This is a genomic window from Thiothrix caldifontis (assembly GCF_900107695.1).
Classification (GTDB): domain Bacteria; phylum Pseudomonadota; class Gammaproteobacteria; order Thiotrichales; family Thiotrichaceae; genus Thiothrix; species Thiothrix caldifontis.
Window position 1 is genome coordinate 37,875 of sequence record NZ_FNQP01000001.1, and the last position, 115,343, is coordinate 153,217.

General features: G+C 50.9%; 106 protein-coding genes, 2 tRNA genes and 1 pseudogene (1 of these 109 only partly in view). 64 read left to right on the forward strand and 45 right to left on the reverse strand.

The features are described from left to right. The 11 genes and pseudogenes from BLV87_RS19660 to BLV87_RS00235 all read left to right on the forward strand — a co-directional run. Window positions 1-598: pseudogene (locus BLV87_RS19660) on the forward strand (hypothetical protein); the annotation flags it as partial. 69 nt (window positions 599-667) lie between these two features. After that, entirely contained in the window at window positions 668-1,291 is a 624-nt protein-coding gene (locus BLV87_RS00190; protein WP_093064180.1) for a nucleotide-binding protein, read from the forward strand. Window positions 1,292-1,331: 40 nt separating this feature from the next. Further along, entirely contained in the window at window positions 1,332-1,862 is a 531-nt protein-coding gene (locus BLV87_RS00195) for a tetratricopeptide repeat protein (protein WP_093064182.1), read from the forward strand. 211 nt (window positions 1,863-2,073) lie between these two features. Continuing rightward, window positions 2,074-2,901: a hypothetical protein gene (locus BLV87_RS00200; protein WP_093064184.1), complete on the forward strand. Its 828-nt coding sequence runs from the start codon at window positions 2,074-2,076 to the stop codon at window positions 2,899-2,901. Window positions 2,902-2,903: 2 nt separating this feature from the next. Continuing rightward, a complete protein-coding gene (locus BLV87_RS00205) occupies window positions 2,904-4,343 on the forward strand; it encodes a dynamin family protein (protein ID WP_093064186.1) in 1,440 nt (479 codons plus the stop codon). Window positions 4,344-4,419: 76 nt separating this feature from the next. Then, the gene (locus BLV87_RS00210; protein ID WP_245706853.1) at window positions 4,420-5,349 is read left to right on the forward strand and encodes an FAD:protein FMN transferase; all 930 of its coding nucleotides are present in this window, start codon (window positions 4,420-4,422) and stop codon (window positions 5,347-5,349) included. A 163-nt stretch (window positions 5,350-5,512) separates the two neighbouring features. Further along, window positions 5,513-6,280, forward strand: a complete 768-nt coding sequence (locus BLV87_RS00215) for a hypothetical protein (RefSeq protein ID WP_093064188.1) — start codon at window positions 5,513-5,515, stop codon at window positions 6,278-6,280. A gap of 174 nt (window positions 6,281-6,454) precedes the next feature. Continuing rightward, complete coding sequence (locus tag BLV87_RS00220) at window positions 6,455-7,270, forward strand: hypothetical protein (protein ID WP_093064190.1); 816 nt, start codon at window positions 6,455-6,457, stop codon at window positions 7,268-7,270. Window positions 7,271-7,459: 189 nt separating this feature from the next. Beyond that, a complete protein-coding gene (locus BLV87_RS00225; protein ID WP_093064192.1) occupies window positions 7,460-8,272 on the forward strand; it encodes an Lcl domain-containing protein in 813 nt (270 codons plus the stop codon). A 320-nt stretch (window positions 8,273-8,592) separates the two neighbouring features. After that, window positions 8,593-9,087: a hypothetical protein gene (locus tag BLV87_RS00230; RefSeq protein WP_093064194.1), complete on the forward strand. Its 495-nt coding sequence runs from the start codon at window positions 8,593-8,595 to the stop codon at window positions 9,085-9,087. A gap of 71 nt (window positions 9,088-9,158) precedes the next feature. Beyond that, a complete protein-coding gene (locus BLV87_RS00235; RefSeq protein WP_093064196.1) occupies window positions 9,159-9,695 on the forward strand; it encodes a pseudouridine synthase in 537 nt (178 codons plus the stop codon). 3 nt (window positions 9,696-9,698) lie between these two features. Here BLV87_RS00235 and BLV87_RS18955 read toward each other — a convergent pair whose 3' ends face one another. The 5 genes from BLV87_RS18955 to BLV87_RS00255 form a co-directional block, all read right to left on the reverse strand. After that, entirely contained in the window at window positions 9,699-9,998 is a 300-nt protein-coding gene (locus BLV87_RS18955; RefSeq protein ID WP_139282091.1) for a hypothetical protein, read from the reverse strand. Window positions 9,999-10,116: 118 nt separating this feature from the next. Continuing rightward, entirely contained in the window at window positions 10,117-10,500 is a 384-nt protein-coding gene (locus BLV87_RS00240) for a hypothetical protein (protein WP_093064198.1), read from the reverse strand. A 19-nt stretch (window positions 10,501-10,519) separates the two neighbouring features. Next, window positions 10,520-13,612, reverse strand: coding sequence for an efflux RND transporter permease subunit (locus tag BLV87_RS00245; RefSeq protein WP_093064200.1), 3,093 nt, complete (start codon window positions 13,610-13,612; stop codon window positions 10,520-10,522). Window positions 13,613-13,615: 3 nt separating this feature from the next. Continuing rightward, complete coding sequence (locus tag BLV87_RS00250) at window positions 13,616-14,686, reverse strand: efflux RND transporter periplasmic adaptor subunit (RefSeq protein ID WP_175517788.1); 1,071 nt, start codon at window positions 14,684-14,686, stop codon at window positions 13,616-13,618. A 110-nt stretch (window positions 14,687-14,796) separates the two neighbouring features. Continuing rightward, the gene (locus tag BLV87_RS00255; protein ID WP_093064204.1) at window positions 14,797-15,300 is read right to left on the reverse strand and encodes a helix-turn-helix transcriptional regulator; all 504 of its coding nucleotides are present in this window, start codon (window positions 15,298-15,300) and stop codon (window positions 14,797-14,799) included. A gap of 206 nt (window positions 15,301-15,506) precedes the next feature. On the opposite strand from BLV87_RS00255, the gene BLV87_RS00260 reads away from it, so the two are divergent. Both BLV87_RS00260 and BLV87_RS00265 read left to right on the forward strand, forming a co-directional pair. Then, window positions 15,507-15,884: a c-type cytochrome gene (locus tag BLV87_RS00260; protein WP_093064206.1), complete on the forward strand. Its 378-nt coding sequence runs from the start codon at window positions 15,507-15,509 to the stop codon at window positions 15,882-15,884. Further along, window positions 15,884-17,137 carry an FAD-dependent oxidoreductase gene (locus tag BLV87_RS00265; protein ID WP_093064208.1) on the forward strand — a complete coding sequence of 418 codons (1,254 nt, stop codon included), beginning with the start codon at window positions 15,884-15,886 and terminating at the stop codon, window positions 17,135-17,137. The genes BLV87_RS00260 and BLV87_RS00265 overlap by 1 nt, the downstream gene beginning before the upstream one ends. Window positions 17,138-17,565: 428 nt before the next feature. Here the strand turns inward: BLV87_RS00265 and BLV87_RS00275 are convergent, their stop codons facing one another. Together BLV87_RS00275 and BLV87_RS00280 are read right to left on the reverse strand one after the other, a co-directional pair. Further along, window positions 17,566-18,120, reverse strand: a complete 555-nt coding sequence (locus tag BLV87_RS00275; RefSeq protein ID WP_093064210.1) for a c-type cytochrome — start codon at window positions 18,118-18,120, stop codon at window positions 17,566-17,568. Between the two features lie 50 nt (window positions 18,121-18,170). Further along, the gene (locus BLV87_RS00280; RefSeq protein WP_093064212.1) at window positions 18,171-18,695 is read right to left on the reverse strand and encodes a helix-turn-helix transcriptional regulator; all 525 of its coding nucleotides are present in this window, start codon (window positions 18,693-18,695) and stop codon (window positions 18,171-18,173) included. Between the two features lie 165 nt (window positions 18,696-18,860). Between BLV87_RS00280 and BLV87_RS00285 the strand changes: the two genes are divergently transcribed. From BLV87_RS00285 to BLV87_RS00305, 5 genes are all read left to right on the forward strand, one after another. Beyond that, window positions 18,861-19,277: a DUF1924 domain-containing protein gene (locus BLV87_RS00285; protein WP_093064214.1), complete on the forward strand. Its 417-nt coding sequence runs from the start codon at window positions 18,861-18,863 to the stop codon at window positions 19,275-19,277. Window positions 19,278-19,284: 7 nt separating this feature from the next. Continuing rightward, window positions 19,285-19,806, forward strand: a complete 522-nt coding sequence (locus tag BLV87_RS00290; protein ID WP_245706854.1) for a diheme cytochrome c — start codon at window positions 19,285-19,287, stop codon at window positions 19,804-19,806. An 11-nt stretch (window positions 19,807-19,817) separates the two neighbouring features. Then, window positions 19,818-20,429 carry a cytochrome b/b6 domain-containing protein gene (locus BLV87_RS00295; RefSeq protein ID WP_175517789.1) on the forward strand — a complete coding sequence of 204 codons (612 nt, stop codon included), beginning with the start codon at window positions 19,818-19,820 and terminating at the stop codon, window positions 20,427-20,429. Between the two features lie 84 nt (window positions 20,430-20,513). Continuing rightward, window positions 20,514-21,269 (forward strand): DUF2202 domain-containing protein, encoded by a 756-nt coding sequence (locus BLV87_RS00300; RefSeq protein WP_093064216.1) that lies wholly within the window; start codon window positions 20,514-20,516, stop codon window positions 21,267-21,269. Between the two features lie 47 nt (window positions 21,270-21,316). After that, the gene (locus BLV87_RS00305; protein WP_093064218.1) at window positions 21,317-22,009 is read left to right on the forward strand and encodes a DUF2202 domain-containing protein; all 693 of its coding nucleotides are present in this window, start codon (window positions 21,317-21,319) and stop codon (window positions 22,007-22,009) included. Window positions 22,010-22,055: 46 nt separating this feature from the next. Here BLV87_RS00305 and BLV87_RS00310 read toward each other — a convergent pair whose 3' ends face one another. Beyond that, window positions 22,056-22,568, reverse strand: a complete 513-nt coding sequence (locus BLV87_RS00310) for a DUF302 domain-containing protein (RefSeq protein WP_093064220.1) — start codon at window positions 22,566-22,568, stop codon at window positions 22,056-22,058. Window positions 22,569-22,579: 11 nt separating this feature from the next. Beyond that, entirely contained in the window at window positions 22,580-23,092 is a 513-nt protein-coding gene (locus BLV87_RS00315) for a DUF302 domain-containing protein (protein WP_093064222.1), read from the reverse strand. 333 nt (window positions 23,093-23,425) lie between these two features. Here BLV87_RS00315 and BLV87_RS00320 point away from each other — a divergent pair, with 333 nt between their 5' ends. The 5 genes from BLV87_RS00320 (at window position 23,426) to BLV87_RS00340 (ending at window position 28,715) form a co-directional block, all read left to right on the forward strand. Further along, window positions 23,426-24,973 (forward strand): hypothetical protein, encoded by a 1,548-nt coding sequence (locus BLV87_RS00320; RefSeq protein WP_093064224.1) that lies wholly within the window; start codon window positions 23,426-23,428, stop codon window positions 24,971-24,973. Window positions 24,974-25,055: 82 nt separating this feature from the next. After that, window positions 25,056-25,712: a hypothetical protein gene (locus BLV87_RS00325; RefSeq protein WP_093064226.1), complete on the forward strand. Its 657-nt coding sequence runs from the start codon at window positions 25,056-25,058 to the stop codon at window positions 25,710-25,712. Window positions 25,713-25,790: 78 nt separating this feature from the next. Further along, a complete protein-coding gene (locus BLV87_RS00330) occupies window positions 25,791-26,981 on the forward strand; it encodes a hydrogenase small subunit (RefSeq protein ID WP_093064228.1) in 1,191 nt (396 codons plus the stop codon). 13 nt (window positions 26,982-26,994) lie between these two features. Continuing rightward, window positions 26,995-27,684, forward strand: a complete 690-nt coding sequence (locus BLV87_RS00335) for a response regulator transcription factor (protein ID WP_093064230.1) — start codon at window positions 26,995-26,997, stop codon at window positions 27,682-27,684. Further along, window positions 27,681-28,715 carry an ATP-binding protein gene (locus BLV87_RS00340; protein WP_093064232.1) on the forward strand — a complete coding sequence of 345 codons (1,035 nt, stop codon included), beginning with the start codon at window positions 27,681-27,683 and terminating at the stop codon, window positions 28,713-28,715. Before BLV87_RS00335 ends, BLV87_RS00340 begins: the two co-directional genes overlap by 4 nt. On the opposite strand, the gene BLV87_RS18960 is transcribed toward BLV87_RS00340, so the two are convergent. The 5 genes from BLV87_RS18960 to BLV87_RS00360 form a co-directional block, all read right to left on the reverse strand. Next, on the reverse strand, window positions 28,712-28,903 hold the full coding sequence (locus tag BLV87_RS18960) for a hypothetical protein (protein WP_139282092.1): 192 nt from the start codon (window positions 28,901-28,903) through the stop codon (window positions 28,712-28,714). The two genes, BLV87_RS00340 and BLV87_RS18960, sit on opposite strands and share 4 nt — an antisense overlap. 228 nt (window positions 28,904-29,131) lie before the next feature. Beyond that, entirely contained in the window at window positions 29,132-29,455 is a 324-nt protein-coding gene (locus tag BLV87_RS00345; RefSeq protein WP_093064234.1) for an Hpt domain-containing protein, read from the reverse strand. Continuing rightward, window positions 29,436-31,745 (reverse strand): response regulator, encoded by a 2,310-nt coding sequence (locus BLV87_RS00350; protein WP_245706855.1) that lies wholly within the window; start codon window positions 31,743-31,745, stop codon window positions 29,436-29,438. The genes BLV87_RS00345 and BLV87_RS00350 overlap by 20 nt, the downstream gene beginning before the upstream one ends. A 53-nt stretch (window positions 31,746-31,798) precedes the next feature. Further along, a complete protein-coding gene (locus BLV87_RS00355; protein ID WP_093064238.1) occupies window positions 31,799-32,644 on the reverse strand; it encodes an ethylbenzene dehydrogenase-related protein in 846 nt (281 codons plus the stop codon). Window positions 32,645-32,808: 164 nt separating this feature from the next. Next, window positions 32,809-32,896, reverse strand: a tRNA-Ser gene (locus BLV87_RS00360). A gap of 247 nt (window positions 32,897-33,143) precedes the next feature. Here BLV87_RS00360 and BLV87_RS00365 point away from each other — a divergent pair. From BLV87_RS00365 to BLV87_RS00475, 23 genes are all read left to right on the forward strand, one after another. Continuing rightward, window positions 33,144-34,136 (forward strand): PilN domain-containing protein, encoded by a 993-nt coding sequence (locus BLV87_RS00365; RefSeq protein ID WP_175517790.1) that lies wholly within the window; start codon window positions 33,144-33,146, stop codon window positions 34,134-34,136. Further along, the gene (gene gspM / locus BLV87_RS00370) at window positions 34,126-34,734 is read left to right on the forward strand and encodes a type II secretion system protein GspM (protein WP_093064242.1); all 609 of its coding nucleotides are present in this window, start codon (window positions 34,126-34,128) and stop codon (window positions 34,732-34,734) included. Before BLV87_RS00365 ends, gspM begins: the two co-directional genes overlap by 11 nt. Continuing rightward, a complete protein-coding gene (locus BLV87_RS00375; RefSeq protein WP_139282093.1) occupies window positions 34,715-35,488 on the forward strand; it encodes a hypothetical protein in 774 nt (257 codons plus the stop codon). The genes gspM and BLV87_RS00375 overlap by 20 nt, the downstream gene beginning before the upstream one ends. Window positions 35,489-35,617: 129 nt before the next feature. Then, window positions 35,618-37,891, forward strand: a complete 2,274-nt coding sequence (gene gspD / locus BLV87_RS00380; protein WP_093064246.1) for a type II secretion system secretin GspD — start codon at window positions 35,618-35,620, stop codon at window positions 37,889-37,891. Further along, complete coding sequence (locus tag BLV87_RS00385; RefSeq protein WP_093064248.1) at window positions 37,881-38,273, forward strand: hypothetical protein; 393 nt, start codon at window positions 37,881-37,883, stop codon at window positions 38,271-38,273. Before gspD ends, BLV87_RS00385 begins: the two co-directional genes overlap by 11 nt. Before the next feature lie 146 nt (window positions 38,274-38,419). Continuing rightward, complete coding sequence (locus BLV87_RS00390) at window positions 38,420-39,916, forward strand: hypothetical protein (RefSeq protein ID WP_093064250.1); 1,497 nt, start codon at window positions 38,420-38,422, stop codon at window positions 39,914-39,916. Window positions 39,917-40,054: 138 nt separating this feature from the next. Further along, window positions 40,055-40,789, forward strand: a complete 735-nt coding sequence (locus BLV87_RS00395; RefSeq protein ID WP_093064252.1) for a peptidylprolyl isomerase — start codon at window positions 40,055-40,057, stop codon at window positions 40,787-40,789. Continuing rightward, window positions 40,789-41,559, forward strand: a complete 771-nt coding sequence (locus BLV87_RS00400) for an ABC transporter permease (RefSeq protein WP_093064254.1) — start codon at window positions 40,789-40,791, stop codon at window positions 41,557-41,559. The genes BLV87_RS00395 and BLV87_RS00400 overlap by 1 nt, the downstream gene beginning before the upstream one ends. Continuing rightward, window positions 41,556-42,770, forward strand: coding sequence for an ABC transporter ATP-binding protein (locus tag BLV87_RS00405; protein WP_093064256.1), 1,215 nt, complete (start codon window positions 41,556-41,558; stop codon window positions 42,768-42,770). The genes BLV87_RS00400 and BLV87_RS00405 overlap by 4 nt, the downstream gene beginning before the upstream one ends. Beyond that, the gene (locus BLV87_RS00410) at window positions 42,754-43,686 is read left to right on the forward strand and encodes a lysophospholipid acyltransferase family protein (protein ID WP_093064258.1); all 933 of its coding nucleotides are present in this window, start codon (window positions 42,754-42,756) and stop codon (window positions 43,684-43,686) included. Before BLV87_RS00405 ends, BLV87_RS00410 begins: the two co-directional genes overlap by 17 nt. After that, window positions 43,652-44,536: a class I SAM-dependent methyltransferase gene (locus tag BLV87_RS00415; RefSeq protein ID WP_093064260.1), complete on the forward strand. Its 885-nt coding sequence runs from the start codon at window positions 43,652-43,654 to the stop codon at window positions 44,534-44,536. Before BLV87_RS00410 ends, BLV87_RS00415 begins: the two co-directional genes overlap by 35 nt. Window positions 44,537-44,590: 54 nt before the next feature. Next, complete coding sequence (locus BLV87_RS00420; protein WP_175517791.1) at window positions 44,591-45,853, forward strand: glycosyltransferase; 1,263 nt, start codon at window positions 44,591-44,593, stop codon at window positions 45,851-45,853. Further along, window positions 45,838-47,916 carry an HAD family hydrolase gene (locus BLV87_RS00425; RefSeq protein ID WP_093064264.1) on the forward strand — a complete coding sequence of 693 codons (2,079 nt, stop codon included), beginning with the start codon at window positions 45,838-45,840 and terminating at the stop codon, window positions 47,914-47,916. The genes BLV87_RS00420 and BLV87_RS00425 overlap by 16 nt, the downstream gene beginning before the upstream one ends. Window positions 47,917-47,934: 18 nt before the next feature. After that, on the forward strand, window positions 47,935-48,117 hold the full coding sequence (locus tag BLV87_RS00430; RefSeq protein WP_093064266.1) for a hypothetical protein: 183 nt from the start codon (window positions 47,935-47,937) through the stop codon (window positions 48,115-48,117). 2 nt (window positions 48,118-48,119) lie between these two features. Beyond that, window positions 48,120-49,022: a glycosyltransferase family 2 protein gene (locus BLV87_RS00435; protein WP_093064268.1), complete on the forward strand. Its 903-nt coding sequence runs from the start codon at window positions 48,120-48,122 to the stop codon at window positions 49,020-49,022. A gap of 16 nt (window positions 49,023-49,038) precedes the next feature. Then, window positions 49,039-50,127, forward strand: coding sequence for a glycosyltransferase family 2 protein (locus BLV87_RS00440; protein ID WP_093064270.1), 1,089 nt, complete (start codon window positions 49,039-49,041; stop codon window positions 50,125-50,127). A 304-nt stretch (window positions 50,128-50,431) separates the two neighbouring features. Next, window positions 50,432-50,860: a 50S ribosomal protein L13 gene (rplM, locus tag BLV87_RS00445; RefSeq protein WP_093064272.1), complete on the forward strand. Its 429-nt coding sequence runs from the start codon at window positions 50,432-50,434 to the stop codon at window positions 50,858-50,860. A gap of 17 nt (window positions 50,861-50,877) precedes the next feature. Then, on the forward strand, window positions 50,878-51,270 hold the full coding sequence (gene rpsI, locus BLV87_RS00450; RefSeq protein ID WP_093064274.1) for a 30S ribosomal protein S9: 393 nt from the start codon (window positions 50,878-50,880) through the stop codon (window positions 51,268-51,270). 312 nt (window positions 51,271-51,582) lie between these two features. After that, a complete protein-coding gene (locus BLV87_RS00455) occupies window positions 51,583-52,605 on the forward strand; it encodes a porin (RefSeq protein WP_093064276.1) in 1,023 nt (340 codons plus the stop codon). Window positions 52,606-52,724: 119 nt separating this feature from the next. Continuing rightward, on the forward strand, window positions 52,725-52,964 hold the full coding sequence (locus BLV87_RS00460; RefSeq protein WP_093064278.1) for a type II toxin-antitoxin system Phd/YefM family antitoxin: 240 nt from the start codon (window positions 52,725-52,727) through the stop codon (window positions 52,962-52,964). Window positions 52,965-52,966: 2 nt separating this feature from the next. Beyond that, window positions 52,967-53,353, forward strand: coding sequence for a type II toxin-antitoxin system VapC family toxin (locus tag BLV87_RS00465; protein WP_093064280.1), 387 nt, complete (start codon window positions 52,967-52,969; stop codon window positions 53,351-53,353). After that, complete coding sequence (locus tag BLV87_RS00470; protein WP_245706857.1) at window positions 53,353-53,841, forward strand: hypothetical protein; 489 nt, start codon at window positions 53,353-53,355, stop codon at window positions 53,839-53,841. The genes BLV87_RS00465 and BLV87_RS00470 overlap by 1 nt, the downstream gene beginning before the upstream one ends. Window positions 53,842-53,926: 85 nt before the next feature. Beyond that, window positions 53,927-57,781, forward strand: coding sequence for a DUF3683 domain-containing protein (locus BLV87_RS00475; RefSeq protein WP_093064284.1), 3,855 nt, complete (start codon window positions 53,927-53,929; stop codon window positions 57,779-57,781). Window position 57,782: 1 nt separating this feature from the next. Here the strand turns inward: BLV87_RS00475 and BLV87_RS00480 are convergent, their stop codons facing one another. Both BLV87_RS00480 and BLV87_RS00485 read right to left on the reverse strand, forming a co-directional pair. Beyond that, window positions 57,783-58,157, reverse strand: coding sequence for a PGPGW domain-containing protein (locus BLV87_RS00480; protein WP_093064286.1), 375 nt, complete (start codon window positions 58,155-58,157; stop codon window positions 57,783-57,785). Between the two features lie 100 nt (window positions 58,158-58,257). Then, window positions 58,258-59,451, reverse strand: coding sequence for an ammonium transporter (locus BLV87_RS00485; RefSeq protein WP_093064288.1), 1,194 nt, complete (start codon window positions 59,449-59,451; stop codon window positions 58,258-58,260). 314 nt (window positions 59,452-59,765) lie between these two features. Here BLV87_RS00485 and BLV87_RS00490 point away from each other — a divergent pair, with 314 nt between their 5' ends. Further along, on the forward strand, window positions 59,766-60,200 hold the full coding sequence (locus tag BLV87_RS00490; RefSeq protein WP_139282094.1) for a hypothetical protein: 435 nt from the start codon (window positions 59,766-59,768) through the stop codon (window positions 60,198-60,200). A gap of 10 nt (window positions 60,201-60,210) precedes the next feature. On the opposite strand, the gene BLV87_RS00495 is transcribed toward BLV87_RS00490, so the two are convergent. Beyond that, window positions 60,211-60,834 carry a DUF302 domain-containing protein gene (locus BLV87_RS00495; RefSeq protein ID WP_093064292.1) on the reverse strand — a complete coding sequence of 208 codons (624 nt, stop codon included), beginning with the start codon at window positions 60,832-60,834 and terminating at the stop codon, window positions 60,211-60,213. Between the two features lie 87 nt (window positions 60,835-60,921). Beyond that, window positions 60,922-61,326, reverse strand: a complete 405-nt coding sequence (locus BLV87_RS00500) for an SCP2 sterol-binding domain-containing protein (protein WP_093064294.1) — start codon at window positions 61,324-61,326, stop codon at window positions 60,922-60,924. Between the two features lie 203 nt (window positions 61,327-61,529). On the opposite strand from BLV87_RS00500, the gene BLV87_RS00505 reads away from it, so the two are divergent. Together BLV87_RS00505 and BLV87_RS00510 are read left to right on the forward strand one after the other, a co-directional pair. Beyond that, window positions 61,530-62,498, forward strand: coding sequence for an efflux RND transporter periplasmic adaptor subunit (locus tag BLV87_RS00505; RefSeq protein ID WP_175517792.1), 969 nt, complete (start codon window positions 61,530-61,532; stop codon window positions 62,496-62,498). Next, on the forward strand, window positions 62,498-65,638 hold the full coding sequence (locus BLV87_RS00510; RefSeq protein ID WP_093064298.1) for an efflux RND transporter permease subunit: 3,141 nt from the start codon (window positions 62,498-62,500) through the stop codon (window positions 65,636-65,638). Before BLV87_RS00505 ends, BLV87_RS00510 begins: the two co-directional genes overlap by 1 nt. A 3-nt stretch (window positions 65,639-65,641) precedes the next feature. Here the strand turns inward: BLV87_RS00510 and BLV87_RS00515 are convergent, their stop codons facing one another. The 3 genes from BLV87_RS00515 to BLV87_RS00525 form a co-directional block, all read right to left on the reverse strand. Continuing rightward, window positions 65,642-66,139: a hypothetical protein gene (locus BLV87_RS00515; protein WP_093064300.1), complete on the reverse strand. Its 498-nt coding sequence runs from the start codon at window positions 66,137-66,139 to the stop codon at window positions 65,642-65,644. Window positions 66,140-66,212: 73 nt separating this feature from the next. Beyond that, window positions 66,213-66,707 carry a thiol peroxidase gene (gene tpx / locus BLV87_RS00520; protein WP_093064302.1) on the reverse strand — a complete coding sequence of 165 codons (495 nt, stop codon included), beginning with the start codon at window positions 66,705-66,707 and terminating at the stop codon, window positions 66,213-66,215. Window positions 66,708-66,744: 37 nt separating this feature from the next. Beyond that, a complete protein-coding gene (locus BLV87_RS00525) occupies window positions 66,745-68,016 on the reverse strand; it encodes an O-acetylhomoserine aminocarboxypropyltransferase/cysteine synthase family protein (RefSeq protein ID WP_093064304.1) in 1,272 nt (423 codons plus the stop codon). A gap of 70 nt (window positions 68,017-68,086) precedes the next feature. Here BLV87_RS00525 and mutM point away from each other — a divergent pair, with 70 nt between their 5' ends. Further along, the gene (mutM, locus tag BLV87_RS00530; RefSeq protein ID WP_093064306.1) at window positions 68,087-68,899 is read left to right on the forward strand and encodes a bifunctional DNA-formamidopyrimidine glycosylase/DNA-(apurinic or apyrimidinic site) lyase; all 813 of its coding nucleotides are present in this window, start codon (window positions 68,087-68,089) and stop codon (window positions 68,897-68,899) included. Window positions 68,900-68,962: 63 nt separating this feature from the next. Here mutM and BLV87_RS00535 read toward each other — a convergent pair whose 3' ends face one another. Further along, window positions 68,963-69,157 (reverse strand): hypothetical protein, encoded by a 195-nt coding sequence (locus BLV87_RS00535; RefSeq protein ID WP_093064308.1) that lies wholly within the window; start codon window positions 69,155-69,157, stop codon window positions 68,963-68,965. A 90-nt stretch (window positions 69,158-69,247) separates the two neighbouring features. Here BLV87_RS00535 and dusA point away from each other — a divergent pair, with 90 nt between their 5' ends. From dusA to BLV87_RS00550, 3 genes are all read left to right on the forward strand, one after another. Then, complete coding sequence (dusA, locus tag BLV87_RS00540) at window positions 69,248-70,216, forward strand: tRNA dihydrouridine(20/20a) synthase DusA (RefSeq protein WP_093064310.1); 969 nt, start codon at window positions 69,248-69,250, stop codon at window positions 70,214-70,216. Window positions 70,217-70,262: 46 nt separating this feature from the next. Further along, window positions 70,263-70,338: transfer RNA gene (locus BLV87_RS00545), tRNA-Asn, on the forward strand. Window positions 70,339-70,416: 78 nt separating this feature from the next. Further along, complete coding sequence (locus tag BLV87_RS00550; RefSeq protein WP_139282095.1) at window positions 70,417-71,460, forward strand: chorismate transformation FkbO/Hyg5 family protein; 1,044 nt, start codon at window positions 70,417-70,419, stop codon at window positions 71,458-71,460. Here the strand turns inward: BLV87_RS00550 and BLV87_RS00555 are convergent. From BLV87_RS00555 to BLV87_RS00570, 4 genes are all read right to left on the reverse strand, one after another. Then, window positions 71,424-71,780 carry a hypothetical protein gene (locus BLV87_RS00555; protein ID WP_093064314.1) on the reverse strand — a complete coding sequence of 119 codons (357 nt, stop codon included), beginning with the start codon at window positions 71,778-71,780 and terminating at the stop codon, window positions 71,424-71,426. The genes BLV87_RS00550 and BLV87_RS00555 overlap by 37 nt on opposite strands. 11 nt (window positions 71,781-71,791) lie before the next feature. Then, window positions 71,792-72,169, reverse strand: coding sequence for a P-II family nitrogen regulator (locus BLV87_RS00560; RefSeq protein ID WP_093064316.1), 378 nt, complete (start codon window positions 72,167-72,169; stop codon window positions 71,792-71,794). After that, window positions 72,166-73,941: a DUF1538 domain-containing protein gene (locus BLV87_RS00565; RefSeq protein ID WP_093064318.1), complete on the reverse strand. Its 1,776-nt coding sequence runs from the start codon at window positions 73,939-73,941 to the stop codon at window positions 72,166-72,168. The genes BLV87_RS00560 and BLV87_RS00565 overlap by 4 nt, the downstream gene beginning before the upstream one ends. Window positions 73,942-74,035: 94 nt before the next feature. Continuing rightward, window positions 74,036-74,659 carry a LysE family translocator gene (locus BLV87_RS00570; RefSeq protein ID WP_093064320.1) on the reverse strand — a complete coding sequence of 208 codons (624 nt, stop codon included), beginning with the start codon at window positions 74,657-74,659 and terminating at the stop codon, window positions 74,036-74,038. A 104-nt stretch (window positions 74,660-74,763) separates the two neighbouring features. Between BLV87_RS00570 and BLV87_RS00575 the strand changes: the two genes are divergently transcribed. Together BLV87_RS00575 and yciA are read left to right on the forward strand one after the other, a co-directional pair. Further along, the gene (locus BLV87_RS00575) at window positions 74,764-77,661 is read left to right on the forward strand and encodes an SEFIR domain-containing protein (RefSeq protein ID WP_093064322.1); all 2,898 of its coding nucleotides are present in this window, start codon (window positions 74,764-74,766) and stop codon (window positions 77,659-77,661) included. After that, window positions 77,651-78,043, forward strand: a complete 393-nt coding sequence (gene yciA, locus BLV87_RS00580) for an acyl-CoA thioester hydrolase YciA (RefSeq protein ID WP_093064324.1) — start codon at window positions 77,651-77,653, stop codon at window positions 78,041-78,043. The genes BLV87_RS00575 and yciA overlap by 11 nt, the downstream gene beginning before the upstream one ends. 3 nt (window positions 78,044-78,046) lie before the next feature. Here yciA and BLV87_RS00585 read toward each other — a convergent pair whose 3' ends face one another. Beyond that, complete coding sequence (locus BLV87_RS00585) at window positions 78,047-78,781, reverse strand: M48 family metallopeptidase (RefSeq protein ID WP_093064326.1); 735 nt, start codon at window positions 78,779-78,781, stop codon at window positions 78,047-78,049. 98 nt (window positions 78,782-78,879) lie between these two features. Here BLV87_RS00585 and argS point away from each other — a divergent pair, with 98 nt between their 5' ends. After that, window positions 78,880-80,643, forward strand: a complete 1,764-nt coding sequence (gene argS, locus BLV87_RS00590) for an arginine--tRNA ligase (protein WP_093064328.1) — start codon at window positions 78,880-78,882, stop codon at window positions 80,641-80,643. 5 nt (window positions 80,644-80,648) lie between these two features. Here the strand turns inward: argS and BLV87_RS00595 are convergent, their stop codons facing one another. The 4 genes from BLV87_RS00595 to BLV87_RS00610 form a co-directional block, all read right to left on the reverse strand. Beyond that, a complete protein-coding gene (locus BLV87_RS00595) occupies window positions 80,649-80,930 on the reverse strand; it encodes a BrnA antitoxin family protein (RefSeq protein ID WP_093064330.1) in 282 nt (93 codons plus the stop codon). Continuing rightward, window positions 80,917-81,186, reverse strand: a complete 270-nt coding sequence (locus tag BLV87_RS00600; protein WP_093064332.1) for a BrnT family toxin — start codon at window positions 81,184-81,186, stop codon at window positions 80,917-80,919. The genes BLV87_RS00595 and BLV87_RS00600 overlap by 14 nt, the downstream gene beginning before the upstream one ends. A 97-nt stretch (window positions 81,187-81,283) precedes the next feature. Further along, window positions 81,284-81,955 (reverse strand): hypothetical protein, encoded by a 672-nt coding sequence (locus BLV87_RS00605; RefSeq protein WP_093064334.1) that lies wholly within the window; start codon window positions 81,953-81,955, stop codon window positions 81,284-81,286. Between the two features lie 47 nt (window positions 81,956-82,002). After that, complete coding sequence (locus tag BLV87_RS00610; RefSeq protein ID WP_093064336.1) at window positions 82,003-83,175, reverse strand: PilT/PilU family type 4a pilus ATPase; 1,173 nt, start codon at window positions 83,173-83,175, stop codon at window positions 82,003-82,005. 55 nt (window positions 83,176-83,230) lie between these two features. Here BLV87_RS00610 and BLV87_RS00615 point away from each other — a divergent pair, with 55 nt between their 5' ends. Beyond that, a complete protein-coding gene (locus BLV87_RS00615; RefSeq protein ID WP_093064338.1) occupies window positions 83,231-83,929 on the forward strand; it encodes a pseudouridine synthase in 699 nt (232 codons plus the stop codon). Here BLV87_RS00615 and BLV87_RS00620 read toward each other — a convergent pair. Then, the gene (locus BLV87_RS00620) at window positions 83,916-86,849 is read right to left on the reverse strand and encodes an InlB B-repeat-containing protein (RefSeq protein ID WP_093064340.1); all 2,934 of its coding nucleotides are present in this window, start codon (window positions 86,847-86,849) and stop codon (window positions 83,916-83,918) included. The genes BLV87_RS00615 and BLV87_RS00620 overlap by 14 nt on opposite strands. Before the next feature lie 145 nt (window positions 86,850-86,994). Continuing rightward, entirely contained in the window at window positions 86,995-88,506 is a 1,512-nt protein-coding gene (ilvA, locus tag BLV87_RS00625) for a threonine ammonia-lyase, biosynthetic (RefSeq protein ID WP_093064342.1), read from the reverse strand. A gap of 93 nt (window positions 88,507-88,599) precedes the next feature. Here ilvA and rpiA point away from each other — a divergent pair, with 93 nt between their 5' ends. Then, a complete protein-coding gene (gene rpiA / locus BLV87_RS00630) occupies window positions 88,600-89,256 on the forward strand; it encodes a ribose-5-phosphate isomerase RpiA (protein ID WP_093064344.1) in 657 nt (218 codons plus the stop codon). On the opposite strand, the gene BLV87_RS00635 is transcribed toward rpiA, so the two are convergent. From BLV87_RS00635 to BLV87_RS00645, 3 genes are all read right to left on the reverse strand, one after another. Next, entirely contained in the window at window positions 89,253-89,672 is a 420-nt protein-coding gene (locus BLV87_RS00635; protein WP_093064346.1) for a hypothetical protein, read from the reverse strand. The genes rpiA and BLV87_RS00635 overlap by 4 nt on opposite strands. After that, complete coding sequence (locus BLV87_RS00640; protein WP_093064348.1) at window positions 89,672-91,771, reverse strand: reprolysin-like metallopeptidase; 2,100 nt, start codon at window positions 91,769-91,771, stop codon at window positions 89,672-89,674. Before BLV87_RS00640 ends, BLV87_RS00635 begins: the two co-directional genes overlap by 1 nt. A 66-nt stretch (window positions 91,772-91,837) precedes the next feature. Next, window positions 91,838-92,362, reverse strand: coding sequence for a Smr/MutS family protein (locus BLV87_RS00645; protein WP_245706860.1), 525 nt, complete (start codon window positions 92,360-92,362; stop codon window positions 91,838-91,840). Between BLV87_RS00645 and surE the strand changes: the two genes are divergently transcribed. The 3 genes from surE (at window position 92,361) to BLV87_RS00660 (ending at window position 94,581) form a co-directional block, all read left to right on the forward strand. Beyond that, window positions 92,361-93,125, forward strand: coding sequence for a 5'/3'-nucleotidase SurE (gene surE / locus BLV87_RS00650; RefSeq protein ID WP_093064351.1), 765 nt, complete (start codon window positions 92,361-92,363; stop codon window positions 93,123-93,125). The genes BLV87_RS00645 and surE overlap by 2 nt on opposite strands. Beyond that, window positions 93,112-93,810: a protein-L-isoaspartate(D-aspartate) O-methyltransferase gene (locus BLV87_RS00655; RefSeq protein WP_093064353.1), complete on the forward strand. Its 699-nt coding sequence runs from the start codon at window positions 93,112-93,114 to the stop codon at window positions 93,808-93,810. The genes surE and BLV87_RS00655 overlap by 14 nt, the downstream gene beginning before the upstream one ends. Window positions 93,811-93,918: 108 nt before the next feature. Beyond that, window positions 93,919-94,581 (forward strand): LysM peptidoglycan-binding domain-containing protein, encoded by a 663-nt coding sequence (locus BLV87_RS00660; protein ID WP_093064355.1) that lies wholly within the window; start codon window positions 93,919-93,921, stop codon window positions 94,579-94,581. Between the two features lie 69 nt (window positions 94,582-94,650). Here the strand turns inward: BLV87_RS00660 and BLV87_RS00665 are convergent, their stop codons facing one another. From BLV87_RS00665 to BLV87_RS00690, 6 genes are all read right to left on the reverse strand, one after another. Further along, window positions 94,651-95,184: a TlpA family protein disulfide reductase gene (locus BLV87_RS00665; RefSeq protein ID WP_093064357.1), complete on the reverse strand. Its 534-nt coding sequence runs from the start codon at window positions 95,182-95,184 to the stop codon at window positions 94,651-94,653. A gap of 315 nt (window positions 95,185-95,499) precedes the next feature. After that, window positions 95,500-97,596: an IPTL-CTERM sorting domain-containing protein gene (locus BLV87_RS00670; protein ID WP_093064359.1), complete on the reverse strand. Its 2,097-nt coding sequence runs from the start codon at window positions 97,594-97,596 to the stop codon at window positions 95,500-95,502. Window positions 97,597-97,644: 48 nt separating this feature from the next. Then, entirely contained in the window at window positions 97,645-99,603 is a 1,959-nt protein-coding gene (locus BLV87_RS00675) for a hypothetical protein (RefSeq protein WP_139282096.1), read from the reverse strand. A 67-nt stretch (window positions 99,604-99,670) separates the two neighbouring features. Then, the gene (locus BLV87_RS19920; RefSeq protein WP_093064363.1) at window positions 99,671-103,399 is read right to left on the reverse strand and encodes a hypothetical protein; all 3,729 of its coding nucleotides are present in this window, start codon (window positions 103,397-103,399) and stop codon (window positions 99,671-99,673) included. A 90-nt stretch (window positions 103,400-103,489) separates the two neighbouring features. Next, complete coding sequence (locus tag BLV87_RS00685) at window positions 103,490-104,113, reverse strand: cadherin (RefSeq protein ID WP_245706861.1); 624 nt, start codon at window positions 104,111-104,113, stop codon at window positions 103,490-103,492. A 183-nt stretch (window positions 104,114-104,296) separates the two neighbouring features. After that, the gene (locus BLV87_RS00690; RefSeq protein ID WP_093064365.1) at window positions 104,297-110,611 is read right to left on the reverse strand and encodes a cadherin domain-containing protein; all 6,315 of its coding nucleotides are present in this window, start codon (window positions 110,609-110,611) and stop codon (window positions 104,297-104,299) included. Window positions 110,612-110,788: 177 nt separating this feature from the next. Between BLV87_RS00690 and BLV87_RS00695 the strand changes: the two genes are divergently transcribed. After that, window positions 110,789-111,373 (forward strand): protein disulfide oxidoreductase, encoded by a 585-nt coding sequence (locus tag BLV87_RS00695; RefSeq protein ID WP_245706863.1) that lies wholly within the window; start codon window positions 110,789-110,791, stop codon window positions 111,371-111,373. Here the strand turns inward: BLV87_RS00695 and BLV87_RS00700 are convergent. The 3 genes from BLV87_RS00700 to BLV87_RS00710 are packed head-to-tail and all read right to left on the reverse strand — an operon-like array spanning window position 111,370 to window position 113,682. Beyond that, window positions 111,370-112,062, reverse strand: coding sequence for a sulfite exporter TauE/SafE family protein (locus tag BLV87_RS00700; RefSeq protein ID WP_093064367.1), 693 nt, complete (start codon window positions 112,060-112,062; stop codon window positions 111,370-111,372). The genes BLV87_RS00695 and BLV87_RS00700 overlap by 4 nt on opposite strands. After that, window positions 112,062-112,385, reverse strand: a complete 324-nt coding sequence (hspQ, locus tag BLV87_RS00705; protein WP_175517793.1) for a heat shock protein HspQ — start codon at window positions 112,383-112,385, stop codon at window positions 112,062-112,064. The genes BLV87_RS00700 and hspQ overlap by 1 nt, the downstream gene beginning before the upstream one ends. 25 nt (window positions 112,386-112,410) lie before the next feature. After that, the gene (locus BLV87_RS00710; RefSeq protein WP_281241302.1) at window positions 112,411-113,682 is read right to left on the reverse strand and encodes a multifunctional CCA addition/repair protein; all 1,272 of its coding nucleotides are present in this window, start codon (window positions 113,680-113,682) and stop codon (window positions 112,411-112,413) included. Window positions 113,683-113,883: 201 nt separating this feature from the next. On the opposite strand from BLV87_RS00710, the gene BLV87_RS00715 reads away from it, so the two are divergent. Together BLV87_RS00715 and nadC are read left to right on the forward strand one after the other, a co-directional pair. After that, a complete protein-coding gene (locus tag BLV87_RS00715; RefSeq protein WP_093064371.1) occupies window positions 113,884-115,155 on the forward strand; it encodes an NAD(P)/FAD-dependent oxidoreductase in 1,272 nt (423 codons plus the stop codon). Between the two features lie 71 nt (window positions 115,156-115,226). Then, window positions 115,227-115,343, forward strand: the 5' portion of a protein-coding gene (nadC, locus tag BLV87_RS00720) for a carboxylating nicotinate-nucleotide diphosphorylase (RefSeq protein ID WP_093064373.1). 717 nt of this gene lie beyond the right edge of the window; only the first 117 of its 834 coding nucleotides appear in the window; its start codon is at window positions 115,227-115,229; its stop codon lies beyond the right edge, outside the window.

Below are 115,343 nucleotides of genomic sequence, written 5' to 3' on the forward strand. Positions count from 1 at the left end.
CGCACCAACTGCTCCAGAAGCAAAAGCACCCGAAGCTCCAGTCGCACCAACTGCTCCAGAAGCAAAAGCACCTGAAGCTCCAGCCGCACCAACTGTACCTGTGGGTATGCCCGTAGCAGCTTCTGCCGCAGCATCCACTGAAGCAGCGCAGCAAATTCCTGCACAACCTGCCGTTCCAGAGCAACCTGCTATCCCCGCACAACCAGCCGCTCCAGAGCAGCCAGCTGTACCAGCACAGCCGGTAGTTCCAGAAGTACCGGCTGCTCCGGCTCAACCGGCAACGGCTGAAACTACAACTGCTCCAGAAGTACCTGCGGCTCCGACTCCACCACCAATGCCTCAGCCACCGGCAGCCTACTACTATTTATATGCTATCCCTATGCCGCAAGGAGTGCCGGGTTACGGTAATGGTGCTGGTAATGGGATGCCTCCTGCGCCTAATATGATGCCTCCCGCGCAGGGGCAACGAGAGCCACAGCAGATGCGTATGCCAGAAATGCAGCAATACATGCCGCAAGGTGGTTACCCTATGCCGATGGAGCGTGGTCACGGTGTTGCTCAAATGCCAGTGCCACCACAGCAACCACCTGCGCAGTAATAATAGCGCATATCGTTAGCCCGCTCGTAAGGGCGGGTTTCGTGCAAACTAGAGTTAAGTGAGTCTTAGATGATTACGCTGATTGGCAACCTCAAAGGCGGAACTGGCAAGAGTACCATAACGTTTAACCTAGCGTTGTGGGTGGCGACCCGTCACAATAAGCATGTGATGGTGTACGATCTTGACCCTCAAGGAACGACGGCTGATGCGTTTGAGATTCGTCAAGAGGAGGAGTTTTTGCCTGCTATTGTGCCATTAACCTCTGTCAGTGATTTAGGTGCGGCCGATAGTAAATCTGAAATTTTGGTGGATATGGGCTTGGCTGACATGGCTGCGGTTGAAGTGGCAATTAGTAAGGCTGACCGTATTGTCATCCCTGTTGCTCCAAGCCAAGCAGATATTTGGTCGACCCAGCGTTTTCTGAAAATGATTGGGGATGTCCGTAAGGGAAGCGCTGTTGAACTATTAGGTGTCATCAACAGAGCAGATACCCATCACGCAGTACGTGAAACGTCAGAGGCTGCTGAAGCCATGCAAATGCTTCCCGGCATCCGCTTGCTAGAGCAGCGTCTGTATATGCGTACAACTTACCGGCGTTCCTTTAGTGAAGGTTTGGCGGTATTTGAAATGGAGCCGCGCTCCAAAGCGGCACTAGAGCTGGATGCATTGGGACGTGCTTTGTATCCTGTATAAACATTATTTTTAATAAATCTGGGGTTTTAAGGAGATTCAGATGCATATTTTTCGTTGGTTAATGAAACATCCAATTTTGCTGGCTTGGTTGCTAGCTATTATTGCCATTCTGTTAAATTTCAGTATGGGTAGTAAACAAGGTGAACACGGCAACGAAGTCGCCGCGACAGCTCATGAGCAGCAGCCAGCAGCTGTTGAGCACAGTCAAGCTGTTGTCCCTGCTGAGGTAGCTACTCAACAAGCCGCACCTGTTGCAGAACCACAAGCTGCTGCCCCTGCTGATATGTTACGCGCTGCCCGTGAAGCTTACTGGGCTAACGAATTGGATAGAGCCGTTGGTTTATATAATGATTTGCTCAAGCAAACGCCAGATTCTTTGGAATACAAAGGCGAATTGGCAAATGTTTATTGGAAGCAAGGTAATGCTCAACAAGCGTCTACTTTGTTTGCGGAGGTCGCTCCTAAACTTGCTGAACAAGGTCGTGTCACCGAAGCATTAAACATGAAGTTGTATGTGGATATGGTAAACCCTGATCTCGCTAAGCAAATTGATGCTGCGCTGAAAAAATAAAACAGGTTAGCAACAGTGAGGCAGGCTCAAGTGTGTAATAACTTGATCTGCCTCTACTGTTATATCGAAAGTAAAAGAATAAAATAGATGCCAAAGGATGTTCGGGAGAAATATTGATGAAGAACGCATGGGATAAGGCGTGATACGCATTCACAGTAGCCGATCTGCTATCTAGGGAGATAGAGACAAATCGGGAAATCAGGAGCCAAGTATGAAAACGAATGAGAAATCCTCAGAGTCAGGTGTTAACGATATTGAAAATGAGTTACACCATGTTGAGGATGAGTTGCAGGATTTTGAGGAGAGGCAGGTTAATGTCACCCGTACCTTGCAGATGATTGTCTACCCTGCAATGGTGGCGTTTATCATTCTTTCGGCTTATGGTTTTTATTTAGTTCAGTCGCTGACTACCGATGTGCATAAGTTGACTGAAACCATTTCTAGCATGAACCAAACTGTTGACTCCAATATGAATCGGATGGCGGATAATTTCGATACCATGACGCTTCATATGACGAACATGACCCAATCGGTGGGTGAAATGACCCATAATATTGTGGATATGAACAGTAGCACTCAAGATATGGCCGGAAACATGAAGCAGATGGATGCTTCTACCCAAAATATGGCTGTTTCCACGTATAATATGCAACGTGATATGTGGAGTATGAATAAAAACATCTCCGGCCCAATGAAAATGTTTAATAAATTTAGTCCATTTGGTAACGATACGACTTCACCTTATGTCGTTCCTCCTCCCGCCGTTGCCACGCCTTACTATAATTACTATGCAATGCCTCAAAACGTTGCCCCTCAAGGAACATCCGTAGCGGTTCAACCACAATTGCAACAACCTATACCGCCTGGAATACCCACAGTTGCTACGCCGGTGCAACCGGCAGCAACCAGTACACCGCCACCGATTGGAGGGAGTCCTGTCGTTGAGCCTCAGCCGACTGATTCGGCAACGGCGAAAGATGGACACAGTTCTGTGACAACAGAAGGCGATAACCTTGCCTCTCTAGCAATTAAAGGATAGACATGACACCAGCCAAGCGAATGGAGCAACGCCTTAAACGGTTGCAGGAACATCTTAAACGTGAAAATCCAGTTTTGGTTGATGCGGTCAACCAGTATCGGGAATTAGATGCTGTTGCTCAAAAGCTTGGTTTGTTGAGTGGTGGGGAGTCTTATGCTACTCAGATTTCGTGGTGGCCGATGATCTCAATTCTGGGAACTTTCTCAGCAGGTAAGTCCAGTTTCATCAACACCTTTTTAGGCATGGATTTACAACGTACTGGTAATCAGGCGGTTGATGATCGTTTTACGGTAATTACCTTCAGCCCGGATGGACAGGTGCGCACGTTGCCGGGTTTGGCATTGGATGGCGACCCACGTTTTCCTTTCTACCAAATCAGCGAAGAGATTGAACATGTCTCCAAGGGTGAGGGGGCAAAAATTGATAATTATCTCCAGATGAAGGTTGCCCCTAGTGAAAAGATTCGCGGTAAAATTTTAATTGATTCGCCGGGATTTGATGCTGATGAACAGCGTAAAGCAACGTTGCGGATTACTGACCATATCATTGAATTATCCGACTTGGTGATGGTGTTTTTTGATGCCCGTCATCCAGAGCCGGGGGCGATGCAGGATACGCTGGAGCATTTGGTCAAAGGTGCATTACGCCGTAATGACAGTAGTAAGTTCTTGTTTATCCTCAATCAGATTGATACTTCCGCCCGTGAAGATAACCTCGAAGATATTGTATCGGCTTGGCAAAAGGCATTGGTACAACAAGGATTGTCGGCCGGTAGTTTCCACATTTTGTTCAATGACAAGTTGGCAGTGCCGGTAGCCAATGAAAATGTATGGGCACGTTACGTGGCGAAACGTGATGCAGATTACCAGCGGATCATGAGTAGAGTTGATGGGGTAAACATCGAGCGTGTTTATCGTATTGTGGGGGCAATGGAGTCGCAGGCCAACGAGATAGAGCAGCAAGCTGTTCCGCGTATTCGCGAGGCATTACAGCGTTGGAAAAAGCAAGTGCTGGCAGCAGATGCTTTGGTTTTTGGCTTGCTGGCGGTTGCTTTATTGGCGATGAGTATTGAGTTTGGTTATTGGGAGGGGTTGTTGTTCAACCCACCGTGGTTAGCTGCTTTTGCAGGTAATCTATGGGCGACATTAGCCGTACTTGCGGTTGTCGTGGGATTGGCGTTGGGCTTGCACTACCTGATTCGTAATCGTTTGGCAAAGCGGCTGGCTGCTACGCTGAGTAAGACTGAGTCTTATGGTAATTTGTCGGCGGCTTTTTTGAAAAGTACCAAGTTTTGGCGCAGCATCTTTCAGAATTCACCCGCAGGCTGGAGCCGCCGGACACGTGGTCGTTTGGATGCTATTCGTCATGCCACTGACCGTTTTGTTCAGCATTTGAATGACCGCTTTACCAGTCCATCCGGTGATAAAGCCAAATCTGCTTAAGGCGCTTTGCCTCTGGTTGTTATTGTCGTTGCTCAGCGCTTGTGAGCAGCGCAGCGCTGCATGGCATATCGAGGGTATGCAAGGTACTGCTTTGTGGCATGTCACACTTACTGCGCCTCCCCCAGACCTCAATGAGGCTGCACTCAAGGATGGTTTGGCTAAAACCTTTTCTAAAACCAATCAGTTATTGGCAACGTGGGATCAAACTTCCGTTCTCTCGCAATTCAACCGTTATCAGGGTACAGACTGGTTTCCAGTGGAACCAGCATTGGCACAACTGGTTGATCTTACGTTAAAAATTAGTAAGCAAAGCGAAGGTGCATACGATGTGACCGTCGGACCACTGATTCGTTTATGGGGTTTTGGTTCACATGAGTCAGAGAAAGCCCAAATTCCGACCCAGACGGATATTGATACTGCACTTGCACGGGTCGGCTATCAGAAACTTCAGGTACGGTTTGATCCGCCATCTATACGCAAATCACAGGCAGACGTGCAAGTAGAGCTGGCTTCGGTCGCCGATGGTTTTGCTGCTGATCAAGCAGGTTTGTATTTGGAGTCATTGGGGATCCGTGACTACATGGTGGAAATTGCAGGAGAGGTTCGTGCCCGTGGTCTCAGTCCGCGAGGTGATGCTTGGCGTATTGCGATTGAAAAACCTCAGGAGGAGGGGCGGGCTATCCAGCAAGGTATTTCGCTGCAAGATGCGGGTTTGGCGACATCGGGTGATTACCGTAATTTTTTTGTGAAAGAGGGTAAACGTTATTCACATACGGTGAATCCTGTTAGCGGAGCGCCGGTTACACACAATCTTGCCTCTGTATCGGTATTGGCTGACGACGCAACCCAAGCGGATGCTTATGCGACGTTGCTGATGGCTTTAGGTGAAGAAAAAGGCAAGACTTTTGCTGATAATTATAACATTCATGCCTATTTTATCTGGCGAGTTCATGATGGCTTTAAGGTCTATGCAACTAAGGGAATGCAATCTTTATTAAAAAAATAAATGTATATATAAAAATAATGATAAAACCTTGTTTAAGGTATTTTCCCGTAAATTTAGATGAGATAAATTTTTGAGCGCTAATTTTTAATGATTAGCTAGTAACGTTGTGCTATAAATATTTCAATTAATTTATTGTTGAAATTTATTGGTTAGCAGGGGCTTTATGTTCAAAAAAAATCCATTTCAGTTGATACGTCTAGTAAAAATGCCTAGTGTCATCGTGATCGCTGCGTTATGCGGTGTTTTAATGACGGCTTGTGATGGTGATTGTAATATTGGTTCAACAGTACCATTAACATCTACGCCGTTACCTGCTGGTGGTGGGGGAGCTCAACAAGAAGAGGCTCAACCACAAACGTGCACGGGGCGCTTTTGTAAGTACGACAATACGGGTGTTAGATTAGATGACCTCGCTGAAAATTGGTCATGTGTGGAAGATACGGCGACCAAAAAGTTTTGGGAGGTGAAAAGCCTTGAGGCTAGTAGCTTGCGGTATAATCTTTGGAGCTATGCGTCGACCAGTACCACGGGTGTGGGTTGTGGTGGTTTCTTGGGGGCTTGTACACCAGTGGCTTATGTTGAGGCAGTCAATACTGCGCTATCGGAACCACGCCCTTGTGGTATGGCTAAAGTTTGTCGACTTCCGACGCATTCCGAGTTGATTGATCTGGTGATGCCAGTGGCGTTGTTACCTTCTGAAGAGGGTAAACTGACTGAACGTGAGCAGATCTATTTACCTGACAAAAAATTCTTCCCAGATCATCTGGATAGTGGAATCTATTGCACTGACACTATTACGGATGTTGGCCCAAGACAAGTGATATACGGTGTCAGTATTCCAGCAAACACACGTTCAGATGCTTTTACGCTATATATGGCTCCCGTTGTCGATGCGGGCGCGACTTGTCATACTCGCTTGATTTGTGAGTAGATCTCTGACATTAGCAGGGCTTGTTGCTGCACTGCTAATGTTTTTAAAACAGTTACTTGGGATATTTGCGCTAAAAATGTGCCTTCAATTTTTTTTGAGCTGTGCTATAAAACATTTAGCCATAAAGCGTATAGGCTAAAATTTCGTTGCTTAAGATTTATTAGGATAATAGCTATGTCAGAAATTTTCTCACCCAAAGAACGCCCAGCAATTAAAAAAGGTGGCTTGGTTTTGGCCATGGTGTTATGTGCTTCTTTATTAAGTGCGTGTGATTGTGATGGTGATTGCAGCACTGGCGTTGCACAAGATGCGTCGGCAGGCGCAGGCACAACGCCAAGTGACGGCACTAGCGGTACAGGTGGCACGGGTGGTACAACAACACCTACTACTACAGCGCCCAAATGCGCGGCAAAAGATGATACAACTAAACTAACTGCCCGTTTCTGTAAATATGACAGTACTGGGACTATGCTGGATGATACAGCAACCTCTTGGTCATGCGTTGAAGACACGTTGCTGAATAATTTCTGGGAAGTGAAAACCAATGATAGCGGTTTGCGTGATCGGGACTGGGTTTATGCTCGGACAGGTACAGCGGGGGCTTGTGGTGGTACGTTGACTACTTGTTCACCGGATGCTTATGTTGCGGCGGTGAATGCCTCAACGTCTCGACCTTGTGGTTCTACCAGAACATGTCAGATCCCTACTCATGCTGAATTGATTGAGCTTGCAGTACCTGCCACGTATCTACCAACGTTTGGTAAAACCATTACTCCTGGTGTTCCCGCTGGTTACCTCTTGGATAGTAGGTTTTTTGAAGTAGATGCCCCTGCCTCTGGGCTTGGTGCTTATTTCAATGCTTCAGACAATAAGGTGGTGCAATATGGGGTTCCTATTCCAGATGGTTACAATGCGAATACCTTGACTTGGATTATGGCTCCTGATGATACGGGTACAACGGCTGGGCAGATTCGTTTAATTTGTAAGTAATCATCACTAATGGAAGTGGAGAGATACCCTCTCTGCTTCTATTAGCAGTCTTGTTTCCGGTTATCATAAAAAATATTACGTCTATATCAAAAATAATCACAGTATTTCTCATTTTGTTCTATAAATATATCTGTTGCGTAAGGCTACGTAACTAATGAAATAATCAATTTATAGAGCAGGATAATTATTATGCAAATGACAACTCAATCTACTAGCCGTCTATATGCAAACAAGGGGCTTTTCTTGGCTGTTGTATTGTCAGCTTCGTTACTGACTGCTTGTGGCGGCGGTGGCGGTTCTTCCGCCAGCACTGATAACACAGCTACTACCGGAACAACCGGAAATACAACGACCGGAACTACGACGAACCCTACAACCACAACACCAGCAACCAGAACGTTTACCAAAATGAATTTGACTGGTGCAGCTTATGTGGCAGATGGATCACAAACCCTTGGTTGTGTGAAGGACTCAAAAGACAACAAATTTTGGGAAGTGAAAAGTAATACGGGAAATCCAGCCGATTCTGATTTCCGTGATGTTGACTACGGTTATTTCTGGGGTGATAACGTGGGTCAGACCGCAGGTGGTGCAGGTACATCATATGCAGGGGCAACTAACCCATGTTCTGGTGTAGGCACAGCTTTAACCAAATGTGACACCGCTTCCTATGTTAAGGCAGTCAATGCAATGAATGCTGGTAAAGGGTTGTGCAATAAAACAACTTGGCGCTTGCCTACTTCAGCAGAATTGTTAGGTTTGTTGAATACGGATGCGACCAAAGCACCGTATATTTATGCAGATATAGGCAATACGGCTTTTGATGCTTCGGATACCGATGGTCGATCTTATGTTTATGCTTACTGGTCTTCTACACCCGTTGCAGGCGAACCTGGGCAACGTGTTGCAGTGAGTTTCACCAATAAATTGACTAATGGTCAAGTGAAGAATCACAACGTAGTGAATCAAATTAACAACCAAATCCGTTTGATTGCGGATTAAGTCGGGTGTTATCAGGTAGGGAGTGATCCCCAATACTCTCATCCTCTGTGGCGGCTTTCGTGTCGCCACAATTTTTTTATCCTGCCTTTTTTCTTCCTATTGCGCTGAACATTTCACAAAATGGCTTGTCATAATCGGTGATACAAGTTATTGACGATCTTGTATCAGGTCGTGGACTCTTCCGACAATCTTCCTCCTCGGATCAGACGGGGAGGTATTTTTTACCACAGCTTATGAGGGCTACTGTGAAAATAATCCATTACTGTCTTTCAGCGTTGCTCCTGTTTGCCGTGGCAGGCTGCGATCGATTGGAACAAGATATGTTATCCGCCCCAGATGATGCCACACTTGATCGTTATGGTTTTGAGACGGTTAAGTTGGGTGATAAGCGGGTAGAGGCAGTTAAATCACTGGAAACTCTCTTACGCGTACCGCTGGAATGTAAACTTGGCAAGACCGGGCTAGGTGATAAGCGTAAGGCTTACTTGTTGGAAGAATGCAAGGTGACCCCCGTAAACGGTGAGGTGGGGAAACTTTGGGATGAGAAACTGAGTTTTTTCAAAGCGGTGTTTGTAGAAGATCAGTTATGCAGTTTGGAAGTGCAAATGAAAACTTCCGGCAACTATGAAGCGTTGTATGACGCGCATGGGAAAAAGATTATTAACTTATTCGGTAAACCGGATGAGATAGAGGCAAAAGGTGTTGTGTGGCAGCGTGAAAACGATGAGGCCGTGCTAAAAGACTTAGGCGATGGCAAGGTGAGTCTTGACATTCGTAATAAGAAAGTCATGCAGGCATTACATCACAAAGGGTAAGGAAGGGCTAAGGGGGCAGACGGGGCATAACTTTGTTATGATGCAAGTGTCATTCATGTACTTGTGTTGTTATGCCCCGTATTCTTTTATTCAACAAACCGTTTGATGTCCTCTGTCAGTTCACCGATCAGGAAGGTCGTGCAACACTGGCTGATTACATTTCTGTTCCTGATGTGTACACAGCAGGACGCTTAGACCGTGACAGTGAAGGGCTATTGCTGTTGACGGATGATGGTAACTTGCAGCACCGGATTGCTGACCCCAAACATAAAACCAGCAAGACTTATTGGGTGCAAGTAGAAGGCGCACCGACTGAAGCTGATTTACAACCCTTGCGCCAAGGAATCCGTTTAAAAGATGGCATGACGCGCCCGGCTACGGTACGTCTTATGGTAGAACCGCCCGGCTTGTGGCCGCGCCATCCGCCTATTCGGGTACGCCAGTCGATTCCAGACACCTGGTTAGAAATAACGATCAGTGAAGGGCGTAATCGCCAAGTCAGGCGGATGACGGCGGCGATTGGTTTCCCCACCTTACGCCTGATTCGTTACCGGATCGGTACTTGGACGTTGGAAGGTTTAGCCAGCGGCGAATGGCGTGAATTGTGAGCATCAACTTTCTCGTCTACGTAAACAACGTTCAATGCAATCGAGAATATCACGCTCCATCGAGCGGCTGTCATGAATGCGTACATAAGCACTTAAAAACGACACAACCCGATGGGCTAAGTTTGGCAGGTTGTCATGCGAGTCGCTTACGGCAGCATATAGTTCACGCTCGTTTTCCAAAAAATGGCACATGAGGCTGTTCAACGGAAAAATTTCTCGTTGAACATACAAGGCAAGCCTGTGCGTATGCTGACTAATGACGACAAATGCCTCTGGTGTCAGGGTAATGACTGGATTTTCCACGCTATGCTCCTTTCCTTCAGGGTAAGACCTTATTCTGATTGTTTCAGTCTGATTTAAAGAGAAGCATAGTCTTGATGGTGCTTATGTACAAACTTAGCTTGCTGTTAGCAGAGTGGCGTTAATGGGTGTCAAGATGATACGTGAGCATCACTTTTTCCCCGGCAGCTAAAGGTTGTTTTAAATCAATGCTGAACAAAGCAGGGCGATGTGTATTGCGGAAGCGGATGGCGGCAGAATGTTCCACCCAACCTTGCTCACGGGGTTTGCCATTCACATCCAACACTGCGTAATCGACATGCCCGAAACGTACTGGTTCACGCCCGGTGAGGCGAATTTGCCCTTTGAGCGTTTGGCCATCTAGGCGCAGAGCTTGAAAAGCAACAGGAGCAGCATGAGTGTCAGTGACAAAGCGATTCGTCATATTATCGTTAGGGGCAATGGCACATGCGCTGATACCGGCGGTTAAAACAATCGTGGTGAATAGCGACTTGACGGTTAACATGATGGTTATTCCTTGAAACTTAATGAGGGTGAGTAGGTTCACGTGCCGTTTCGTCTTTGAGCACAAACTGGCGATACAGCAGCGGTAATAAAATGAGTGTTAAGGTGGTGGCACTGACCAACCCGCCGATGACGACTGTTGCCAGCGGTTTCTGGATTTCCGAGCCGGGGCCGGTGGCGAATAACAACGGCACTAAACCCCATGCCGCAATACTGGCGGTCATTAACACTGGGCGCAGGCGGCGCAACGCTCCTTCGCGTACCACCGCAGTGCCTCGGTAGCCTTGCTGGTGCAACTGGTTGAAAAATGTCACTAACACCACGCCGTTGAGTACCGCAATCCCCAGCAATGCAATGAAGCCTACCGACGCGGGTACGGATAAATACTGCCCAGAAATACCCAGACTAAAAATGCCCCCAATCAACGCCAAGGGCACATTCGCCATCACCAGAATGGTTTGACGCACATCCCGAAACGTCAAAAACAGCAGCAAGCCAATCATGGCAAGCGCAATTGGCACAACAATCAGCAAGCGTTGCGCTGCCCGTTGCTGATTCTCGAATTGCCCGCCCCACGTAATGCTGTAGCCGGTCGGCAAAGTCACGTTAGCGGCGACGGCAGCTTGGGCTTCTTCCACAAAACTCACCAAATCGCGCCCCGCTACATTGCTTTGTGCCACCACGAAACGCCCTGCATTTTCGCGTTTAATCGCCACGGGGCCTTCGGTACGGACGAGTTTTGCCACTTGATCGAGGCTGATAATACGCCCGTCAGGAAGTGTCAGGCGGATTTGCTGTAAGGCTTGAGGCGCTTGGCGCAATTCGGCAGAACCGCGTAATTGCAGCGGAATGCGCCGCCCTTCTTGCTGGATAATGCCAATGATTTCACCTTCGAGCTGGGTGCGTAATAGGCTGGCAATGTCGTCTACCGATAGCCCAAAGCGTCCGGCGGCTTGGCGGTCAATTTCGGCACGCAGGTATTGCACCCCCGCGTTTTTCTGGGTGTAAACATCGGATGCACCGGGGATTTTTTCCAAAATCGTCACGATTTGCTGCGCCAGATCGCCCAACACCGCCAGATCCGTGCCGAAAATTTTGATGGCGACATCGCCACGACTACCCGTCAGCATTTCGGAGACGCGCATATCAATCGGTTGGGTGAAGTTGTAACCCACGCCGGGGAATTTTTCCAACACTTGGCGGATTTCTTCTTGCAGCCATTCTTTATCCGGCGTTCGCCAGGTTTCGCGGGGTTTTAATACCAGAAAGCTGTCGGTTTCATTTAGGCTCATCGGGTCAAGACCGAGTTCATCCGAGCCGACCCGTGCGACGATGCGCTCAATTTCGGGGATGCTATCCAGCAAGGCGTGTTGCACCCGCAAGTCGGTTGCGACGCTTTGATCCAGACTGATCGAAGGCAGTTTTTCCAATTGCACCAGCAAGTCGCCCTCATCCATCGTCGGCATAAAGGTTTTACCAATCAAGGGGTAAGTAGCGCCTGCGCCTAACATGACGGCGATGGTCAGGATGTAAACTAAACTGGGACGTTTTAAGGCAGCGTCTAACACCGGAAGGTACACGCGGCGCGACACACGCAACAGCCACGGATCGGTGTGCGCCGCTTGCTTGAGCAACCACGATGCCAGTACCGGAATCACCGTCAATGCCAACAGCAAAGAGATGGAAAGCGCAAAAACAATGGTCAGCGCGACCGGCGAGAACAGCTTGCCTTCCAACCCTTCCAACGTCAGCAGCGGGAGGAACACTAGGGCAATAATGACAATGCCAATACTGACGGGGGAGGATACTTCTTGCACTGCCCACAGGACTTTTTGCCGTTGCGGGGTTTTGGCTTTGTCATCGTCATGCGCCAGATGTGCCACGATATTTTCGACAATCACCACCGCTGCATCCACCAGCAAGCCGATGGCAATGGCTAAACCGCCCAGACTCATCAAATTGGCGGATAAATCAAATTGGCGCATCAAAATAAACGTGCCTAACACCGACAGTGGTAAAATCAACGCCACCACGAACGCCGCCCGCAAGTTACCCAAGAACGCGAACAGAATAATGCCGACCAATACAAACGCTTCCAGCAAGGCTTTGCTGACGGTGTGAATTGCTTTATCGACGAGGGTAGAGCGGTCATAAAACGGTTCAATGGTGACACCGGGCGGCAAGGTTTTGCTGATTTCAGCAAGTTTGGTTTTAATGTTGGTGGTGAGTTGCCCCGCATTCGCGCCGCGCAAGCTCAGTACCAAGCCTTCGACGGCTTCGCCTTTGCCGTTTTGGGTAACTGCGCCGTAACGGGTGAGTTCGCCGAGGGTGACTTGCGCAACTTGCCCGACCGTGACGGGTACGCCGTCCACGCTTTTGATGACAATGTGGCGCAAGTCGTCCAGCCCGTTGATGCCACTTTCGATACGCACCACCCAGGTTTCTTCGCCTTCGTTGACGCGCCCCGCGCCATCGTTGCGGATATTGGTGTTCAGCGCGGTACGCAAATCGTCCAAGGTTAAATGACGAGCATTGAGCGCGGCTAAATCGGGGGTGATTTCAAAGGTGGTGGCACGTCCGCCCAGCGCGTTGACATCAGCAACACCGGGCAGGGCGCGAAGTTGGGGGCGAATCGTCCAGTCCAGCAAGGTGCGTTTGTCTTGCAGCGGCAAGTCGCCTTCCACGGTGAACATGAAAATTTCAGAGAGCGGGGTGGAAATGGGGGCTAAACCGCCGGTCACATTGTCAGGCAAATCGTTTTTGACGTTGGCAAAGCGTTCCGCGACTTGGCTTCGCGCCCAGTAAATGTCCGTGCCTTCGGCAAAGTCGAGAGTGATGTCGGTGAGGGCGTATTTGGAGACACTGCGCAACACGACTTGGTTGGGTATCCCCAGCAATTCGGTTTCGACGGGTTGGGCAATCCGCGCTTCGACTTCTTCGGGGGTCATGCCGGGGGCTTTGAGGATCAGCTTGACTTGCGTGGTGGATACGTCGGGAAACGCATCAATCGGCAGTTCCTGAAAGGTGCGGACACCAAACACGGTGAGTAGCACGGTCAAACCGAGAATCAGCCAGCGTTGTGCGAGGGAAAATTCAGTTAGCCAGTTGAGCATGGGTTATTCCTCCGCCTCTTGCCACTTGGCTTTGAGGGCAGCAACACCTTTGGTGGCAATGCGGCTGTCGGCTGGCAAGCCGCTGATGGTGGCTTGGGTGTTGTTTTGTTGCACAATCTTGACGGCGGTTGGGATGAAACCTTCCGCACTTTCGGTGAACACATACGCTTGATCGCCCGACCATACCAAGCCGCTGGTGGGGATGCTGGCGGCGGCTTCCCCTGCATTGCTGCTGCTTTGCAAGGTGACTTTGACGGTTTGCCCCGGATGCAGGGTGGTGCTGTCTTCTTGGGTGATGTCCGCTCGCACGATGACATTTTGGGCGTTATCCAAGGCGGGTTGCAAGGCGCGGACGGTGCCGCTGAGTTGGCTGTCGCGGATTGTGACAGTTTGCCCCGCTTGCACGTCTTTGGCTTGGGCGGGGGTGAGGGGGATTTCTAAACTGAGTTGTCGCAAGTTGCCGATTTTGACCAGCGCGGCGGGGGCTTCGACCCGTTGCCCCGGTTCGACCATGGTTTCCAGTATCCAGCCGCTGATGGGGGCGGTTAGGGTGATTTCGGCGCTTTCGCTGCCGGGTTTAACGCCGAGTAAGCGTAGCGTGGCAATCGCGGCTTCTTGATCAGCTTGCGCTAATTTTACGTCGTTTTGGGTCAGCAGCCAGGTGTTTTTGGCGATTAGCCCTTGATCTGCCAGCCGCTGGTCGCGAGCGGCATTGTCGGCGGCGAGTTGGTATTTGAGGCGGGCTTGCAGGTATTGGCGTTGTGCCTCCACGACATCAGGGGAGGAAAGCGAGGCTACTTTGTCGCCCGCTTTGACGGTTTCACCGGTTTGATGCAGTAAGGTGGTGATTAGCCCATCAGCGGGTGCGGCGACCACGCGCACACTGGCGGGGGGGAGCATCACTTGCGCATTCACTTCCAGCACGGTGTTGGCGCTGGAGGTGGTGAGTGGCGTGACTTCGATGCCGAGAGCGCTGCGTTGTTCCGCTGGCATGGGAATAATGGCGGCGGCGGTGGCAATGCTGGAAAACAGCAAGGCTAAACTCAATAGGCTGGGTTTTATTGTACGGATCACGGGCATTCACTCTGGTTTAGTCGTAACCGGAGTGTATTAGTCGTGACTCATAAAGGTTAGGCGGCAAAGGGTCAGAAACTGGTGTTTTAGGGCATTTGCCCTACCGTTGGTCAGCCAAGAAAGTCTTCAAAGAACCATGCGGCGAAGGCGTGTCGCCCATTCAGCCCCGATTTGCGGTAGATCGCAATGGCTTGCTGGCGCACGGTTTTTTCTTTGGTATGGCGGATACTGGCAATCTCATCAAAGCTCAACCCTTTGAGCAATAACAGGGCGACTTCTTTTTCCGTGGGGCTAAGTTCCCATTCATTCAATTGTTCGTGGATCACGGTGACATAGCCTTTGCCCGCTTGCTGGAGTTTGTTATGCAAGTCGGAAATACGGGCGTGCGAATGGTTTAACTGAGTGTGGAGTTGTGTGATTTCGCGCTGCTTACGGTAGTTTTCCCACATTAAATACCCCACGCCCATGAATGAGATGATGACCACAATGGCATCCACCACGGTGTGCAACAGTGGGCGGTCAGCATGGTGGAGATCAAGGCTGAAGCCGTAAGTGTGCAGAACGGCGACGCTGAACAGCAATGCGATGAGGAAAATGTCTCTGGGGCGGAACATCTGGCCTGTGCCTGTGAGGGTGTCTTAACAGACTGCTGATTCTAGGGGATGGCACTGGGGATGCAAAGCAACTTGTTGGGCAAATGTCCCACAGTGGCAGTAGCTACCGGTTTGTGCACAAGAATGAGGCGTATGTCCACTGTACGAATCAGCGCTTAACTTGGAATGATGTGGCAACCCTAATGTTCATAGACAGGAGATAGATCATGCGAAACAGCTTGCAATGGCCTTTGGTATTAACCATTGGCTTCAGTGTGGTGGCTTGTGGTGGTGGCGGCACTACCGCTACGAATACAACCACTACGAGTGGCATTGCACCCAACATCAGTGCACCCGATGGGGCGCGTTTGTTGGCTTCACAATGCTTTCAATGCCACGGTATGAATGGAGTTTCTGCCACGGGTATTGAAAGCATTGCAGGCGATAGCGTGGCTAGTTTGGTCGAAGAAATGCTCGAAATGAAGTACAGCACCGAAGTCGACATTATGCACTACCAAGCCAAAGGCTATAGCGAAGATGAAATCCGCTCGATGGCGCAATATTTGTCGGCGCTACCCCAAGACCCCAATGGAGATAATGACTAATGGCTAAGCTCAACCGTCGTCAATTTTTACAAACCTTAGGGTTGGCATCCGCCGCTGGTGCAACGTTAACCTTCAGCCAACTGAGCAAAGCAGCCGATGCTCGCCCACATGTGGTGGTGGTTGGTGGTGGCTTTGCTGGCGCAACCGCCGCGAAATATTTACGCTATTGGTCAAGCGCGATTGATGTGACCTTGGTCGAGGGTAATCCCACGTATTACTCCCCCATTCTCAGCAATCTGGTATTAAACAACCAACGCAACCTTGGGCAGCTCAGTTTCAATTACAACACCTTGGCGCAAAAATACGGGGTGAAAGTGATTCAGGAATGGGCGGACAGCATTAATGCGCCCAACCAGTCGATTACCTTGCGCAACGGCGCGGTGCTGAATTACGACCGCTTGATTGTCGCGCCGGGAATTCAGTTCATGGATGTGCAAGGTTTAGACAGCAATAAAATCCCTCATGCCTGGCAAGCAGGGGCGCAAACGACGTTGTTGCAACAACAAATCGCGGCGATGCCAGCCGGTGGCACGTTTGTGATGACTATTCCCGCTGCCCCTTACCGTTGCCCGCCGGGGCCGTATGAACGGGCTTGCGTGGTGGCGGATTGGTTACGCATCAATAAGCCCGGCTCCAAAGTCGTGGTGTTGGACGCTAATCCCGCGATTACGGTTGAGCCGACCATTTTTGGCAATGCCTTTGCGCAATACGGGGTGCAATACGTGCCGAATGCGACCTTGCAGAGCGTGGATTCTGATCAAAAGATTGCGTACACCAGTGCAGGCGAATTCAAAGCCAGCGTGCTGAATGTGATCCCACCGCAACGCGCGGGCGATTTGGTCACGAAGTCAGGGCTGGCAAATGTGGGCGGCGGGCGTTGGGCTGGGGTGAATCCCTTGAGTTATGAATCCACTGCCGTGCCGAATATTCACATATTGGGTGACTCGCAAGGCACGGGGCAACCCAAAGCCGGGCATATTGCCAATGCGGAAGCCAAAGTGTGTGCGGATGCGATTTTGCGCTTATTGGCAGGGCAACAACCTTATGCTGCGCCTGTGACCAATTCGGCGTGTTATAGCCCGATTTCCAGTGATACCGCTTCGTGGTTAACGGCGGTGTATGCGTATGATTTGGCAAGTGGCACGATGAAACTGGTGCCGGAATCCTTCGGTGCTGCCGCCGCGCCCAGCAATAAGTATTACAACCGCATGTTTGATTGGACGACCAATTTGTTCAACGACACCTTCGCGTAGACGCAACCCAAGCGCAATGGTGATTGTCGACTGTTGGGCGTGTTAGCCAGACAGTTGGCGTTGACTTAAACAACTCTCAATGCATCGCAAAATTTCACGTTGCATCGCGTGTGTATCCCGAATCCGCAAATGCGCATTCAAAATCGCCAGACGCAAGCACGGTTTGTGTGCGTGAAATGTCACTATGAAAATCACGCCGATCATGTCGGTGCGATCAATGTTATAAAGCGGGGACACCGCTTGTTAGCCTGTGGAGATGGGGCATTACGTCCCTCGATGAAGCAGGAACCCACCGAAGTAAGTCAGCTATCTAGCTGAATGCAGTAGGAATCCCCTTCCTTTAGGGAGGGGAGGATGTCAATGTTAAGGTTTTGTTAAAGAGCATAGCGCAAAGCACGGGCTGATGTGTTGGCATCAGCCCCAAATGCTTATTTTTTGTTGGCTTTTTCTGCGGGTTTTTCGGTGGCAGTGGTGAGTGTTCGCAATTGTTGCTCCATGTTTTGCAGGCGATTTTCCAGATGCTCTTGTGTCAGTTTGTGGAGTTCTTGTTGCATTTCCTGCATTTCAGTGACTTGAACGCCAATGCGTTGAATCGCTTCTTCTCGGATAACCGCCAACAATGTGTCATCAGGGGTTTTCCAATCGCCACCGGAATTGCTTGCCATCCATGCAACGGCATCCGCAAAGGCTTCCAGAGGCATGTCAGGTTGCCCGCCTTTGGCAGGCATGGCACGAACCCCAACCCATGCATGAGCGGTGAGTACTGCTTGCCCTTCTTCTATCAAGTCTGCCCATGCGGCTTTGTCGCCCAATTTAGGGGCATCGGCAACGCCTTCCTTATGACAGGCAAAACAGACCGTGTTGTAAACGTCTTCGCCGGTTTTGCCTTGCCAAGCATTGGGTTTGGCTTTTTCGTCGGCGTGGCCATTCAAGCTGATGACAGCTAAGCCAATGAGTACGCCAATGGATAAGTATCGTTTCATAATCAAGTTCCCAGTAATGCATAAAAGTGTAAATGATAACGCAAAGTGTCTTAACCTAAAAAATCCTCAAAAAACCACGCAGCAAATTCATGCCGCCCATTCAAACCCGATTTGCGGTAAATGCTGCTGGCTTGCTGGCGCACGGTTTTTTCCTTGGTATCGCGCACGCTGGCGATTTCTTCAAAGCTCAAACCTTTAAGCAATAACAGTGCCACGGCTTTTTCACTGGGGGTTAAATCCCACGCAGTGAGTTGTTCTTGAATCACGGCGCTGTATTGTTTGCTGGTATCACGTAATTTTGTATTGAGCGCGTCAAGATCGCTATGCGCGTGTTGTAAATCGGCACGAGTGAGCGTTAAGGTACGGTGCAATTCCTTGTTTTCTTGGTAACGCTGCCGCATTTGCCAAACCACAATAGTAGCACCGCCCAACGCCAGCAAGGTGATAATGCCTTCCATGATCAGGTAATGGATACCGTGATAATCTTCAGTAAATTCATGAATAAAATTAAGCAGATAGGGAACTGCCAGTAAAATCAAAATAAACAGCAAAAAGTGATCTTTGTAACGCGCCATGGTGGTGACATTTCTCGCTAATGTGGAGGTAAAGCATTGTAGGCAACTGTCCCAAGCCTTGGCTATCGGTTAAATGCCTGACGGCTAATGGACGGTTGGCGGATAGCGTTAACTGCTGATGTTAGCGCATTCTAAGCCTATTGTTAGGTTTATGGAGTTTTTGAGATGCAACGTCATCAATTATACGGCTGGCTTATCCTCGTAGGCAGCGTGTGCGGCAGCACCCCAATATGGGCAGACACGCCGCAACAACTGTTGGACGGTTACAAGGCGGAGGCACAAGCAGAAAGCCCTGATTTCAACAGCTTTGATCCGCAACGTGGCGAGCAATTCTTCAATAAGACGCACGCCAATGATTGGAGTTGTGCGACTTGCCACACCAGCAATCCTGCCGCTATGGGCAAACACGACAAAACCGCTAAAAGCATCGAGCCATTAGCGCCGAGTGCGAATGCCGAGCGTTTCACCAACCCGAAAAAGGTGGAAAAGTGGTTCAAACGCAATTGCAACGATGTGCTGGAACGCACCTGTACATCGCTGGAAAAAGGCGATGTGCTGACCTATTTACTGAGCATTCAATGAGGGCGTGATGATGTTAAGGATTAAGGCTATCGGTTGGGTGTTGGGGGCATTGCTGTTAGGCAGTGTCACCAGTTTGTCAGTGACGGCGGATGATGATGGCGATAAACACCATAAAAAAGATAAAGGCGACGGCAAACAGACGTCAGCGGCGATGCCACCTGCTTGGAAAACCGAATGCGCTGAGTGTCACCTTGCCTACCCAGCGAAGTTATTACCCGCCAGTGGCTGGCGCGAAATCATGGGTAATCTGGGGCAACATTTCGGCACGGATGCGAGTTTGGATGCTGCCACCATTGCCGAGATTTTGCCATTTTTGGAACAAAACGCCGGTTCTGAGCGCAAATACGCGGCGGCAGCAGGCAAATCAGCATTGCGAATTACTGAAACGCGCTGGTTTGTGCATGAGCATTACGATGAATTATCCCCTGCGGTATGGAAGCGAGTGAGCAGCCCTGCCAATTGTGCGGCTTGCCATACCACGGCGGAACAGGGCAATTACGACGAAGATTTCATTAAAATTCCACGTTAAGGAGAGTTCCCATGTTGCAACGTATTTTAGTGTGGGATGTGCCGACACGGGTGTTTCACTGGTCGTTAGCGTTGTCTTTTGCCGGGGCGTATGTGACGGCGGAATCGGAACGTTACCGCGATATTCATTTGGCCTTGGGCTATGTCTTGCTGGGGCTGTTGGTGTTTCGCTTGGTGTGGGGGCTGGTGGGAACGGCGTATGCGCGTTTCAGCGCGTTTACCTTCACGCCTTCGCAAGTGAAAGCGTATTTGCTGGGTTTGCTGAGCAAGCAGCCGCCGCATTACGTGGGGCATAATCCGGCGGGTGGGGTGGCGATTTTTGCGCTATTGGCGTTGGGCTTGCTGATCAGTGTCAGCGGGCTGGGCTTGGAATGGGAAATCGGTGCTGAAGATTTCATGGAGGAATTGCATGAAATCGCCGCGAATCTGATGTTGTTGGTGGTGCTGGCGCACATTGCGGGGGTGTTGATTAGTAGTGTGTTGCATCGGGAAAACTTGGTGCGGGCGATGTTTACCGGCTACAAGCAATCTGCCACAGCAGCCGGTATTACGCGGGCGTATGTTGGTTTGGGTGTGGTGTTGCTGGTGGCAATCGTGGGTTTCTTGGGGTGGTATTTGGTGTGATGCGCTTGGGGGATTTTCAGCTTCATTTCAGATAAGCCGGTTAGTCTACAAACATACATTAATTGAATTGTTTGGAGACTTACCATGAAAACCTTAACCCTGACCCGTCATGCGCTGTTGGCTTGTGCCGTCACGTTGTTGGTTGGGTGTGGTAGCAGTGCTGCTGATACTACGGCACTCAGCACAACGGCGGCGGCGGCGTCTGTTGTGGACGCTGCAACAGCCAGCACTACCGATGCGGATGATGCGACTACTGGCGTTGCGGATGATACCACCACCATCACCACGCCCAGCACAACCACTACGCTGACAGCCGACGAAACCGCCACGCTGCTGTTCGTGCGCGAAGAAGAAAAGCTGGCACGCGACGTTTACCTCACGCTCTTCAACAAGTGGGGTACTAAAACTTTCCAAAACATCGCCCTCAACAGCGAACAGCAACACATGGATGTGATGGGGACACTGGTTGCGACTTACAACCTGCAAGACCCTGTAGTGATCGACACCATCGGCGCATTCACTGACCCGGTATTGCTGGGGCTGTACCAAGATTTAGTCATGCGTGGCTCTACCTCGCTGAATGACGGTTTGCACGTCGGCGGTTTCATCGAAGAATTCGACATTAACGATTTGCAAGAAGCCATCGACGAAGCCAACGCTGGCAGCAAACCCGCCGATATTATTGCAGCTTACACCAACTTGATGTGCGGTTCACGCAACCATTTGCGCTCATTCGTGGGGCAAATTGAGAAAAACGGCGTGGATTACCAAGCGCAAGTTATTCCACAAGCCACCGTCGATGCCATCGTCAACAGCCCCGAAGAGCAATGCGGCAAATAACGGCGACAACTGTTACCCCCCAATCATAAATACAAGGAGATATTCCCATGACATTCCGTAAAACACTCATCGCAGGCATGATTGCTATCGCTTGCACAGGCCTGTTGACCACCCCCACGTTTGCCAAAGGCAACGGACAGCAGCAAGCGCAAGCTCAGGTATTGAGCGCCGCTGAAACCCAATCCCTGCGTTTCATGCGCGAGGAAGAAAAATTGGCGCGGGATGCGTACATCGCGCTGTATCAGCAATGGCAATTGCCGGTGTTTAACAATATTTCCCAATCTGAACAGCAACATACCGATAAAGTCAAAGCCTTGCTGCAAACCTACCGCATTGCTGACCCTGTGATCAATGATGCCGTCGGCGTGTTCCAGAATACGGATTTGGCAGCCTTGTATGCCACGCTAATGGCGCGTGGACAAACCTCCGCCTTGGATGCGCTGTACGTCGGTGCGTTGATTGAGGAAGTGGATATTGTGGACTTGCAAAAATCCATGCGTGAAACCACCCGCCCCGATCTTCTCAACACTTACGACAGTTTGCTGCGAGCGTCACGCAATCACCTACGAGCGTTTGTTGGGCAGATTCAAAGCCAAGGTATCGCGTATGTGGCGCAAACCATGCCTCAAGCGGAAGTCGATGCCATCGTTAACAGCCCGAATGAGCGTGGGCAAGGTGGTGGCGGACAAGGCGCTGGTAATGGGCGTGGACAAGGTAGAGGGCAAGGCCGAGGGATGTAAGTCATGCGCCTGCTACCGGCGCAATACCGGTAGCAGGCAGTTTGTTTCAGGATTTGAGCTTGCTCAGGGTGTTTTGGATGATGGTTTCCATATCCTGCCCTGATTGTTTCATGACACTGCCCGCTTCCCCACCGATCTTGTCCCCCATGCTGATGGAATTCATGCGGGAAATAATGACTTCACCTGTGCTTTTTTGGTACAGGGCGACGCGGCAGGGGATCATGGAGGCGACAAAACGGGTGTCATCGCTGCCCAACAGTTTGGAGCTGTATTTGCCGCTACAGGCTTGGAATACCAGCACTGGCGCAACACTGTAACCACGTTCTGCCAAGATCTCGCCGATATTGTCCATGCCAAGAATGCTCCAACCATTAGCCACTGCTGCTGCCTGAAAAGCGGCACTGGTTGCTGTCAGGTTTTTGGGGCTGGCGTCCTCCAGAAACAAGGGTGTGTTATTGGTTGATGTTGCTGGCGGTGTACTGGTGTCATCGTTGCCGCATCCAGCCAAATGCAAACTCGCCACCGTCAGGAGGATAGCTGCCAAGGTTTTCACAACCATACTGCCCCCTGTTAGTTGGCACTTAAACGGCTCATGGTTTTGGCAATAATACCTTCCATGTCGGAGCCGGATTGCTGAATGACACTGCCCGCTTCGCCACCGATCATTTGTGCCATACCGACGGAATTCATGCGTGAAATGACCACCGAGCCATCGGATTTCATGTAAATGGCGACCCGGCAAGGGATCATGGATGCGACAAAACGGGTTTCGTCTTTTGCCAGCAGTTTAGAGCTGTATTTGCCGCTACAAACGGAAAACACCATGACGGGCTGAACCGTAAAACCGCGTTCGGAGAGAATACCCGCGACGTTATCCGTGCCGAGTAATGACCAGCCCGCCGCAGTCACTTCTTCCTTGAATAGCTTGATGGCATTGACAAAAGCAGCCTGCCCTTTAGCAGGAGACGTGTCTTCTAGGAACATCCCTGAAGCATCAGGGGTCGGGGATGCCTGAACGGATGAAAAAGCAACCATGCTGGCGAGGGCGATGGGGGCAAACAGGGTGATAACTTTTTTTAGCATAACGTGGGATCTCCTAAACGGTCTTCATTTGTAAATTTAATATATTAAGATGTTAGATTGAGTTTTAAAAAATAGCAATAATAAGTTTGATTTTTAATTTAAATTAATTAGTTATTAAATTATAATATTCTTAATTTCATTGGCGTGGCTTTGATTGGTTTGGATTTTTCATGGCGTTGTGCTATGGAATAAGAATCATCGGACAAATGTCTTAATGCCGTATTTTTAGGTGAAAATATCGTGTTATCATTGTCTATTGTGGCTACACTTAGATGGTTTGCATTTTTTAATAAAGATAATGTTTACTAGGTTTACTAGGATGGAGTGACCGCTATGCAATACCGTATTGTTTTCCCGACCTTATTGGCGACCTTGAGCCTGTTTGCTTGCAACAATTCAGACAGCCCCGCCAACCTCGCCACTGATACCACCACACTGAGCAGCACCGCCACGACAAGCATGACCCCCGCCTTGACAGCGGAAATGGCGCAAGTCAGCCGTGCTTACGTGCCTGCCTTGTTTTACACCAATAACACGGCCGCCCCCCAGCCGATTGCCGCCGCAGGCAAAGCCGCCCTGAGCCGTTTGGATAGTCGCTGGCAAGCCTTCGTGGTTAACAGTACCGCCACGTTTCCACCCGCAACCACTGCCAAACCGGCGGTGGATACCCATCTGCTGGCAGCTAAAAATACGTTGGATCAAGTCAGCGCGTACCCCGCCGATTTGAGTGCTGCCCACGAACATCTCGAAGACATTCGTACTGTTATGCTGCAAATGCGCCGTGATAATGGTGTTGACGATGTAATGGACACCCTGACCTTGGCGCATCGGAGCATGGGCGATGTGGTCGCCGCTTTCACGGGGGCAACCACGCCCGCCTTGCTGACACAGCAACACAAAGCCGATTTGACCGTGCAACTTACCAACTACAGCAACGCCTTTAACACCTTGGCAGCCCGTAAGATTGACAGTGAGCTGTTCGGTTTTTCCCCCGCAAAAAACCAAGGGATACAAGCCGCTATAAGCGCTTCCAAGCAAAATAATACGGCGCTTCAAGACGCGCTCTTGCTCAATGATAATGCCGCTATCCTAGCCGCCGCGAACAAAGTGAAGCCGTTGTTTGTGAAATTGTTTCTCGCGTATGGCGATTTTCTCAGCCCTTCTGCGCCGCAATGGGTCGCGTTTGATCAAGCCTACATCCCCGCTTTGTTTGCCAGCAATAACACTGCCGCCACCTTTGAAAATGTGCAAGCCGCCCAAACCGCGTTAACCGCCTTGGAAACCCGTTGGAATGTGCTGGGTTCAGCCACCACGCCCAGCCGTTATCCCGTGACCTTGCAAACCCCGCTGAATTGGACGGCGTATTTCAGCGCCATCAACACCAACATTGCCACCTCAAAAACCGCGTTGGAAGCAGCGTTGGCAGCAGGTGATTTCCCCACTGACATCACGCCCGCGCACGAACCGCTGGAAGATATTCGGATGCAATTGCTGGCACTGCGTACCTTGGAAAATTATGCGTGGGTGATGGATCCGATTACCCGTTACCATCACGGTTTTGAGCCTGCATTGACAGCGGTGAAGAATGTGGCGGATGGCAGCCAATTGACCGCTGAAATCACCGCGATTATTGCGCAAACCTTGCCAGTCTTGCAGGCTGAAATGCCAAAAATGGTCACAGCCGTGCAACAGCTTGACCCAACGCTCTACGCGTTCAGTGCCGAAAAACAGGCAGCGTTGAATACTTCCCTGACGGCACAAACCAACAATCTGGAAGCCTTAGCCGCCGCCTTGACTGCGAATGATTCCGCTGCGATTGTGGCGCGAACCAAGCAAGTAAAAGCCTTGTTTGTGCCGTTTTTCCTCCAATTTGGAGGATAGATTTTTCAGCTTCATTTCAGGTTGGACCGTTACAGTCCCGTGCTTTTCGTAATACAGATAACAGAGGATGGGATTGTTCGGCATGAAAATGAACAAAAGTATGGCAGTAGGGTGTGTGGTTACGTTGTGTTCCTTATTGGCACTCGTCGGCTGCGGCGGTGGTGGCGGCAATGGCAACAGCACGAGCAATGCCACTGGCGGTAACGGTGGTGGCGGCGCACCCACGGAGTCTTACATTGACTACCTCGCCAGTAATCATGCGGCTTACACCAATACGGGTACGGCGGAAAATCCGAGCGCTCGTTTTGAAGATACCAGCTATTCCTTATCATGGCTGATTGCGACGCAAACGGCAGAACAAGCTGAGAACCTTCAAAAGCATATCGCGTTTATGGGAACGGCAATGGCGAATGGCGGTAATCCCCGTGAGTGGGATAAACTGTTTTTAGCTGATGCCTACATGAAAACCGAACACCGTTACGAAACCCGCGTGTCGGTTTCTGGGCATAATGTTTTGGTTGAAAAAGTGGCTACCGATGCGTGCGCTTACCAGCTTTTGAAAGCCCACGCGATGGGTGTCAGTGGCAAATTTTTTGAAGGCAATATCAAGGTGGATTTTAGTCCACAGGCTGAAGCTGTCATTGCCAGTGAAGCGTGTACGACCGACCGTAGTGCTATCGAGACGTATATTGCTGCACGGTTGAAACCCGTTCCCAAAGGTATTCAGAAAAACACTTAACGTAACAAACCTTTCCGCTTTGAGAAACTGCTGATGTGATGCAAGGTCTGTTGAGAACATGTTAAGGAGGGAGGTACGATGCACAGTCCAGCGTTAGTAACCCGATTGACGGAGTACGGCGTAAGTCGCCGTGCCTTCCTGAAGTATTGCGCATTAGTGGCATCCATTTTGGCGCTGCCTGTTAGTGGGATTCCTGCACTCGCGGAAAAGCTACGCCAAGCAGCACGCCCGGCGGTGATTTGGTTGTCTTTCCAGGAATGCACCGGCTGTACTGAATCGCTGACCCGCTCGTATACGCCCAGTATTGAAGAGCTAATATTTGACCTGATTTCTCTCGATTACCACCACACCTTACAAGCAGCGTCGGGTGAAGCGGCAGAAGCAGCACGGCAGGAGACAATTCAGCACCATGCGGGCAAGTATTGGCTCATTGTCGACGGCTCAATACCCACGGCAGCCGATGGTGTTTATTCAACCATTGCAGGTCGCACCAATCTGGATATGCTGCGTGAAGGCGTCGCCAATGCGGCTATCGTGATCGCGGTGGGCAGTTGTGCGGCGTTTGGTGGGTTGGCAGCCGCACAGCCTAACCCAACTGGCGCTAACAGTGTGGCAGCGTTAATGCAAGCTGGGTTGATTGCCACGAAACCCTTAGTGAATTTACCCGGTTGCCCGCCGCTGCCCATGGCGATTAGCAGCCTATTCGCGTATCTCCTTGCGTTTGAACGCCTGCCTGATTTGGATGCACTCAAGCGCCCCTTGAGTATTTACGGCAATAGTGTGCATGACCGCTGTTCCCGTTACCGCTATTACGCCGAGGAAAAATTTGCCAAACGCTTTGGGGATGAAGGTCACCGCAAGGGTTGGTGTTTGTACAAGCTGGGTTGCAAAGGCCCTGTTGCCCACAATGCCTGTTCGTTGCATCAGTGGAATGAAGGGACGAGTTCGCCCATTGAGGCAGGTTATCCTTGTATTGGTTGTTCTGAGCCGGATTTTTGGGATAAGGGCAGCTTTTACCAAAGTCTGGATAAGGCAGTGCAGCCGGTTGCGCCTATTGGAAAAACGCCGGATATTGCTATAGAAACAGGACAAAAACTGTACACAGAACATTGTGTCAGTTGCCATGCGGCTGACCCTGCCAGCTTCAAAACACCAGCAGAAGATATTCCCGCGTTGTTACGCTCCGGTAGTATCCGCGCCCACCGGCGTTTTGAGTTATCTGACGAGCAGCTTGACTTGTTAGGGAAATATTTCACGGCGCAGCAATAAATAAGGATGACGGATGCGTTTACTCATGGTCGAAGACGACACCGAACTCAGCAGCAGTTTACACACACGCTTGAAGCGTGAAGGCTTCGCGGTGGACATTGCCAATAATGGCGTGGATGGTGAATTCATGGGCGATGAAACGCCTTACGATGCGGTGATTCTTGACCTCGGTTTGCCGCAACGCAGCGGGCTGGAGGTCTTGCAACATTGGCGGCAGCGCGGCAATCGTGTGCCGGTGATTATCCTCACTGCTCGTGATGCCTGGCACGAACGGGTGGACGGTTTCAAAGCCGGGGCAGACGATTACCTCGGCAAGCCGTTTCATTTTGAGGAATTGTTGGTGCGGGTGCAGGCGTTGATTCGCCGTAATTTGCAAGCAGCAGTTCCCGACCAAAAGCTGCATTGCTGCGGCTTGCAATTGGATGAGGAACACCAGCAAGTCACCACGCCAGCCGGTGAAGTTTTCGAGTTGACAGGAACAGAGTTTCGTTTGTTGCGCTATTTTATGTTGCACCCGGGTCGGATTCTTACCAAGTCACGTTTAACCGAACACGTTTACGAGCAAGATTTTGACCGTGATAGCAATGTGATCGAGGTGTATGTGCGCCATTTGCGCCGCAAGTTGGGGGACTGGCGCATTCAAACGCGGCGTGGGCAGGGGTATATTTTCATCGATTCCGACAAGCCGGAGCCGCCGTTATGAAGTCATTGGAACGTCAGTTGCAGGTTAATCTTGCGATTATTTTGGTGTTGGTTATGGCGCTGATTTGGGGCGTGGGGCTTGCGTTGCCGTGGTTTTTTGAAGGAATGCAAGGTGTGCATTCGTCGGGGTATGTGCTGTCTGCACCAGATGCAGAGGGTAGCTCGACTCAACACCGCCCGCAGCGTTTCAAGTGGTTATTTCCGTTATTGGCTGCTGCGGGAATTACACTGATTTTAGTGATTCAGGGTATTGTTATCCGCCGGACATTTCGGCGTTTGGATCACATTCGTGCTGAACTGCAACAGCTTGATGCGGGCAATATCAATAAGTTAAACGAATCAGTGCCGGCGGAAATTTACCCGATTATCAAAGAATTCAATCATCTGTTGAGCTTGATGCAGGAGCGTTTGGAGCGTTCTCGCAATGCGCTGGGTAATCTGGCGCACGCGCTAAAAACCCCGCTCAATTTACTCACCCAACACCTTGATGCTGAAATATCGGCAACCAGCCATCAGCAGGCGCAATTACAAGCCGAACGCATCCGTCAATTGACTGAGCGCGAACTCAAACGCGCCCGCATGGCAGGTTTGGGTAATACCACACAACGCTTTGATCCACGAGTGGAATTACCCGTTCTGGTTGACGTTTTGGCACAGGTGCACCACAAATCCCCGCGCTGCATTACGCTGGAGATTGCCCCCACTATCACCCGTTTCGGCGACCGCGAAGACATGCTGGAGTTATTGGGAAACTTGCTAGATAACGCTTGCAAATGGGCAAAAGAACAGGTGCGTTGTCAGATCAGCAGTGTCGCGGGCAAGGTGCAAATCAGTGTGGAAGATGATGGCAAGGGGCGTACTGAGCTAGAATTACAGCAAATGACCACACGTGGAGTAAGGCTGGATGAAAGCGTCGGAGGTCACGGGTTGGGGCTGTCGATTTGCAAAGACATTACCAAATTGTACGGTGGCACGCTTATCTTCGGGCGTTCTGAGCACTTGGGTGGCTTGAATGTCACGGTGACTCTTTAATCGACCTCTTTCCAGAACTCATTCTGGCAAGCTCGACAATAGCAACGCCCTTTGAATGGCTTGATGACTTTTTGTAACTTGGTGCGGTGAATTTGCTCCCATACCAAACTGCCGCAGTGAGGGCAGCCGTCTTTTTCGGCGGTTTCTACGATAGATTGAGATTGTCTGACCATTGTAGGAGGCTGCACGGATATTCCTCTCGATAACATAAACTAACTCACCTGATTATTCTTGTTTTGATCATGTTATTTTATAGTTATGTGCGGATTTATGGCAAATTTTATTTGAGCAGGTAGAGACACAAAATCTTGTGTCTCTATGGCACAGCAATCACAACGTCGTTACTTTTCCGGTTGTGTAAATCGCGCAATGATAGGTGTCATTACTCGATTACGCATAATTTAGTTGTCGCAAGCTTAGGTGGCTTGTTCTAATGCCTGTAGGGTTTGTGGATAAATGGCTTCGAGTTCGGCAATCAGTGTGTTGATGTTACTGGTATCGCCGATTTCACCTTTGTGTTGCAAGGTTTTGCAGATGTCAGCCATGTGTTCCGCGCCTAGACTTATGCAAGAACCCTTGAGTTTGTGGGCTGCTTGGCTCATAGCAAGGAGATTTCCACTATGGGCGTGCTGCCGGATGTCGGTCAGCATAAGGGGAGTTGTGTTGCCGAACATCTGGATCAGTCGCGGTAGAATAACTGCGGGGAGTTGCTGAAGTGTTTCACGCACTAGTAGTGACATAGTCTGGTTCCTTACGAGGCTGGGGTTGGCTGTTTGTTATGCACCAACGTTGTAAAGCCATTTCCACTGCTTCGGGCAGTACGGGTTTGCTAATGTAGTCATTCATGCCAGCGTTCAAGCACTCCTGTCTATCCCCTTCCATCGCGTTGGCAGTCATGGCAATGATAATTGGCTGTTGATTAGGTGGAAAGTCAGCACGGATGCGTCGCGTCGCTTCTAAACCATCCATATCAGGCATTTGCATATCCATGAAAATGACGTCATAGGCTTTTTTGTGCAGGGCTTGCAGGACTTGCAGGCCACTTTCGGCAACATCAGTTTTGTAGGACATTTCATCGAGTATTGAAGAGGCGACAATTTGATTGATAGGGTTATCTTCAGCCAGCAAAATCGATAACGGCAGGCGTTCCCCCAGTTTGAGTGTGGATTGTTCAGGTCTGGAACTGATTAAGTTGAGTTCACCCAACACAGTCATAAGACTATCGAATAATCGACTGCGGGTAATAGGTTTAGTTAGGTAGAGATTGTAGAGTTCTCGCACGGTTTCTTTGGAATGTCTGTCATTGGGGGGGGCAATTAGGATCAGAGGAAGCTCTTGTTTGCTGAAGCGTTGGCGGATGTATTTTGCTAGTTCCAGTGGGGAGTCACCGGGGAGATTACTGTCTACTAAGGCGATGTCATAAGGTTTACCGACGGCAATGCGGCTAATCGCATCGCTACTGGTGCTGGCGGTGTCAACCACAGCGCCCCAGCCTATGCAAAAGTCTTGCATGGCTTGGCTGCTGGCGGGATTGTTTTCCACGAGCAAAATGCGTTTGCCAACAATTTCGGGGATATTGCTGTGCAGAAACGGTTTGAGTTTTCCCACAGCTTTGCGCGTTTTGATGGTGAAATGAAAGCGACTGCCGACACCCACAGCACTTTCTGCCCAAATAGTTCCCCCCATCATTTCAACTAAGTGGCGTGAAATGGTTAGCCCCAAGCCTGTGCCTTCATGGCGGCGAGCGAGATTGTCGTCGGCACGGCTGAATTGCTCGAAAATGCTTTCCAGTCGTTCTGTTGGAATACCTGGACCGGTATCGTTGATTTGGAATTCGAGTTCGTAATCCTCGCCTTTTTGGCAGCGTGGGATAACGAAAATAGTGATTTCGCCCCTATCGGTAAACTTAATGGCATTACCAATGAGGTTGGTTAGAATTTGCCGCAAACGCACCATATCACCTTCAATGAAAAGTGGTATGGATGGGCCAACGGCATAAGCCAGTTCTAGGTGTTTTTCTAAGGCTTTGGCATTCAGGAGGTTGAGAATTTCTTCAATACAGGCGCGTAACTCAAACGGTTCGCGCTTGAGGTCAAGTTTACCTGCTTCGATTTTGGAGAAATCCAGTACATCGTTGATGACTGTTAGCAGGTGTTCACCACTTAAGTGGATACTGTCGACGAATTCGGTTTGCTTTTTGCTCATCGGGGTATTCATCAGCAAACGTGTCATGCCGATCACCCCATTCATGGGGGTACGAATTTCGTGACTCATGGTGGCGAGGAAGCGTGCTTTGGTTTTGAGGGCTTCTTCAGCAACTTGTTGGGCGTTGCGTGCCATTTGGGTCATGTGCTGGAAGCGGGTGGAAAAATACAGGCGACTCATGATGAGTAGGGTGATAATGATCAATGTTCCCCATAGCGCCCGCTGTTTTAAATGCGCGAGCTGCTCTGCCATCTGTGCGGCGCTGGCATCGGTGTTTTGAATAGACTGCAAAATGGTATCGCCTATTTGCTTGCCTAATTCGTTGTCGATTTTTTCGATTTCTGCCATCAATAGCTTGGCTTGATTAGCAGTATCGCGTGCATCAATCGCCAGTTGCCGCCAGTGTGCGGGGGGCAAGCCTTCCAACTCCACGCTGAGGTTAGACATGATACCCATGGCTTCTTCGTAGTCGTTTTTCAGGTCTGGTCGGTCTGCAATCGGCCAAATGGCTAAGAGTGCTTGTCCTTGCTGCTGCAAGGTTTGGCTGAGAGTATGCAGCAGTGGCAGATTGTCAGGTGTGCTGTTGGGGTCAAATGCAAACTTGAAGAATTCGTCGTTTAATGTGTCAAAGGTTGTACGTTGCTGGTCGATGGCGTTCTCTAGGGCTAATTGCTGCACGAAGGCGGCATGAGATTGCTGCAACGACGTATTCGACACCTGCATGTTGTGTTGCACGTCGGTGGATACTTTGGTGAGATTTAGCCATAGCAACATGGCGATAATGCTCAACAATGCAACTAAAAATGCACTGTCGATTATTTGCATGAGCTTTAAGTTAGTAAAAACGTGCATAATGAGTAAGATATTTAACCACAGTGTTAAAACGCAAATGTCAATGTGTCAGAGGTAAAGTGGCGTTCGCTGCCATCATGATCAAACACGGCGATTGCGCCTTTGACCGGCGTACCTAAGTTAAAGCGTACATCATCTTCGTGACTGGTATTCAACTTACGGCGTTGCTCTAAATGCCAGCGCCCATTTTTCCACACGCCTTTGGCTTTGATGTCGTCAACACCTTCGGGGAGTTTTTCCAACGGGGCGTATTTGGGCATTAAGTCTTGCTGTTTTTTGAAATAGCGTTTGGTTTCATAAGGTTCACCGCCCAAATCGGTGGGGCGATTGATGTATAGGTTTGAACCATCCGGTAAGGTGGCTTTGTAGGACTCCATCATGGGTTGTTTACTGATGATGGTGATTTTGTCATGGGTAATGCCGATAGGGTTGGTGCGTGCTGCTTTCCAGTTCCACATGTCAGCGGTGAATTCTTTGCCGGAGAACCAGTTGGCGTCGTAATCACCTTTCATGGCAAATTCAAGCGCGAAACGGTCTTCACGTTGCGAGCCTTCGACGTACTTTTGTTTGGTATCGTCCCAGATGCTGGGTTTGTGCAAAATGTCTTCTGTACTGTCTTCCCAAGTTGTGTAGAAAAATACTTCATCTCCGTAGACACCGGCTTTCATCGCTACCGTTTTGGTGAGCTCCGGTTTGCCAATGTAGGTGAGTTTGATCGTATTTTCAGCAATATCTTGCCAATCATCGGCTGAGCCATCCAGTTGTGGGGCTGCTTTGAGTGTGCCAACCTTGATTGTTTGTGTTTCAGCATGAGCTAAGCCCAGCGAGCCGCATAGAATGAAAGCTGAGACCATCAGTAATGGATGTTTCATGCGCTGTATCCCCGTTTATTTTGGCTATAATTGTCATTGCGCGGAAATTGTCTTTTATATGTTCCAAGATGGTATCAATAAAACTAATTTATTGAAACAGGATTTTTTAGCGTAGAAACAAAAAAGCCCCACACAGTAAAATACTGGCGGGGCTTTTGACAAATTGGCGGAAAAGAAGGGATTCGAACCCTTGATACGTTGCCGTATACACACTTTCCAGGCGTGCTCCTTCGACCACTCGGACACTTTTCCGCAGAGTTTTGCTATCCGCAAAATCAAGGGCGCAATCGTAACGCAGGACAGGGGGCTTGTAAACTGTGAAACCAGACTTTCGATGCCTTGGTCGAGGGATGTGCAGTTGGTCGGCTAAGATTCGACACTCATCGGGCGATACGTTAGGATGAGTCTTGGGGTTTACAACAATATATAAAAAGCCATGTCATTTATTCCAAAGTTTCAAACATTCATACGCTGGTGGGGTGAGGGTTTATACAACGGCTTGCCTAACACGACTCGTAAATTTTTCCGCACAGAGTTGCCGCGTTTGATTTTGCATACGCACGATGGGCGTAGCGTCGATGCCTTGTGGTCGCAAGACGGCAAGCCACAGATGCGTGGTCAGTTTGCCTTGCAAGACGGTAATACTCAATTGGCTGATTTGATGCCCCCTCATGCTCATGGTAAACCTTACGAGGTTGAGTTGCGTTTGGGGAAGACTCAAGTCTTAGTATTACAACATCACTTTCCCGAAGCGGTTAAGGAAAACTTGGTTCAGGTATTGGGTTATCAACTGGATCGCCTTACACCGTTTACGGCGGATAGTGCTTTATTTGATGCACGTGTAGCGCAGCATGATAAAGGCCGCAAAGAAATTCTGTCTGATATTTTCGTGGTTCCTAAGCATGTGGTGGAGCGCTTCAATCGTCTCTTGGATGCGATAGGTGTTAGCCCTATACAGGTGGTTTCTGTTGAGGGAGCGCACCCCGATATTAATTTGGCTGCTCGCCAAGAAGCACGGCAAGCACAGGGCTGGTCGCGCATTCCACTGTATTTCTTTCTGGGATCTCTGATGCTCTCGTTAATAATTCCTTTGGGTTATAAGTATCGTCGGGTGGATCAAATTGAAACTGCACTATCAGAGGTGCGTAGTTCCTCGGCTGAGCAGCTTGCTATTCGTGACAAGCTGGTTGAGGCTGAAGATGCGCTGACATTTATTGAGTCAAAACGTAAAACCTCCCCAATGGCTTTGGATGTGGTGGAAACACTCTCTGCCCTGTTGCCGGAGCATACATGGTTGGAGCGCTTGGAATTTCAGGGCGGTAAATTGGAAATTCGCGGTGAATCAGGGATGGCGCTGAGCCTCATTGATACGCTGGAGGATGCTGCTGAGTTTGCTGATGTACGTTTCAAGTCACCGGTTACCCGCAATAAAGATAATGGACGCGACCGCTTCCATATCGAAGCAACATTGGAGGTTCCTTATGCTGAATAATGGGTTGTGGCGGCAGCATCAGGTATTGTTGGCGTGGAGTTTGCTAGTGTTGTTGGTGGTGGCTGGGTTGTTTTTGGTGGTTATCCCCACAGTACAAAAATCACTGGAATTGAGTGAGCGTATTGACACTGGCTACCAGCAGCTTGCGCGTTTCCGGCAAATGGCAGCGGCTACACCTGAATTTATGGCGGAATATGAACGGGTGCAGCAAAATGGCTTGGATAAGTTGTTTTACCCTGCCGGTATGACCGCCGCGCAAGTGGCAAAAGAATTACAGAAAAACCTTGCCACCGTGATTACGCGTGATAATGGCGTGTTGCTAAGTTCTGAGGTATTGGATGTTCCGCAAACAGAGGCGGAGCAGGAGAGCGCGGTTTACCAGCGTGTTATGGTGAAGGCTGTCTTTCAGAGCGAACCTGCTTTATTACGTGAAGTGTTGCATCAGGCTTACCGTGCGCGTCCGCTTATGTTTGTGGAAAGCCTTGATGTAAAGCCGCTGGGAAAAGAAGAAGAAAAAAATCAGATGGTAAAAGCCGAAGTTCAGATTTCAACCTATTGGCGCGGTGGGGAGGTGCGGCATGATGAAACGCTTGATTAAGCCACCGATACAGTCATTGCTTTGGTTGAGTGGCGCAGCGTTGCTGGGGGTGACAGGCTGGAGCCTAGTTAACTTGAAACTGTTAGATGAGGAGCAGGCACAACAAGCCAATGCAGTCACTGTGAAGATTCCTGATGCCAGTGCGCTGGATGCGCCGGATTTAAACCGTTATTCACAGATGGTGAGTGCGCCATTGTTTTGGGAAAGTCGCAAGGCATTAACACCAAAGCAAGCTGAAATACCGGTCGTCGCCGCTACACCTGTTGATACGGCGTTACCAGAGGGACGTTTGATTGGGATTGTGGATATGGGTAGTAGCCTGTTTGCCATCATGGAAAATGCCGCAGGTGGCAGTGTGCATTTGCGTAGCGGCGATACGTGGGGCACTTGGACTGTGAAGGGGATTGACCCTGATCGTTTAATATTGGCCATTGGTGATCAGCAACAGACTATTCCATTGGTGGGAGACTTCTCTGCGCCAAAAGAAAACCCGCAGGTAACTCAAGCACGGGTGCAACAACAGGTAGCACAACAACAGCCTATAGCTGCCCCACCGCAGCCGCAAGCATTGCCGACGTCTAATGCAGCAATTGTTCCAGCAGGTGCGGGATTACCATTCCCCGCTGACACGGAAAAGCAGCCGCCAGCTTTATCCGTTCAAGATGCTTTGGATGCCCGTCAGCGTTTAATGGCGGCGCGTTGGGGGGGGCTAACTGGTGAAAGCCCGGATCAAGCACCGAAGCCAAATCAATAAGAGTAGATTATCCGATAAACTGTACTTTTTATTAAATTTATAAACCATTAGTATAGTTAAAACCAAACTCGACAGCGCTTATTGCATCGGGTATTAAAATAAAAATAAAAAACAAATGGGGTTAGCTTTGTGAAATACAGGGGCAGCATTGTAGGGCTGGTCAGTGTGGCGGTACTAATGTCCGCTTGCACATCCATAAAAGGCAGTCCGGGTTATCGCAACAATATCAAACATCAAGGTTTTCAACGCAGTAATGCAGTGAAGGAGCTGGAACCAGCCGCTGTTGGTTTGTCACGTCCGGTATTACGTCCGGCGGATTCCGGTGCTGTCCAAACTGTAGGCTATCAAGAAGACAATCGGGCGACACCTGCATGGGATGCCATGTCAGTGGGTAGTTCTGGCGCAACAACTAAAGTGGGAAAAGTTGATGATGTTGAGTTGATCTTGGGCAGCCAAGATTATTACCGTTCTGATGTGAAGAATCCGCTTGCTGCTGGCAGCAAACGTGGTGGTGACGCGGGCATTGCTCTCAATTTCGAGCGAGCTAGTATCCGAGAAGTGGTCAAAGTGGTGTTGGGGGATATTCTCAAGGAAACCTACACCGTCGAACCGGGGGTGGAAGGTGAAGTCACGATTAACTCCACTGACCCGATTGATCGCAGTGCATTGATTCCGACTTTGGAATCTTTGCTGCAAACCCAAGGGGCGGTTTTGTACAAGGATGATACGGGCAATTACCGAGTAGCCGCACGCGCCAACTTGAAAGGACGTGGTTTCATGCCATCCACTGGGCAAATTAAGCCGGGTTACAGTATGCAGGTAGTAACCTTGCGTTATATTCCCGTTGCTGAAATGCAAAAAATTCTGGAGCCACTGGCAAGCCCCGATGCGTTTGTCCGTGTTGACCCGAACCGTAATATGCTGGTGTTAGCGGGTACAAGTTCTGAATTGGCGAACTTGATGGCAACCATTAAGACGTTTGATGTGGATGTCTTGAAAGGCATGTCGGTGGGTTTATACCGCGTTAAAAATGTCGAAGCCAATATCGTTGCAAAAAACCTTGATGCCTTGTTTGGTGAAAGTGGCAATAGCCCGATGGCGGGTATGATTAAAATCATGCCAATTGAGCACATGAATAGCATTATGATTATTTCTGCTAACGCCGATTACTTGAAGGACATGAAAGACTGGGTGGATCGCTTCGACCAAGTTAGCCAGACCGCAGGCCAGCAATTGTTTGTGTACCATGTACAAAATGGCAATGCAGAACATTTAGCCGATATGTTGAACCAGATTTTTGGTGGTAAGAAAAGCAGTAGCACTAAAAGCGCAGTACTGGGAAGTAGTGCCTCCAGTCTTGCCCCCGGTTTAGAGCCAGCAACAGTCGGAGCAGATGGTCAACCTATGGCAGCGACTGAGGTTCCTAAGACCATGCTGGGTGACAGCGGCGGTGTGGCGATTAATCCAGATGCTGAAGTTCGCATTGTAGCAGACAAAACTAATAACTCTTTAATGATTATGTCCACCGAAGAGGCTTACCAGCAGATTTTGGAATCGCTCAAACGGCTGGATGTGATGCCGATGCAGGTGCAGGTAGAGGCTTCTATTATGGAGGTGACACTGACAGATGGTTTGGAATACGGCTTGCAGTGGTATTTCAAAAACGATGGTAATGCCTTTGGTTCTAACGGCATTGGTGGACTGGCTTCCGGTAGCAATGGCTACATGACACCGGGTGGTTTCTCTTTCTCAGCAACACTGGGAGCGGAACGGGTCATGGGGGCGCTGAATGCGTTGGCGCGTGAATCTAAAGTGCGGGTATTGTCTTCACCGTCTATTCTGGTGCTGGATAATCAGACGGCCTCTATTAAAGTGGGGGATCAGCAACCCGTATTTACGGGGAGTCTCTCGACTCCCAATGGTAATGGCACAAGTTTAACCACTGCAACCACGGTGCAGTACAAGGATACTGGGGTTTCCTTGCAAGTCACGCCACAGGTGAACAGCAATGGTTTGGTGAAGATGGATATTCAGCAAGATATTACGGATGTGGGTGAGGTGGATTCTGCCACTGGCAACCGCAGTTTCCTGCAACGCAATATCAAGAGCACAGTGGCGGTGAAAAGTGGTGAAACCATCGTGTTGGGTGGCTTGATCCGTGACAATAATACGCAAGGGCGCAATGGTGTACCGGGTTTGAGTAAAGTCCCCTTGGTGGGCGGGCTGTTCAGTGCTAACAGCAGTGGTGGCAAACGTACCGAATTGCTGGTGCTGATTACCCCAACCGCGATTAAAGGGCAGCGCGATCTGGTTAAGGCTGGTGAAGAAATGCGCGAGCGTATGCAAGGTTTGATGGATGGCGATAAATTCTTGCCACAACTAAAGGGGCAATATGTCGATTAATAATGGAATCATTGTGCTATTGGTTGGCTCTTTGCTAGCCGCGTGCAGCTCAACGGAGTCGGTCATTAGTGAGCGCTCACAACAACGTTGGGATGCATTGATTAAAGGTGAGCTTGAAAAAGCCTACGAGTTTTATACCGATGCTTTCAAGGCCACGACACCACCGGAGATATTCAAACGTAAAACCCAAGGAGCCGGGCTGTGGAGTAAGGCACAGGTGCAAAAAGTCCAGTGTGAGGCCGAGCGCTGTCGGGTGGATGTAAAAGTCACAGTTTCGCTGAAAATGCGAGGTCTAAACCAACCGGTGGAGACCAGCGATATTGTTCGGGAAACGTGGGTCAAGAACGGTTGGTTTTCAGACTGGCGGTACGTAAAAGAATAAGTTTGCGAATCAAAATAATTTATTTATTGCGTATAATGGTCTAGTCATCCCTAGAAGCAAATGAGTCTGGGAATAAGCAGATTTAAACAAGTAAATCTTTCAATGCTCCGTCAACAATATAAAAGATAGAACCAGGAGGCACGCAAGTGTTCAAGAAAAATAAAGTCGCCATCAGTGTCGCAACCGGCATTTTAGGCGTAGTGGGAGTCATCACGAGTGTCCAAGCGGTACACATCAACCCAGACGGTACGGGTCAGGTGTTGCTGTTCCCTTACTACAATGGTACTGGCGGTTACGTCACTAATATTAACTTGGTGAACTCCACTGACCAGACTAAGGCCGTCAAGATCCGTTTCCGTGAAGGTAAAACCAGCCATGACGTGCTGGACTTTAATATCTACATGTCACCGGAAGATGTTTGGACTGGTACGGTGAAAAACGGTCAAGATGCCTCTGGCAACTGGACGGGTGTGCTGAGTACCACTGACCGTACTTGTACGTTACCTGCATTAGCCTCTTGCGATGACGGTAAGTGTTTGGCAGAACAGCCATTCAATGGTCACAATATTTACCAAGGCGTTACCGGTGCTGATACCAAAGAAGGCTATGTTGAAGTCATCGAAATGGGTGTTGTCGATGATATTACGGTCAAACAAGGTGTCTTGCACAACAACGGTAAGCCTAACAACTGTAAAACAGTTGAAGAGGCTTGGACAAAAGGCACTTTCACCCAAGGTGAAGGCGCTAGCGCAAAAGGCTTGAGTGCGCCAACGGGTGGTTTGTTCGGCTCGTCAGCCGTCATTAATATTGCGAAAGGCTCAGCGTTTGCTCTCGACCCGATTGCGATTGATAACTACAGTACGCAAGCACAACACTATTTGTCCCATGATCCGGAAAACTTCCTGCTGCCTTCCTTAGCTTCGGGTAACGTCGCCAGCAGTAGTATTATGGTACGTAATGCTTCAGGCGAAGGGGAAATGGTGGTGACGGATTGGAATGTGCAAGCTGATGCGTGTTTGGAGGACAAAGATGAGTTGACGCCACGTTGTGGTACTAACCCGTATCCGATTGCACACGTGTTGCTTGCACCCCATGTCATGAATGAATACTTCGTTGATCCAACCGATGGTTATGATGGTCATACTGATTGGGTAATCACCTTCCCGATGAAAAAGCACGGTATCCATCAAGATGTGGTTGCCAACTTTGAAAATGGTATTTTTGACCGAGAAGAAACCAAAGCTGGTTTCTCCAAACCCAATAGCGGCTTTGGTTTTTCTCCAGTATTGCCGGGTAAAAAGCCTGACTCCAGTACTCTGAATCGTGAAGTGAACGTCATTAGCTTTAAATCAACAGACCCATCTTACGATGATAGCCGTACTGTATTGTCTAGCTACGCGAAGCAAAGCGTGACTACAGGAGCATTTGTCAGTGGTTGGGCACGTTTAGGCTTCACTGGCTATGACTTGAAAGCGGGTTTCAAAGCTGCACAGGCTTATGGTTCAACAGCGGGTACTTATAATGCGGACAGTAACATTTACAAAGGTGTACCAGCTGTTGGTTCCGCGTTCTTGGAAGGTAATATCAGCGAGAATCCCAATGCTCGCTTTGGTGATGCATTACCACACAAAGTCCAGCGTTAATTCTTAACAGCGGACACTCTCGATGTGTGTCCCCGCTTTGATTGACTGTGTTGAGCAATAGCAGGGGAAACCACGGGCGGCAGGCATTTCTCCTGCTGCCCTTTTATGATGTAAGGCTTGCTATCGGGTAATACGTTTATGCTGCGTTACTTAACTTTCGCGTTGCTGTACGCGTGTGCGTTTCCGGCACTTGCTGCTGATGACACTGCACTGTCAGAAACTACCTATATCCGCAATACCTTGATACAACAGGGTTTAGAGCGAGGGTTGGATAAAAGCCCAGAGTTGGAAAAACTCGTTACCGAATTCCGCAATGATCAACTAGCTCGTTTAGCGTTAGACGCGGCTCGTGAGGAAGGTATGCCTGATTTCACTGCCCGTGCTGAAGAGCTTTACCAAGCACGACAAGAAAAACAGTACCAATTACCGCTGCGTTTGCGGGTGCGGGTGTTGGAAATGGCAGTTAAAGAAGGTGACGCGACTGCAATACGTGACAAACTTAATGGTATCCGTGCCGAAGTTGCTGCGGGTAAAACCGATTTCAAAGCAGCGGTGATGGCACATAGTGATGCGGTGGATCTGAAACTGACAGAAGGTGATTCGCAATGGTTTCAGCAAGGTCAGCGACCGGATGTGTTTTTTCAGGCAGCCGAGAAGTTGTCAGCCAATAAGCCGTTGAGTGAGGTTTTTATTCACAACCATAAAGCCTATTTGCTCGCATTTTTGGATCGTAAAGCGCCAGAAACACGAACCTTTGCTGAAGTAAAATCAGAAATTATGACGGAACTGCAACAAGAATACCGCACAGACCGTGAAAAAATGTTGTTGGAGTCGTTGAGCACCGCGTTTAAATCTCAACAAGCTGCACGCTAATGGCAGCACATTGGGCGTTATTGTGGCAATTGCTCCGGCATGATGTACAAGAGCGTTATGTTGGAACGGTTTTAGGGGTGTTTTGGTTATTGGCGCAACCGCTATTCATGCTGCTGGTGTATGCCTTGGTCTTTGGTGAGATTTTGCAAGTGCGTTTGGGGACATCAACGGAAACAGGGGCATTTGCAGCTTGGTTATTGGCGGGTTTAAGTGCCTTCAATGCCTTGGCAGAGGTGTTGACGCGTGCCCCCTCTGTTCTCATTGAACGTCGTGAGTTATTGCTCAATTCACCTTTGCCGCCTGCGCTATTGCCGCTGTTGCCGGTGGGGGCTTCACTAATAGTGGAAGGTTTATCTGTGGGGTTATTGTGGTTGTGGCTGTGTGTGCAGGGGCAATGTCAGCCACTGGCTATCGTACTATATCTGCCTTTTTTGTTGTTACGCTTGTTGTTTTCGTTAGCCTTTGCGTATGGTTTAGCGGTACTGGGCGTATTCTTGCGTGATTTGCGTCAGTTGATCCCACCGTTGTTGACGGTATTGCTGCTGGTGTCACCGATTGTTTACCCCATGAGTATTGTACCTGAGTCATTTCAGGGCTGGTTTGCATGGAATCCACTGGCTTATTTGGTGGAAGGCTACCGGGTAGCTCTGCTGGAAGGGCGATTTTTGTGGGAGGCATTTGCGGGGCTGCTGGTGTTGGCAAGCGCTTGTGTAGCGCTGGGGTGGTGGTTATTCCAACACTTACTGTTACGGGTGAGGTATGTGTTGTGAGTGTTGACTGGGCTATTCGCTTGGAAGATGCAGGCGTGGCGTATCGACGTTATGCGCATCCGCGTGATGCTTTGCTGGAATGGGTGTTACGTCGTCCACGCCATACGCCATTTCATGCATTACAGGGGGTGAACCTAGCCTTGCCAGCAGGCGCTTCCTTGGGTGTGGTGGGGGACAATGGGGCGGGTAAAAGCACTTTTCTGAAAATGCTGGCAGGTAATTTGCCGCCGACGGAGGGAAGGTGTGAGATTCGAGGCAGGCATTCAGCTTTGTTGGAATTAGGCACGGGCTTGCAACCAGCGTTCAGTGGGGTGGAGAATGCGCGGCTGGGTCTGGCATTGCGCGGGCTGAGCCATGCAGAGATCGCTGCGAAATTGCCAGCGGTGTTGGCGTTTGCGGAGTTGGGAGCGTTTGCTCAACAGCCTGTGAAAACGTATTCGAGCGGCATGATTGTGCGCTTGGTGTTTGCGGTGGCGGCGGTGATTGAGCCAGATGTATTGATTGTGGATGAGGCATTGTCGGTAGGCGATCAATATTTCCAAAAAAAATCCTTGGATCGGATGCGGGCTATCTTGAGCAATGGCGCAACGCTGGTGTTTTGTTCTCACAATCTTTATCAAGTCCGGGAAATGTGTCGCCAGGCAGTGTGGTTGGAACAGGGTAAAGTCAGGTTGTTTGGTGATGCGCAAACGGTGGTGGATGCGTATCAGGATGCGGTGCGTGCCAGAGCTGCTGTCGGGGCAGATTTACCTAGTGGTTTCAAGCATCAGCAACAGGGTAGCCACCTAGGATTACCGCTGTTGCTCAGTGTTACCTTGAATCGTGATGTGTTTCAAACGTATGAGCCTTTTTCGATTCATATTCAAGCCACTCAAGGGAATCGTCCGCTGGGGGATGTCCATGTCGGTATTGTTATCCGGCGTAATGATGAGGTGCAATGTTACGGCATCAGCACCTTGCATGATGGGGTCACGCTGCAAACGGTGGGGGAGGGTATCCTTGCTACTACTTTCAGTATTGAGCAACTGCAGTTGCTGGCTGGGGAATATTGTTTAGAAGTTTGGTTGATCGACAGCAGCGGGGTGCATGTGTATGACTCGCGGGAACGTTGCTGTCACTTTCGGGTGCAACAAGCTGGGCAGCATCAAGGGGTTGGTATGGTGGCATTGGCGCACCGTTGGGGTGAGGTGGCACATGCCGTTACGTCCTGATGATTTTTCATTACGCTATAACCTATTGTTTCCATTGTATGGTCGCTTGCCACCGTCAGCCGGGTATGCATTAGCTGCGCAACAAGCCGCATTTTTTAGGCGCAAAAAGCAGGATGAGGAAGCGCTGATCCGTACCCAGATGCAAAGCGCTTTTCCCCAGGCGAGCGCGATGCAAGTAGAAGGTTGGCTCAGTGATTATTACCGTATGGTGGAGCAGGAAGCACTGGATACTTGGTATTTGCAACACCAACCCATTCAGAAAATTGTTGAGATGGAGGGGTTTGCCGCCATTGAACGGGCACGTAAACAAGGCAAGCGAGTCATGTTGACGGGGGGGCATTTTGGGCGTTTCTGGATGGCAGGAGCCGCGATGCGGGCGCGTGGTGTGACGACAGGTACGATTACCCGTGATGGTGGTAATGCGAACGTTCATGGGCTACATCCTGCCGAGTACCGTTACCGTTTATTTAAATTGCAGCGTTTACAGCGGGCGTTGGGTGGGCCTTTTTTAGTGGAAGGCGATGAGTTGCGTCCCCTGTATCGGGCGCTTAATGATCACTTAATTGCATTAATTTTTGATGTTCCATACATAGAAGCGCATAAAGGAAGGGTGACAGTTAATTTTATAAGCGGTACTATTGACCTGCCTGCCGGTATTTATCGAATTGCAAAAAAAACCAAGGCATGGATCGCGCCATTCTTTATGCGTGATTTTGGGGGGGGTCGGGTTTGCGCAGAGTTTGCAGCATTGCTTGATCCAGATGATTATGACGAAACGGCATTGATGGGGATGCTTGCCAGCCAACTGGAACAGCGCATTCGGGAAAATCCCGGTCACTGGTGGTTATGGCCTGCACTCCCTCTGCTACGGAGTAACAAGAATGACTCAGGCGACAGCCAACTCACTGGACGATAACCATTCCCATAGTCAAATTGTACGGCGCGTTCCACGCTATGCCCATGTGCTAGAGTTGGGCTGCGGTGATGGCAGTATGTCACGTTTGCTACGTGAACGTTGTGAGGCAAACATTATTGGTATTGATCACAACCCGGATATTGTTTGGCAAGCCCAGCGTTATTGTGATTACGTCTTTACTGAGGATTTGGATGACCCGCAGAGTTTAGATGCGTTAGAAGATGAGAAATTTGATGTTATTACCTTGGTTGACGTGTTGGAACACTTGAAACACCCTGAATCACTGCTGCGACGGCTTAAACCCTTGTTGTTGGATGAGGGGCAAGTTCTGATTTCTATTCCCAATATTGCCCATGCTTCGGTACGCTTGGAATTACTCAATGGGCATTTTGATTATGAGCCAGCGGGTATTTTGGACGATACACACTTAAAGTTTTTTACAGTTGAAAGTGTGCAGGCATTGCTGGCGGATGCTGGGTTTGCGGTGAATGAGATTGACTATACTTGGCATGATTTGCCGGATGAGGTGATTAAGCAGTACTTGCAAGCGGCAGGTTTAGAGTCCACACCTGCAGCGTTAGCCAAGTTTCATGAGCCAGAGGCTGTTGCATACCAATTTATTATTGCAGGCAGCCCCATTGTGGAGAAATCCCCTAAGGGTAAAGTAAGAACGATCCAACATCGCTTAAAGCCGATTGATGCTTCGTGGCAAACATGGGGCAAAGTACACACGGAGTTGGCACTTGCACAGGCAGAACTGGAGCGGGTTTATGCCACTAGGAGTTGGCAAATGCTCCGTAGAGGGGCAACGGCATGGCGCAGTATTCAGGCACGATTCATGCATGAGTGATACAGTGATGGTTGATTAAATTGTAATAATTATAATAAGTTGGGGTATTGGGCAGTGAATCAGGCGCACGCAACCATCAAAGTCAGTGTGATTCTGCCAGTTTACAATCATGCCCGGTGGGTGCAGCAGGCCATTGCATCAGTGTTGGCACAATCGTTCACATCGTTTGAGTTGATTATTATTGATGATGCCTCGATAGATACTTCTTGGCAGGTGATTCAGTCCGTTTGTGCAATCAACCCCGCAGCACGGATACGTTGCTTGCGTCATCGCACCAATCAGGGTGCACCCGCTACGATTAATGAAGGTCTACAGCTTGCATATGGCGAATATTTATCCATTCTAAATTCCGATGATGTTTGGGAGGCGGGGCGTTTACAACGCTTAGTCAGGCTGGCGGATAGCCAAGGCGTCGATTTCATCAGTACGGATGTCGCCGTTTTGGATGCAGATTCCAATCCTAAAGAACAGGCGGAACCCCATTGGGTGGCTTGGTTTGAAGGCTTGAAGCAAGATTATGCTGTTCATGCAGATACTAAGGCGACTTTATTGCGTGGTAATTTCCTGATTACAACCTCCAATTTCTTTTTCCATCGTCGTGTGTATGAGCAGGTTGGACAGTTCGCCGAGTTGCGCTATGTGCACGATTATGAGTATGCCTTGCGGGTAGTGGCGGCAGGTTTGCATGTGCAATTTCTGAGTGGTGAGAAATTGTTGGGTTATCGTTTGCACGATACCAATACCATTCGTGAAAAACCGTTGGCTGCGATTGAGGAAAACATGCAATTGCTGTTGCGTTGGTTGCCACTGTTGTCAGCACCGCTGGCTGGCTTGTCTGCGCAACTTCAGGATTTATACCGTTATACTTGTGAAGAGTGGTTGACGTTGGTACATCAACGTCTACTGGCGCGTGAGCAGGAGTTGCTACCGTTAATCCGTGATCGTGATGCTTGGATTACGGAGCGCGACCAGCTTATCCGCGATTTGCAGCAGCATGTGGCAGAACAGCGCCAATGGCTGGCTGATCGTGATGGGTGGATACGCGAGCGTGATGCATGGATTGTGCAACGTGATGGTTGGCTGGTGGAACGTGATACGTTAATTCAGCAACAGGTTGCAGCTTTAGCGGCACGTGATCAGTGGGTGGCTGATCGTGATGGGTGGATACGCGAACGTGATGTCCTTATCCAGCAATTACAACAGCAGCAACACGTATTGCTGCATAGCCGCGCTTTCCGTTTGGGACAGGCATTGTTAAACCCGTTTCGCCGTTGTAAGCAATGGTTGAGGGGAGGTGAATTGTGCCTGAAAAGTTGATTGTGCGTGATTGGCGACATGTTCGGGTATGGTTGGAACCGCGTCTTCAGGGGGTGCGGCTGGTTTCCCTCGATGTATTTGATACGGTGTTGGGGCGTTATGTTGGCGACCCGCTAGAAGTACAGCGTGCGGTGTGCCGTGCCGTGAGCCAACGTATCGGTATGGATGCGGAAACAGTGTGGCGGGCGCGTCAGCAAGCAGAACAGGCGTTACGTGCTGAAGCTGTACAGGCAGGTTTTGATCATGAATGCCGTTATAGTGAATTACTTACCCGTTGGCTGGAGTGTCTCCCTTCGACTGTGCTCAGGGAGCAAGAGAGGGGGGCTTTACCGCGATTTATTCGGCAAACGGAGCTGGCGCTAGAAGCTGCAACCCTGTATGTCAAGCCTGATGCACAAGTCTTCATGGACTGGGTGCGCGAACAAAACCTAGAAATTATTGCCATGTCTGATATGTATCTGGATGGCGATATGCTGTGTGAGTTGTTACGGCGACTGGGTATTGTTGATTATTTCACCTTTGTCTATGTGTCAGCGGATTTCAAGTTGGGTAAATACAGCGGGCGCTTGTTTGAGAAAATGCTGCAAGTCAAAGGGTTGGATAGCCAACAGGTGGTTCACATCGGCGATAACCCCATTTCAGATCGACGCATGGCGTGCCGTACTGGGGTTCAGGGTGTTTGGTTATATGAAAAAGCGGACTTGCGCCGTCGTGAGCGTCAGGTGCTGTCAGCACGTATGGCGCAACGCGGTGGCATTTGGGCAGGGCGGCACTTTTTTGAATGCGTGCAAACCCGTAGCCAGCAGCAAGATGGCCTAAACCCGCGTGATTTCTTTTTTCGTTATGGGCGTGATGTATTGGGCCCCGCCTTTAGTGTGTTTATGCAAGGGTTGCAAGAACGTTTGCAGCAGCAGGCCGATGCAGGTAAGCCCTTGGAAAAGTTGTTGTTTGTGGCGCGTGATGGTTTTTTGTTTGAACGTTTGTACCGCACGACAGATGCAACGGTTCCGGCTGAGTACGTGTATTTATCGCGGCGTGTCATAACGGCAGCGTCAACAGCAGATGGCTTGAGTCATGCGCAAGCAATAGTGGCGTTCTATAACCCCAAGCAACAGGGGTTAGCTTCGGTTTGTAAGGTGTACGGTTTGCCGGAAGCTGCCTTGCAGCCATTGGCGCAACAGCACGGGTTTGAGGATTTTTCCGCGCCGATTCATGATTGGGAGGATGTGCGTTTGCATCACTTTCTCCAGGATGAAGCGGTACAGGCTATTATTCGGGCTGAGGGTAAGCAGCACCGCGATTTATTGCAACGGTATCTGGAACAGGTGGGTTTTTTCGCGCATCAGCGGGTGGCGCTGGTGGATATTGGTTGGAATGGCACGGTGCAGAAGTTCTTGAAGCAGGCGTTTGGAATGCGTAAGGATTTTCCGCAGTTACAGGGTTATTACTTTGCCTTTGTCCCGAAATTGTATGCGGACTTTGGGGACGATAATACCTGTGAAGGCATTGTGCATGATTCGCGACGGGGTAATGCCTGCGAGCGTATTCCCGCCGAGTTTGAGGAGATTTTTGAGCAGGGGGCGCGTTCTCACGAGGCAACCACGATTGCTTACCGGGAGCAAGATGGGCGTATTGTGCCTGTTTTGAAGTCCGCACAGGCTCCTGACCGGCAGGCTGAATTGGCTTGCAATCCGTTGGTGGCACAGATGCAGCTAGGTATCGCGCATCATTGGGGACATTTTCGCGCTGTTCAGCAACTGACTGGGTATTCTAGTCAACAATTATTGCCTTATGTGCACGGTGTGTTAGAGCGTGCGGTGGTTTACCCCACGACAGAGGAAACCTGTGAGTTGACGAAGTTAGTGCATACCGAAGATTTTGGGCATGACCATGTGTTGGCTCTGGCGAATCAAGCGGTGGGCTGGGGGGATTTATTACGTCCGCGTCGTTTGTGGCAGCGGTTGGAGTTGAGTGCTTGGCGCTATGCCTTGTTTGAGCGGATGCCGTTGGGGATTGCGAATTTTGTGTTTCGGATCGCGTATTTACACACCGTAAAAAAATAATAAACCAAGGGGACTGTTATGGTGCTGAGTCCAGTAAAACTGTTTGTGTATGCGCTGGCGTTCCGTTTTTCATCGGGGCGTGGGCGTTGTTTTAGCCCCGGAATCAAGGCAATGACAATTTGGTACGCTACACGCCTGCGCTTGTTTTTATTAGATCGTGCTGCGGTTAAGTGGTGGCGCGGGTGGTTTGAGTCTGCGTGAGTATGGATAGTGTGCGGGTGCAGATTTTACTGTCCACTTGGAACGGTGAGCGCTGGTTGCCTGAGTTATTGGCTTCGCTGGAAAGGCAGACGTTTCAGGATTGGCAATTGCTGATTCGGGATGATGGCTCGACTGACCAAACCTTACGTATTTTGCTGAAGTGGCAGGCAGCCTACCCGGAAAAGCTGGCAGGTTTGCTGTTGGATGGCAGTCATTTGGGAAGCAAGCTGAGTTTCAGCCGCTTGGTTGAGGCGAGTACCGCGCCATGCTTGATGTTTTGCGATCAGGATGATGTGTGGTTTCCCGAAAAAGTGGAACTGCAATACACGGCACTGCGGCGTTTGGAAGCACAGTATGGTGAGGAATCCCCCTTGTTGGTGCATTCCGATTTGGTGGTGGTGGATCAGGGGCGGGTTTTACAAACGGTGTCATTTTGGGACTATCGTGGTTTTGAGGTGAATCAGCGCAAGCAGGCGTATTTGCTGAATAATGTGGTGACGGGTTGTGCGACGGCATTTAATCGTGCGGCGGCGCAATTGGCTTTTCCGCTGCCGGTGTATGCGATGGAGCATGACCGTTGGTTGGCCTTGGTATGCGCATGGTTTGGGCAGATACAGCCTTTACCACACCCGTTACTGTTGTATCGCCAGCATGAGGATAACGAGATCGGGGCAGAGCCAGCCACTGTGAATGGGTTGAGTGAGCGGGTTGAGGCATGGAGTCAACAGGCAGACGTTTTCTTGCACCGTTTCGGTGAGCAGTTAGATGCTGAGGATTACAAACTGGTGGAGGCTGTTGCCGGGTTACGCCATTTGCGCGGTTGGAAACGGCGGCAACATATTTTACATCACCGGCTATTTAAGCAGGGCGTTTTGAATAATGTGGCGTTACTGCTGTTTGCTTAATCACAGGGATATACTTATGACAACAATAATTTCGCGCCCTGATGTGGCTGTTATCGTGTTGACGCGCAATGCCGGGCGTTTGTGGCCGGAATGGATCAAGGCTATTCAGCATCAGACGGTGCAGGCAGGGCGTTATTTGGTCATTGATTCCATGTCTGACGATCATACGGCAGACTTGGCAGTGGCTGCGGGTCTAGCGGTGCAGTGTATTCATCCGCGTGATTTCAGCCACGGTGGCACACGCCAATTGGCGGCAGAATTATGCCCGGATGCGGCGTTTCTGGTTTACCTGACGCAAGATGCAGTCCTCAAACAAGTGGATTCGTTGGAAAAGTTGTTGAGGCATTGCGATGATGAGCAGGTGGGAATGACTTACGGGCGGCACTTACCACGTGCAAATGCGGATGCCTTAGAATGCCATGCGCGTGAGTTTACGTATCCTGCAATAGTGTCTGTGCGTGATCGTGAGAGTTTTAAAACGCTGGGGTATCGTGCGGCGTTTGCCTCGGATGTGTATGCGGTGTATCGGGCGAGTGCGTTGCGCAGCATCGGTGGGTTTCCGCAACATATTATCGTTAGTGAAGACAGTTATGTGGCAGCACGTCTGTTGCTGGCTGGGTGGAAAACGGTGTATGCGGCTGATAGTACCGTGGAACATTCACACCATTATTCTTTGATTCAGATTTTCAGGCGCTATTTTGATGTGGGGGTGTTTCATGCCGCCGAGCAGCCGTTGATGCAGGCGGTTGGATTACCTGATCGTGAAGCTTGGGTGTATGTGCGTTCATTGATTACGTATTTGTCTAAACGTCGCAAATGGTTATTGCCACTCGCGGCGCTACAAACCCTAGTGAAACTCATCGGTTTTCGTTTGGGGAAGCGTTACGATAAATTGCCGCGAGTGGTATGCAAGATGATTAGTGTGCAACGCGCCTATTGGGTGGATGATGTTGGAGGGAAGGGCGTATGCAATACGCCCCTACCCATCCCCACTGGTAGGGGCGTATTGCATACGCCCTCTTTAGGTGCATTAGCGCACCAAAGATATGAAAAATGTGCGAAAAGTTTGTTACAGAATGTTGACAAGGAAAAGCTCGAATATTAGAATATTCATATATTGTTTACTACCGATTTAACACTCCTCCATCCTCCTTTGGTGGTAATTGCGCGGCTCACATGAGCCGCGTTTTTTTATGTCAGATTGATAGTAATGGTTGCCTGATTTTTCATGTGTTTGTCTCTTTATTATTGCCTCTCCGTCTGTGTGAGGCATTTTTTTGTGGGTTGGCTGATGGTAAACACTTGAGAATTAGCGCCACTTACCCTAAAATGCCGCGTTTCTTTGTTCCCCCACCTTTTTAGGTTTGGGGTGGATCGGCAAAACAGATTTAAGAAGTGGATTGAGCAAGATGAAAACATTCAGTGCAAAGCCAGCTGAGGTAAAACGCGACTGGTACGTCGTCGATGCCGAAGGTAAGGCGCTAGGCCGTTTGGCCTCCGAAGTTGCCCGGCGTTTGCGTGGCAAGCACAAGCCAGAGTACACCCCGCACGTTGATACCGGTGATTACATCGTTATTATCAATGCAGACAAAGTAGGTATTACTGGTAATAAAGCCAAAGACAAAACCTATCACCATCATACCGGCTATATCGGTAACATGCGTGCCTTCACCTTTGAAAAGATGCAACAACGTGCTCCCGGTCGTGTTATCGAGCTGGCTGTTAAAGGCATGTTGCCAAAGAATCCACTGGGTCGCGCCATGTACCGTAAAATGAAAATTTACGCTGGCACAGAACATAACCACCAAGCACAGCAGCCGCAAGCGCTGGACTTTTGATCGGGCAGGAATGAAACATGGCTGAAACACAATATTACGGCACTGGTCGTCGCAAATCTTCTTCTGCTCGCGTCTTCATGCGTGCAGGTAGTGGTGCGATCACCGTTAACGGCAAAGCACTGGGTGACTTCTTCGGGCGTGAAACCGCCAGCATGGTCGTGCGCCAGCCGCTGCACACCGTTAACATGGCTGAGAAATTTGACATCAATGTGACGGTTGCTGGCGGTGGTATCACCGGTCAGTCCGGCGCGATCCGTTTAGGTATTGCCCGTGCGCTGTTGCAATATGACGAAACGCTACGTGGTGATCTGAAGTCTGAAGGCTTCCTGACCCGTGATGCGCGTAAGGTTGAACGTAAGAAAGTCGGTTTGCACAAAGCACGCCGCGCGACACAGTTCTCCAAGCGTTAATTATCCGGCAGGTCGACGCAGTTTTTTAAGGCGTTCCCAATCTGTTGTAACAAAGCCACAGCGTGTTGCCACCTGTGGCTTTGTCGTTTCTAAGCTGCTGAAATTCAAGATGCTACCGTTCGTCGGTATGCTGCGCTTTTGTCAAGCAATAGATGTGGCGTTTCTGCAACATTTGTACTAAGCTTTGTAGCGTATTTGCAAAAAAGCAGTTGCAAGACGCTGGCAAGGGATGTATAAATACTTCCGTCAGATTGAACAAATCGAAGATTAAATTTTAAAGACAGGACAAACCTTCTTAATAGGAGTCGACTCATGAAAAAATTACTCGTAATCGCAGTTGCTACTGCACTGATCGCACCTGCTGCGGCAATGGCTGATACCACTCTGTACGGCAAACTGCACGCTACTGTTGGTAATGTTGAAACAACTAAAGGTGCTGTAGAATCTTCTGAAACAGTTGTAGAAAGCCACTCTTCACGTCTGGGTGTTAAAGGTTCTACCGAACTAGACAACGGTCTGAGCGCTACTTATGGCTTGGAATACGGTATTGACCTAGATGGGGATAATGAGAAAAATCCGTCAGGTTGTAGCGATGATCCTGCTAGTGCTACGAAATGTAATGCCCAGTCTCGTGGATTAAGTGCCCGTAACACTTTCGTTGGTTTGAAAGGCGGTTTCGGTGAAGTTCGCGTTGGTCGTCACGATACTCCAGCTAAATTGGCTACAGCAGGTCTGGATGCTTTTGCTGATACTTATGCAGACATGGGTAACATCATCGCTGCTGATAATCACCGTGTAGACAACGCAGTTGCTTACATCACTAAAGTTGGTCCTGTCGGTTTGGCAGCGACTCACTCTACTGAAACTGACCTGCTTGGTGGTGATGGCGACCGTAACGGTGGTACTACTGCTAACACTGTAATGGCTAACTACAGCAATGGTCCTATCTATGCTGCTTTGGGTTACACCACACTGGATACTGCTCCTAGCGAAATGACCGTTACTAACTTGGGCGCTGGCTACAAAGCTGAAGCTGGTCACTTTGCTAACGTTGTTTATGAAACAAGCGAAAGCGCAACTGGCACTGAAGATACCAACGTGTATGTAGCTGGTGGCTTCAAAACTGGTGCTGCTACTCTGAAAGCTGGCTACGGTAAAGGCGAAACTGACGGTGCTGGTGAAGAAGAGCAAACTACTGTCGGCGTTGACTACAGCTTAGGCAAGAAAACTTCTGCTTACTTGCTGTGGAACGACAACACCAACACTGGTCGTGTTGCGACTGGTGCTGAAAGCTCAACTACTGCTACAGCAGTTGGTTTGGTTACTGAATTCTAAGATCCTGCTGGATTTTAGCTGACAGTTAAAGAAAAGGCTCCTTCGGGAGCCTTTTCGCATTGTGGGGAATCCGTTATAAAAGTATAATCTTGACCATGTACTGAACTAGGTTGTAAGTCATGTTATATCTCAATCTCCATGAGGCCAAAACACATCTATCGCGTTATCTTGAGCAACTGCTGCAAGGTGAGCGTATCTTTCTATGTAAACGGAATGTGCCTATTGCAGAGATACGCGCATTATCCAAACCGCTCCAACAAAAACGCCCCATCGGTTTGGCAAAAGGTGAATTCACCGTGCCAAGTCAGTTTTTCGACCCCTTGCCGGATGATTTAATCGCCGCATTTGAGGGACGCTAAGAATGCGCTTGTTGTTGGATACCTGTACATTTTTGTGGCTTATCTCTGATGATGATAGCTTGAGCCAAGCGGCACGCGAGCTATTTCAAAATCCACAAAACGAAGTTGTTTTAAGTGTTGTGTCAGTGTGGGAAATTACGGTGAAATACCAGTTGGGTAAGTTGCCCTTGCCACAGCATCCGCGTCAGTATATTCCGCAAAAACGCATCCAGCATCAGATAGAGTCACTCAGTCTGCATGAGGAGGCGATTCAACACTTGGCGAATTTGCCCGAAATTCACCGCGACCCGTTTGATCGGATGCTGATTTGTCAGGCAGTTGAGGAGGGCATGGTACTGCTTACTCCTGATCCCTTGATTCAGCAGTATCCGGTTAAAGTGATCTGGTGATGCCTAAAATCCGTCAATGCCAGCCCTGTACCGCCTGTTGCGACGGTTGGGTTCAGATGAACATCATGGGGGCAGATGTCTACCCCGGTTGCCCCTGCCCACACAGTACTGGCAAAGGCTGCAACGACTACGCCAACCGCCCTATAGATCCGTGCGATAATTTCAACTGCGGTTGGGTCATTCCCAACAGTCCACTGCCGGATTGGATGAAACCAAACGAAGCCAAAGTCATGGTGCTGTTCAACAAATTCCAATGGCGCGGTGTGCCGGTTGATGTGGCGATTCCCGTCGGTAAACGCATTCCCCCGCGAGCTTTGAATTGGCTGAAACAGTTTGCCGAGCAACACGGTCGCCCCTTGGTCTATTTGGAACAAGAAATCCTCGACGGCAAGTTCCAGAAAGACCAGCAAGCCATTGCTTACGGCCCGCCAGACTTCCAGCAGGAGGTGGCTGCAAAAATTGCTCAAGGCCACCGCTTGTGGCATTAAACAATCCCCTTTGTGATAACAGGTTTTTTTCAATGGTGCAGCGCGTTACACTACGCCTCTTTGCATAAGAGCATTCGTGAACGCCATGACAGCTACCCACCCGATTCGGGAAATTCCGTACAACTACACTTCATTCTCCGACAAGGAAATCGTGCAACGCTTGTTGGGTGCGCGGGCATGGGAAATCCTGCAAGCCTTGCGTGAAAAGCGCGAAACCGGCATTTCGTCGCACATGTTGCTGGAAATCCTCGGTGATATGTGGGTGGTGCAGCGCAATCCTTACATCCACGATGACCTGCTGGAAAACCGCGAGCGGCGGCAATCGCTGTTCGACACCCTCAATGGGCGCGTCGAAAAGATTGAAGAACGTGCCAACGGCAATGCCCTGACGTTAGAGTTGATGCAGATTGCCCGCAGCGCCTTGACACAATTTGCGGAGATGTTTCGGGCGGAATACGATTTGCGCGAAAAAGCCCGCAAGCGTCTGCAAAAGATTACCCGCAAAGACAATATTCAGTTTGATGGCTTGGCACGGGTGTCACACGTCACCGATGCGACCGACTGGCGGGTGGAATTGCCCTTCGTGGTACTGACCCCGGACACCGAAGAAGAAATGGCGGCGCTGGTCGGCGAATGCATTGAGTTGGGGTTGACCGTGATTCCGCGTGGGGGTGGCACGGGTTATACCGGCGGCGCAGTGCCATTGGATGCGCGTAGCGCGGTGATTAATACCGAAAAGCTCGAATCCCTCAGTGAAGTGCAATACCGCACCGATTTGCCGGGCGTGGATAAAACCGTGGCAGTCGTGCGCACAGGGGCAGGGGTCATTACCCGCCGCGTGTCGGATTTGGCAGGCAAGCACGGTTTGGTGTTTGCGGTTGACCCGACTTCGCAGGATGCTTCCACCATTGGCGGTAATATCGCCATGAATGCCGGGGGCAAAAAAGCGGTCTTATGGGGAACCAGCCTCGACAACCTGCTCTCTTGGCGCATGGTCACGCCGGATGCGGATTGGTTGGAAGTCACGCGCCTGAATCACAATCTCGGCAAAATCCACGATCAGCAAACCGTGCAATTTTCGGTGCAACGCTTCCTAGCCGATGGCAAAACCCGCAAAGGTGAAGCGGAAATCCTCACCTTTGAAGGGCGCTATTTCCGCAAAGAAGGGCTGGGCAAGGATGTCACCAATAAATTCCTCGGTGGCTTGCCCGGTATTCAAAAGGAAGGCTGTGACGGTTTAATCACCTCCGGCGAATTCATTTTGCACCGGATGCCCGACCAAATTCGTACCGTCTGTCTGGAATTCTACGGCACCGATTTGCACGAAGCCGTCCCCGCGATTGTGGAGGTGAAAAACTACCTCGACGGGCGCAATGACGTGCTGCTGTCCGGCTTGGAGCATCTAGACGAACGCTACGTCAAAGCGGTGAAGTATACCCCGAAAGGTGCTCGCGGTATGTTGCCGAAAATGGTGCTGATTGCCGACATTGTGAGCGATGACGAAAAGGCGGTGGCAGAATCCGCTGCCGAAGTGGTGCGTTTGGCGAATGCCCGTAATGCCGAAGGTTTCATTGCGATCAGCCCGGAAGCACGTCGTCAGTTTTGGGCAGATCGTTCGCGCACGGCAGCGATTGCGGCACATACTAATGCTTTTAAAATTAACGAAGACGTAGTGATTCCGCTGCACAATTTGGCGCGTTACACCGAAGGCATCGAAACGATTAATATCCGCCAGTCCATGCAAAACAAGTTGCGCATGATTGACGGTTTACTGGAGCATTTGGCGGGCGATTTGCCGGAATTGCGCGCCGTGGCGGACTATGAGGCGAGTGCCGAACGCAGCTCCATTTGGGCAAACAAGCTGACCCATGCGGTGGATTACCTTCAGCAACGCAAAGTGCGTTGGGAACAAATTCTCGCGCATTTCGATGCACCTGCCGCAGCGCACCAAGACTTGCTGGATGACACCGCGAAAGCTGCACAACGTCCGCAAGATCGCATGATTGATTTACTATTACGGCGTGATTTGCGCATTTCTTACCGCAAGGAAATCATTCGACCGTTGCAGGAAATGTTTGCTGGGCGTGAATTAGAGCCGTTGATGCAGGCGATGGAAAAAATCCACCGCAAGATTCGCACCAGCCGCTTGTTCGTGGCGCTGCACATGCACGCAGGCGATGGCAATGTGCACACCAATATTCCGGTGAACTCCAACGATTACGGCATGTTGCACGAAGCCGAGCGCATGGTGGATGCGATTATGGTGTTGGCGCGGGAATTGGATGGGGTTATTTCCGGCGAACACGGCATTGGCATTACCAAATTCCAGTATTTGGATGCGCGTGAAATCAATGAGTTTGCCGCGTATAAGCAAGACGTTGACCCGCAAGGGCATTTCAACAAGGGTAAGTTGCTGCCGGGGTCGGGCTTGCAGAATGCCTACACGCCGTCGTTACGCTTGGTCGAGCGCGAGGCTTTGTTGTTGGAACACAATGAGTTGGGTGCGCTGAACAACGACATTAAGGATTGTTTGCGCTGCGGTAAGTGTAAGCCGGTGTGCAATACGCACATTCCGCGTGCCAATTTACTGTATTCGCCGCGTAATAAGATTCTGGCAACTGGCTTGATGATTGAGGCGTTTTTGTACGAAGAGCAAACGCGGCGCGGGGTGTCGATCCGCCATTTCGATGAAATGAACGATGTCGCTGACCATTGCACGGTGTGCCACAAGTGTTTCAACCCTTGCCCGGTGAATATCGACTTCGGTGAAGTCAGTGTGCGGATGCGCAGTATTTTGCGCGAACGGGGTAAGAAAAAGACTAGCCCGGTGACCTGGGCATCCATGCAATTCCTGAATCTGAAAGACCCGACGCAAATCAATGTGATGCGTACCGGCATGATCAAATTTGGTTACAAGGCGCAGCGTTTCGCGTATTCCTTGGCGAAAGCAGCGAATGTGTTAGGTGCTGATAAACGTCCGGCGGCGACGTTGGGGAAACCGGCGATTAAAGAGCAGGTGATTCAGTTCATTAAAAAGCCGTTGCCTAAAGGGCTGCCCGCGAAAACTACTCGTGCAATGTTGGGTTTGGAAGACGATAGCGTGATTCCTATCTTGCGCGATCCGGTGAAAACAGCGGATAAACGTGGCGATGCAGTGTTCTATTTCCCCGGTTGCGGCTCGGAACGCCTGTTCAGTCAGGTAGGTTTGGCAACGCTGGCAATGTTGTACGAAACCGGCGCAACCACGGTATTGCCACCGGGGTATTTGTGCTGCGGCTACCCGCAAAACGCGGGCGGCGATTTGAAGAAGGGCACGCAAATTTCCACCGAAAATCGCGTGTTGTTCCACCGCGTGGCGAATGCGTTGAGTTACCTCGACATTAAAACCGTGCTGGTATCGTGCGGGACGTGCATGGATCAGTTGCTCAAATACGAATTCGACAAGATTTTCCCCGGTTGCCGCTTGCTGGATATTCACGAATATTTGCTGGAAAAAGGTGTGAAAATGAACGGGGTTAGCGGTATTCAATACGTGTACCACGACCCTTGCCACACACCGATGAAGCAGGTTAACCCGCTGAAAGTCACTCAGGAATTGACAGGTTCCAACGTGGTGTTGAGCGAGCGTTGCTGCGGGGAAGCGGGGACGTTTGCGATTAGCCGCCCGGATATTGCCAGCCAGTTACGTTTCCGCAAAGCTGAAAGCCTCAAAGCAGGGGTTCAGGAATTGACCGGCAATGACATGGCACAGAATGGCAAGGTGAAAATCCTCACGTCCTGCCCGGCTTGCCAGCAAGGGTTGTCGCGTTATGCAGATGATACTGGGATGGAAACCGATTACATTGTGGTGGAAATGGCGAATTATTTGCTGGGCAATGATTGGCAACAAGGGTTCGTCGGCAAGGCGACACACGGCGGGATAGAGAAAGTACTACTTTAACTTAGGGTGCTTGTAGCGGTGGATGATGTGATTTCTTGCGAATCCAATTCACTGCTTTGAGCACGCCTTTACGTGTTACGACCCATTTTTCCAGCTCGAACTTGCCGGGGAAGTTCATGATACCCAAACCTATCATAATGGTCAGCAAGCCTTGCCCCGGTAACACGAGCATGGCAATACCGGCTAACAGCACGGGCAAGCCAAGCAAATTGCGCACTAGCGCGTGGGGTTGTAGCAATACGTGCCACTTGTGTGGGTCACGCGGACGGATGAAATAATCCGGCGGAATTCGTATAAGAAACCACGGTAGTAGCAACAGCGATAACACGAATGTGAATGCAGATAAGATACCGAGCCAGATGAATAACGTTTCCAAATAAAAACCCCAGCGTGATGAACGATGGGGGATTGTACTCGAAAAAAAGAAGCCCCTCCTAACCTCCCCTTGTCAGGGGAGGAATAAGAGAGTGTGAGCCTTAGTTATCCGGGTTGGCTTTGATTTTGTGAATGCTTAAGTCAGCGCCGTTGTATTCTTCTTCTTGTGACAAGCGAATGCCTAGTGTGGCTTTGAGGATACCGTACACCACAAAGCCGCCTGCTGTCGCAATCGCTACGCCAAGCAACGTACCCACCACTTGCGCCCCAAAGCTGACACCGCCTACACCGCCGAGTGCTTCTAATCCAAAAATGCCTGCCGCAATGCCGCCCCATGCGCCACACAGCCCGTGCAGCGGCCATACACCCAATACGTCATCAATTTTCAGCTTGTTTTGTGCCAAGGTGAATGTCCACACAAACAATCCGCCAGCCACTGCGCCGACCACCAATGCGCCTAATGGATGCATTAAGTCCGAACCCGCACACACCGCCACCAAACCGGCTAAGGGGCCGTTGTGGACGAAACCAGGGTCATTTTTGCCTGCAATTAACGCCGCAATAATGCCGCCGACCATTGCCATTAACGAGTTGATAGCCACTAAACCGCTGAGACCTTCCACTTTTTGGGCAGACATGACATTAAAGCCAAACCAGCCGACGGTCAGAATCCATGCTCCAATCGCCAAAAATGGAATGCTGGAGGGCGGATGTGCCGACATGGGTTTGCCATCTTTGGTGTAACGCCCGTGCCGATGTCCTAACAAAATCACCGCACCCAAGGCCAACCAGCCCCCCATGGCGTGGACGACCACGGAACCCGCAAAGTCATGGAAGGCAACGCCAAATAATCCGGTGATCCACGCTTGCACTCCGTATAAATTGTTCCAGATCATGCCTTCAAAGAAAGGGTAAATCAGTGCCACGATAATAAAGGTGGCAATGAGTTGTGGATAAAATCTGGCGCGTTCCGCAATCCCGCCGGAAATAATGGCGGGAATGGCTGCGGCAAAGGTGAGGAGGAAGAAGAACTTCACCAAGTCATACCCGTTCTTTTCCGCCAAAATACTGGCGCTATCAAAGAAACCGACTTGATAAGCGATGTAATAGCCGATGAAAAAATACGCTATTGTCGAAACCGCAAAATCCACAATGATTTTCACCAGTGCATTCACTTGGTTTTTGTGACGTACTGTGCCGACTTCTAAAAAGGCAAAGCCTGCGTGCATTGCCAGTACCATGACAGCACCCATTAACACGAACAGGGTATTTAATGCAGAAACCAGTTGCTCCATACCTAACCTCTAACACCTGAAGAGCCAAAAGAGTTGCCATCATAACCGTTGGATAATCAATGACTAGGGTGTGATGCACAAAATGCGTGAGGGTGGTGCGGTTTTTTCAGAGTAGTGGTATTTTTGCAGGCATATAATCACAGTTATTGTGCCTTATTATTTTTTAGCACTATCTTGGTGCGTTATTTGCACCAAGATAGCAAAATTATATTGTTGAACCTTGCGTATAGCCTTTGCTCAGTAGACTTGCCTGTCACCGGTTTGTGTATATGATAATCGGATACGGATTAAGTTGAACATTCAGGATGAATACAGTGTTGCATAGACTCAAGTTCGATGAGCTGTCGGTATCAGGAATCATGCTCTTTTTTGGGGGGTTATTGTGGGTAATGTCATTCACGCAAGTGGCGTTTTATACCGATCAAGGCGCAGTGATGGGCTATTGGGTGGCTGCAACCGGTTGGTTAGGGTTTGGGTTGTTCCAGTTCGCTTGGTATGCCAACTTACTGGAGCTATTAGGGGTGCTAATTATGCCACGCTACCCTAATCGTGCCATGTTGGTGGTTGTAGTGGGCGCACTTTTGGCAGGGCAAGCTTTTTGGTTTACTGAGATTCCGGGGGGGGATGTGGATATGCGGGTCATCAGGCTGGGGACAGGATTCTGGATGTGGTATGCCAGTATGGTATTGATAACCTTAGGCGTGATTTTTGGAGCGGCTGAGGAAGAAGTCACGTCTTCCTCAGCTTAACGCGGTTATATTAGAAGTCGCCTTCTGCACCGCCACGCATAATGTCAGTCATGATCTCTTGTACCTTGACTGCTTCAGCATGAAGCTCAGGTGGCAGCGTTTTGCCGCCGTAAATCATCATATCCATATTGAGTGAGTACAGGTGATATTTGCCTTCCTTGTCTTGGATCATTGCAATCCGGCATGGCAGGTACGCAGAAAAGGCATCACTGAAATCGACCATTTTCATCGCCGTTTGTGGGTTACAGAACTGGTAGATTTTCAGGAAGCGCTGGTCTTGCCCGGTTTCCAATTTCACTTGTTCAGACAGCGGCAATTCGCCAACCGCTTTGATGTTGTGCTTGTTAGCAATGGATTTCATCGACTCTTCAGCATCTTCCGGGGAAACGCCTTCCGCCAACGAATATTTGACGACGGTTGCATCAGCCGAGTTGCCGCTTTCCTTCAGCTTAGTCCACATATTCATGTAAACATCTTTCGCTTTGGGGTCAAAGCTATCTAACGCTGCTTTTTCAGCAGCAATGTCTATATCACCCATTAGGCTCATCATGGGGGCAAATTTGGTGTAAGCGTATGCGCCACCAATAATGGCAACGAGGCCGATAATGGCAAGAATGTTACGGATGAAATTCATGAAGTCTCCTAGCGTAATATAAATGGGGAAGCCATCAATGGATGGCTTCCTTATACGTTTTATTCCCTAAAATGACGACTATTTTAGTTATTGTGTGTCAATTTTTGCCATCAGGGCGAATGATTTCACGAAAGGCCCCGCCATGGCTGGGTTTTTCAGCATTGCGCCGTAGTCACCTGACAAGAATTTCAGTTTACCAAAGGTGTAAGCAGTTCCTAGGCCGACCATACCCATCGGTTCTTTTGTCCATTTCATCCAGTCTTTGCGGTCGGCACGCATGTCCCAATCTGGGCTTTCACCGTTGTAATCGCCTGCACGGACACATTCGCCATTTTCGACAACGAAAACACCCATCGGTTTAGCTTCGCCTTTCAGGCCACAAGTGATGATGGAATTGAACCCGATCGCAGCAAGCTTGTCTTTTACTTCAGGGTCGTTGTTCCAGAGATCCTTGAGTTCGTTCATCCAGTCGGCAGAAAAAAGTTGTGGCATGGTTCCTCTCCTAGTTTGTGTTGATAATAACGGTAACGTTGGTTTGTAATGCGGCGTTATAAAACTGAAATTTACAAAGCTTTATATATCTTGCATTCTTACGTTTCGCAACCTGTTAAAAAGTGATAATACCGATGCTGCGTCAATCTTTGCTCCTCCCACTCCTCCCGACGATAGTTACCCTCTCTCTGGCTGGTTTCAGCATGGCTGATACCCCAGCGGACTCTCTAACGGTGACGGTGCGACCTTTGGGGGAGGTTTTGCAGGCATCTGAGCGTAGTGTAACAGCAACGCTGATCAGTTTGAACGATAGTACGCTTAGTGCTGAGATTTCTGCGAAAGTTACCCAGTTACGGGCTGATACGGGTGATACGGTGCAAGCCGGTCAAATATTGGCGGAATTGGATTGCCGCGACCATCTGTTCGCCTTGAGCCAAGCCAAAGCAGGCGTGGATGCAGCGAATGCGCGTTACCAATTGGCGAACACACAACTTCAGCGCAATCAGCGTTTGCGTAATACGGGTGTCGTTCCCGCTGAAGTGTTGGATAAAGCCGCTGCCGATGCTGAAGCAGCCAAAGCTGAGGTGGCAGTCGCCAAATCGCAAACCGACACCGCCCAGCTTGCGGTATCACGTTGCACCATTAAAGCGCCGTTTGCCGGGCAAATTACCCGCCGTAATGTGCAAGTCGGTCAGCAAGCGACACCCGGCACACCCGCGTTCCAATTGCTGCAAGACAAAGCCTTGGAAGTGAGCGCCAGTTTATCGGTGGATGAAGTGCAGGATCAAACGCAAGGGGCGGAATTACGCTTTGTTGCCGATGGTGTGAGCATTCCGCTGGAACGCCGTGCGGTGGTTGGGCAAATCGCCGGAAATACCCGCACGCAAGAAGTGCGCTTTACCCTCAAGGGTAAACATTCTTTGCCGGTTGGGCGCAGTGGGCGCGTGGTGTGGCAAGGTAAATTACAGGCATTACCGGCGAGTTGGGTGGTGCGCCGTGAAGGTGGTTTGGGGGTCATGCTGGAAGTGGATGGCATGGCAAAGTTCCACCCGCTCCCCGATGCGAAAGAAGGGCAGCCGGTGTTGATCGACTTGCCCACTTCGGTGCGTTTGATTGATCAAAACCGCTTGCGGGCAAGGGATGGGCAAGCCGTGACGGTGGAGAAACCTTGATGTATCGCCGCCTATTGCAAAACCATGTTCTCGCGAACCTCACGTTCGTGTTGGTGCTGATTATTGGCTTTACCGCTTATAACACAATGCCGCGCCAGCAAGACCCCACGATTAATTTCAACTGGATTTCGATTATCACTGCGTTGCCGGGGGCGAGTGCGGAAGACGTGGAAAAGCGCGTGACCGACCCGCTGGAAGACGCGATTCGTGGCATACCGGACATGAAATTTGTGTCGAGCAATAGCCGTGCAAACATTTCCAGCCTATTGGTGCGTTTTGAAGACATTGATGAACGCACGTTCGATAAGCGCCTTGCCGATTTACGCCGCGAAATTCAGAACGCTGAAAACTTGCTGCCTGCGGAGGCGATGGATTCGATTGTGCTGGAAATCACCACGGCGAATGCGTTCCCGTCGGCGATGATTGCGGTGCAAAGCGTTGCTGACGATGAAAATTTGCGGGTGCAAGCCAAAAATATCGAAAAAGCGCTGGAGCAGATTAAGGGCGTGGATCGGGTTGATCCGGTGGCGTTGGATGATCCCGAACTGCAAGTCCGCTTTGATACTGTCGCACTCGAATCCTTGGGGTTAACGCCGGGGCAATTGAGCGATACGGTACGTGCTTGGTTTCGGGATTTATCCGCTGGCAGTTTGGATGTGGATAAGCAAAGTTGGTTAGTGCGTTTAAGCGGTAAAACCAGTGACCCGCAAGCTTTGGCTGAATTGCCTGTTCCCGGTGTGCAGGGCGAAGTGCCATTGTCACGGGTCGCCAATGTGGAACGCGCTCGCGCTGAAGCCACCCAAAAGGTGCGTTTGGATGGCGAACCAGCGGTATTGCTCGCGGTGATGAAGGAAGACAAAGCCAATGTGTTGGATTTGGTGGAACGCCTGAAAACTTACATTGACGCGCGTAACCAGCAGGTCGGAGCCAGCGGGGTGAAGCTGGTGTTGGTTGATGATCAAACCATTCCCACCCGTGAGGCGATCGGCATTATGGAAAGCAATGCCTTGCTGGGGTTTGTGTTGGTGTTATTCGTGACTTGGTTATTTCTGGGGTTCAGGATTGCTGCGCTGACCACGATTGGTATTCCTTTCACCCTTGCATTGACGTTTTGGGTGTTGTCCGGCACGGGTGAAACTTTGAATGTGACGGTGTTGCTGGGCATTGTGATTGTGTTGGGGATGTTGGTGGACGATGCGGTGGTGGTGGTCGAATCCATTTATTACCGCTTGCAACACGGCGTGGATGCAGTGACGGCGGCGGTGGAATCCATGCGCGAGGTGGCTTTGCCAGTGACGACTGCCGTATTGACGACGATTGCAGCGTTTTTGCCGCTGATGTTGTTGCCGGGAATACTCGGTAAATTCATGCAAGTGATTCCGATGGTGGTGACGCTGGCGCTGGCGATTAGCTTGATTGAGGCGTTTTGGATGCTGCCCGCGCACGTTGCCAGCACGAAAATGCGCTTTGATAAGCCGTCGCGGGTTCAAAAAATGCGGACTCGCGCTACCCATTGGATTCAAGTGAAATACGCCCGTTTGCTGGTGAAAGTATTGCGCTTCCCGCGTGCGGCGTTGAGTGCGGTGGTGTTGATGTTTGTGCTGGCGGTGGGGATTGTCGGGGCAGGCTTGATTCCGATGAATTTCTTTGCGGCGGACAGTTTGCGGCTGTTTTATGTGAATGTGGAAATGCCAAGTTCTACCGCGTTGGATGCAACCATGCAAAAGGTGCAACAAGTCGAGCAGCAGGTGAAAAAGCATTTGCAGCCGGAGGATGCGCGTTCAGTGGTGGCTTATGCGGGGATGATGTTTACCGAAACCGAGCCGTTGTACGGGGCGCGTTACGGGCAAATGGTGGTGAGCCTTAAGCCCATGTCGGAAGGTTCGCGGGAGGTGAAAACCATTATTGAGGGGATGCGTGCCGATGTGGTGAACGTGCCGGGGGCGGTGAATATCGCGTTTCTGGAATTGGCGGGCGGCCCCCCGGCGGCTAAGCCGATCAGCGTGAAAGTGCGTGGCGATAATTACGCTGAAATTCAGGGGGCAACCGCTGCGCTCAAACAAATTCTGAGTGCGAATCCGGGTTTCAAAGACATTAGCGACGATGCCAGCCCCGGTCAGATGGAAATGACGTTGCGCTTGCGCCACGACAATATCCGCCGTGCAGGAGTGTCGCCGGATGAGGTCAGCCGTAGCTTGCGCTTGCTGGTGGATGGTGAAGTGGTCGCGGATATGCAGGATCAGGGCGAAAAGCTGGAGGTGCGCGTCAAACGCCAAGAAGGGGATTTGCGCACGGTGGATCAGTTGCTGGATTTCCGCTTGCCGACAGCGGATGGCGGCAGCGTGCCGTTGCGCGAATTGGTGGAAGAACAGAAAGGCGTATCGTTGGGCAATATCCGCCATTACAATTTCCGTCGCGCCATTACCTTGGAGGCGGATTTGGTGAAACGCCCGGATGAGCCGTTTTACGAATGCCGCTTGCAGCCGATGTTCAGCGGGACAGCGCCGGATTATTCGCAATGTGCGCTGGATGCGGTGCAGGCGAATCAGATCTTGCTGGAGGGGTGGAAACCTTATCAGGTGCAATTTCCGAATATTGATTTGGATTTTGCGGGGCAACTCGATGATATTCAGGAAAGTATGGATGCTATCGGGATGTTGTTCCTGTTTGGTGTGGGTTTGATGTATTTGATTCTGGGCACGCAATTTGGCAGTTATTCGCAGCCATTGCTGATTTTGTCGACTGTGCCGATGGCGTTTACCGGTGTGGTGTATGGCTTGCTGGTGACGCAAAATCCGTTGAGTTTGTATACGCTGTACGGGGTGGTGGCATTGGCGGGGATTGCGGTGAATTCGGCGATTGTGTTGATTTCTGCGGCGAATGACCGGCGTGAATTGGGGATGAGTGTATTGCACGCCACGGTGTATGCGGCGCGGCGGCGGGTGATTCCGGTGTTAATTACGTCATTGACCACGATGGCGGGTTTGTTTTCACTCGCTACTGGGTTGGGGGGCAAGTCGCTGATCTGGGGGCCAGTCGCGACGGCTATTGTGTGGGGGGTTGGGTTTTCAACCGTGCTGACGCTGTTTGCGATTCCGGTGTTGTATCGGGTGTCGAGCCGGTCGAAACATAAACATTGAACGTCAACGGCAGGCTTGGCGTAGGTTAGCAGCTTCGCGGAAGAGCCTTACGGATGCTTGCCGATTGTTTTGTTTGGCGGCGATCACCGCTTGGCTTTCCAATTGTGCAGCGAGGCTGAGTCGTTGTTGGCATTGATTGGCATTGTTGGGTCTGGCAACGGCTTGTGGCGCTGGTCGAGTAACGGCTTGTGGCGCGGGTTGCACATTGGCGCGTGGTGCTGGTCGAGTAACGGGTTGCGTGGGTTGTACATTAACTCGTGGCGTCGGTCTGGCTACTTGTTGTGGCGCAGGGCGGTTGCGTAAGGCAATTTGTGCTTGGCGGCGCTGTTGCACGACACGCGGGTTTGGCGGTGGAATTGGTGGCGGGCGCGTTGCAACTTTGCTTACCGAATTGGCAGTATTGCCATAACAATAAAACGATGAGGTGCATTCAGCAGCCGTCGCGAGTGTGTTGCTGATGCCCAGTAAGAGGGACAGCAGCAGAGCAAGCTTGGTTTTCATATCAGTTCCTGCAATAAGGGGCTGACATGAGTTTAGTCAAGGTTGCTGGATTCTGCTGCTATTTGCTTGATATTTATACTGCGGCGAGGGCTGCGTCGTAGTCCGGCTCTTGCGCGATTTCCGGTACTTGTTCGGTGTAAGCAACGTTGCCGTCTTTAATGACCACGATAGCGCGGGAGAGCAAGCCAGCTAACACTCCCGTGGTAATGGTTACGCCGTAAGCGTTGCCAAAATCCTTGTTGCGGAAGTCGGAGAGGGACACCACATTGTCCAAGCCTTCCGCGCCACAGAAACGGCTGTGGGCAAACGGCAGGTCAGCCGATACGCACAATACCGCTACGTCAGCTTTGCCACTGGCGAGTTCGTTGAACTTGCGGGTGGATGCGGCACAAACGCCGGTGTCAACACTGGGGTAAATGTTGAGGATGACGGTTTTGCCTGCAAAGTCTTGCAGGGTAACGTCAGACAGATCGGTTTTGGTCAGGGTAAACGCGGGGGCTGCGCTGCCTACGGCGGGCAGTTCGCCGCAGGTTTCCAGCGGATTGCCTTGTAAGGTGATAGTTGCCATCGGAAAATCTCCTTGAGTGATTGATTAAAGTCTGTCGTTATACGCTTGCAAAGGCTTGTTCGAGGTCGGCGATAATGTCGTCAATGTGTTCAATGCCAACGCTCAAACGGATGGTTTCGGGTCTGACACCTGCTCGCAACTGTTCCGCTTCGGTCAATTGGCGGTGCGTGGTGGAAGCAGGGTGGCAAGCCAGTGATTTTGCATCGCCGATATTCACCAGTCGCTTGATGATTTGGAGCTGGTCGTAGAATTTTACTCCTGCATCAAACCCGCCTTTGATCCCAAACGTCATCAGTGACGCAGGCTTGCCGTTGAAATATTTCAACGCCAGTGCATGATACGGGTCATCGGGCAGGGCAGCAAAATTCACCCACTCGACCTTGGTGTGGTTTTTCAGGTAATTGGCGACGGCAATGGCGTTAGCGCAGTGGCGTTCCATGCGCAATGCCAGCGTTTCCAAGCCTTGTAAAATCAGGAAGGCGTTGAAGGGCGAGAGTGCCGAGCCGGTGTTGCGCAAGGGTACGGTGCGGGCGCGACCGATGTAGGCAGCAGGCCCCAAGGCTTCGGTATACACCACGCCGTGGTAAGACGGTTCGGGGCTGTTGATGGCGGCGTAGCGTTCCTTGTTTTCTGCCCAGGGGAATTTGCCGGAATCGACAATAATGCCGCCGAGTGAGTTGCCGTGACCGCCGATGTATTTGGTGAGGGCGTGAACCACGATGTCCGCGCCGTAATCAATTGGCGTACACAAAATCGGTGTTGCCACGGTGTTATCGACGATGACGGCGACGCCGTGTTTGTGCGCGGCGGTGGCAATCGCTTCGATGTCGACGATATTGCCAGCCGGGTTGCCGATGGTTTCGCAGAACACGGCTTTGGTTTTGGCATCAATCAGCTTTTCGATGGCTTCGGGGCTGTCGTTTTCGGCAAAGCGGACTTCAATGCCTTGCTTGGGGAGCATGTGTGCAAATAGTGTGTACGTGCCGCCATACAATTGTGGGGTGGCGACGATATTATCACCCACTTCGGCGATATTGAGAATGGCGTAATTGATGGCTGCCATACCGGAGCTGACGACTAAGCTGCCCACGCCACCTTCAAGTGCAGCGACACGCTTTTCCAGCACGTCATTGGTGGGGTTCATGAGGCGGGTGTAAATATTGCCGGGTACTGCCAGATTGAATAAATCCGCGCCGTGTTGGGCATCGTCGAATTCGTAAGCCACGGTCTGGTAAATTGGCACGGCTACCGACTTGGTGGTCGGGTCAGTGGTATAGCCAGCGTGGATGGATAGTGTTTCTTTTTTCATGGGAGTCCTCCTTGGTGGAGCCATAAGGTATAACATACGTCCATAATATTGACCACAGAAAGGATGTACGATGCCTGAATTGCCCGAAGTCGAAACCACCCGCCGAGGTATTGAGCCTTGGTTAAGGGGACATACAGTGAAGAACGTGTGTATCCGTCAGCCGACATTGCGCTGGCCTGTGCCGGATATGATTGGCGCATTGGAAGGGCAGGTGGTGCATGAGCTAACACGGCGGGGCAAATACATTTTGTTGCATACGGGTGCGGGCGTGGGGCTAATTCATTTGGGGATGTCCGGCAGTTTGCGGATTGTGGAGGCGGATTTAGCACCGCGTAAGCATGACCATTTTGACCTAGTGCTGGACAGTGGCAAGGCGGTGCGTTACCACGATCCGCGCCGTTTCGGGGCACTATTGTGGGCAGAGGGTGATCCGCTGCAACACGCTTTATTGCGTGAATTGGGGCCGGAGCCGTTGGACGAGGGTTTCGATGGGGATTATTTGTTTGAACGTTCGCGTAACCGCAGTGTGAGCGTGAAAGCATTCATTATGAATGCGCACATTGTCGTTGGCGTAGGCAATATCTACGCCAATGAAGCGCTGTTTCTAGCGGGGATAGACCCACGGCTGGCGGCGGGGCGCGTATCCCGCGAACGTTACGGTAAACTTGCGCAAACTATCCGCCAGATTCTGACCTATGCCATTGAATGCGGGGGAACAACCCTGCGTGATTTTGTACGTGAAGATGGGTCTCCTGGGTATTTTAAGCTGGAGTTGAAGGTTTACGACCGGGCTAAGTTGCCGTGTGTCGTGTGCCAGAACCCCATTGCCCAAATCACCCAAGGGCAACGTTCTACTTGGTTCTGCCCCATCTGCCAAATTTGACTCAATGCCACACTCTTGGTTGCTGAGCGTAGCCGCAGCATCGCCTTGCGGCTTGCCGCTGAGTCAAGTACGGCGCGTACCCCTGATCGACATATCGGCTTCTTCCAGCACGCCATTCGCCATCAGTTCGCGTATTAATTGCTTACGGATACCTTTGTTGACACCAATGTCCATGCCAATGCGGTAGAAAAGGAAGGAGGGAATCCCGATAATGATCAACCCGATCATAAAATACATGATAACTTCTGTATCCAACATAAAAGCCCCTTGCTTAATGTGCTGTTGTGCGATTGATTCGATTGTTTTTTAAGCGAAATAAGTAGAGTCGCCATTAGATAAGAATATTATATGAATAAGCTGAACAGGAAATTTACCGTAGCGCCGATGCTGGACTGGACTGACCGCCATTGCCGTTATTTTCACCGTTTATTGACCAAAAAATCCGTGCTGTACACCGAAATGGTGACGACCGGCGCACTCTTGCATGGTGACCCTGAGCGCCATTTACGCTTCAATCCAGAAGAACACCCGGTGGCGTTGCAGTTGGGTGGTAGCGAGCCGCAGGAAATGGCGGAGTGCGCCCGTTTAGCCAAAAGTTATGGTTACGACGAAGTGAATATCAACGTCGGTTGCCCCAGCGAACGGGTGCAAAAAGGCGCATTTGGCGCTTGCCTGATGGCAGAACCGGATTTGATTGCCGAATGTGTCAGCACCATGCAAGCAGCCGTGAACATTCCGGTGACAGTCAAAAATCGCATTGGGATTGATGATCAGGATGATTACGAGGGTTTGCATCACTTTGTTAGCACTGTGTCGCAAGCCGGTTGCCAGACGTTTATTATTCATGCGCGTAAGGCGTGGCTGAAAGGGCTGAGTCCTAAGGAAAACCGCGAAATTCCGCCCTTGCGTTACGAATTGGTGTATGAACTCAAGCAAGCGTTTCCGCATCTGGAGATCATTATTAACGGCGGCATTACCACGCTGGAACAATGCCAGCAGCATTTGCAGCACGTCGATGGGGTGATGGTGGGGCGCGAGGCTTATCATAATCCGTGGTTGTTGGCGCAGGTGGATTCGGCGCTTTACGGGGTAGATGATCCGTTTCAGGATCGCAAAGCGGTGTTGGCAGCGTTTTTGGATTACGTGCAGGTGCAACAAGCAGCGGGTGTGGCTTTGAATCACATGAGCCGTCACATTCTCGGTTTGTTCCAAGGAATGCCGGGAGCGCGGGCGTTTCGGCGGCTAATTAGCGAGAATGCGCATAAGCAAAACGCGGGTGTTGAATTATTGCGTGATGCGGCTAAAAAAATTGCTTGACCGAACTGCATTTGCCTTATAGTATACGCGCCTCAACACCGACAGTTCCTCGATAGCTCAGTCGGTAGAGCAACGGACTGTTAATCCGTGGGTCACTGGTTCGAGTCCAGTTCGAGGAGCCAACAAATTTAAAAGGGTTGCAACTTGACAGTTGCAGCCCTTTTTCACATGTGCCCTTGTAACGCCAGAATGTCAATGACGTGAACAACGCAATACCACACACTGATAGCTCACCTTTTACTGTCACCACGCTGACGGCTACTGACGTGCTTGCTGCTGGGCAAGGCCAAAATGTGCTGGCGGCTATTGGTTTTGCGCCCAAAGCAGCGATATTGGATACCCAGCGCCCAGTGTTCACTGTCGGTTTGCCTTTGCTGACCACAACGAGTTACACAGAACTGTGGCTAAGCCCCACTCCGGTGCATTACGGTAAACATGCCAGTATTACTTACAGCGAAAACGGTACGGTGTTATTCGGGCATTTGTTGCTGGAAGAAGCCGATTTCCCCGATTTTCGGATTGCCAGCCAAACCGCTTACCAGCACGTTTTTGCCTTATTGCAGCAGGCGGGCTATCCCTGTTTATTGCGTATGTGGAATTATTTTCCCGCAATTGTGACACCTCAAGGCGAATTCAACCGTTACCAAACCTTTTGCTTAGGCAGGCAGGATGCGTTAAATGAATGGGGTAATTTTGATTACGCACCACCCGCAGCCACGGCGATTGGCACGCAACAAGCTGGTTTGCAAGTGTATTTCATCGCAGGCAAAAGCGCGGGAATGCAACTGGAAAACCCTCGTCAAACCAGCGCTTTCCTTTATCCGCGCCAATATGGCCCGGTCAGCCCGGCGTTTTCACGGGCGACCGTCAAAGACTGGGGGCAGGGCAAGCATATCTACATTTCCGGCACGACCAGCATTGTGGGGCATGAAACCTTGCATATCGGCAAGCCCTTGCTGCAATTGGAAGAAACCTTACGCAACCTCGAAGCCTTGCTGAGTCACGGCGATGCCACCTTGGGAATGCCAGCGCGGCAGGTGCGCGACCTCACGCAATTGAAGGTGTATTTGCACGATGCGACGTGTTTGCCTGAGATTCAGGAGCGTTTGACGGCGTATTTGGCTGCGGCTACGCTCAGCCAACCTACGGTGTTGTATTTGCAAGGCGATGTGTGCCGTTCTGATTTGATGGTGGAAGTAGAAGGTATTTACACCTCTTCTTCGGGCAATTCCGGCAACGTATAAGGGGTGGCGGCGAGTAGGCTGTGCATGTACAGCAAGCCACCGTGCGGGCGATTGATCTCGGCTAGTTCGTAGATGTATTCAAACACCTCGTCCGCTTGTTCGGTGGGGACGGCGACCGTCAGCACTTCTTTTTCCGAGGTTTCGCCAATGCCGCGATAGCGTAGCGGGGTTAAACGCCCATTGCCGCGTGCGTAATGAATATCCACTGCGGTCAGCCCGCGTTCTTTGGTTAAGGCTTTGGCTACCTTCATGGCGCGACCTTTGGGCAAGATGCAGGTGATGACTTTTTGCGAAATGAGGGTAGGGGTGACACTTAACATGTTGGGCGGACTCATGAGCCTTGACGTGGGTAATCGGTGAGGCGTTCGACGATTTCGGGGGGAATGAATGTCGCGGCTTTTTCTAGCGGTGTGACCCACATAAAGCCCATGCCGGGTGTATCCATTTTGCCAGCCAGATACATTTTCTCAAACACGCGGTCGAGCTGGTCGGTGGACACCACAATATTGATGACTTCTTTTTCCGCTTCAATGGCTAAGCCCATAATGCCGAGGCGTTCGCGCACCCCGCGCCCGCGTGCGTAGTGGATGCTTGCCCCTTGTGCGCCTGCTTCTTGGGCGGCTTTGACGATTTCATCCGCTAGACCGCGCTGCACAATCGCGGTGATCAGGGCGACATCGGTCAGGACAACAATTTCACGTTTGCTCATGCGGGTTTACCTTGGGTGGAAGCGTGTTTGGAGGCTTGGTCATAGTAACGTTGCTTGCGGTTGACTTTCCAGCGTATCCACAAGCCGGTGAGCATCACCGAGATAATCGGGCAAATCGACGCCATTGAGAGGATGCCGAAACCTTCAATCGCGTCGACCGCATTGCCCACGCCAAGCCCCATGGCTAACACCAGTGGCACGGTCACAGGGCCGGTGGTGACGCCAGCACTATCCCAGGCGATATTGACGAATTCTTCGCTGGATAAGTGGGTGAGGATAACTGCCAGCAAATAACCTGGAATCAGCAGCCACGCCAGCGGGAAGCCGAAGATGATTTTCGCGACTCCCAAGGCAATGCCAAACGCCACTCCAAATGATACGGCATACATCAATACCGATTTGCGAAATGCACCGTTGGTCAGCGTTTCGACCGTCAGACCGAGGGCATTGAGGGCGGGTTCTGCCAAAGTCGCCCCAAACCCCAGCAACCACGCAAACAACAATGCCAGCGATAAACCCAGTATGGCGCTGTACAACGGGCTATGCGTCACCGCTTCAATCGCGGTGAAGGCGGCGGGAATCAGGCTGCCGGATTGCCCGCCCAATTTCGCCAAGCCATAGCTCAAACCAAGGTTGAACATGATCATGCCGATCACTGCAAGGGTGATGCCGTAGGCGATTTGACCGGGTTCTGGGAGTTTTTCCTTGAGGATTACCCACATGACCAGCAGCAAAAACAGCACCAGTGGCACAATGGCACGTAAACCAGCGATGATTTCTAGCCACGGGGTTTGGCTATACCATGCCGGTTCCAGTGCTTGCTGGGCGTGGGCGGCGGCGGCAATGATCTCGGCGGGCGTGGTGGTGAAGGCGAGATACAGCGCGAGTAATTGCACACTGAGGATCGGGAATAGCGACGCTAAGGTGACAATGCCAAAGCCGGACAGTGACGACTGCCCTTTGCCAGCAGCGGCGGCAATGCCAATCCCCAGTGCCAGCACCAGCGGTACGGTGACAGGGCCAGTGGTGACAGCGCCGCTATCCCACGCCAGCCCTAACGTTTTGCTGAGTTCAGGGTCAAATTGCATGAAAACGGTGAGGGCGAGAATGGGGGTGAGTGACAGGTAAATCAGCGGTTTCAGGCTCCAGCCATTGAGCAGGCGCAGTGTGCCGAGGATGGCGGCAGCACCGACGCCAATCCCGACCCCTAACACCAGCACTTCTGCCCATTCGTTGAGCATGGTGTAGAGGTAGGGGGCAGATTCGACTTGCACAATTTGTCCGGCGGCTTTCAATGCGCCAATGGCGGGTTCGGCAAAGGTGACACCAATACCGAGCAGAAAGACAATGCTGAGTACCACCGGCAAGGTGGCTTTGGCGGGAAGCGTATTGCCGAGTGCTTCGCCAAACGGCATCAGACCGACTTTTAAGCCTTCCATGAAAAACATCAAGCCGAGAATCACCGCGACTAAGCCGCCGGTAATCAAGCCAGCATCAGCTACCCCTTGTTGCAGCACAAAAATTTGGAACAGCATGAGGTAAAGCGCGAGCGGTACAACGGCTTGCACTTGCTCCATCAGGCGGCTGCTGATGTAGGGTTGAATCAGGCGATAAGTATCAATCCAACGCAGGTGGATTTTGGGGGCGCGGTAGGGAATTTCGCGACCATCAGCGGCGTGCCACACTTTAGGGGTAAGGTTGTTGTAGGATATTTGTTGCTGCTGAAGCGTAATTTCGCGCACAAATGCGCCAAAGCGGATTTCAGTTGGCATGGTTTTCCTGAATGCTGATTGGCTTGCTGCGACAATACCATAAATAAACTTGTCAACTTAATAGGTTTATTCAAGTGCTTAGGGCGGATGGGTATTATGTACTGAGAAAAATATGCAGGGCGAGCACGATGAGTAAGCAACCGAGGGCGCGTTCTATCCACTGTTGATGACGCTTTAACCAAATTAGTGTGTTTCCTTGGGAAAGTGCGGTGGCGACTAGTACATACCAACTGCCATCGACGAAAGTGATGGTGCTGACAAAAATGGCTTTGTCCGTCAGGCTCATGGTTGCGTTGATGAAGGGGCTGAAAATCGCAAGGAAATAAAGCCCCACTTTGGGATTGAGCAAGGCGATTAACAGACCATCGCGGGCGGCATTCCACAAGGTTGCAGATGGTTGTGGGGTGTTTGGCATGTCTGCCGCTGGCGGTGTGGCGGTAGCCGTAATGCCTTGATAGCCCAGCCATAGCAGGTAAATCGCGCCGAAGTAGCTGAGCGTTTTGAACAGTAGTGGCGATTGTTGCAACACTAGCACTAAACCGAGTACTGACAGCAGCGCGTAGCAACCCAACCCGATGGCGTGCGCAATGCCAGTGATTGCGCCGTGTAAACGCGAGTGGTTGAGGGTATTGCGCAACACCACGGCAAGGCTTGCGCCGGGGAAGATTGCACCCATTAGGCAGAGGGTGAAGAGCGAGAGCCAAGTGCTGAGTGTCATGGGTTTAAACACGGGTCAAATGAAGCAGCATATTATGTTTTAAGACAATTATCCTGATAAACGGTATTATCAAGCCCATTGTAAAGTGAACAGGACTTGCTCACATGACCAGGGTTTTCATCAGTTACAGCCACGATTCGGACGCACACCGCGATTTTGTCCGGGGTTTGTCCGACCGTTTGCGCACGGATGGGCTGGAGTGTCTGATTGACCAATACATCAACGGCTTTCCTCCCGAAGGTTGGCAATGCTGGATGGAAAACCAGATCGAAGCGGCTGATTTTGTGCTGCTGGTTTGCACCGAAACCTATTTGCGGCGCTATCGCAAGCAGGAAACGGAGGGCGGACGTGGCGTGACATTTGAAGGCGTGGTCATCTCGCAAGTGCTGTACGATCACTATTACCACAACACCAAATTCATTCCGGTGGTTCCGCAACAGGGCAAGCCGGAGCATGTGCCGATCCCGCTGAAACAGTACAGCACTTACCGCCTGCCGGAAGATTACGAAACGCTGTATCGCCTGCTGACCAATCAAGCGCAATTCCTACCCACGCCGTTGGGTGAAATACGCCCGCCATCCCTGTTAAGCCGCTGGTTTGGTGGCAAAAAGCCTGCTCCAACCAGCGCGGCGAATACAGCGATTGCCGTTTACGACCAGCGTTTCCCCGTGACTGACAATAACGCGATGGTGGGGCGGGAGCAGATGCTTGCGCAACTCAACCAGTATTGGGAACAGCATTCGGTGCGGGTGGTGGTATTGCAGGCGTGGGGCGGGGTTGGCAAAACCGCGCTGGTCAATTTGTGGCGGGAACATCTGCGTTTGGCTGCGGATACGGCGTATGCCCCGCAACGGATTTACTGCTGGTCGTTCCAGAATCAGGGGAGCGAGCGGGCGCAAACCAGTTCAGGCCAGTTTTTTAGTCACGCTTTGGCATGGTTTGGCGCGGAACAGCAAAAATTCAGTTCCGAATACGACAAAGGGGTGTATCTCGCCAAGCTGATCAATACCCAGCGCAGCCTGTTGGTGCTGGATGGTCTGGAGGTGTTCCAGCCGTGGAATAGCGTGCAGGAATTAAAACATCAGCTCAACGATTTGGCGCTGTTGGGTTTGCTGAAAACCTTGGCGCAAGTCAATCTTGGCTTGTGCGTGATCACCACCCGCCAAGCACTGGATAAACGCTTGCTGGAACATGGCGGGGTGGTGGAGCGCCAACTCAGCAACCTGCCCATGCAGGCGGCGGTGCAATTGTTACAAAATGCCGGAATCAAGGGCAAAGCAGCGCAACTGGAGCCAGTGGTAAAGCAATACCAGCGCCATGCCTACAGTTTAGTATTGCTGGCAAGTTACCTGAAGACCTACGCACAGGGCGACATCCGGCGGCTGGATACGCTGCCTCCGCTGCTGGATGATGACAGCGAAGCCAACTGGCAGGGGCGGCAAATCATGTTCGCCTATGCCGATGCGCTCAATGGCAAGGAAGAGCTGGGCTTGCTGTACGTGGTATCGGTGTTTGAGCAAGCGGTGGAACGCGGGTTGATCCTTGAGCTGATCCGCGCCTTGAAAGCAGGCGGCTACCAGACTGCCCTGAACAAACTTACCCTTACCCGGCTGGATGAACCGCAACGCTGGGCAGCCTGTTGTGGGCGCTTGTGCAAACAAGGTTTGTTGCTGGGCAATAGTGATGAATGGCTGGATTTGCATCCGCTGGTACGTGACTTTTTCCGCCGTGAGTTTGTGCAGCGGCATGGTGGGATCAAAAGGATCATCCATCTGGAACTGTATGCCTACTACAAAGCCCTGCCGGAGAAGGAGTTGCCCGATACGCTGGAAGAAATGCAGCCGTTGTTTAGCGCGGTGGCGCATGGGTGTGCGGCGGGGTTGCATCAGCAGGCGTTGCATGAGATTTACTGGCCTCGTATCCAACGTAGCGGTCAGGTTTACATCTGCAATAATCTCGGTGCTTTCAGCGATGACCTCGCTACCGTAGCGCACTTCTTCACGACCCCGTGGCATACCCCCGTAGCGGGTTTGCAGGAAATGTGGCAAGCCGGAGTAGTACAGGGCTGGGCAGGCTTCAGCTTACGCGCCTTGGGGCGGCTGCGTGAGGCACTGGAACCGATGCAGGCAAACATCGAAATGTCGGTGCAACAAGAAAACTGGATAGAAGCGGCGAAAGGAGCCAGCAACCTCAGCGAACTGCAACTCACCCTCGGCGATGTGGCGCAAGCGGTGGAGAGCGGCGCACGCAGCAGCCGCTACGCCGACCAGTCCGGGGATATGTTCCATCGCATGAGCAAACGTACCACCCACGCCGATGCCCTGCATCAGGCAGGGGACACCGCCGTCGCCCTTGCCCTGTTCCGGGAAGCGGAGCAACTCCAGCAGGAACGCGAACCTGAGTTCCCGCGCCTGTATTCGCTGCAAGGTTTTCGCTACTGCGACCTGCTGCTGACGCAGGGCAGCACTGCGGAGGTGCTGGAGCGGGCGGAATATGATTTGGATTGCTGGACAAATCATTTTAGCAATGGAAGTTTGCTGGATTTTTCACTACCAAAACTCACCATCGGATGCGCCCATCTGCAACAACTCTTACTCCCCTCTACCTCCGGGAGAGGGGCTGGGGGTGAGGGTCTTCACTGGTTGGAGCAGGCTGTCGCTGGTTTGCGAGCATCAGGATACCAGCAGATGATGCCACTCGGTCTGCTCGCCCGCGCTGCGCTGCACCGCCACACCCGCGACTTCGCCCGCGCCCGGCAGGACTTGCAGGAAGTGTTCGACATCGCCGACGGCAGCGGGATGCGGCTGCATTTGACGGATTATCATTTGGAGATGGCGCGGTTGTTGGTGGCGGAGGCGAAGACCCTCACCCCAACCCCTCTCCCAGAGGTAGAGGGGCTTCAAGAACATATCTCCAAAGCTGCGAAACTGATTGAAGAAACCGGCTACCACCGCCGCGACCCCGAACTCGCTGCCCTGCAAGGACTCGCCCATGACCGCTAACACCCCCCACCCACGCGGAACTCTGATCCTACGCACCCTCGCCATGCCCAAGGACACCAATCCCAACGGCGACATCTTCGGCGGCTGGATTCTCTCGCAGATGGATATGGCAGGCGGCATCCTCGCCAAGGAGATTGCCAAAGGCCGGATAGTGACGGTGGCGGTCAATAGCATGAAATTCATCCGCCCGGTGAATGTTGGTGACGTGGTGTGCTGCTACGGTGATGTGGTGAAAACCGGCACGACTTCGATCACCCTGCACCTGCAAGTGTGGGTCAAACCACTGTGGCACGGCAGCGAAACCGAACTGCGCTGGCAAGTAACCGAAGCCGATTTCACCTACGTCGCCATTGACGCAGACGGTAACAAACGCCCGCTGTAAGCCTCAGCCGCTCTTCGTCCACTCCGGCAGGCGTTGCATCGCGCCCTTCATCTCCGCATGGATCGCCTTGTACCCCGGCGCAAACCCTGCCACCAGCGCCCAAAACCGCTTGGAATGGTTCATTTCTACCGTATGGCACAGTTCATGGATCAGCGTATAGCGCACCCAGTCCGGCGGCAACAGCACCAGCTTGGCATTCAGGTTGATATTGCCGCTGCTCGAACAGCTTCCCCAGCGGCTTTGCTGGTGTTTGACGCTGTAGTTGCTGTAATGCAGCCCCGTTTCTGCCGCCAGTTGCTGTAACTGCTTGCCCAAATGAATGTTTGCATAGCCGCGTAGCCAGTGGCGTAGTGCCAGTTGGCAATGTTCCGGGTTACTGATTGCCCCAGAAAGGGTCAGGGTTTGGTTTGCCACATAATCCAGCCCAATATTTTTACGGGCAGTCGGGGTATAAATAACCCGCAAACTTTCGTCGTTTGCCAGCAATTCTAACCGTTCGGGCAGCGGGGAATCGCTCGTCGCGGGGGGAATCTCGCGCTCGATTTTGTCCAAAGTGGTGGCAACCCATGTCCGTTGGCTATCGACCCAATCCTGTACTTGGCGCGTCCCGATGCCCAGCGGTTGCGTTACCACCAGCCCTTTATCGGGGTGCAATTGCATCCGCAAATACTTCGCCCGCGCCGATTGCCGCACCTCATAATCCAGCACCCGCCCATCCACCAAGGTCAACCGTCCCATTCTGCCAATCCTTCAATCCTGAGAATCCTCGTTCAGAAAGTGGATTCTACCCCGCAACCCGCCTAAAATCCCCCTTTTGCCCACACCCGAAGAGTCTGATGAATATTCGCCAACTGCTTGATGACCGCATTACCGCCGCGCTGCACACACTCGGCGCACCTGACACCGTGACCGCCATTGTGAAACCTTCCGCCCGCCCCGAATTCGGCGACTACCAAGCCAATGGCGTAATGGCAGCCGCCAAGCAATTGAAAACCAACCCGCGAGAACTGGCGACGCGCTTGCTGGAAACGCTGGATTTGTCTGACCTCGCCGACAAGCTCGAAGTTGCAGGCCCCGGTTTTATCAACATCCACCTAAAGAATACGTGGTTGAGCGAGGTGTTGGGGGGAGGGCGTATGCAATACGCCCCTACGGAAGATGGTAGGGGCGTATTGCATACGCCCTCTTCACAAACCATCGTCGTCGATTACTCCGGCCCCAACCTAGCCAAAGAAATGCACGTCGGCCACCTGCGCTCCACCATCATCGGTGATGCCGTCGCCCGCGTACTCGAATTCCAAGGCCACACCGTCATTCGCCAAAACCACGTCGGCGATTGGGGAACACAATTCGGGATGCTGATTGCGCACATGGTCAGCATTGCCGGGCAAAACGGCGGGGTGAGCAGCGTCGAACCCCAACTTGCCGACCTCGAAACCTTCTATCGCGAAGCTAAACGGCGTTTCGATGCCGAACCCGCGTTTGCCGATGCGGCACGTAACTACGTGGTGAAACTGCAAGCCGGTGACGCAGAATGTCATGTACTGTGGCAACAATTCATCGACATTTCCTTGCACCATTGCGAAGAGGTTTACGAACGTTTGGGCGTTTCCCTGACCCGTGCGGATGTGATGCCGGAAAGCGCCTACAACGCTGATTTACCGAACATTGTCAGCGACTTACAAGAGCAAGGCTTACTGGTGGAAGATCAGGGTGCACAATGTGCATTCCTCGACGAATTCAAAAACAAAGACGGCAGCATTACGCCGATTATTGTGCAGAAAACCGGCGGCGGCTATTTGTATGCGACCACTGACCTTGCGGCGTTGCGTTACCGTAGCGGTGTGCTGAACATCGACCGCGCTTTGTATTTCACCGATGCCCGCCAAGCGTTGCATTTTCAGCAAGTGTTCCTGTTGGCGCGTAAAGCGGGATTTGTGCGCGAAGGCGTGTCACTGGAACACATGCCGTTCGGCAATATGCTGGGCGAAGATGGCAAACCGTTCAAGACTCGTACCGGCGGCACGGTGAAGCTGGTGGATTTGTTGGTGGAGGCGGAAGAACGTGCGTTCACCCTCGTCACCGACAAGAACCCAGAATTGGCTGACGCGGAACGTCATGAGATTGCGCGTACTGTTGGCATCGGCGCGGTCAAATACGCTGATTTGTCCAAAAACCGTAACTCGGATTACATCTTCAATTGGGAAACCATGCTGAGCTTCGAGGGCAATACTGCGCCGTATTTGCAATACGCCTACGCCCGCATCAAGAGCATTTTCCGTCGTGCTGGTGTGGATGCGGAGGTGATCAGCTCCTCCATTTCGCTGCATGAAGTGGCTGAACGTGCCTTGGCGATGAAGCTGCTGCAATTCACCGAAGCAACCGATAGCGTGGCGAAAGAGGGTTTGCCGAACCATCTTTGTACGTATTTGTATGAGTTGGCGGGAAATTTCATGAGCTTTTATGAAGCCTGCCCGATCTTGAAAGAGGGTGTGGCGGAAGAGGTGCGTGCGAGCCGTTTGCACTTAGCAAATCTCACCGCGCAAACCCTGCAAACCGGCTTGGGTTTGCTGGGGATTGGGGTGTTGGAGCGGATGTAAGGTTATCAGGCTGCTTTGTGCTGCGTGACATACTCACGCAGCACCGCGTCCATACGGGTTTGCCAGCCATCACCTGATGCTTTGAAAAACTCCACCACCTCAGCACTGTAACGGATAGTTACTGATACTTTGGGTGAAACTGCCTTGGGTCGCCCCATTGGGCGCATCCGTGCCCAATCTTCTGCGCTGGTTACTTCATAAGTATTTGGGTCAGCCGCAATCCCTGCCCTGATCTGCGCATCTTCCGCATCGTTTGGGAACATAGTACCCACTTTAAGCTTTGGCATAATCGTTAATCTCCCGCTTCGTTGCTGTTCGCAAGCTGATCGCTCGCCAGTTTTCATCGTCGATTTCCACATAGACCAGACAATACAGCGTCAGCCCGATATAACCGAAGCCGACCATCCGCCTTTCGCCGTAAGCAAACCGAGTATCCTCACCCGCCACAAACGTATCCCACTCCAGCCGTTTCGCTTCATTCAGTGAAATCTGGTGGTTGCGGATATTCAGTGCATCCTTTTTCGGGTCACAGGTTACATTCATTGGGGCATCCTTGCTTTTTACTTAGTGTAACTACAAAAATGAAACCTGTAAACCGGCTTGGGTTTGCTGGAGATTGGGGGTGGAGTGGATGTAATCGTTAAAACGTTACGTCATTCCGGTAAAGTGCTGCATTTCGCTGACGCTCTATTTTGAGCAACTCATGAGCTAACATGCTGTTTTCACTGCGAGCACGGGCTTCTCTTGCCATATTGTCAAAGCGAGTGTGAATATCATGCGATTGTTTGACTTCTGCCCGCATTGATAGAGCTTGAGTTCGGTCTTGCTCTAATGTACTTAATACCTGACTCAGCCTCAATTTGTCTTTACGATCAATAATGCTGTTTATTTCTCGCGCAAGATTGTCATAGCGCGTATTGATTTCGTGGCTGCTTGGTTTTTGGTAAGCATTGGGGATGGCTTTCGGTTGTTTAGAGATGGAGACGGTCTGTTGATGAGCATAGGTTGCTACAAGTGTGTTGCGGTTAGCGCGAACTTGTTCTATGGAAATAACTTTTTCCGGTGAGTCGCACGCTTTATCGGTGTATACCGTGCTGTCATTCGGAGATGTACATTTGTAAACACGTTTGCCCGTTTGCTGTTGTGTAGATGAAGCAGGGCGTTGGGCGGGTATTATAGTGTTGTGTTGCTGTACAGCCATTGATGTTGGAGTAAGGCTTGTTGAGGCTGTTGTTATTTCTGTCTTATTTTCAGCATCTGCCTGACAGCCAGCCAATACAGTAATAAAAATGATTAAAATGCTGTTTTTCATGTTTTTCCTATTGATAACCAGCGGTAGGGGTGTTGGAGCGGATGTAATTACGTCAATTCTGCTTCCGGTTTCGGCTGTAATGACAGTTTCGCCATGAAGTCATCATCTGCCGCCTTGGGCTTTGCCTCCGGCGCAGGTGCTGCCGGACGCGGCTTATTCAAGTTTCCTGATAGGTTAATCTTCAGTTTCAAATTGCTAGGCGAATCGGCATTGCGCAAGGTTTCCGCCAGTGAAATTTGCCCTGCGAGATATAGCTTGTAAAGGTGGCTGTCGAAGGTTTGCATCCCCTGTTCTTCGGACTTTTCCATGATCTCCTTGATGGCATGGACATCGCCTTTCATGATCAGGTCACGCACCATTGGTGTGCCGAGCAGGATTTCGATGGCGGCAACGCGCTTGCCATCCACGGTGGGGATCAGGCGTTGCGAGACAAAAGCTTTGAGGTTGAGGGATAAATCCATCAGCAATTGGTGGCGGCGTTCTTCGGGGAAGAAGTTGATAATGCGGTCGAGGGCTTGGTTAGCGTTATTGGCGTGCAGGGTGGAAAGGCACAGATGCCCGGTTTCAGCGAAGGCTAGGGCGTGTTCCATCGTTTCTTGGGCGCGAATTTCGCCGATTAAAATCACGTCGGGGGCTTGGCGCAGGGTATTTTTCAGCGCGTCTTCGTAGCTGTCGGTGTCTACGCCGACTTCGCGCTGGTTAATGATGCATTTTTTGTGCGGATGCACGTATTCCACTGGATCTTCGATGGTGATGATGTGTCCATCCGCACTGGCGTTGCGGTGGTCGATCAGTGCGGCGAGTGAGGTGGATTTGCCGGAACCTGTGCCGCCGACGAACAGGATTAGTCCGCGTTTTTCCATGATCACGTCTTTCAACACTTGCGGTAAACCGAGTTTGTCAGCGTTGGGAATTTCCGTCTTGATATTGCGGATCACCATGGCGATTTTATGGCGTTGCTTGAAGATATTGACGCGGAAACGTCCGATGCCTTCTTCGCTGATGGCGAGGTTCATTTCCGGTTTCTTTTCAAACTGTTGCTGTTGTTCGGGGTTCATCAGCTCGTAAGCCATTGCTTTGAGCATGTCAGGCGTCATGATGACTTTATCGACGGCTTTGAGTTTGCCTTGGAATTTGGCTTTGGGTTCGAGATCGGCGGTTAAATACAGGTCGGAGCCGTCGTAATGGGCGAGGATGCGTAGATAGTCTTTGAGTTTCATCAGGTATTTCCTTTATTGTTATGGATTTTTGTCGCCATTATAGCAGTAAAACCTTATGCGTTTAGATCAGTTCGTCAGTCAAGCCGCCGCTATTACGCGGGTGGATGCGCAACAAGCGATCCGTCGCGGTTGGGTGGATGTTGAAGGTAAAACCATCACCAAAACCGCTACGCACATTGACCCATCAGCAGTCGTGACCTTGGATGACGTGTTGATTACGTTGCCTGGTGATATTTATGTGATGCTACATAAACCGGCAGGTGTAGTGAGTGCAAGGGAAGACCCTGAGCATCCCACGGTGTTGGATTTGATTGATCATCCACACCGCAAAACGCTGCATGTGGTGGGTCGGCTGGACAAGGATACGACGGGTTTGTTGTTACTTACCAATGACGGCGATTGGTCGCACCGGATTTCTGCGCCGAAACACCATGTGCCAAAAACGTATCTGGCGACGTTGGCGTGGGAATTGACGGAAGCGGGAGCGCAAGCGTTGCGTGCGGGGGTGCAATTGCACGGGGAGAAGGGGTTGACCAAACCGGCGGAGGTGGAGATTTTACCGGACAATCAGGCGCGGATTACGATTTCGGAAGGTAAGTACCATCAGGTGAAACGCATGTTTGCGGCGGTGGGGAATCGCGTGGAGGTGTTGCATCGGGAGCGGATTGGTGGGCTGGTGTTGGATGATGAACTCCCGCCGGGTGGGTGGCGGGAGTTGCGTGATCAGGAAGCGCGTGACCTTATGGCGATGTGAAATTCGCGGTTAGGGTTTTTGCTTCCGTCATGGTCACTCTGCAAGTCGTAGACGTGGTGCAACTGGTTGCGCCTGCGCCTGTCCAGCCGGTAAAGCGTGAGCCAGTGACGGGTTTGGCGTAAAGTGAAATAATCTTTCCTGTCACCATTGCTTCGCTACAGTCTGTCCCACAGTCGATCAAGCTGACAGGAGAACTGGTCACTTTACCCATACCCGTACCTACGATACCCACTGTTAGTGGCACTAAAGGTCTAAACGTCGCAGTGACGGTTTTGCTTGCCGAAAATGCACTGACGGTGCAGGTATTGCCGGTGACAGCGCTACACCCAGCCCAACTGTACAAGCCGTAGCCGCTGGCAGGTGTGGCAGTCAGCGTAATGGTGGCTTGATTAGGATAGGCTTGGGAACACGCCGTTCCGCAGTTAATAGCGCCATCGGTGCTGGTGATAGTGCCGCTACCGACGGTTTTTGCAGTTAACACTAGATCGAAATGAGCCGTCAGGGTTTTTGCTTCCGTCATGGTCACTCTGCAAGTCGTAGACGTGGTGCAACTGGTTGCGCCTGCGCCTGTCCAGCCGGTAAAGCGTGAGCCAGTGACGGGTTTGGCGTAAAGCGATATGACCCTGCCAGTGATCACGGGTTCCTCGCAATCGGTTCCGCAGTTAATACCAGTGATGGAACTCGTGATGGTGCCACTGCCGGTTCCTGTCTTATTAACGTTAAGCGCATACGTTCCGGTTGAGGCGGCGGTGGTGCTGGTGAAAGTACCCGTTACGCCACCAATGCTGAGTGTCGTATTGGTGCTGCTTGAGTAATTCGCCGATGAGGTGTGTTGCACCCGTACAGTGTTACCATTATTAACTAAACCGGCAGCGTTGGTGAAAGCACCACCGTTGATGCTATAGCTTCCCCCCGATACGCTGATCGCAGCACCAGTATTGATACCACTGACTGTAATGGCGTTAGAGGTGATAACCGTGGAACGGGCTACCGCTGTTTGTGCTGAGAAACTAAAAGCGTTGGGTTGGGTATCAACGGCGGCAGAAGTTTCGTTGTAAAGTAATGACCCCCAAGCAAGCCCCGGATAACCTGCCCATGGGATGACCCGTGCCGTTAAAGCATAACGTTTGCCGCTAACTGGCGTGAAGCTAAAGTTGGTGTTGCTACCTGTATTCTGAATGTTTTCAGCAACACTCTGTTGAGCATTCGTAATTTGCACATTATCGACCAAGAAACTAACATTAGTACCAGTGCCGAGGTAGCGGTATCCCGTATGTCGGTATTGCGCCCTGAACTTCACCAGTTTATTAGCGTAGGCACTCAGTGAAATACTTTTGGTTGAGAAAGCAGTTTCTTCAACACTTCCAGAATTTGTACCGGTTTTGCTGTAAATGTCCTGCCAGCTTGCACCACCATCCAGACTGATTTGCATGGCTGCGGTTTGCTCGTTGGTTGCCAAGCCTAATTTAGAGTCAAACTGCAATACACTGTTTGAGGAGGGGATATAAATTCGCGGAAATTCAACCGTTTCAGACTCGGTGGCAGGTGCGAGACGGTAAACATTTGTGCCATTCGTGCCGCTGCCGGAATAGACCAAGGTATAAGAGCTATCAGTGCCATCGGTGACGTTCAGGCTACCGGTTTCCGCATTGTATACGCCGGTCGCGGCAGCAATTTCGGCGATGTAAGCTTCGTATTGTTGAGCAAACGCTACCGGATTAAAGGTATAAGTGGCAGGTGTATTCGCAGGTGGTGAAGTGCTACCGCTGACTGTGACTTGCTCTTCTCCTACACCGGCTGTTTGTGGATCAAAGACAGTGACGGTGTAAGTAAAACTGCGTGGGCTGCCGCCGACAATAACATTACTCACGGTGACTTGGTAACTGGTATCGGTGGTTGGCTTAGGCCAAGTTTGGCTTTGGCTTGCCGTCATATTGTTAGGTCGCCACACCAAGGTGTTTTCGCCATAGCCGTTTGCAACCGTTTCGAGTGCCACGGGAATACTGGTTCCGCCTTGGGTCATGCTAACCGTCGCATTGGTAAAATTAGCACTAGGGTAAGAAAAAGACCAACGCACAGGAACGACTGGGTAAGGGTTAAAACCTTTCGTTGGCCAAGCAATAAAGTCATCGCGGGTGGCAGGGCGAGTGCTGTACGCATTGCCATCAAATACCCAAATCGCATTGGCAGCAGCGAGCGAGCCAACTTTGGGTACGTCCCCTGTTCCCATGGTTTGGGTCTGTGGATGTAGCAACCAACGCCGATGCCCAACGACGTGATTGCCAGTGCCATTGTCCTGAATCTGACCGTCTACGGCATTCCAAGCATTGTGACCCCAGGAAATGTTAGAACTGCCCGCCGCAGTGGCACCATCAGCAGTATAGCAATTCCAAGAGGAAGGCGGATTATGGCTCAGGCTATTGTTGGCACTCATCATCAATGCAGCTTGTTGGGCTTTGGCATTAAAGGTGGCATTTAAGGTGATATTGGCTGGTACACCTGCCATTGCCCGGAAATAATTGATACGGGCAAGCACCGCATCTTTGAATTCACTGCTGGTTGTACCCGGTGTACAGGTGCTGTGGTTGCCTGTCCATGCCATCGGTGTATTGTTTGAAGCCAAATAAACGCTGTTGTAAAATGCTCTGGCTAATTGGCGATTGCTGGGGTCAATAGCCCAGCCGCCCGTATTGGATGCGGGGACACGCCATGCCTGTTCGGGTTCATCGGAAAAGTGATGAGGTTGTAGCCCAGGATACGGCAGGGCATCACCTAGTAGAACGGAGCCGGATAATGAGGATTCTGTTTTAGCTTGCCCCGGAGAAAATGTTTGTCCGCTTTCTTTTTGACAAGCGGACAATAATACCATTGACGTTACCACCAGTATGGTAAACGCTTTAAACCTTCTGAAGACACTCATAGCCTATTCCCCCATTGATGTAACTAACCGATGCCCTTAGCCAATCAATAGAATGGTAAATGAATTGGCTATTAAATAAGCTTAATCATAAGATTTATATTGATTTCATACAAGTAGTTAATAAAAATTTTAATTAATAAAAGTTTTAGCCCAAAAACCGCTGATATGCCGGGTTCTCCGTCTCATCCCAATACTCATACCCCAGCTTCTCTAGGAACTCGCAGAATTCGCCGCGTTCCTGTTCCGGCACTTGTATCCCCACCAACACGCGCCCGAAATCTGAACCGTGATTGCGGTAATGGAACAGACTGATATTCCACCCCGCGCTCATGCTGGTGAGGAAATGCAGCAACGCGCCGGGGCGTTCGGGGAAGGTGAAACGGTACAGCACTTCATGCTCTGCACCATTAGAATGCCCGCCCACCATGTAACGCAGGTGAATTTTTGCCACCTCGTTATCGGTCAAATCGGTGACGGAATAGCCTTTCGCCTGCAAATCGCCTAGTAAGGTAGCACGTTCGGATTTACCGGCAATTTTTACCCCCGCAAACACCTGAGCATCCCGTGCATCGGCATAACGGTAGTTGAATTCGGTGATCGGGCGGTTGCTAATGTCGTGGCAAAATTCGCGGAAACTGCCCGGTCTTTCAGGAATCGTTACCGCCAGCAACATTTCGCGTCCCTCGCCCAACTCGGCACGTTCGGCGACGTGGCGTAAACGGTCGAAGTTAATATTCGCGCCGCTGGCCGTCGCAATCAGGTGTTTGCCTTGAATGTTTTCGCGTGCCACATATTTTTTGATGCCTGCCACGGCTAACGCGCCCGCTGGTTCGAGCAAGGTGCGGGTGTCTTCAAATACGTCTTTGATGGCGGCACATGTTTCGTCCGTGCTGACTAAAATCACTTCATCAACAATGTGTTTGGCAATCTCGAAGGTGTTTTCACCGATCAGTTTGACCGCAGCACCATCCGCAAATGTGCCGACTTGCGCCAGTTGCACCCGTTCGCCCGCTGCTAAGGAGGCGTGCAAGGTGGGGGCTTCTTCGTGTTCTACGCCGATGATTTTGATGTGGGGGTAGAGGTATTTGAGGTAACTGCCCACGCCTGCAATCAAGCCGCCGCCGCCAACGCATAGGAATACCGCTTCAATCGGGTCGGAATGTTGGCGCAAAATTTCCATACCAATCGTACCTTGCCCTGCGATCACATCGAGATCGTCGAAGGGATGCACGAAAGTCATGTGATGTTCGCGCTCTAGCTCACGAGCGTAAGCATAGGCTTCGTCATAAGAATTGCCATGCAACACCGCATTACCGCCAAAGGCTTTCACCGCGTTTACCTTGATGTCGGGGGTGGTGACAGGCATGACGATGGTGGTTTTAATGCCGAGTTTTGAACCGGAAAGTGCCACACCTTGTGCGTGATTGCCCGCAGAAGCCGCAACCACACCGTGGGCGCGTTCTTCTGGCGATAGCAAAAACATTTTATTGAATGCGCCGCGCAGTTTGAAGGAAAACACTGGCTGCAAGTCTTCGCGCTTGAGGTAAATTTCATTACTCAAGCGGGTACTCAAGCTACGCGCCCGTTCCAGCGGGGTTTCGATAGCCACGTCGTAGACGCGGGCGGTGAGAATGCGTTTTATCAGGGATTTGCTCATAATTCCAACTTTTGCGGCTCTGCCTTTACGTGGCGGTTAGTATATTGCAAACTCAGGTTTGAGAAAGATTTTTACAACATCACAGGAACGTTTATGAACCAAGACGCTATGAAAAAAGCGGCAGCAGAAGCCGCACTCGCCTATGTACAACCCGGTATGATTGTGGGGATCGGCACAGGGTCTACCGCCAACCATTTCATTGACCTGCTGGCAGGCATCAAGCACAAAGTCGAAGCGACCGTTGCCAGTTCCATCGCCAGTGCGCAGCGCTTGGAAAGCCACGGGATTCGGGTGCTGGACTTGAACGAGGCAGGGCAATTGTCCTTGTATGTGGACGGTGCGGACGAGTCTAACGAACACTTGCACCTAGTCAAAGGCGGCGGCGGTGCTTTGACCCGTGAAAAGATTGTGGCAGGCGCAAGCGATAAATTTGTATGCATCGCCGATGACACCAAGCTGGTGAAAACCTTGGGCAAATTCCCCTTACCGATTGAAGTGATCCCGATGGCGCAAGCCTTGGTGGCAAGGGAAATGGTGAAGCTGGGGGGTAATCCCGTGTTGCGTGCCGGTTTTACCACTGACAATGGCAATATTATTCTGGATGTACACGGCTTGGAAATCACCAACCCGGTCGAGATGGAAAACCGTCTCAACCAGATTCCGGGCGTGGTTACCAATGGCTTATTTGCTATTCGCCCAGCCGATGTGCTGATTTTGGGCGGGGCAAACGGCGTGCGTACCTTGGTCTAACGGCAAGCCGCTAACATCACCCGATTCCATTTCGCGGAATAATCTAATGCCACCGCCAAGTAACGGCGGTGGTTTTCCCCGTATAACGCATCTGTTACCCCATCCAAGCATTCTGTTGGGCAGTTGTCGCGTACTTGTGCGAATACCTCAGGCGCAATGCCGGGTACGGTGCTGCTGCGCCCTGCATTGCACAAAAAATAGCGATTGCCTTGGCTGATGGCGGCTTTGGCTTCCGCTTCTGGGTTACGTGCTTTGAGCAGGGGCAATTGCTCGGCAAAATAGCGTTCCTTACTGGCGCTGATCTCCTCAACAGAAGGTACATGAAACCCTTGTGTTTTCTGTGGAATGGGCTGTGGGGGAGGCTGGCAGGCAGTAAGACCACCAACACAGAGTATACTCAGTAAAGTCACTTTCATTATTTCTCTCCTTTGCGTAAGCGCAGCAATGCGTACAATCCGGCTAACCAGAGCCATGAAGTGGGTATTGAGCCGCCGCCGCCACCACTACTGCCGGTGTCACTGTCAGGTGTTGTGACGCTGGTATTACTGTCACTGCTGGCGCTCGCTTTAGCCGGATTAGTGGCGGATAAAGCGAAGAAAATGTTGTTATGGCATTCGACTAGTATGTGGGTACGGCTGCCCAAATTACTGGGTAAGGTAACGACCTCCGTGCCATCATTGGGGGTGTTGCTGATTAAAGTGATAAAGCTGCCTGTGGTGTTATTGGCAGCAATATCAACCGTAGCACAGTTGATAGGGGGCAAATGCGTATTGGCAATATTCCAGTTGACGGTTTGTTGGCTACCGCCTAGGAGTGAGGTTGTGCGAGGAGAGGTGACAGCGAATGCCTGCCCAGTATTGCGCACATTGATTTGCATTTCATCGTAGGCCGTGCCACCCCGACCGTCACGCACTTGCAGGAGGAAATTGAGTTCGCGATTTGTTACTGGTAATACTTCGCCTGCTGTTTGTACCTGATTCGCTAAGTCAGACAGTGTGGGAATAATGCGTTGCGGGGAGTCACTGGGTAGGCGTGTGCGAATCAGGGCATTATCACCGGTATCCACATTGACATTTGAGGCAGTGCCAGCGTCGCTTTGCTCCCATGAGTAGCTTAAGGTATCTCCGTCGGGATCGCTGCCACTGCCACTGAGAATAAAGGGGGTAGCAGCAGGAATGGTGTAATCCGCTCCTGCGTTAGCACTGGGGTTACGGTTGGTGAGGCTGGTTTTGTTGGCACAGCTTGCTCCGTTACCTTCATGCAAATACTGCTGAATTTGTAGGATCGAGGCAGCGTGCATCGCACTATCGCTGAAGGTTTGGGTGTTATCCTGAGAGCATAAACCGGCATACGCCATGATGCTTGTGCCGCTGCCGGGTTCAAAGGCGGTTCGGGGTTCTCGGTTGTTGGAGCAAGTACCCAGTAAGCCATTAAATGTGTGACTTGCGCCTAGTTGATGCCCGATTTCATGTGCAACAAAATCAATGATAAACGCATCCCCTTTCGGCTCAGGCAGACCGGATACACCTTGCGCTTTAAATTGTGTGTCGCATACCACCCCTAATAGAGCGAGTCCCATGCCGCTGTTAACCATGGTGAAAACATGTCCAATATCATAGTTATTGTTACCTAGGATACTGTCGAGTGTGCTGGTATTTTGTTTCAGTATTTGTGGAGCAGAGGAATTGGTATAAGGGTCTGTATTGGCGTTGGTGAATACCACATTCGTGTCACTGACTAAGGTGAGGCGAGTGGATAAATCCCGTTCATAAATTTGGTTGATGCGGTTGACGGCAGTGACAATCGCACTGAATGCGGCACTCTGGCTGCCGTAATAAGTGGTGTATTCCCCGGTAGCGGCTACTGCTAGACGGTAGGTGTGTAAGGTTTCACCGGCTCTGGCTGCTGCGGTGCTGGCGGATCTATTGGCTGCTAACGTATTGGCAAAACTGGGTTTGTTCACAGGGTCTTGGCTGGTGCATGACCACTTACCTGACCGAAAGGCTTCCGCATTAGCACTTTTACGGAAACTGAGGTATTGCCTAGTGGTTGCGGAGGTATCGGTTTGTGGTTCAATGAATAAAGTATCACCGTTAGCCATATCAAGCATGGCGTGCAGACCACGTGAAGTGAAGTCTGCTACGCCACTGATGACTTTGCCGTCTGTGCCGAAGACTTTCCATGTTTTAATTTCAGGATGAGCGGTGGCAATGTCGGGTGCAAGTATGTCAGTGGGTTCAATACTCACGGTTGCAAAGCCACCATCGGGCAGAGGTAAATCTAGCCTAGGCAGGTTAGTGCGGGCTTTTTCCAGAGTGTTGGTGGTGAGAAGGGTATCAGCTTGTGCCAGCCATTGGGCTTCATCGAGATGTAGAAGACGATAGTCTTGTAAGTGAGCGCTCGTTGCGGTAACGCGGGTGTTACGTGCTGATATGTCTTGCCAGAGTGCAGGGAGGGTGTTAGCACTAACGCTGTTGGCGAAGTATAACGGCGCAAGCATCCATAATATTTTCATGCTGTTGGTGTCCTAATCGTTAATATGCCCGTAATTTGCGCAGAATTATAGACCATTAGCAAGCGTTTAGCGACGTAACAACACGTAAAGTGCGCCTGTTCCGCCATCCACTGGACGAGCCGAATGGAAAGCCAAGATGCGCTCGTGTTGGCGCAACCAATTATTAATCTTGGTTTTAATGACAGGGCCTTTGTGGTTAGAGCGGTTGCCTTTGCCGTGAATAATGCGGACACACTCGCCATGACCGGGATGGGCATCGTGTAGAAATTGCAGCAGTTGTTGCTTGGCATCCCGTGCATTCAGGCCATGCAGATCCAATTCACTGGCAATGCGGTAATGCCCGGAGCGTAATTTGCGTACAATCCGGTTTTGCAGACCGGGCAGGTAGTAACTGAGCATATCGCCAGGTTGTAATTCCACCGGATCGTAAGCATCAGAAAGCATGTCGCGCAGCACTTGGCGTTCATCTTCCAGGGTCTTGATGGGTATGGCTGGCGGTTTTACGCTATGATGTACAACATGATGTGTTGAACTCAGTGGCTTCACATCCTGCATGGATTCACGGAACAAGGAAAACTCTTCAGTACTCATGGATATACTGCTCAGTAACGATGATGGCTTTATGGCTCCCGGTATCAACCGTCTGCGCGAGGCGCTAATAACGGTTGGCAATGTTATCACAGTTGCCCCTGATCAGGATTGCAGTGGTGCGAGTAATTCGCTCACCTTGCGTAACCCTTTACGTATGACCCGGCACGCTGAACAGGTTTACAGTGTGAATGGTACGCCGACCGATTGTGTTCACCTTGGTTTGGGATTGTACGCGCATGACCCGGATATGGTGATTTCCGGTATCAATGCCGGGGCTAATCTGGGCGATGATGTGCTGTATTCTGGTACGGTGGCCGCTGCAATGGAAGGGCGGTTTTTGGGGTATCCCGCCTTAGCGGTGTCATTGGCTGCCCTTGAACCTGGTGCGGTAACGCATTACGCCACTGCTGCACAAGTGGTGTTGCACTTGTTGCCACATGTCAAAGCTTACCCGGATAGGAGCAATATGATCCTCAATATCAATGTGCCTGACGTACCTTGGGAACGGGTACGGGGTGTTTGCGTGACACGCTTGGGTAAACGGCATCGATCCGAACCGGTGATTCGTGCTGAGGATCCGCGTGGTCGAGAAATATTTTGGATAGGGCCTGCGGGAGATGCGGCGGATGCCGGTGAGGGTACAGACTTTTACGCGGTGCAGGCGGGTTACGTGTCGATTACGCCGATCCATGCTGATTTGACGCGGCATCGGGCGTTAGCGGAAACTGCCCGTTGGTTGGAGGCGTGTCATGTTGCCCCGTAAGCTCGATGTGCAAGGTATTGGCATGACCTCGCAGCGTACCCGTAACCGTTTGGTTGAACGCTTACGCGACAAAGGCATCCGCAATGAAGCGGTATTACAAGTGATGAGCAAAACCCCGCGTCATCTGTTGGTGGATGAAGCGCTCGCCAGCCGTGCCTATGAGGATACCGCCTTGCCCATTGGGCATGGTCAGACGATTTCTCAGCCCTATATTGTGGCACGCATGACGGCATTATTGCTTGAGGGAGAGCAACCACCACGGAAAGTATTGGAAGTGGGAACCGGTTCTGGTTATCAAGCAGCGATATTGTCCCCACTGGTAGAGCAAGTGTTCACAGTGGAGCGTATTGAGCCACTGTACCGGGCTACCCGTGCGCTACTCCATGCGTTGGGGTATCGTAATATCCATACGTATCTGAGTGATGGCAGTTGGGGGTTAGCACGTGAAGCCCCGTTTGATGCGATTATTGCGACGGCTGCCCCCGAAGCAGTACCGCCTGCTTTGCTAGAACAACTGGCTATTGGTGGGAAGTTAATTATTCCCGTGGGTAAGCAAGGCGGAGCGCAAATGTTACAAGTCATTACCCGTGATGCGCTAGAAATCTATACGACAATAGAACATGAGGCCGTACAATTCGTGCCGATGATCAAGGAAAACCAGTCAAGGAATACGAACCTTCTCTGAATATTGAGAAATATTTTCTTAAATTTGGTATATATTCCAGAGTTATTCAAGAATTATGTGAGTGTCTTCACATCCCTGACCCCCCAATAACATTAAGGTGTAACTATCATGGATAGAAAAATCAAAGTGGTCGCAGCCACTTCTTTGTTGGCATTGACGGCAGCCGCTTGTACCCCCAATCCCTATTACGCAGGTACTGGATACAACTATGGAAGTAACACGCAAACGAATACGGTAAACCGTGCTGCTGTTAGCCATACGCATTGTGGACGCACACACTCACATGCTTTACCCGCAGAAGGTTTAGCGCACCATCATGGTGATGGTTGTTTGGCAGGCAGTGGCGGTACAGCAACGACTACCACGGCGAATACGTCGAACTATAATTATGGTTACAGTGTGCCACCAGTCACAACGCCAACACCGCAACAACCAGCGATTAATTATGGCTACACAGCACCAGCGACCACGCCTTACACTGATTACAGTGGAAGCGCAAACACAGCAAGCAGTAGTTACTATGATTACTCAGCGCCTAAAGTGACTACGCCTGCTAATAACAATACCTACCGTACTACGCCAACGCCAACCCCGGCAGCACCTGCTTCATCAGGTGCGGTAAACAGTGGTTCATACGTTGTGCAAAAAGGCGATACTGTATTTCAAGTGATGCGTAATACCGGCGTTTATTGGAAAGATATTATCCGTCTGAATAACTTGGAAGCACCTAATTATACGATTGCGCCAGGGCAGCGTTTGAAACTCAAGTAAGCTAAACAATAAAGCCCGCATCTTTCTAGTGAGCGGGCTTTTTACTGTGCATAACCTGGCGTGCTGGATTTAACAGAAGCCGCTTACACAATCATCTTCTTTGTCTTTGGCTAACGTTGTTGCGTCGTTATCAGCACGTAAGTAGTTTTGTAACATTGCTGAAGTAACAGCCCCAGTGTGAGTATCAATAATCTCGCCTTCTGGATTCACGACAAAGGTGGTAGGTACGCCGTACACCAGACCTAAGGCAAACATCGTGCTGTCTTGTGTCGGGATGATGGGGTAAGCAACCTTTTTCTGCTCAACGAATTGCTTCAGTTCATCAGTCGACGTTTCGCCTGCTTCCATACCGAGTATGACTGCTTTATCTTTGTAGCGTTTGGCTATACTGTTCAACGCTGGGATTTCTGCAACACAAGGCGCACAGAACGTCGCCCAATAATTAACAATTACCCATTTGCCACGGTAGTCGGAGAATTGGTGCGCCTTACCTTCAATATCCTTGAAGCTAAAGTCTGCGACTTTAGGCGTTTCAGCGGCGTTTGCTGTAGCAGATAGTAAAAAAAACGCTGTTAGGGCAATGGCCCGTTTGATCAATTTCATATTGAACCCTCAACTTTCATACGTAAACAACACACTCTTTAAGAACCACTTTCTAAACGACCACTATTATTTTGTGCTCTTAGGGTCAACCCTTAGAATAGACTGTTTATACAAAAGAGTCTGGTTGAATTTCTCTATTGGCTGGCACAACCCGATTTAATTGCAGTATCTTCTGAGTGTTTTGCCAGTCTGTTTCTCATTTATCAAAAGAACATAAGGCTATGCTAATGTGTTTTTCAGTGCAAGTTGTATTTATACGACAACATTCCGGGTATCCGTTTGATGTTGAATCCAGTGAATACCCGGAAGTGCTGTTTAACCCTTGCGGTATTTACGTATGGCAACCGCGCCTAACAATAAGCTGAGTAAGATCTGCGCCCATTGCGTTAAGGTGGGTACGGCAACAGATTGTTGAGGTGGAACAGTGCTGGCTTTTTCCAAATAATCGGGAGTGCCATTCGCGTTAGCATCGCCTAGCTCATCTTTAGTCGGAATGCCATCAGCGTCATCATCCTTATCCAAAGCATCAATTGTACCATCACCGTCGGTATCACGCGGTTTGCTGGTGTCGCTACCGATTTCGGTTTTATCCATCACACCATCAGCATCGGAGTCTGGGTTGTTAGGGTCAGTGCCTAATAGGGTTTCTTCTGCATCCGTTAGACCGTCACCATCGCTATCTTTGGGTGTAGTGTCGGTGCTACAAACAGCAGGACAACCATAGTTAGCGGCGTAATGATCGGTATCCGTTGACCCCCAACCTAAATTGAGGATGCTATTTCCCGGATTAGTGCCGACTGAGTTCTCCGGCGCTTCAGGGGGTTGGTTAAATGGATCAGTTGCATTTTCCAGCAAAGTGACCGCGCCTGAACAAGCACCAGCATTGGCAAAGCTGAATACCTCAATTTCCTGGCCTTCCTGCCACTGCATGGCCTTAGTATTGCTAATCGCTGGTGTGAAAGAGAGGTAGTCTGCGTCGGTATCTTCTTCAGGTGCGAAGACATTGGAGGTGTTGCTCCAGCTTAAACCACTGAAAGCTGATTGAATGTCAGTCGCTTCAAAACGCTCTTCACCACCCACATGCGGTACTTTCAGGGTGACTTGTGCACTGGTTAAATTATTGGGTGATGGAATGCTGCCGGGGTACATATACACATGGTAGCGTTGATCCGTACTACTCCATGCTACCCGGTAGTAAGCACGGTTCGTTTCTGGGTTTGTGGGTGCTGTTGCGCATTCGCCGTCGTCGGTTGCTGCTTTGACGGTTAGGGTAATACTGGCTTCGGTGGTATTACCAGCGTCATCTGTAATCCGGTACGTGAAAGTGTCTGTACCACTGTAGCCAGCCGTTGGCGTGTAAATGATTTTATTGTTTTGGATAATCGCCGTGCCGTGCGTGGGATTGTTAACAATCGTAAGGATCACGCTTTGATCTGCGGGGATTTTATCGTTTGCCAGTACATCCAATGAGCTACTAGGGTTAGACGCGTCGACCGTAAAATTATCGGTGGTGGCTTCTAACGCTGGAGTAACAGCGGTGACAGTGACAGTCACGGTAGCCGAGGCTGTGTCTTTGCCATCCGAAACGGTATAGGTGAAGCTATCCGTACCGCTAAAGCCTGCATTGGGGGTGTACATCGGTTTGCCGTCTTGCAGTACGACTGTGCCGTTTTCGCCAGACGTTACGGCGGATACGGTTAGTTTGTCGCCATCTGCATCGCTGTCATTGGCGAGTACATCAACAGTGATGGGGCTGCCAGCGGTAGTCGTGACCTTATCTATAACAGCGCTAGGGGCGTTATTGGTGGGGATCACGACATCGGAGCAATTTGCCGCTTTGCCATAGTTACCAGAGTAGTCATTGTCATCCGTTACTCCCCAGCCAGCATTGGCAAATTGGTTGCCGGGGTTAGTTCCGGCAGAATTATTTGGAGCCTCTGGTGGTTGGTTGAATGGGTCAGTGCTGTTATTCATCAAGGCAACGCTGCCAAGGCAAGGTCCGGCATTTTTGAAACTGAAGGCTTCTTGCTCGACCCCGGCTTTAAAAGCAAAGGCTCGCACATCAATCGGTGTAAAATTGAAGGACAGGTAATCAACTGATTTATCTTCATCCGGGGCAGCAACTTGAGCGCCTTGCGACCAAATGGTTCCTGCTTTGGACTGGACATCGGTGGCAGCAAATTGTTGATCGCCGGTTGCATGAGGAACGCGCAAGGTCACTTGTGCTGTCATGCTCAGATCGGGTGATGGTGCGGTAGTCGGGCGAACAAATACACGGTAACGGCTGTCTACGGAATCCCACGCCACCCGATATTCAACACTGCCTACGCCTGCGAAAGTTGTATGAGCAGCCGGTAGCAATACCAGCAATGCTAACCCCCTTGAAACTGCTTGTCTGATCGATTTTTTCATGGTTACCGACTCTCTATTTTGTTTTTGGATTTTAAAAGCCTATGGGTATCAGGGCAGTTGTTGCCTGATGATATAATTTGCACTGAAAGTGCTGTTAACCGGGTGCAATAAAACATTACCCAGCAGTAAATCAACATCATTGGATGGCCCTGCAAAAATAGTCAGGCCATCCAAGTTGGTATCAGTTGCCTGATAACCGTTCAGCTTATAATTGGTGCTATAGGCAGTGTTATCTGTTGCCAATAAAATATCACTCAGCACTGATCCTGAATCATTGGCTGGGCCTTGTGCAATGATTTGCTCATCGCCGCGCGTATTACCTGCCCATAGCAACGCTACTTTCCCTGATAGTGTGCGTGCATGATTGCCATACGTGACTGTATTTTCCTGGCTGAAATCCACCATAACTGTCGTGTCACCAAAGGCAATGGCAGATGCACTCATCACCGCAAGATGATTACGATGATGGACGGATAGATAGTAGTTACCCGGTTCAATCATATTCAGTGTGAAGCTATTTTCCCCTGTTTGGGAATCCACAATATCACCATCACGCTGAACCACACCTGTCACGCGGGCTTTAACCAAGGTCGGATCAGTCGAATCACGCAATTCAAGTAATACCCAATCAACAATCGCATCATTGCCGCTGGTTTCTAGCAGTTTACTGGCAACATGTTGACTGCCTGTATTGGGAAGGTCACTCAAATGGTACGGTGTGGTCATGGGTAATTGTTGCTTAATACGTAGGGTGTCACGCATTAAACGTGTCGAGCTATCAAATGCACCTTGCAGCATGACTCTCGCCTGCAAACGGATGCTGGCAGGTGCTTGACACATTGTGGGGCAGCCATAATTACCTGAATAGTTGTTGTCGCTTGCTGTACCCCAGCCCAGGTTAGAGAACTGATTGCCGGGGTTAGTGCCTGTTGAGTTGGGTAGATCGTTAAATGGGTCGCTGTTATTGTCTAGCAATGCGACGGAGCCAATACAAGTGCCAGTGTTGGCAAAGCTAAAGATTTCAAGTTCCTTACCCGTTTGCCATTGGAAGGCTTGGGGGGAGTTAGGCGTCATGGTGAATGAGATATAGTCAGCACTGGGGTCTTCCAGCGGCGCATCGACCCGCGAGTTATCTGACCATATAATTCCTTCGGTTGCTGAACGGATATCGGTAACCTTAAACCTATCATTGTCACTAGCGTGCGGCATTTTGAGGGTGACTTGGCTACCAAGACTCATGTTGGGAGTTGGCACGCTACCAGGGTACATGTATACATGGTAACGCTGATCAACATTGCTCCATTCCACCCGGTAATAGACGCTGTTAGCAACAGGGGCTGCCGGAGCACTCAGGCACTCAACGGCACAGCTTGCGGGTGTGCCATAGTTGCCGAGGTAATCATTATCATCGCTTGAACCCCAGCCAGCATTCGCAAATTGATTGCTAGGGTTGGTATTCATGGAGTTTTTAGGATTCGCAGGTGGCTGATTGAATGGATCAGTGGTGTTATTCATTAACTCGACGTTGCCGAGGCAAGCACCTGCATTTTTAAAGCTGAATATTTCTTGCTCTTCGCCCGCTTTGAAGGCGAAGGCTCTAACTTTAAAGCTGAATATTTCTTGCTCTTCGCCCGCTTTGAAGGCGAAGGCTCTAACATCTACTGGGGTAAATGCAAAAGAGAGATAATCCACAGACGGATCTTCTGGTGGTGCAGAGACGTGTGCGCCTAAAGACCAAGAAGTGCCTGTTTTGGCTTGAATATCGGTCACGCTGAACTGGTGTTCGCCAGTACCGTGAGGAACCCGCAAGGTAATTTGACCTGTTAGGCTCAAATCCGGTGTAGGCGTGCTGTTGGGACGTAAATAAACACGGTAACGCTCATCTGCTGCATCCCATGCCACCCGATATTCCACTCCACCTTCACCAGCAAACATCGCTGGACTCCATTGCATGAGCAGTAGGAACGTAAGGCAGTGATAAGCTGTCTGGCGTAAGTTAATAAGCATTAGCATTCTTTGTTAAGATGGTTAAAGTAGCCAAGGGGCGGGAAGCCCGCCCCCAGACTGACGGTCATCAAGGCAATTGCTGATTGATGATGTAGTTAGCACTGAAAGTGCTGTTACCCGGATGCAACAGAACGTTGCCTAGCAGCATGTTCACATCGTTGGATGGCCCGGCAAAGATGGTGATACCGTCCATATTGATGTCCGTGGCTTGATAACCGGTCAGACGGAAGTTGGTACTGACCGACAGGTTTTCTTTTGCCAGCAGGACATCACCCAAGATCACACCGGTATCGTTGGATGGGCCGTTGGCAATGACCCGAATATCCGTATTCGCATTACCCGCCCATAACAATGCTACCGTGCCGCCATTTGCTGTGATCCTCGCGTCTTTCCCGAATACCGTAGTAGTTGGCTTGGTGAAGTCAATGCTTGGCACGGCGCTACCGGTAATGGTGACAGGCGTGGCAGTCATGACCCCTAAGTGGTTACGGTGGCGCACTGAAATGTGGTAGTTACCCGGCAGTAAGCCAGTCAACATCAGCGAAGTGCTGCCGGTTGCTGCATCCACAATGTCGCCATCCCGTTGTACCAAGCCCGCAATGCGTGCTTTGATGGTTGCCGGGGTAGTGGGGTCGCGCACTTCCACCAGTACCCAGTCAACCGGCGCATTGTTACTCGTAATGGCAAGCTGAGTCGCCGCCATTACTTCTTTGCCGATGTATTTGATGCTGCCGATATTGTAAGGTTGGCTCAGTGGGAGCAGACCTTTGCTGCGTAAGTCGTCCTGCATCAATTTGCTGGTGCTGTTGTAAGCGCCTTGCAACATGGCTTTGACTTGGATTTTGACCGCATCGACACTGGTGTCGAGGTAGTCTGGAATACCATCCATGTCACCATCTAATGCATCCTTCGGATCACCGTCTTTGTTCGGGTCGTTGCCTTCGTCTTTAGATAGGATGCCATCGCCGTCATCGTCGGTATCCAGATAGTCGGGCTTGCCGTCTTTGTCGGTGTCATCATCCAATGGCGTACCGCCGTTGTAGTTTTCAAACTTGGTCAGTACTCCGTCGTTATCATCGTCGGTATCCAGCGCATTAGGCTTGCCGTCGCCATCGGTATCAATCGGTTTGGATGGATCAGCACCGACTTCGGTTTTGTCGTCAATGCCGTCACCGTCGCTGTCTTTGTTCAGCGGGTTAGTGCCTGCTTTAACTTCATCACCGTCGTTGAGGCCATCGCCGTCAGTGTCCGGTTTTTTCGGATCGGTACCAAGTTTGGCTTCGTCTTCGTTGCTTACGCCGTCACCATCCGGGTCGCCTTTAGGACCATCGGTTTCATTGGTGTCGAGGTAGTCTGGCTTACCGTCACCGTCGGTATCCACTGCATCCGCTGGGTTGCCGTCACCGTTCGGGTCATTTTTCTCATTTCGAGAAACTTTGCCGTCACCGTCGTCATCATTATCCAGATAGTCGGGTTTACCGTCTTTGTCGGTGTCATCATCCAATGGTGTGCCGCCATTGTAATTTTCATACTTGGTGAGTACGCCGTCGTTGTCATCGTCGGTATCCAAGGCGTCGGGTTTGCCATCACCATCGGTGTCGATGGGTTTTGATGGGTCAGCACCGACTTCGGTTTTGTCATCAACGCCATCGCCGTCAGTGTCTTTGTTCAGCGGGTTAGTGCCTGCTTTAACTTCATCACCGTCGTTGAGGCCATCGCCGTCAGTGTCCGGTTTTTTCGGATCGGTACCAAGTTTGGCTTCGTCTTCGTTGCTTACGCCGTCACCGTCTGGGTCGCCTTTAGGGCCGTCGGTGTCATCTTTGTCCAAGTAATCGGGCTTGCCGTCACCATCGCTGTCTTTAGCATCGTCTGGAGAACCGTCTTTGTTCGGATCGTTGTTTTCGTCTTTGGACAGTTTGCCATCGCCGTCATCGTCGGTATCCAGATAGTCTGGAATCTTGTCGCCGTCGGTGTCGTCATCGGCTGGTGTGCCACCGTTGTAGTTTTCGTTTTTGGTCAATACGCCGTCGTTATCATCGTCGGTGTCCAGCGCGTCGATTTTACCGTCTTTGTCGGAATCAATCGGGGTGGCTGGGGTTGGACCTACTTCGATTTTGTCGCCGATACCATCACCGTCGGAGTCGGGATTTTTCGGGTCAGTCCCCGCTTTCGCTTCATCTGCATTGGTCAGGCCGTCTTTATCGGAATCGCCAAGCGGACCGTCGGTGTCGTCCTTGTCCAAATAGTCAGGGATTTTGTCACCATCAGTGTCGATGGCATCAGCGGGTGATTCGTCTTTGTTAGGGTCATTACCTTCAGTGGCGGAAGGTTTGCCGTCACCGTCGTCATCGGCATCCAAATAGTTTGGCGTGCCATCGCCATCGGTGTCGGTCATGTTGGTGGATGGGTTGGTATCACCATCGGTGTTGGCATCTTCAGCGCCGGTAGGCAAACCATCACCGTCATCATCACGGTCTTGGAAGTCTGGGATTTTATCGCCATCTAAATCCGGCAGGGTGGCTGCTTTGCCGCCATTGTCGGGGTCAAACGCATCGTCCAAGCCATCTTTGTCGGTATCTTTATTGGTTGGTACAACATCGGCTTTGCCATCGTGGTTAGCGTCATGGCCTTCGATGCGGTCTAATACGCCATCGTTGTCGCTATCATCATCACGGCTATCGGGCGTGCCGTCTTTGTCAGTGTCGGTTACGCCATTGCCTTCGGCAGTATCCAAAATGCCGTCATTGTCGTCGTCGAGGTCGTCAACATCTTTCACGCCGTCGCCATCGGTGTCGGGGCGATTATCAGTCTTGTCCAAATAGTCAGGGATTTTGTCGCCATCAGAGTCTTTAGCATCTGCTGGATTGCCATCACCATTGGGATCATTGTTTTCATCTTTAGACAGAATCCCGTCATTGTCGTCATCGACATCCAAATAATCAGGGGTTTTATCACCGTCGGTATCGTCATCCGCTGGTGAACCGCCGTTGTAGTTTTCAAACTTGGTCAGTACACCATCGTTGTCATCGTCTGGATCGTTGGCATTGATAATGCCATCGCCATCGGTGTCAGTAGCAACACCGCCTGGTGCTTCTATACCGTCAGGAATGCCATCACCGTCGGAGTCTGGATTGTTAGGATCAGTACCGATGGTTTTTTCTAATCCATCTTTCAAACCATCGCCGTCACTGTCTAAACTGTCGCTACAATCCGCAGCCGGACCGTAATTACCTAGGTAGTTGTTTTCGTCCGATCCGCCCCAACCCAAGTTGGTAAATTGGTTGCCGGGGTTGGTGCCTGCGGAGTTATTGTTACCATTTAACAACGGTTTGTTGAATGGGTCAGTATTGTTGTCGATCAAGGCAACCGGCCCTAAACATTCGCCCGCGTTCGCGAAGTTGAAGACTTCTTTTTCTTCGCCCGCTTTCCACTGGAAAGCATCCGATTTGATCATATTCAAGCTGAACGATAAATAGTCGACGGAGGCATCTTCAACCGGCGCATCGACTCGTGAGTCATTTGACCAAATGGTATTGGTTACGGTGATCTTGGGGTCGTCAACCGTAAAAGCACTCGCCCCAGTAGCATGAGGAACGCGGATGGTGAATTGCCCCGTCATGCTCATGTCTTTGGGCGACGGTGTCGCGTTGGGTTTCATGAAGACATGGTAACGGTCATCTTTGGTATCCCAGCGGATACTGTATTCCAAGGTTTGAGCCGCCCATGCACTGTTACCCGCGAGTAACAGGACAGAAGCGCTCAAACCGAGGTATTTACGAAGTTTTGTGGAATGCATGATTAGACTCTCTCGCTAATTTTTATAATGGTTAACAGCGTTCTCGCAGAACGACTTCCCTTTTTACGGTTGTAAAAGGGGGAAGACGTATTATTTTTTGCAAGTAATCGCGTCGCCGTCATTACCAGCGTAATGGTTATCGCTGACTGCACCCCAACCTAAATTGGTGAACTGATTACCAGGGTTGGTGTTGGCTGAGTTAGGTGATTTATTAAAGGCATCATCGTTTGCCATCAACGCTACGCCATCGACACAGCCGCCTTCGTTCTGGAAGCTGAAGATGACTTGTTCTTTGTCTGCTTCCCAGTTGTAGTTGCGTGCACTTGCACCTTGCAAACCCACGAAGGAGAAGGAGATGTAATCGCTGGTAGCATCTTCTTTCGGCGCATCAACGCGGGATGCTTCTACCCAGTTAGAGCCTTCTACAGCGCTGGTCAAACCAGTTACTTTAAATTCACTATCATGAGGAGCCTTGATGGTGACTTGACCCGTCAAGCTGATGTCGGGCTTTGGGGTAATGGAAGGTTTCATGATGACTTGATAGGTTTTGCCATCGTCCGCCAATGCTAGCTTGTAGGAAAGAATAGCTGTTGCTGCTGCCGCTTTTGCTTCAGTTTTAGCCGTATCAGCGGCAATGACATTACCGGTGACGACGGCAAGTACAATTGCGCCGCTCAGTGCCAGCATGTGACGAAAGGATTTATTGGTTTTCATTCATTGTCTCCTGTTGGGATAGCCCGTGTTATGGTTTAGTTATGACCAGCGTTATGCTTTAGTTATGATAAATGTTTTTAGATGCAAGTTAATTTTTTACTGATGAATGGCGAGGCGATGGCATACCAATATGCCTCGCCATTTTCAGTGTGTTATCGGCTTTTCCCGCAGACGGTGCTGGAGCTACTTCGGAATAGCGCCCAACATCATGTAGTTAGCTGCCATCAAACCATTACCCGGATGCAGCAGCACGTTCCCCAACAATAGGTTAATGTCATTGCTGGGGCCGGAATAGAGGCTGATGCCATCCAAGTTCAGGTCGGTTACATAGTAACCTTTCAAGCGGAAGTTGCTGTTGGTCAACAAGTTGGTCGGGTGCATTAACACCGTACCCAGCACCACGTTGGTGTCGTTGCCGGGGCCGTTGGCAATGACGCTATCGCTATTGTTGGCTTCACCTGCCCACATTAGCGCTGCATCCTTACCCAACAAGCGCGGATAGTTCCCCATTACGGTTTGCGATGTCAGCGTGAAATCCACCGCCGTCAACGTGGGTGACAGCAGCATCGCATCCTGCGTGGTGATACCCAGATGGTTACGGTGGCGCAGACTCACGTAATACTGATCTTCCACCACATTCGGAATCAGCAACTTGGCTTCGTTGGTTTGCGGGTCAGCCACGTCACCGTCACGTTGCAGGATTGCCGCTGCTCTGGCCACCACGGTTTTGGGGGAAGTCTTGCTACGTAATTCCACCACGACCCAATCCACAGGAGCGTTGGCATCGTCGAGTGTCAGCAAAGACGGCGCGAGGCTTTCTGTGCCGGTATACCCCAATGATGTGACCGCGTTGGTGTAAGGCTGGACTGCCGGAATCAAACCTTGCTTACGCAAATCGTCACGCATTAACCCATCCGCTGTGCTGTAAGCGCCTTGTAAGAAGCCGCGCACATGCAAGACCACAGTGGGGATTTCGTTCGGGTCTAAGTAGCTCGGAATGCCATCCGCGTCTGCGTCATACGCATCAATCGGGTTGCCATCCTTGTTCTTGTCGGCTTTTTCATCGGCGGTTAGCTTGCTGTCACCGTCGTCATCGCTGTCGAGGTAGTTGGGCTTGCTGTCGGTGTCGGTATCCAGCGCATCCGTAGGATTGCCGTCACCATCCGCATCCGGTTTTTCGTATTTGGTGAGAATGCCGTCGTTATCGTCATCCACATCCAGCCAGTTGAACTTGCCGTCCGCGTCGGTATCGGTGGCATCGGTTGGATTGCCGTTGCCGTCCTTATCCGCCATTTCGTACATCGTTAGCACGCCGTCGCCGTCATCGTCGGTATCCAGCCAATCCGCAATGCCATCCTTGTCGGTGTCGCGTTGGTCAGCCGGGTTGCCGTCTTTGTTCGGGTCAGCTTGTTCGTATTCGGTCAACAAGCCGTCGTTGTCGTCGTCAGCGTCGAGGGTATCGACAATGCCGTCTTTGTCGGAATCACGTTTGCCCGCCGGATCTTCGTATTGGCTGAGTACGCCGTCCCCGTCGTCATCGTTATCCAGATAGTCGGGTAACAAGTCGCCGTCGGTATTGCGGGCATCATCCGGGTTCAGGTCGCCATTGGCATCTGGCAATTCTTCTGCTGTGGGTGTACCGTCGTTGTCATCGTCGGTATCGAAGGCATCCGCCGTGCTGTCAGCGTCGGTATCCGCTGGCACGGCAGGGTCTGCGCCAACTTCCGTGCCGTCATTCACGCCATCATCGTCGGTATCGGCTTTCAGCGGATCGGTTTTAGACTTGTTTACCTCGTCGCTGTCGCTGAGACTGTCCCCGTCGGTATCGGATTTTAGCGGGTTAGTGTTGAGGGTGTTAACTTCTTCACCGTCATTAAGACCGTCGCCATCAGTATCCGGCTCCCAACGGTCTGTGCCCAGTTCCGCTTCTTTGGAATCCATCAAGCCGTCACCGTCGTTGTCTTCATCCACGTCCACCACGTTGATGACGATGGTTTGTTCGCTACAACCACCTTCGGAGTCACAGGCTTTCACGGTTAAGGTGTAAGCATTGTCCTTGTTCTTATCCGCAGGTGCTTCGTAATCGGGTGTGAGTTTAAAGCTAATCCCGCCCGTTTTCGGGTCAATGGTGAAACGGGCATCATCATCCGAACCCACGATGCTATAGCCAATGCCGAGTGCTGCTTCGGTATTTTTGTCATCCGATACCTCGACATTTAACACCACACCGGTAGCATTTTCATCGAAAGTGGTGGCAGCGGGTGATTCAAACACGGGGGGGGTGTTCGGCACGCGCCAGTTCACTTCGTCGCCCGTTTTTGGGTAGGCTGCCAGTACATCGGTAATACCGGCATTGGCAGGACCAAAGTTGGCATCATCTGTGTCGATTACATCGTCTAAACCATCACCATCAGCATCAACTCCTGATAATACGGGTACGTCGGATTCGGTATTGTCATCGCCGCCGGTGTTTTCGGCGTCGTTGTCAATATAGTCTGGTTTGCTGTCGCTTTCGGTATCGACTGGGGTTAAACTCGCGCCGTAGGCATCATCCACACCGTTTTTGTCCGCATCCACACCGGATGGGGCAGCGAATGTTGCGGTGGTTTGTGCTTCGATATTGTCAGGAATACCGTCACCGTCAGAGTCCAAATCCCACTGGTTTTGGATGCCGTCGCCGTCAGTATCAACAATGCCTTCCACGCTATTGAGGATGCCGTCACCGTCTAAGTCGAGGTCGTTTTTATCGCCAACGCCATCATGGTCGGTGTCTTTCAGCACGGTAATGGTCAGCAGTTTTTTGGTGACTACGCCTTCCACATCGGTTGCGGCGACTTCCACCAGATAGGTGTTGTTACCGTCTGTATCGGTGGGGGCAGCAAAGCTAGGTGTTGCTTTGAAGGTCAACTCACCCGTGGCAGGGTCAATGGCAAACAGTGCCATGTCATCGCCGCCGGTCATGCTGTAAACCAGTTTGTCGCCTTCGGTGTCGGTGTCATCGGTTGCGGCAAGGTCAACGGCTGGTGCAGTGGTTTTTTCCACGTAGTCGATAGCTGCGGGGTTTGGAATAACCGGAGCAGCATTCACCAAACGCCAGTACACGTCCGTGCCATTGTCTGGGTAAGTGGCTAATACATCGGTAATGCCTGCGTTGGCAGAGCCGAAACCGGCATCATCGCTGTCGATGCCATCATCCAGACCGTCGTTGTCCGCATCCGCACCGGTTAGGGTAATGCCCGCTTCGCTGGTATCATTATTGCCGCTGTTGTCCGCATCCGTGTCCAGATAGTCGGGCGTATCCGTGCCGTCAGTATTGATCGGGATGAGGCCAGTGCCGTAAGCATCATCCAGACCGTTTTTATCGGCATCCACACCGGACGGGGCTGTGAAGCCTGCGGTGGTTTGCGCTTCAAGGTTGTCAGGAATACCGTCGCCGTCAGAATCTAGATCGAACTGGTTGGCAATGCCGTCGCTGTCCGTGTCTGCTGTGCCTTCCACGCTGTTGAGAATACCGTCGTTGTCAGAATCCAGGTCGTTTTTGTCGCCGATGCTGTCGCCATCCGTATCTTTCAGCACGGTAATCGTTAGCATTTTCTTGGTGACAACGCCTTCGCTGTCAGTGGCAGCTACTTCTACCAAATAAGTGTTGTTACCGTCTGTATCGGTGGGGGCAGCAAAGCTAGGCGTGGTTTTGAAGGTCAGTACACCCGTTACGGTGTCGAAATCAAACAGGGCAGTGTCATCGCCGCCGGTTATGCTGTAGACAAGTTTGTCGCCTTCGGTGTCGGTGTCATCGGTTGCGGCAAGATCAACGGCTGGCGCAGTGGTGTTTTCCACGTAGTCGATAGCTGCTGAATTGGGGATAACTGGCGCAGTATTGACTGCCCGCCAGTTCACCTGTGTGCCAACTTTTGGATAAGTTGCCAATACGTCAGTAATGCCCGCGTTGGCAGAGCCAAAACTGGCATCGTCAGTATCAATTGCGTTATCCAGCCCATCGCCGTCAGCATCTGCATTAGCCAAGGTAAGTTTGGCTTCATCTGTGTCGTTTGCGCCGCTGTTGTCGGAATCGGTGTCGAGGTAATCTGCTGTATCTGTGCCATCGGTATTGACTGGGGTCAAGCCAGCGCCGTAGGCGGTATCAACGCCGTTCGCGCTAACTGTGCCAGACGGCGGGATGTAGCCTGCGGTGGTTTGCGCTTCGATATTATCGGGAATGCCGTCGCCATCGGAATCAAGGTCATACTGGTTGGCAATATTGTCATTGTCCGCATCCGCAGTGCCTTCTGTTGCATTGGGGATGCCGTCACCGTCAATGTCGTTGTCTTTCGAGTTGCCAATGCCGTCGCCGTCGGTGTCGACTTCGGTGACGGTCATGGCTAAGGTTTGCTGGTCGATTTCGCCCGTGGCATCGGTAACGGTGACGATGACATCATAAACATTGTTCGCGCCAGCATCTTGGGGAGTACCCCAACTCGGAGCGGCTTTGAACGAGATGACCCCAGTGTTCGGGTCAATGGTAAACAAAGCAGCGTCAGTGCCGCTAAGTGACCATGTTAGGCCAGCACCTTCGGTTTCACCGTCGGTATCGGTTGCGGCATAGTCCAGTTCTGTGTTGGCCTTGCCTTCAGGAACGTTAACGGTATACGTGTCGCCGCTGCTGCCGGTGGAAATGACTGGGGCATGGTTGCCGAGAATACGCCAGTTAACTTCAGAGCCATTCTTGGGGTAAGCGTTCAGAACATCAATAATGCCTGCGTTGTTAGGGCCATAAATGTTGTCGTCGGCGTCGACACTATCATCTAAGCCATCATTGTCCGCGTCGCTTCCCGTTAGCGTAATTCCCGCTTCAATGGTATCGCTCGTGCCTGCGTCATCAGAGTCTTGGTCAAGGTAGTCAGGAATGCCGTCACTGTCCGTATCCACCGGGGTTAAACCTGTGCCATAAGCCGTGTCCAAACCTGAAGCGCCAAGTGTACCTGACGGTACAATATAGCCAGCGGTGGTTTGGGCTTCGATATTATCGGGAATGCCGTCATTGTCACTATCCAGATCTAACTCATCCACCCGGCCGTCGCCGTCCGAATCCCCGTTTGTGCTAGGCAGGGCATTGGCTTTTTCGATAGAGTTGAGGATGCCATCGCCATCAGCATCGCAGTCCACCGGGTCGCGGATAGCATCAAGGTCGAAGTCACCCAAGCCCATGTTCCCCGGCAACATATAAGATTCGTAAGCTTTACCACCAAAAACGGTGATGCCGATTTCAACATTACTGCTGATGGTGTACATCGCACCTGCATCCACCACAATTTTTGTCCACGACAAGTCAGAGTTGGGAACGCTTGTCCATGTAGGGGCAGTAGCTGGTGCAGCACCGTTGATTTTTAGCTCCCCCGTATTGGCTGTTGGTGAAACGATCAACAAAGTGTTGGCAAAATTAGGCTGGGCTTTGAAAATGTGACGACTGAGCCAAATCTCACGGGAGGGTACGATACCCATCGCTGGATCGACATCGGTTGTGCCACTGAATTGTGCGCCGACAGCATATTGAACGACCTGAATTTTTTTCCCGTTGGTCGTAAAGCGGTGCACCGTATCATTATTCGTAGCACTGCCAGTCCAAATACCGCCCGCACCCAATGTCGCTACCAGTACGCCATCTCGGTAAACTTCCGTGCCTGCTTCCGCAGCAACTACCCGTAACATTTGCCCATAAGGAATCGGAGGAACAACATATTCCACCCCCCAGTCTTTTACGGATAACATTTGTTCTACGAGGGTGTCACAGGATGTCACTCCCACTGGGACGTTGGCACAAGCAGCCCCCCCAAAAACGGACACGGGCTTGTCGGACAAAACGTGTGAGCCGGTAATATCGTTAGCACCGTTTTCAAAGGAATAGACTTGGCCTTCATTCAAAGTAATGTTGGCTGGTGCACCACCCGGCTTGGTGACGGTAACGCTGGTATTGTCTTGCGAGGCAACGATGACACCCCGTGAAGGTACTGTGGCATCAAAACCGTTATAACCGATCACATAATATTCGTTACCGAGTGCATTGGTGGGGTATCCCAAAAAACCATCGGTTGTATAGGTTTGTTCGTTGATAATGTAGGCGGATACATCATTGTTGCCGGTGATTTTTAAACCGTTGTTGAGAATGACGCCATCACCACTGACCTGAAAGCTGTTTGGTAAGTCTGTTTCAAAAAAGCCTGAAGCGGGAATGGTGTAGTCCAATGACCAACTGCCATCTTTGCTGCTGAGTGTACCGGTTGTACCCTCTTTGCCCACTAAGTTGAGGTGGATAACGCCGTCATTGTTGTAGTTGCCTAATACACCCAGCCAGAATTGCCGACCACCAGAGCCACCAGCACCTTCACAGCTACCGGCGAGTACCGTAGGTGAAACCGCTAAAGCCAGTGTGGCGGAAAGGATTAAGCTGGTGAGTCTGGATTTGCGGTGTGTTATCGCCTGCTGCTGAAATGAACCCTGCATCAGAAAGTCCCTCGGTAATATTTTAATTATTGATGTTGCTAAGGTCTGGGGGCATCTGTTTAAGTAACTGAGCCTTGTTACTGTGGGATGATCCATAAAATTAATATTAGCGGCAATAAAAAACAGATTAGCGGGGCGGAGTGTCGTAGGGGAGATGGAGGGTGTTAAGCATCAGCCATGCTACAATTGCCGCATTCAACCAACCAACAAACATGGAAAATGATGACGACACATACCTCGAAGAATGATGACAATCCACCCAAAAAGCGCCGCTGGTTACGCTGGCTGCTGGAAGCACTGGTTATCCTCGCTATTATTTTCGGGGTTCGCACTTGGCAACAACGCGGAATGCTGGAGGGGGAGGCACCTGACTTTGAACGTACCGTATTGAGTGGTGAGGTTATCCACCTTGACGATTACCGAGGCAAACCGGTCTTGCTACACTTCTGGGCGAGCTGGTGTCCGATGTGTGAGTTGGAACAAAGCAGCATTACCGGCATCGCCAACGACTGGAAAGTGATCACGATTGCGTTTCAATCCGGTGGCACAGAAGAAGTGCAACGCTACATGGAGCGTAAAGGTATTACCGAGTGGGTTACAGTTGTGGATGAAGACGGCTCACTGGCAAACCAGTACGGTATTAAAGGTGTGCCAACCAGTTATGTGCTGGATGAGGAAGGCATGATTCGTTTTCGTGAAGTCGGGCTAACCTCCGGCTGGGGGTTGCGCTTGCGTTTATGGATGGCAGACTGGTTGGTTTAAATGGCTTGCCATAAGAGCAATAGCCCCATACCAACGACGAGTAAACCCGCTACCCGTTTAACGGTTTGATTGCGGGTAAACTTTGCTAGCTTCGCTGCTGCTGCACCCATCAATAACAGGTTGGGTAATGTGCCTAGCCCAAATGCCAACATGAGTAATGCCCCATTAGCAACACTGCCTGCTGATAACGTCCAGATCAGCACGCTATACACCAGCCCACATGGCAACCAGCCCCAAATAAACCCCAGTGGCAAGGCTTTTGCCGGGGAATCAATCGGCATAAAGCGTCGTCCCAAAGGCTCGATGCGTCGCCACAGCACCCGTCCGAGATTTTCGATTTTGGCAACACCCGCCCAGATACCGGCCAGATACAAACCCAGTGCCACCATGAATAATGCCGCAAACACCTGAAGCCCATGCCGTAAACTTTCCAGTTCGCCGAACGCTAGAAAAGCAGCACCTAAGCCGCTAGCGAGCGCACCAGCAATCATGTAACCGCCGATACGTCCGGTATTATAAGCGAGTAAAATAGGGGCTAATGTAGCAGGCTGGTTACGCTGTGCTGCCGGAAGGCTGAAGGTAAGGGCGCTAACAATACCTCCACACATCCCCAAGCAATGGACACCACCCAATAGCCCTACCAGAAAGGCAGCTAAATAATTGGAATGGGCTAACCAACTCCACTCCATCAGTTCAGTGTCTGCCTTGCCTGATAATGGTCGCCGACAAAGCCAGTGAAGAAGTTTTCCAACAGTGGGTGTTCTACCGGGTCGGAAGGATCTGCTGCTTCTAAGTTGCGCTCGGCAACGTAAGCAACACGCCCGTCCTGATCAATCAGTACGTGATACCAAGGTTCTTCTTTGGTTGGGCTACCGGCTTCCACATTTTTCTGAAACCATTCTTCAGTACCCTTAAAATCAGGGTCAACGTCGAAAATGACGCCACGATAGTTAAACAGGCGATGATGAATCACCTGACCAATGCCGAACGAAGCAATTTTTTCTTCCATCATGACAGTTCCTCAATGCTTTTCATAATCATGCTCTATTCCCAATATGCGACTCCTGCGAGTGAATATCAAGATTCCTTTGAATTTGCTTTATCGCCTCAATACGACGGCGGTGCAATTCTTCCTTGATGTTCGCCCCTTGAAAGCCATCTTGAATCACTGCTTGTACGGCTACTTGCTGGCAAGCGGTTAAGGCTTGGCGAAAGTGCCCAGCTTGCGGATAAGGGCGGCTTTCAAAGCCAGTACGTCCTCTTGCATCCGCTTCACACGCTATTAACAGTTGTTCAAAACGTTCAGGTTTGCGGAAAGCGTCGGTGCTTTCTAGTACTTTCAATACGGTTTTAGGTTGCAATTCCAGTGCTTTATGAATTCGACCGTGTTGCTCGGCAACGTGTTCCGCTAATTCACGAAAACGGTTGGGAATTTTTAGGCGTTCGCATAACTGTGTCGTTAATTGGCGGCTGATAAGTTCATGTCCGTGATGACTGGGTAAAATGGTTTGCGGTGTTAAGCCTTTACCAAGGTCGTGGGTGAGCGCGGCAAACCGTACTTCGGGGGCGCTACTCAGTTTTACGGCTTGTTGTAATACCATAAGGGTGTGGATGCCGCAATCAATTTCCGGGTGATACTTAGCAGGCTGTGGCACACCGAAGAGGCGATCCAGTTCGGGGAAAAGCACTTGCAAAGCACCACAGCCGCGCAATACCTCAAAAAAGCGTTCCGGGGCGGGTTCTGCTAACGCCCGCACCGTTTCTTGCCATACCCGTTCAGGTACGAGGGCATTGACTTCGCCTGCGGCAACCATATCGCACATCAGTTGCTGGGTTTCTGATGCTATTTGAAAACCTAAGGGGGCAAAGCGGGCAGCGAAGCGGGCTACCCGCAAAATTCGCACCGGGTCTTCAGCAAAGGCTGTGGAGACATGCCGCAATAGGCGTTGTTGCACAGCGGCTTGCCCACCATAAGGGTCAATGAGGATGCCATTCGTGTCTTGTGCCATTGCATTGATGGTGAGGTCACGTCGGGCAAGATCTTGTTCCAATGTGACATCAGCCGCAGTGTGAAATTGAAAGCCGTGGTAGCCTTGAGCGGTTTTGCGTTCAGTACGTGCTAAGGCGTATTCCTCACCCGTTTGTGGGTGCAAAAAGACTGGGAAATCACTGCCAACGGGTTTGAATCCTTGTTGCAATAAATCAGCAGGGGTTGCGCCTGTGACAACCCAATCGCGATCCTTGATGGGTAATCCCAATAACTGGTCGCGTACTGCACCACCGACAAGATAGGTTTTGATGTTTTTCATGCGTGAATTATGCTGGTCTGAGTGGCTGAACGTATATTTTTTACAGAATATTAGAAAACTCTAATTTATTGATAAGTAAGGCCAACATTGACCTAGAGCACGATTTGTGGTGTTATTCTGGTTGCTTTGGGAAATGCTGGCAAGTACTAATCTTACAATTAAAGTAATCCCCCCTCATTCACTAGTTAGGAGTTCGCATTAATGGCTCACATCGTAATTCTCGGCGCTGGTACAGGTGGAATGCCCGCCGCGTATGAAATGAAAGAAATGCTCGGTAAGGGGCATGAAGTCACGGTTGTCAACGAGCGTGATTACTTCCAGTTCGTTCCCTCTAATCCTTGGGTTGCTGTTGGCTGGCGGACACGCTCTGACATCACTTTCCCCATTGAAAAATACTTGTCTAAAAAAGACATCAAATTTATTTGCAGCCGCTGCGAAAAGATTGATGCGGAAGGCAATGCGCTGCATTTGGCGGATGGTCAAATCGTTAAATACGATTATTTGGTTATCGCCACAGGGCCAAAACTGTTCTTCCAGGAAGTCGAAGGCGCTGGCCCCCACGGTGGTCATACGCATTCCGTTTGTGATGTCACCCATGCGGAAGGCGCGTATGCCGATTACCAAAAACTGCTGGCAAAAGGCTCCGGTCATATCATCGTAGGTGCAATGCCGTTTGCTAGTTGCTTTGGTCCTGCGTATGAATTCGCTTTCATTGTGGATGCTGATTTGCGTAAACGCGGGCTGCGTCACAAATTCAAAATGACCTACGTTTCTTCTGAGCCGTACATCGGTCACTTAGGTTTGGGTGGTGTAGGCGATTCTAAAGGAATGCTCGAATCCGAACTGCGTAACCATCACATGGGCTGGATTACCAATGCGAAGACCACCAAAGTCGAAGCAGGTAAAATGCATGTAACCGAGATGACCGCGAAAGGCGAAGTGGAAAAAGAACACGTCATCGACTTTGATATGGCGATGATGCTGCCAGCGTTCAAAGGGGTCGATGCTGTTGCTGCTGTTGAAGGTCTGTGCAACCCGCGTGGTTTCGTGATTGTGGATGAATTGCACCGCAGTCCGAAATACAAAAACATCTACTCCGCTGGTGTTTGTATCGCCATTCCGCCGGTAGAAGCAACGCCTGTCCCCACAGGTGCACCGAAGACCGGTTATATGATTGAATCCATGGTCACTTCTCTGGTACATAATATTGCAGATGAGCTGGCTGGCAAAGAGCCGCACACCACGGCCACTTGGAACGCTATCTGTTTGGCGGACATGGGTGACACGGGCGCAGCTTTCGTCGCACTGCCGCAGATTCCACCACGTAACGTGGCTTGGTTTAAGAAAGGCAAGTGGGTACACATGGCTAAGATCGCGTTCGAGAAATACTTCATCCGCAAGATGAAAAAAGGCAGTTCCGAACCGTTCTACGAAAAGTCCATTTTGAAGATGATGGGTATTACCCGCATCTAACGGGATCTGACTGAGGAGTCAGGGGCACTTGATGGGAGGCACTGCGCCTCCCATTTTTATTTGAGGTTCTGATGCAATTACCTAACGATATTCAAGCAACCGTAGCGCGGGCTTTAGCCGAAGACATTGGCACTGGCGATGTCACCGCTGGGCTGATTCCGGCTGATAAGCAAGCCAGTGCGACGGTG

Excerpts from the sequence above, each read along its gene's own strand:
- BLV87_RS00190 (WP_093064180.1), top strand. The coding sequence starts at position 668 with ATGATTACGCTGATTGGCAACCTCAAAGGCGGAACTGGCAAGAGTACC.
- BLV87_RS00195 (WP_093064182.1), top strand. The coding sequence starts at position 1,332 with ATGCATATTTTTCGTTGGTTAATGAAACATCCAATTTTGCTGGCTTGG.
- BLV87_RS00200 (WP_093064184.1), top strand. The coding sequence starts at position 2,074 with ATGAAAACGAATGAGAAATCCTCAGAGTCAGGTGTTAACGATATTGAA.
- BLV87_RS00205 (WP_093064186.1), top strand. The coding sequence starts at position 2,904 with ATGACACCAGCCAAGCGAATGGAGCAACGCCTTAAACGGTTGCAGGAA.
- BLV87_RS00210 (WP_245706853.1), top strand. The coding sequence starts at position 4,420 with ATGCAAGGTACTGCTTTGTGGCATGTCACACTTACTGCGCCTCCCCCA.
- BLV87_RS00215 (WP_093064188.1), top strand. The coding sequence starts at position 5,513 with ATGTTCAAAAAAAATCCATTTCAGTTGATACGTCTAGTAAAAATGCCT.
- BLV87_RS00220 (WP_093064190.1), top strand. The coding sequence starts at position 6,455 with ATGTCAGAAATTTTCTCACCCAAAGAACGCCCAGCAATTAAAAAAGGT.
- BLV87_RS00225 (WP_093064192.1), top strand. The coding sequence starts at position 7,460 with ATGCAAATGACAACTCAATCTACTAGCCGTCTATATGCAAACAAGGGG.
- BLV87_RS00230 (WP_093064194.1), top strand. The coding sequence starts at position 8,593 with ATGTTATCCGCCCCAGATGATGCCACACTTGATCGTTATGGTTTTGAG.
- BLV87_RS00235 (WP_093064196.1), top strand. The coding sequence starts at position 9,159 with ATGCCCCGTATTCTTTTATTCAACAAACCGTTTGATGTCCTCTGTCAG.
- BLV87_RS00240 (WP_093064198.1), bottom strand. The coding sequence starts at position 10,500 with ATGTTAACCGTCAAGTCGCTATTCACCACGATTGTTTTAACCGCCGGT.
- BLV87_RS00245 (WP_093064200.1), bottom strand. The coding sequence starts at position 13,612 with ATGCTCAACTGGCTAACTGAATTTTCCCTCGCACAACGCTGGCTGATT.
- BLV87_RS00255 (WP_093064204.1), bottom strand. The coding sequence starts at position 15,300 with ATGTTCCGCCCCAGAGACATTTTCCTCATCGCATTGCTGTTCAGCGTC.
- BLV87_RS00260 (WP_093064206.1), top strand. The coding sequence starts at position 15,507 with ATGCGAAACAGCTTGCAATGGCCTTTGGTATTAACCATTGGCTTCAGT.
- BLV87_RS00265 (WP_093064208.1), top strand. The coding sequence starts at position 15,884 with ATGGCTAAGCTCAACCGTCGTCAATTTTTACAAACCTTAGGGTTGGCA.
- BLV87_RS00275 (WP_093064210.1), bottom strand. The coding sequence starts at position 18,120 with ATGAAACGATACTTATCCATTGGCGTACTCATTGGCTTAGCTGTCATC.
- BLV87_RS00280 (WP_093064212.1), bottom strand. The coding sequence starts at position 18,695 with ATGGCGCGTTACAAAGATCACTTTTTGCTGTTTATTTTGATTTTACTG.
- BLV87_RS00285 (WP_093064214.1), top strand. The coding sequence starts at position 18,861 with ATGCAACGTCATCAATTATACGGCTGGCTTATCCTCGTAGGCAGCGTG.
- BLV87_RS00290 (WP_245706854.1), top strand. The coding sequence starts at position 19,285 with ATGATGTTAAGGATTAAGGCTATCGGTTGGGTGTTGGGGGCATTGCTG.
- BLV87_RS00295 (WP_175517789.1), top strand. The coding sequence starts at position 19,818 with ATGTTGCAACGTATTTTAGTGTGGGATGTGCCGACACGGGTGTTTCAC.
- BLV87_RS00300 (WP_093064216.1), top strand. The coding sequence starts at position 20,514 with ATGAAAACCTTAACCCTGACCCGTCATGCGCTGTTGGCTTGTGCCGTC.
- BLV87_RS00305 (WP_093064218.1), top strand. The coding sequence starts at position 21,317 with ATGACATTCCGTAAAACACTCATCGCAGGCATGATTGCTATCGCTTGC.
- BLV87_RS00310 (WP_093064220.1), bottom strand. The coding sequence starts at position 22,568 with ATGGTTGTGAAAACCTTGGCAGCTATCCTCCTGACGGTGGCGAGTTTG.
- BLV87_RS00315 (WP_093064222.1), bottom strand. The coding sequence starts at position 23,092 with ATGCTAAAAAAAGTTATCACCCTGTTTGCCCCCATCGCCCTCGCCAGC.
- BLV87_RS00320 (WP_093064224.1), top strand. The coding sequence starts at position 23,426 with ATGCAATACCGTATTGTTTTCCCGACCTTATTGGCGACCTTGAGCCTG.
- BLV87_RS00325 (WP_093064226.1), top strand. The coding sequence starts at position 25,056 with ATGAAAATGAACAAAAGTATGGCAGTAGGGTGTGTGGTTACGTTGTGT.
- BLV87_RS00330 (WP_093064228.1), top strand. The coding sequence starts at position 25,791 with ATGCACAGTCCAGCGTTAGTAACCCGATTGACGGAGTACGGCGTAAGT.
- BLV87_RS00335 (WP_093064230.1), top strand. The coding sequence starts at position 26,995 with ATGCGTTTACTCATGGTCGAAGACGACACCGAACTCAGCAGCAGTTTA.
- BLV87_RS00340 (WP_093064232.1), top strand. The coding sequence starts at position 27,681 with ATGAAGTCATTGGAACGTCAGTTGCAGGTTAATCTTGCGATTATTTTG.
- BLV87_RS00345 (WP_093064234.1), bottom strand. The coding sequence starts at position 29,455 with ATGTCACTACTAGTGCGTGAAACACTTCAGCAACTCCCCGCAGTTATT.
- BLV87_RS00350 (WP_245706855.1), bottom strand. The coding sequence starts at position 31,745 with ATGCAAATAATCGACAGTGCATTTTTAGTTGCATTGTTGAGCATTATC.
- BLV87_RS00355 (WP_093064238.1), bottom strand. The coding sequence starts at position 32,644 with ATGAAACATCCATTACTGATGGTCTCAGCTTTCATTCTATGCGGCTCG.
- gspM (WP_093064242.1), top strand. The coding sequence starts at position 34,126 with ATGCTGAATAATGGGTTGTGGCGGCAGCATCAGGTATTGTTGGCGTGG.
- BLV87_RS00375 (WP_139282093.1), top strand. The coding sequence starts at position 34,715 with ATGATGAAACGCTTGATTAAGCCACCGATACAGTCATTGCTTTGGTTG.
- BLV87_RS00385 (WP_093064248.1), top strand. The coding sequence starts at position 37,881 with ATGTCGATTAATAATGGAATCATTGTGCTATTGGTTGGCTCTTTGCTA.
- BLV87_RS00395 (WP_093064252.1), top strand. The coding sequence starts at position 40,055 with ATGCTGCGTTACTTAACTTTCGCGTTGCTGTACGCGTGTGCGTTTCCG.
- BLV87_RS00400 (WP_093064254.1), top strand. The coding sequence starts at position 40,789 with ATGGCAGCACATTGGGCGTTATTGTGGCAATTGCTCCGGCATGATGTA.
- BLV87_RS00410 (WP_093064258.1), top strand. The coding sequence starts at position 42,754 with ATGCCGTTACGTCCTGATGATTTTTCATTACGCTATAACCTATTGTTT.
- BLV87_RS00415 (WP_093064260.1), top strand. The coding sequence starts at position 43,652 with ATGACTCAGGCGACAGCCAACTCACTGGACGATAACCATTCCCATAGT.
- BLV87_RS00430 (WP_093064266.1), top strand. The coding sequence starts at position 47,935 with ATGGTGCTGAGTCCAGTAAAACTGTTTGTGTATGCGCTGGCGTTCCGT.
- BLV87_RS00435 (WP_093064268.1), top strand. The coding sequence starts at position 48,120 with ATGGATAGTGTGCGGGTGCAGATTTTACTGTCCACTTGGAACGGTGAG.
- BLV87_RS00440 (WP_093064270.1), top strand. The coding sequence starts at position 49,039 with ATGACAACAATAATTTCGCGCCCTGATGTGGCTGTTATCGTGTTGACG.
- rplM (WP_093064272.1), top strand. The coding sequence starts at position 50,432 with ATGAAAACATTCAGTGCAAAGCCAGCTGAGGTAAAACGCGACTGGTAC.
- rpsI (WP_093064274.1), top strand. The coding sequence starts at position 50,878 with ATGGCTGAAACACAATATTACGGCACTGGTCGTCGCAAATCTTCTTCT.
- BLV87_RS00455 (WP_093064276.1), top strand. The coding sequence starts at position 51,583 with ATGAAAAAATTACTCGTAATCGCAGTTGCTACTGCACTGATCGCACCT.
- BLV87_RS00460 (WP_093064278.1), top strand. The coding sequence starts at position 52,725 with ATGTTATATCTCAATCTCCATGAGGCCAAAACACATCTATCGCGTTAT.
- BLV87_RS00465 (WP_093064280.1), top strand. The coding sequence starts at position 52,967 with ATGCGCTTGTTGTTGGATACCTGTACATTTTTGTGGCTTATCTCTGAT.
- BLV87_RS00470 (WP_245706857.1), top strand. The coding sequence starts at position 53,353 with ATGCCTAAAATCCGTCAATGCCAGCCCTGTACCGCCTGTTGCGACGGT.
- BLV87_RS00475 (WP_093064284.1), top strand. The coding sequence starts at position 53,927 with ATGACAGCTACCCACCCGATTCGGGAAATTCCGTACAACTACACTTCA.
- BLV87_RS00485 (WP_093064288.1), bottom strand. The coding sequence starts at position 59,451 with ATGGAGCAACTGGTTTCTGCATTAAATACCCTGTTCGTGTTAATGGGT.
- BLV87_RS00495 (WP_093064292.1), bottom strand. The coding sequence starts at position 60,834 with ATGAATTTCATCCGTAACATTCTTGCCATTATCGGCCTCGTTGCCATT.
- BLV87_RS00500 (WP_093064294.1), bottom strand. The coding sequence starts at position 61,326 with ATGCCACAACTTTTTTCTGCCGACTGGATGAACGAACTCAAGGATCTC.
- BLV87_RS00505 (WP_175517792.1), top strand. The coding sequence starts at position 61,530 with ATGGCTGATACCCCAGCGGACTCTCTAACGGTGACGGTGCGACCTTTG.
- BLV87_RS00510 (WP_093064298.1), top strand. The coding sequence starts at position 62,498 with ATGTATCGCCGCCTATTGCAAAACCATGTTCTCGCGAACCTCACGTTC.
- BLV87_RS00515 (WP_093064300.1), bottom strand. The coding sequence starts at position 66,139 with ATGAAAACCAAGCTTGCTCTGCTGCTGTCCCTCTTACTGGGCATCAGC.
- tpx (WP_093064302.1), bottom strand. The coding sequence starts at position 66,707 with ATGGCAACTATCACCTTACAAGGCAATCCGCTGGAAACCTGCGGCGAA.
- BLV87_RS00525 (WP_093064304.1), bottom strand. The coding sequence starts at position 68,016 with ATGAAAAAAGAAACACTATCCATCCACGCTGGCTATACCACTGACCCG.
- mutM (WP_093064306.1), top strand. The coding sequence starts at position 68,087 with ATGCCTGAATTGCCCGAAGTCGAAACCACCCGCCGAGGTATTGAGCCT.
- BLV87_RS00535 (WP_093064308.1), bottom strand. The coding sequence starts at position 69,157 with ATGTTGGATACAGAAGTTATCATGTATTTTATGATCGGGTTGATCATT.
- dusA (WP_093064310.1), top strand. The coding sequence starts at position 69,248 with ATGAATAAGCTGAACAGGAAATTTACCGTAGCGCCGATGCTGGACTGG.
- BLV87_RS00555 (WP_093064314.1), bottom strand. The coding sequence starts at position 71,780 with ATGTTAAGTGTCACCCCTACCCTCATTTCGCAAAAAGTCATCACCTGC.
- BLV87_RS00560 (WP_093064316.1), bottom strand. The coding sequence starts at position 72,169 with ATGAGCAAACGTGAAATTGTTGTCCTGACCGATGTCGCCCTGATCACC.
- BLV87_RS00565 (WP_093064318.1), bottom strand. The coding sequence starts at position 73,941 with ATGCCAACTGAAATCCGCTTTGGCGCATTTGTGCGCGAAATTACGCTT.
- BLV87_RS00570 (WP_093064320.1), bottom strand. The coding sequence starts at position 74,659 with ATGACACTCAGCACTTGGCTCTCGCTCTTCACCCTCTGCCTAATGGGT.
- BLV87_RS00575 (WP_093064322.1), top strand. The coding sequence starts at position 74,764 with ATGACCAGGGTTTTCATCAGTTACAGCCACGATTCGGACGCACACCGC.
- yciA (WP_093064324.1), top strand. The coding sequence starts at position 77,651 with ATGACCGCTAACACCCCCCACCCACGCGGAACTCTGATCCTACGCACC.
- BLV87_RS00585 (WP_093064326.1), bottom strand. The coding sequence starts at position 78,781 with ATGGGACGGTTGACCTTGGTGGATGGGCGGGTGCTGGATTATGAGGTG.
- argS (WP_093064328.1), top strand. The coding sequence starts at position 78,880 with ATGAATATTCGCCAACTGCTTGATGACCGCATTACCGCCGCGCTGCAC.
- BLV87_RS00595 (WP_093064330.1), bottom strand. The coding sequence starts at position 80,930 with ATGCCAAAGCTTAAAGTGGGTACTATGTTCCCAAACGATGCGGAAGAT.
- BLV87_RS00600 (WP_093064332.1), bottom strand. The coding sequence starts at position 81,186 with ATGAATGTAACCTGTGACCCGAAAAAGGATGCACTGAATATCCGCAAC.
- BLV87_RS00605 (WP_093064334.1), bottom strand. The coding sequence starts at position 81,955 with ATGAAAAACAGCATTTTAATCATTTTTATTACTGTATTGGCTGGCTGT.
- BLV87_RS00610 (WP_093064336.1), bottom strand. The coding sequence starts at position 83,175 with ATGAAACTCAAAGACTATCTACGCATCCTCGCCCATTACGACGGCTCC.
- BLV87_RS00615 (WP_093064338.1), top strand. The coding sequence starts at position 83,231 with ATGCGTTTAGATCAGTTCGTCAGTCAAGCCGCCGCTATTACGCGGGTG.
- BLV87_RS00620 (WP_093064340.1), bottom strand. The coding sequence starts at position 86,849 with ATGAGTGTCTTCAGAAGGTTTAAAGCGTTTACCATACTGGTGGTAACG.
- ilvA (WP_093064342.1), bottom strand. The coding sequence starts at position 88,506 with ATGAGCAAATCCCTGATAAAACGCATTCTCACCGCCCGCGTCTACGAC.
- rpiA (WP_093064344.1), top strand. The coding sequence starts at position 88,600 with ATGAACCAAGACGCTATGAAAAAAGCGGCAGCAGAAGCCGCACTCGCC.
- BLV87_RS00635 (WP_093064346.1), bottom strand. The coding sequence starts at position 89,672 with ATGAAAGTGACTTTACTGAGTATACTCTGTGTTGGTGGTCTTACTGCC.
- BLV87_RS00640 (WP_093064348.1), bottom strand. The coding sequence starts at position 91,771 with ATGAAAATATTATGGATGCTTGCGCCGTTATACTTCGCCAACAGCGTT.
- surE (WP_093064351.1), top strand. The coding sequence starts at position 92,361 with ATGGATATACTGCTCAGTAACGATGATGGCTTTATGGCTCCCGGTATC.
- BLV87_RS00645 (WP_245706860.1), bottom strand. The coding sequence starts at position 92,362 with ATGAGTACTGAAGAGTTTTCCTTGTTCCGTGAATCCATGCAGGATGTG.
- BLV87_RS00655 (WP_093064353.1), top strand. The coding sequence starts at position 93,112 with ATGTTGCCCCGTAAGCTCGATGTGCAAGGTATTGGCATGACCTCGCAG.
- BLV87_RS00660 (WP_093064355.1), top strand. The coding sequence starts at position 93,919 with ATGGATAGAAAAATCAAAGTGGTCGCAGCCACTTCTTTGTTGGCATTG.
- BLV87_RS00665 (WP_093064357.1), bottom strand. The coding sequence starts at position 95,184 with ATGAAATTGATCAAACGGGCCATTGCCCTAACAGCGTTTTTTTTACTA.
- BLV87_RS00670 (WP_093064359.1), bottom strand. The coding sequence starts at position 97,596 with ATGAAAAAATCGATCAGACAAGCAGTTTCAAGGGGGTTAGCATTGCTG.
- BLV87_RS00675 (WP_139282096.1), bottom strand. The coding sequence starts at position 99,603 with ATGCTTATTAACTTACGCCAGACAGCTTATCACTGCCTTACGTTCCTA.
- BLV87_RS19920 (WP_093064363.1), bottom strand. The coding sequence starts at position 103,399 with ATGCATTCCACAAAACTTCGTAAATACCTCGGTTTGAGCGCTTCTGTC.
- BLV87_RS00685 (WP_245706861.1), bottom strand. The coding sequence starts at position 104,113 with ATGAAAACCAATAAATCCTTTCGTCACATGCTGGCACTGAGCGGCGCA.
- BLV87_RS00690 (WP_093064365.1), bottom strand. The coding sequence starts at position 110,611 with ATGCAGGGTTCATTTCAGCAGCAGGCGATAACACACCGCAAATCCAGA.
- BLV87_RS00695 (WP_245706863.1), top strand. The coding sequence starts at position 110,789 with ATGCTACAATTGCCGCATTCAACCAACCAACAAACATGGAAAATGATG.
- BLV87_RS00700 (WP_093064367.1), bottom strand. The coding sequence starts at position 112,062 with ATGGAGTGGAGTTGGTTAGCCCATTCCAATTATTTAGCTGCCTTTCTG.
- hspQ (WP_175517793.1), bottom strand. The coding sequence starts at position 112,385 with ATGATGGAAGAAAAAATTGCTTCGTTCGGCATTGGTCAGGTGATTCAT.
- BLV87_RS00710 (WP_281241302.1), bottom strand. The coding sequence starts at position 113,682 with ATGAAAAACATCAAAACCTATCTTGTCGGTGGTGCAGTACGCGACCAG.
- BLV87_RS00715 (WP_093064371.1), top strand. The coding sequence starts at position 113,884 with ATGGCTCACATCGTAATTCTCGGCGCTGGTACAGGTGGAATGCCCGCC.